The organism is Saccharopolyspora sp. NPDC045941, assembly GCF_056431445.1.
In genome coordinates this window covers 57,114-166,680 of the sequence record NZ_JBWKKU010000016.1, presented here as the reverse complement: position 1 = coordinate 166,680, position 109,567 = coordinate 57,114, and the positions used below count along the sequence as shown (strand labels likewise).

98 protein-coding genes (1 of these 98 running past the window's edge) are annotated in these 109,567 nt (G+C 70.5%); 41 read left to right on the top strand and 57 right to left on the bottom strand.

Features of this window, described 5'->3' with window-relative positions; translation table 11 throughout:
• Nucleotides 1–496: 496 nt before the first annotated feature.
• From AC07FN_RS15770 to AC07FN_RS15745, 6 genes are all read right to left on the bottom strand, one after another.
• The gene (locus AC07FN_RS15770; RefSeq protein WP_452613931.1) at nt 497–922 is read right to left on the bottom strand and encodes a roadblock/LC7 domain-containing protein; all 426 of its coding nucleotides are present in this window, start codon (nt 920–922) and stop codon (nt 497–499) included.
• Between the two features lie 30 nt (nt 923–952).
• The gene (locus tag AC07FN_RS15765; RefSeq protein WP_478396265.1) at nt 953–3,103 is read right to left on the bottom strand and encodes a sensor histidine kinase; all 2,151 of its coding nucleotides are present in this window, start codon (nt 3,101–3,103) and stop codon (nt 953–955) included.
• Nucleotides 3,104–3,230: 127 nt separating this feature from the next.
• Nucleotides 3,231–3,968: a dipeptidase PepE gene (pepE, locus tag AC07FN_RS15760; RefSeq protein ID WP_478396264.1), complete on the bottom strand. Its 738-nt coding sequence runs from the start codon at nt 3,966–3,968 to the stop codon at nt 3,231–3,233.
• A 54-nt stretch (nt 3,969–4,022) separates the two neighbouring features.
• Nucleotides 4,023–4,763, bottom strand: a complete 741-nt coding sequence (locus tag AC07FN_RS15755; protein WP_478396263.1) for an ESX secretion-associated protein EspG — start codon at nt 4,761–4,763, stop codon at nt 4,023–4,025.
• A 92-nt stretch (nt 4,764–4,855) separates the two neighbouring features.
• Nucleotides 4,856–5,245 (bottom strand): phage holin family protein, encoded by a 390-nt coding sequence (locus AC07FN_RS15750; protein WP_358575494.1) that lies wholly within the window; start codon nt 5,243–5,245, stop codon nt 4,856–4,858.
• Nucleotides 5,246–5,338: 93 nt separating this feature from the next.
• Entirely contained in the window at nt 5,339–6,304 is a 966-nt protein-coding gene (locus AC07FN_RS15745; RefSeq protein ID WP_478396262.1) for a Ppx/GppA phosphatase family protein, read from the bottom strand.
• A gap of 252 nt (nt 6,305–6,556) precedes the next feature.
• Here AC07FN_RS15745 and AC07FN_RS15740 point away from each other — a divergent pair, with 252 nt between their 5' ends.
• Nucleotides 6,557–7,603, top strand: coding sequence for an LLM class F420-dependent oxidoreductase (locus tag AC07FN_RS15740; protein ID WP_132483421.1), 1,047 nt, complete (start codon nt 6,557–6,559; stop codon nt 7,601–7,603).
• 240 nt (nt 7,604–7,843) lie between these two features.
• On the top strand, nt 7,844–8,404 hold the full coding sequence (locus tag AC07FN_RS15735) for a TetR/AcrR family transcriptional regulator (protein WP_478396261.1): 561 nt from the start codon (nt 7,844–7,846) through the stop codon (nt 8,402–8,404).
• An 83-nt stretch (nt 8,405–8,487) separates the two neighbouring features.
• Here the strand turns inward: AC07FN_RS15735 and AC07FN_RS15730 are convergent, their stop codons facing one another.
• The gene (locus AC07FN_RS15730; protein ID WP_478396260.1) at nt 8,488–9,834 is read right to left on the bottom strand and encodes an MFS transporter; all 1,347 of its coding nucleotides are present in this window, start codon (nt 9,832–9,834) and stop codon (nt 8,488–8,490) included.
• 240 nt (nt 9,835–10,074) lie between these two features.
• Between AC07FN_RS15730 and AC07FN_RS15725 the strand changes: the two genes are divergently transcribed.
• Complete coding sequence (locus AC07FN_RS15725; protein WP_478396259.1) at nt 10,075–10,854, top strand: cupin domain-containing protein; 780 nt, start codon at nt 10,075–10,077, stop codon at nt 10,852–10,854.
• On the opposite strand, the gene AC07FN_RS15720 is transcribed toward AC07FN_RS15725, so the two are convergent.
• Nucleotides 10,802–11,206, bottom strand: coding sequence for a hypothetical protein (locus AC07FN_RS15720; protein WP_478396258.1), 405 nt, complete (start codon nt 11,204–11,206; stop codon nt 10,802–10,804). The two genes, AC07FN_RS15725 and AC07FN_RS15720, sit on opposite strands and share 53 nt — an antisense overlap.
• 416 nt (nt 11,207–11,622) lie before the next feature.
• Between AC07FN_RS15720 and AC07FN_RS15715 the strand changes: the two genes are divergently transcribed.
• The 3 genes from AC07FN_RS15715 (at nt 11,623) to AC07FN_RS15705 (ending at nt 14,051) form a co-directional block, all read left to right on the top strand.
• Nucleotides 11,623–12,045: a hypothetical protein gene (locus AC07FN_RS15715; RefSeq protein WP_478396257.1), complete on the top strand. Its 423-nt coding sequence runs from the start codon at nt 11,623–11,625 to the stop codon at nt 12,043–12,045.
• 78 nt (nt 12,046–12,123) lie between these two features.
• Nucleotides 12,124–13,038 carry an ABC transporter ATP-binding protein gene (locus AC07FN_RS15710; protein ID WP_478396256.1) on the top strand — a complete coding sequence of 305 codons (915 nt, stop codon included), beginning with the start codon at nt 12,124–12,126 and terminating at the stop codon, nt 13,036–13,038.
• Entirely contained in the window at nt 13,035–14,051 is a 1,017-nt protein-coding gene (locus AC07FN_RS15705; RefSeq protein WP_478396255.1) for an ABC transporter permease, read from the top strand. The genes AC07FN_RS15710 and AC07FN_RS15705 overlap by 4 nt, the downstream gene beginning before the upstream one ends.
• Nucleotides 14,052–14,082: 31 nt before the next feature.
• On the opposite strand, the gene AC07FN_RS15700 is transcribed toward AC07FN_RS15705, so the two are convergent.
• A complete protein-coding gene (locus AC07FN_RS15700) occupies nt 14,083–14,538 on the bottom strand; it encodes a nuclear transport factor 2 family protein (RefSeq protein ID WP_478396254.1) in 456 nt (151 codons plus the stop codon).
• 93 nt (nt 14,539–14,631) lie between these two features.
• Here AC07FN_RS15700 and AC07FN_RS15695 point away from each other — a divergent pair, with 93 nt between their 5' ends.
• The gene (locus AC07FN_RS15695; protein ID WP_478396253.1) at nt 14,632–15,198 is read left to right on the top strand and encodes a TetR/AcrR family transcriptional regulator; all 567 of its coding nucleotides are present in this window, start codon (nt 14,632–14,634) and stop codon (nt 15,196–15,198) included.
• 111 nt (nt 15,199–15,309) lie between these two features.
• The gene (locus AC07FN_RS15690) at nt 15,310–16,809 is read left to right on the top strand and encodes an amino acid permease (protein WP_478396252.1); all 1,500 of its coding nucleotides are present in this window, start codon (nt 15,310–15,312) and stop codon (nt 16,807–16,809) included.
• Between the two features lie 69 nt (nt 16,810–16,878).
• Here AC07FN_RS15690 and AC07FN_RS15685 read toward each other — a convergent pair whose 3' ends face one another.
• Entirely contained in the window at nt 16,879–17,142 is a 264-nt protein-coding gene (locus tag AC07FN_RS15685) for a UBP-type zinc finger domain-containing protein (protein WP_478396251.1), read from the bottom strand.
• A gap of 106 nt (nt 17,143–17,248) precedes the next feature.
• On the opposite strand from AC07FN_RS15685, the gene AC07FN_RS15680 reads away from it, so the two are divergent.
• Nucleotides 17,249–18,814, top strand: coding sequence for a Na+/H+ antiporter (locus AC07FN_RS15680; protein WP_478396250.1), 1,566 nt, complete (start codon nt 17,249–17,251; stop codon nt 18,812–18,814).
• A 108-nt stretch (nt 18,815–18,922) separates the two neighbouring features.
• On the opposite strand, the gene AC07FN_RS15675 is transcribed toward AC07FN_RS15680, so the two are convergent.
• Complete coding sequence (locus tag AC07FN_RS15675) at nt 18,923–19,666, bottom strand: IclR family transcriptional regulator (protein WP_132483400.1); 744 nt, start codon at nt 19,664–19,666, stop codon at nt 18,923–18,925.
• Nucleotides 19,667–19,885: 219 nt separating this feature from the next.
• Between AC07FN_RS15675 and AC07FN_RS15670 the strand changes: the two genes are divergently transcribed.
• The gene (locus AC07FN_RS15670) at nt 19,886–21,085 is read left to right on the top strand and encodes an NAD(P)/FAD-dependent oxidoreductase (protein ID WP_478396249.1); all 1,200 of its coding nucleotides are present in this window, start codon (nt 19,886–19,888) and stop codon (nt 21,083–21,085) included.
• Nucleotides 21,086–21,141: 56 nt separating this feature from the next.
• Here AC07FN_RS15670 and AC07FN_RS15665 read toward each other — a convergent pair whose 3' ends face one another.
• The 4 genes from AC07FN_RS15665 to AC07FN_RS15650 all read right to left on the bottom strand — a co-directional run bounded on the left by AC07FN_RS15665 (nt 21,142) and on the right by AC07FN_RS15650 (nt 26,143).
• Entirely contained in the window at nt 21,142–21,756 is a 615-nt protein-coding gene (locus AC07FN_RS15665) for a sarcosine oxidase subunit gamma (protein WP_478396248.1), read from the bottom strand.
• Nucleotides 21,743–24,595: a 2Fe-2S iron-sulfur cluster-binding protein gene (locus tag AC07FN_RS15660; protein ID WP_478396247.1), complete on the bottom strand. Its 2,853-nt coding sequence runs from the start codon at nt 24,593–24,595 to the stop codon at nt 21,743–21,745. The genes AC07FN_RS15665 and AC07FN_RS15660 overlap by 14 nt, the downstream gene beginning before the upstream one ends.
• On the bottom strand, nt 24,592–24,858 hold the full coding sequence (locus AC07FN_RS15655; protein WP_132483390.1) for a sarcosine oxidase subunit delta: 267 nt from the start codon (nt 24,856–24,858) through the stop codon (nt 24,592–24,594). Before AC07FN_RS15655 ends, AC07FN_RS15660 begins: the two co-directional genes overlap by 4 nt.
• Nucleotides 24,859–24,922: 64 nt before the next feature.
• Entirely contained in the window at nt 24,923–26,143 is a 1,221-nt protein-coding gene (locus AC07FN_RS15650) for a sarcosine oxidase subunit beta family protein (protein ID WP_478396246.1), read from the bottom strand.
• 96 nt (nt 26,144–26,239) lie between these two features.
• Here AC07FN_RS15650 and AC07FN_RS15645 point away from each other — a divergent pair, with 96 nt between their 5' ends.
• From AC07FN_RS15645 to AC07FN_RS15625, 5 genes are all read left to right on the top strand, one after another.
• Complete coding sequence (locus AC07FN_RS15645; RefSeq protein ID WP_478396245.1) at nt 26,240–26,896, top strand: GntR family transcriptional regulator; 657 nt, start codon at nt 26,240–26,242, stop codon at nt 26,894–26,896.
• 334 nt (nt 26,897–27,230) lie between these two features.
• Nucleotides 27,231–29,702: a GcvT family protein gene (locus AC07FN_RS15640; RefSeq protein WP_478396244.1), complete on the top strand. Its 2,472-nt coding sequence runs from the start codon at nt 27,231–27,233 to the stop codon at nt 29,700–29,702.
• Between the two features lie 100 nt (nt 29,703–29,802).
• The gene (locus AC07FN_RS15635) at nt 29,803–30,996 is read left to right on the top strand and encodes a glycine cleavage T C-terminal barrel domain-containing protein (RefSeq protein ID WP_478396243.1); all 1,194 of its coding nucleotides are present in this window, start codon (nt 29,803–29,805) and stop codon (nt 30,994–30,996) included.
• Between the two features lie 15 nt (nt 30,997–31,011).
• Entirely contained in the window at nt 31,012–31,854 is an 843-nt protein-coding gene (locus AC07FN_RS15630; RefSeq protein ID WP_478396242.1) for a methylenetetrahydrofolate reductase, read from the top strand.
• A complete protein-coding gene (locus AC07FN_RS15625) occupies nt 31,851–33,548 on the top strand; it encodes a formate--tetrahydrofolate ligase (protein ID WP_478396241.1) in 1,698 nt (565 codons plus the stop codon). Before AC07FN_RS15630 ends, AC07FN_RS15625 begins: the two co-directional genes overlap by 4 nt.
• A 4-nt stretch (nt 33,549–33,552) precedes the next feature.
• Here AC07FN_RS15625 and AC07FN_RS15620 read toward each other — a convergent pair whose 3' ends face one another.
• From AC07FN_RS15620 to AC07FN_RS15600, 5 genes are all read right to left on the bottom strand, one after another.
• Nucleotides 33,553–34,401 (bottom strand): citryl-CoA lyase, encoded by an 849-nt coding sequence (locus tag AC07FN_RS15620; protein WP_478396240.1) that lies wholly within the window; start codon nt 34,399–34,401, stop codon nt 33,553–33,555.
• Nucleotides 34,398–35,624 carry a CaiB/BaiF CoA transferase family protein gene (locus AC07FN_RS15615; protein WP_478396239.1) on the bottom strand — a complete coding sequence of 409 codons (1,227 nt, stop codon included), beginning with the start codon at nt 35,622–35,624 and terminating at the stop codon, nt 34,398–34,400. The genes AC07FN_RS15620 and AC07FN_RS15615 overlap by 4 nt, the downstream gene beginning before the upstream one ends.
• The gene (locus tag AC07FN_RS15610; protein ID WP_358389043.1) at nt 35,621–36,391 is read right to left on the bottom strand and encodes an IclR family transcriptional regulator; all 771 of its coding nucleotides are present in this window, start codon (nt 36,389–36,391) and stop codon (nt 35,621–35,623) included. The genes AC07FN_RS15615 and AC07FN_RS15610 overlap by 4 nt, the downstream gene beginning before the upstream one ends.
• Nucleotides 36,392–36,517: 126 nt before the next feature.
• Nucleotides 36,518–37,882 carry an MFS transporter gene (locus tag AC07FN_RS15605; RefSeq protein ID WP_478396238.1) on the bottom strand — a complete coding sequence of 455 codons (1,365 nt, stop codon included), beginning with the start codon at nt 37,880–37,882 and terminating at the stop codon, nt 36,518–36,520.
• Between the two features lie 348 nt (nt 37,883–38,230).
• On the bottom strand, nt 38,231–38,575 hold the full coding sequence (locus AC07FN_RS15600; protein WP_478396237.1) for an ArsR/SmtB family transcription factor: 345 nt from the start codon (nt 38,573–38,575) through the stop codon (nt 38,231–38,233).
• 98 nt (nt 38,576–38,673) lie between these two features.
• On the opposite strand from AC07FN_RS15600, the gene AC07FN_RS15595 reads away from it, so the two are divergent.
• Both AC07FN_RS15595 and AC07FN_RS15590 read left to right on the top strand, forming a co-directional pair.
• Nucleotides 38,674–40,572, top strand: coding sequence for a heavy metal translocating P-type ATPase (locus AC07FN_RS15595; RefSeq protein ID WP_478396236.1), 1,899 nt, complete (start codon nt 38,674–38,676; stop codon nt 40,570–40,572).
• Nucleotides 40,573–40,656: 84 nt separating this feature from the next.
• Nucleotides 40,657–41,511 (top strand): SAM-dependent methyltransferase, encoded by an 855-nt coding sequence (locus tag AC07FN_RS15590; protein ID WP_478396235.1) that lies wholly within the window; start codon nt 40,657–40,659, stop codon nt 41,509–41,511.
• Here the strand turns inward: AC07FN_RS15590 and AC07FN_RS15585 are convergent, their stop codons facing one another.
• The 3 genes from AC07FN_RS15585 to AC07FN_RS15575 all read right to left on the bottom strand — a co-directional run bounded on the left by AC07FN_RS15585 (nt 41,512) and on the right by AC07FN_RS15575 (nt 45,181).
• Nucleotides 41,512–42,099: a DUF1349 domain-containing protein gene (locus AC07FN_RS15585; RefSeq protein ID WP_452617326.1), complete on the bottom strand. Its 588-nt coding sequence runs from the start codon at nt 42,097–42,099 to the stop codon at nt 41,512–41,514. It abuts the gene before it with no gap.
• Nucleotides 42,100–42,136: 37 nt separating this feature from the next.
• Nucleotides 42,137–42,550, bottom strand: a complete 414-nt coding sequence (locus tag AC07FN_RS15580) for a universal stress protein (protein WP_478396234.1) — start codon at nt 42,548–42,550, stop codon at nt 42,137–42,139.
• 102 nt (nt 42,551–42,652) lie between these two features.
• Nucleotides 42,653–45,181 (bottom strand): DEAD/DEAH box helicase, encoded by a 2,529-nt coding sequence (locus tag AC07FN_RS15575; protein WP_478396233.1) that lies wholly within the window; start codon nt 45,179–45,181, stop codon nt 42,653–42,655.
• 144 nt (nt 45,182–45,325) lie between these two features.
• On the opposite strand from AC07FN_RS15575, the gene AC07FN_RS15570 reads away from it, so the two are divergent.
• Genes AC07FN_RS15570 through AC07FN_RS15560 form a run of 3 tightly spaced genes read left to right on the top strand, consistent with a single transcriptional unit; the run spans nt 45,326 to nt 46,108 of the window.
• Nucleotides 45,326–45,523, top strand: a complete 198-nt coding sequence (locus AC07FN_RS15570; RefSeq protein WP_358575538.1) for a hypothetical protein — start codon at nt 45,326–45,328, stop codon at nt 45,521–45,523.
• A gap of 46 nt (nt 45,524–45,569) precedes the next feature.
• Nucleotides 45,570–45,851 (top strand): type II toxin-antitoxin system prevent-host-death family antitoxin, encoded by a 282-nt coding sequence (locus tag AC07FN_RS15565; RefSeq protein ID WP_478396232.1) that lies wholly within the window; start codon nt 45,570–45,572, stop codon nt 45,849–45,851.
• Nucleotides 45,848–46,108 carry a type II toxin-antitoxin system RelE family toxin gene (locus tag AC07FN_RS15560; RefSeq protein WP_478396231.1) on the top strand — a complete coding sequence of 87 codons (261 nt, stop codon included), beginning with the start codon at nt 45,848–45,850 and terminating at the stop codon, nt 46,106–46,108. Before AC07FN_RS15565 ends, AC07FN_RS15560 begins: the two co-directional genes overlap by 4 nt.
• Before the next feature lie 69 nt (nt 46,109–46,177).
• Here AC07FN_RS15560 and AC07FN_RS15555 read toward each other — a convergent pair whose 3' ends face one another.
• Nucleotides 46,178–47,125 carry a M23 family metallopeptidase gene (locus tag AC07FN_RS15555; RefSeq protein ID WP_478396230.1) on the bottom strand — a complete coding sequence of 316 codons (948 nt, stop codon included), beginning with the start codon at nt 47,123–47,125 and terminating at the stop codon, nt 46,178–46,180.
• A 345-nt stretch (nt 47,126–47,470) separates the two neighbouring features.
• Between AC07FN_RS15555 and AC07FN_RS15550 the strand changes: the two genes are divergently transcribed.
• From AC07FN_RS15550 to AC07FN_RS15520, 7 genes are all read left to right on the top strand, one after another.
• Nucleotides 47,471–48,331 (top strand): hypothetical protein, encoded by an 861-nt coding sequence (locus tag AC07FN_RS15550; protein WP_478396229.1) that lies wholly within the window; start codon nt 47,471–47,473, stop codon nt 48,329–48,331.
• Between the two features lie 197 nt (nt 48,332–48,528).
• Nucleotides 48,529–50,394, top strand: coding sequence for a methylmalonyl-CoA mutase family protein (locus tag AC07FN_RS15545; RefSeq protein WP_478396228.1), 1,866 nt, complete (start codon nt 48,529–48,531; stop codon nt 50,392–50,394).
• Entirely contained in the window at nt 50,391–52,595 is a 2,205-nt protein-coding gene (gene scpA, locus AC07FN_RS15540) for a methylmalonyl-CoA mutase (protein ID WP_478396227.1), read from the top strand. Before AC07FN_RS15545 ends, scpA begins: the two co-directional genes overlap by 4 nt.
• A gap of 2 nt (nt 52,596–52,597) precedes the next feature.
• Entirely contained in the window at nt 52,598–53,599 is a 1,002-nt protein-coding gene (gene meaB, locus AC07FN_RS15535) for a methylmalonyl Co-A mutase-associated GTPase MeaB (RefSeq protein WP_478396226.1), read from the top strand.
• 54 nt (nt 53,600–53,653) lie between these two features.
• The gene (locus AC07FN_RS15530; protein WP_478396225.1) at nt 53,654–54,010 is read left to right on the top strand and encodes a GntR family transcriptional regulator; all 357 of its coding nucleotides are present in this window, start codon (nt 53,654–53,656) and stop codon (nt 54,008–54,010) included.
• 233 nt (nt 54,011–54,243) lie between these two features.
• Nucleotides 54,244–54,369: a hypothetical protein gene (locus tag AC07FN_RS15525; RefSeq protein WP_478396224.1), complete on the top strand. Its 126-nt coding sequence runs from the start codon at nt 54,244–54,246 to the stop codon at nt 54,367–54,369.
• A 278-nt stretch (nt 54,370–54,647) separates the two neighbouring features.
• Nucleotides 54,648–55,850, top strand: coding sequence for a cytochrome P450 (locus AC07FN_RS15520; RefSeq protein ID WP_478396223.1), 1,203 nt, complete (start codon nt 54,648–54,650; stop codon nt 55,848–55,850).
• A gap of 30 nt (nt 55,851–55,880) precedes the next feature.
• Here AC07FN_RS15520 and AC07FN_RS15515 read toward each other — a convergent pair whose 3' ends face one another.
• From AC07FN_RS15515 to AC07FN_RS15505, 3 genes are all read right to left on the bottom strand, one after another.
• Nucleotides 55,881–56,720, bottom strand: a complete 840-nt coding sequence (locus AC07FN_RS15515; protein ID WP_478396222.1) for a maleylpyruvate isomerase family mycothiol-dependent enzyme — start codon at nt 56,718–56,720, stop codon at nt 55,881–55,883.
• A 65-nt stretch (nt 56,721–56,785) separates the two neighbouring features.
• Nucleotides 56,786–58,933, bottom strand: coding sequence for a WD40 repeat domain-containing serine/threonine protein kinase (locus tag AC07FN_RS15510; protein WP_478396221.1), 2,148 nt, complete (start codon nt 58,931–58,933; stop codon nt 56,786–56,788).
• 189 nt (nt 58,934–59,122) lie between these two features.
• Nucleotides 59,123–59,752 carry a DUF305 domain-containing protein gene (locus AC07FN_RS15505; RefSeq protein WP_478396220.1) on the bottom strand — a complete coding sequence of 210 codons (630 nt, stop codon included), beginning with the start codon at nt 59,750–59,752 and terminating at the stop codon, nt 59,123–59,125.
• Between the two features lie 143 nt (nt 59,753–59,895).
• Between AC07FN_RS15505 and AC07FN_RS15500 the strand changes: the two genes are divergently transcribed.
• Nucleotides 59,896–61,341: an LVIVD repeat-containing protein gene (locus tag AC07FN_RS15500; protein WP_478396219.1), complete on the top strand. Its 1,446-nt coding sequence runs from the start codon at nt 59,896–59,898 to the stop codon at nt 61,339–61,341.
• A 443-nt stretch (nt 61,342–61,784) separates the two neighbouring features.
• Nucleotides 61,785–63,362, top strand: a complete 1,578-nt coding sequence (locus tag AC07FN_RS15495) for a tetratricopeptide repeat protein (protein WP_478396218.1) — start codon at nt 61,785–61,787, stop codon at nt 63,360–63,362.
• A 10-nt stretch (nt 63,363–63,372) separates the two neighbouring features.
• On the opposite strand, the gene AC07FN_RS15490 is transcribed toward AC07FN_RS15495, so the two are convergent.
• The 10 genes from AC07FN_RS15490 to AC07FN_RS15445 form a co-directional block, all read right to left on the bottom strand.
• Nucleotides 63,373–66,546: a tetratricopeptide repeat protein gene (locus AC07FN_RS15490; RefSeq protein ID WP_478396217.1), complete on the bottom strand. Its 3,174-nt coding sequence runs from the start codon at nt 66,544–66,546 to the stop codon at nt 63,373–63,375.
• On the bottom strand, nt 66,543–66,788 hold the full coding sequence (locus AC07FN_RS15485) for a hypothetical protein (RefSeq protein WP_478396216.1): 246 nt from the start codon (nt 66,786–66,788) through the stop codon (nt 66,543–66,545). Before AC07FN_RS15485 ends, AC07FN_RS15490 begins: the two co-directional genes overlap by 4 nt.
• Before the next feature lie 162 nt (nt 66,789–66,950).
• On the bottom strand, nt 66,951–69,116 hold the full coding sequence (locus AC07FN_RS15480) for a putative bifunctional diguanylate cyclase/phosphodiesterase (protein ID WP_478396215.1): 2,166 nt from the start codon (nt 69,114–69,116) through the stop codon (nt 66,951–66,953).
• Between the two features lie 89 nt (nt 69,117–69,205).
• Nucleotides 69,206–70,015, bottom strand: a complete 810-nt coding sequence (locus AC07FN_RS15475) for an SAM-dependent methyltransferase (protein WP_478396214.1) — start codon at nt 70,013–70,015, stop codon at nt 69,206–69,208.
• A gap of 146 nt (nt 70,016–70,161) precedes the next feature.
• The gene (locus AC07FN_RS15470; protein ID WP_358575559.1) at nt 70,162–71,064 is read right to left on the bottom strand and encodes an oxidoreductase; all 903 of its coding nucleotides are present in this window, start codon (nt 71,062–71,064) and stop codon (nt 70,162–70,164) included.
• Nucleotides 71,065–71,110: 46 nt separating this feature from the next.
• Nucleotides 71,111–71,818: a M50 family metallopeptidase gene (locus AC07FN_RS15465; RefSeq protein WP_478396213.1), complete on the bottom strand. Its 708-nt coding sequence runs from the start codon at nt 71,816–71,818 to the stop codon at nt 71,111–71,113.
• A gap of 49 nt (nt 71,819–71,867) precedes the next feature.
• Entirely contained in the window at nt 71,868–72,845 is a 978-nt protein-coding gene (locus AC07FN_RS15460; RefSeq protein WP_478396212.1) for a LacI family DNA-binding transcriptional regulator, read from the bottom strand.
• Between the two features lie 195 nt (nt 72,846–73,040).
• Nucleotides 73,041–74,354, bottom strand: coding sequence for a M20 family metallopeptidase (locus AC07FN_RS15455; protein WP_478396211.1), 1,314 nt, complete (start codon nt 74,352–74,354; stop codon nt 73,041–73,043).
• A gap of 54 nt (nt 74,355–74,408) precedes the next feature.
• Complete coding sequence (locus AC07FN_RS15450; protein ID WP_478396210.1) at nt 74,409–75,176, bottom strand: EI24 domain-containing protein; 768 nt, start codon at nt 75,174–75,176, stop codon at nt 74,409–74,411.
• A 79-nt stretch (nt 75,177–75,255) separates the two neighbouring features.
• Nucleotides 75,256–75,474, bottom strand: coding sequence for a hypothetical protein (locus AC07FN_RS15445; protein ID WP_132492109.1), 219 nt, complete (start codon nt 75,472–75,474; stop codon nt 75,256–75,258).
• Between the two features lie 205 nt (nt 75,475–75,679).
• Here AC07FN_RS15445 and AC07FN_RS15440 point away from each other — a divergent pair, with 205 nt between their 5' ends.
• The 3 genes from AC07FN_RS15440 (at nt 75,680) to AC07FN_RS15430 (ending at nt 78,836) form a co-directional block, all read left to right on the top strand.
• The gene (locus AC07FN_RS15440) at nt 75,680–76,708 is read left to right on the top strand and encodes an iron-siderophore ABC transporter substrate-binding protein (protein WP_478396209.1); all 1,029 of its coding nucleotides are present in this window, start codon (nt 75,680–75,682) and stop codon (nt 76,706–76,708) included.
• A 49-nt stretch (nt 76,709–76,757) separates the two neighbouring features.
• The gene (locus AC07FN_RS15435) at nt 76,758–77,252 is read left to right on the top strand and encodes an Lrp/AsnC family transcriptional regulator (protein ID WP_478396208.1); all 495 of its coding nucleotides are present in this window, start codon (nt 76,758–76,760) and stop codon (nt 77,250–77,252) included.
• A gap of 192 nt (nt 77,253–77,444) precedes the next feature.
• Nucleotides 77,445–78,836 (top strand): aspartate aminotransferase family protein, encoded by a 1,392-nt coding sequence (locus AC07FN_RS15430; RefSeq protein WP_478396207.1) that lies wholly within the window; start codon nt 77,445–77,447, stop codon nt 78,834–78,836.
• A gap of 188 nt (nt 78,837–79,024) precedes the next feature.
• Here the strand turns inward: AC07FN_RS15430 and AC07FN_RS15425 are convergent, their stop codons facing one another.
• The 6 genes from AC07FN_RS15425 to AC07FN_RS15400 all read right to left on the bottom strand — a co-directional run bounded on the left by AC07FN_RS15425 (nt 79,025) and on the right by AC07FN_RS15400 (nt 87,058).
• On the bottom strand, nt 79,025–80,290 hold the full coding sequence (locus AC07FN_RS15425; protein ID WP_478396206.1) for a pyruvate dehydrogenase complex dihydrolipoamide acetyltransferase: 1,266 nt from the start codon (nt 80,288–80,290) through the stop codon (nt 79,025–79,027).
• Between the two features lie 25 nt (nt 80,291–80,315).
• Nucleotides 80,316–81,314 (bottom strand): alpha-ketoacid dehydrogenase subunit beta, encoded by a 999-nt coding sequence (locus tag AC07FN_RS15420; RefSeq protein WP_358302905.1) that lies wholly within the window; start codon nt 81,312–81,314, stop codon nt 80,316–80,318.
• 112 nt (nt 81,315–81,426) lie between these two features.
• Nucleotides 81,427–82,527, bottom strand: a complete 1,101-nt coding sequence (gene pdhA / locus AC07FN_RS15415) for a pyruvate dehydrogenase (acetyl-transferring) E1 component subunit alpha (RefSeq protein ID WP_478396205.1) — start codon at nt 82,525–82,527, stop codon at nt 81,427–81,429.
• A 222-nt stretch (nt 82,528–82,749) separates the two neighbouring features.
• Nucleotides 82,750–84,222: a dihydrolipoyl dehydrogenase gene (gene lpdA / locus AC07FN_RS15410; RefSeq protein WP_478396204.1), complete on the bottom strand. Its 1,473-nt coding sequence runs from the start codon at nt 84,220–84,222 to the stop codon at nt 82,750–82,752.
• A 326-nt stretch (nt 84,223–84,548) separates the two neighbouring features.
• Entirely contained in the window at nt 84,549–85,772 is a 1,224-nt protein-coding gene (locus AC07FN_RS15405) for a M20 metallopeptidase family protein (RefSeq protein WP_478396203.1), read from the bottom strand.
• On the bottom strand, nt 85,769–87,058 hold the full coding sequence (locus AC07FN_RS15400; protein WP_478396267.1) for an MFS transporter: 1,290 nt from the start codon (nt 87,056–87,058) through the stop codon (nt 85,769–85,771). Before AC07FN_RS15400 ends, AC07FN_RS15405 begins: the two co-directional genes overlap by 4 nt.
• A 136-nt stretch (nt 87,059–87,194) precedes the next feature.
• On the opposite strand from AC07FN_RS15400, the gene AC07FN_RS15395 reads away from it, so the two are divergent.
• Entirely contained in the window at nt 87,195–88,214 is a 1,020-nt protein-coding gene (locus AC07FN_RS15395) for an Lrp/AsnC family transcriptional regulator (RefSeq protein WP_478396202.1), read from the top strand.
• 32 nt (nt 88,215–88,246) lie between these two features.
• Here AC07FN_RS15395 and AC07FN_RS15390 read toward each other — a convergent pair whose 3' ends face one another.
• Together AC07FN_RS15390 and AC07FN_RS15385 are read right to left on the bottom strand one after the other, a co-directional pair.
• The gene (locus AC07FN_RS15390; protein WP_478396201.1) at nt 88,247–89,452 is read right to left on the bottom strand and encodes a M20 metallopeptidase family protein; all 1,206 of its coding nucleotides are present in this window, start codon (nt 89,450–89,452) and stop codon (nt 88,247–88,249) included.
• 18 nt (nt 89,453–89,470) lie between these two features.
• Complete coding sequence (locus AC07FN_RS15385) at nt 89,471–90,745, bottom strand: MFS transporter (protein WP_478396200.1); 1,275 nt, start codon at nt 90,743–90,745, stop codon at nt 89,471–89,473.
• Nucleotides 90,746–90,850: 105 nt separating this feature from the next.
• On the opposite strand from AC07FN_RS15385, the gene AC07FN_RS15380 reads away from it, so the two are divergent.
• Nucleotides 90,851–91,885, top strand: a complete 1,035-nt coding sequence (locus tag AC07FN_RS15380; RefSeq protein ID WP_478396199.1) for an Lrp/AsnC family transcriptional regulator — start codon at nt 90,851–90,853, stop codon at nt 91,883–91,885.
• Here AC07FN_RS15380 and AC07FN_RS15375 read toward each other — a convergent pair.
• Together AC07FN_RS15375 and AC07FN_RS15370 are read right to left on the bottom strand one after the other, a co-directional pair.
• Nucleotides 91,882–93,090 (bottom strand): PucR family transcriptional regulator, encoded by a 1,209-nt coding sequence (locus AC07FN_RS15375; protein ID WP_478396198.1) that lies wholly within the window; start codon nt 93,088–93,090, stop codon nt 91,882–91,884. The two genes, AC07FN_RS15380 and AC07FN_RS15375, sit on opposite strands and share 4 nt — an antisense overlap.
• A 35-nt stretch (nt 93,091–93,125) precedes the next feature.
• Nucleotides 93,126–93,974 (bottom strand): acyl-CoA thioesterase, encoded by an 849-nt coding sequence (locus tag AC07FN_RS15370; RefSeq protein ID WP_478396197.1) that lies wholly within the window; start codon nt 93,972–93,974, stop codon nt 93,126–93,128.
• A 98-nt stretch (nt 93,975–94,072) separates the two neighbouring features.
• Here AC07FN_RS15370 and AC07FN_RS15365 point away from each other — a divergent pair, with 98 nt between their 5' ends.
• Nucleotides 94,073–94,792 carry a GntR family transcriptional regulator gene (locus AC07FN_RS15365; RefSeq protein WP_478396196.1) on the top strand — a complete coding sequence of 240 codons (720 nt, stop codon included), beginning with the start codon at nt 94,073–94,075 and terminating at the stop codon, nt 94,790–94,792.
• Nucleotides 94,793–95,039: 247 nt separating this feature from the next.
• Here the strand turns inward: AC07FN_RS15365 and ligD are convergent, their stop codons facing one another.
• A complete protein-coding gene (ligD, locus tag AC07FN_RS15360) occupies nt 95,040–96,035 on the bottom strand; it encodes a non-homologous end-joining DNA ligase (RefSeq protein ID WP_478396195.1) in 996 nt (331 codons plus the stop codon).
• 178 nt (nt 96,036–96,213) lie between these two features.
• On the opposite strand from ligD, the gene AC07FN_RS15355 reads away from it, so the two are divergent.
• The 4 genes from AC07FN_RS15355 (at nt 96,214) to AC07FN_RS15340 (ending at nt 98,936) form a co-directional block, all read left to right on the top strand.
• Nucleotides 96,214–96,960 carry a DsbA family protein gene (locus AC07FN_RS15355; RefSeq protein WP_478396194.1) on the top strand — a complete coding sequence of 249 codons (747 nt, stop codon included), beginning with the start codon at nt 96,214–96,216 and terminating at the stop codon, nt 96,958–96,960.
• Nucleotides 96,957–97,586 (top strand): vitamin K epoxide reductase family protein, encoded by a 630-nt coding sequence (locus tag AC07FN_RS15350; RefSeq protein ID WP_478396193.1) that lies wholly within the window; start codon nt 96,957–96,959, stop codon nt 97,584–97,586. The genes AC07FN_RS15355 and AC07FN_RS15350 overlap by 4 nt, the downstream gene beginning before the upstream one ends.
• 94 nt (nt 97,587–97,680) lie before the next feature.
• A complete protein-coding gene (locus tag AC07FN_RS15345) occupies nt 97,681–98,121 on the top strand; it encodes an ATP-binding protein (RefSeq protein ID WP_478396192.1) in 441 nt (146 codons plus the stop codon).
• Nucleotides 98,118–98,936 (top strand): SigB/SigF/SigG family RNA polymerase sigma factor, encoded by an 819-nt coding sequence (locus AC07FN_RS15340; RefSeq protein WP_478396191.1) that lies wholly within the window; start codon nt 98,118–98,120, stop codon nt 98,934–98,936. The genes AC07FN_RS15345 and AC07FN_RS15340 overlap by 4 nt, the downstream gene beginning before the upstream one ends.
• 73 nt (nt 98,937–99,009) lie before the next feature.
• Here AC07FN_RS15340 and AC07FN_RS15335 read toward each other — a convergent pair whose 3' ends face one another.
• On the bottom strand, nt 99,010–99,774 hold the full coding sequence (locus AC07FN_RS15335) for a M23 family metallopeptidase (RefSeq protein WP_478396190.1): 765 nt from the start codon (nt 99,772–99,774) through the stop codon (nt 99,010–99,012).
• Nucleotides 99,775–100,540: 766 nt separating this feature from the next.
• On the opposite strand from AC07FN_RS15335, the gene AC07FN_RS15330 reads away from it, so the two are divergent.
• On the top strand, nt 100,541–101,446 hold the full coding sequence (locus tag AC07FN_RS15330) for a sulfite exporter TauE/SafE family protein (RefSeq protein ID WP_478396189.1): 906 nt from the start codon (nt 100,541–100,543) through the stop codon (nt 101,444–101,446).
• A gap of 275 nt (nt 101,447–101,721) precedes the next feature.
• On the opposite strand, the gene AC07FN_RS15325 is transcribed toward AC07FN_RS15330, so the two are convergent.
• A complete protein-coding gene (locus AC07FN_RS15325) occupies nt 101,722–102,891 on the bottom strand; it encodes an NAD-dependent epimerase/dehydratase family protein (protein WP_478396188.1) in 1,170 nt (389 codons plus the stop codon).
• 165 nt (nt 102,892–103,056) lie between these two features.
• On the opposite strand from AC07FN_RS15325, the gene AC07FN_RS15320 reads away from it, so the two are divergent.
• Nucleotides 103,057–103,524, top strand: a complete 468-nt coding sequence (locus tag AC07FN_RS15320) for a GtrA family protein (RefSeq protein WP_478396187.1) — start codon at nt 103,057–103,059, stop codon at nt 103,522–103,524.
• On the opposite strand, the gene AC07FN_RS15315 is transcribed toward AC07FN_RS15320, so the two are convergent.
• The 7 genes from AC07FN_RS15315 to AC07FN_RS15285 all read right to left on the bottom strand — a co-directional run.
• A complete protein-coding gene (locus AC07FN_RS15315) occupies nt 103,431–104,246 on the bottom strand; it encodes a glycosyltransferase family 2 protein (protein ID WP_478396186.1) in 816 nt (271 codons plus the stop codon). The genes AC07FN_RS15320 and AC07FN_RS15315 overlap by 94 nt on opposite strands.
• A gap of 3 nt (nt 104,247–104,249) precedes the next feature.
• Nucleotides 104,250–105,671: a phospholipid carrier-dependent glycosyltransferase gene (locus tag AC07FN_RS15310; protein WP_478396185.1), complete on the bottom strand. Its 1,422-nt coding sequence runs from the start codon at nt 105,669–105,671 to the stop codon at nt 104,250–104,252.
• Nucleotides 105,668–106,621: an NAD-dependent epimerase/dehydratase family protein gene (locus AC07FN_RS15305; protein WP_478396184.1), complete on the bottom strand. Its 954-nt coding sequence runs from the start codon at nt 106,619–106,621 to the stop codon at nt 105,668–105,670. The genes AC07FN_RS15310 and AC07FN_RS15305 overlap by 4 nt, the downstream gene beginning before the upstream one ends.
• 50 nt (nt 106,622–106,671) lie before the next feature.
• On the bottom strand, nt 106,672–107,109 hold the full coding sequence (locus AC07FN_RS15300) for an SRPBCC family protein (protein WP_478396183.1): 438 nt from the start codon (nt 107,107–107,109) through the stop codon (nt 106,672–106,674).
• Nucleotides 107,110–107,307: 198 nt separating this feature from the next.
• Nucleotides 107,308–108,138, bottom strand: a complete 831-nt coding sequence (locus AC07FN_RS15295) for a phosphoenolpyruvate hydrolase family protein (protein WP_478396182.1) — start codon at nt 108,136–108,138, stop codon at nt 107,308–107,310.
• A gap of 8 nt (nt 108,139–108,146) precedes the next feature.
• The gene (locus tag AC07FN_RS15290; protein ID WP_478396181.1) at nt 108,147–109,349 is read right to left on the bottom strand and encodes a Tm-1-like ATP-binding domain-containing protein; all 1,203 of its coding nucleotides are present in this window, start codon (nt 109,347–109,349) and stop codon (nt 108,147–108,149) included.
• Between the two features lie 83 nt (nt 109,350–109,432).
• Nucleotides 109,433–109,567 carry the end of a YbaB/EbfC family nucleoid-associated protein gene (locus tag AC07FN_RS15285; RefSeq protein ID WP_452617316.1) on the bottom strand. It continues 168 nt past the right edge of the window, so 135 of the gene's 303 nt are visible here — the last part of the coding sequence; its start codon lies off the right edge, out of view; its stop codon occupies nt 109,433–109,435.

Sequence of the window (109,567 nt, the reverse complement as noted above, 5' to 3'; positions counted from 1 at the left end):
CCCCCCGGATCATGCAAGCGACTGGGGGGACAAAGTCATGCCGGACCTGGCGACCAGGGGCTCCAAGATCAGAGCCACGAAAACGGTAACGGGGGTCGAACCCCCCACGCCCCCCACGGTGCGGTGGCCCGTTTCGTTGGCTCCTTGCGTCGGGAGCCGTTCCCGGCCTGGGTTTCCGACCAGCCCTCCGTTCGGTCGCTTCGCATCGACGTGGAGCGTGCTGGGCACGTTGGCAGCGGGTGTGGAGCACCTTGAGCCCGGTGTGGTGTGTGTTGGGTGCCTTGGTGGCGGGCTGGTTCGGTGGGGCTCGTCTTCGCCCCTTCGGGGCTGGACTGTGCTCATTGGGCGCTTGGTTTGGTTTGCGTCCGTCGCTACCTCGGTTTTGGTGGTGCAGCGCCGCTCTACTCTGTTGTGGTGCAGCGCCGTTCGTTTTGTTTGAGGCGAGGGGTTCTTGGGTTCTTGGGGTTCTTGGGGTTGTTGGGGTTCTTGGGATTTTTCAGGGTCTTTGTTGTTGGGTGGGGACTTCTGCTCTTGGGGCCGAGCTCAGGTAATTGCCCACCCTGATCACCAGGAGGTTCATCTCGTAGGCGATCGTTCCCACGTCCGCTTCTTCTTCTCCCAGTATCGCCAGGCATGCTCCGGCGCCCGCTGCCGTTATGAAGACGAACGCGTGGTCCAGCTCCACCAGCGTTTGCCGGACTCCGCCGCCGCCGAAATGCCTTCCCGTTTCCTTCGCCAGGCTTTGGAAGGCCGCCGCCATCGCCGCCAGGTGCTCCGCGTCCGCTGTGGACAGGCCCGCCGAGCGGGCCATCAACAGGCCGTCCGCCGAGAGCACCACTCCGTCGCGGGCTCCCACCACCCGGGCCACCAGGTCGTCCAGCAGCCAGTTCAGCTCACCATCGGGGCCGATCCTGTCGGTCATCCGCGCATTTCCCCTTCGTCGCCGGACCGGTCATTCCGGTTCCTCCGCCTGCCGCGCCGCGCGCGTGTCGCGTTGGAAAGCGGCCATGTTGCCACGGCTTCGCTCCGGCGAGTGCCCGGCACGCCCGAAATCGCCGTCACCCGGCTCCGAATTGCGGGCATCCGGGCGAATTCGCGGCGGGGTCGGCAATCTCGGTTCGACTTCCTCCCATTCCGCCGGGCGGGTGAAATCCGTCCTGGTGTCGAACATCGGCTCGGTCGCCAGGATTTCGGTCGGCAGGAGAACCGTCGCCACCGTGCCGTTCTGGGCGGCCTCTTGCAGGACGACCTTGATGCCGCGGCGAGCGGCGAGCTGCGCCACCACGAACAGCCCGAGCCGGGGATCGCCGCGCAACGTGATGTCCTCGAACCGCGGCGGCGTCGACAGCCGCGCGTTGGCCTCGTCGCGGTCCGCCGGGCGCATTCCCAGCCCTTCGTCCTCGATCCGCACCAGCACGCCGCGCCGCTCGTTGCTGCCGTACACCTGGACTTCCGAGCGCGGCGAGGAGAACGACGTGGCGTTGTCCATCAGCTCCGCCAGCAGGTGGATCACGTCGCCCACCGGCGCACCCACCAGCGACACGTCGGGCATCGGATGTATCCGGATCCGGTCGTAGAGCTCGGTTTCGGCGACCGCCGCACCCACCACGTCCGCCAGCCGCACCGGTTTTCGCCACTGCCGCCCCGGCTGCTCGCCGGCCAGGATGATCAGGTTCTCCGCGTTGCGGCGGGCCCGGGTGGCGAGGTGGTCGAGCCGCAGCAGCGCGTCCTGCCGCTGCGGGTTCTCCTCCCCTCTCGCCAACTCGTCGAGCACCTGGAACTGGCGGTGCACCAGCCCCTGGTTCCGGTGGGCGATGCCCAGGAAGACCTTGTTGATGCCGGACTTCGCCTGGTTCTCCCGCACCGCCGCGGCGACCGCGGTGTGGTGCGCGGTGTTGAACGCCTCCGCCACCTGCCCGATCTCATCGTTGCCGTGCTCCAGCGGGGAGAGCTCTTCCTCGACGTCGATCTGCTCGCCGCGCTTGAGCCTGGACATGATGTCGGGCAACCGCCCGCTGGCCAGCCGCAGCGTGTCGTCGCGCAGTTTCGCCAGCCTGGTCACCAGAGTCCGGTCGACCAGCCTCCGGGCGTTGCGCGCGGCGAGCACGATGCCGACCAGCACGGCCAGCAGCCCCGCTAGGCTGCCCACGATCACCTGGACGAACCGGTCGGTCCCGTTCTGCAGGCCGAGGTCGGAGGTGGTCTTGGCCTGCTCGATGGCGATCTCGACCAGGTCCTCGGCGACCGCGTTGGTGGACTGCCGCCACTCCTCCTCGTCGACGGCGAACTTCCCGCTGCGCTGCGGCGGATGCTCGACGAGCGCGTTCTCGAAGCCGACCAAGCGCTGCCAGTCGGGGCTGGCGATGAGTCGCCGGTACAGCTCGATCGTGCTCGGTGCGGCGGCGGGCACCGCGGTTTCCATCCTGGAGTGGTAGGCACCGACCAGGGCCGAGAAGGACAGGTGGTCCTCGGTGTTGAACTCACCGCCGACCAGCGCGGCACCGCCCAGCGATGCGGCCTGGGACATCTGGTCGGCGGCGCGGAACACGTCGGTCGCCACCAGGGCGGCCTGGCTGACTTCCAGGTCCGGCGTCGCCCGCGACTGGGTGTCGAACAGGTTGACGGCCGCGTCGAGCAGCCGGTTGTAGAAGCGGAAAGTCTCCGCCCGCGACGAGTTCCCGGCATCCGCTCGGGCGCGCTGGTGCGGCAGCTGGATCAGCAGTGCGTCGAGGTCGCGCGCCCGGATCGCGATCCGCGACGGCGCTTCCTTGGCGAGCTGCCCGAGGTTGGCGCGCATCTCGCCGACGGCCGTGTCGGTCCTCGCGCGCTGCTCGATCAGCGCGGCCGGGTCGATGTCCGGGCGGCTGAGCCGCTCCATCGCCAGCTGGCGCTCCTCCTGCAGGGCCGCCAGGCTGTTCACAGCCGGGATCGAGGCGTTCTTCACCCCGACCGCGATCACCCTCGCGCTGTAGCCGTCGTACACGGTCAGCGACGCGAACCCGAGCCAGAGGGCCAGCAGGATCACGCTCGGCACCACGCCGATGCGCGTCAGGCGGGCCCGGATCGTCCTGTAGTCACTACCCGAACTGCTCGTCCGCGTCACAGTGCTCCGCTATGTCGAACCGCCCTGCGACCAGCCCGCTCCCGCACCAACGCGGGCGGTCGCGCGGCAAAACACTAGCACAGGGTGATCATGAAAACACGGAAACGTTTCATCACCGTTGCCGTGGTCAGGCGTCGTAGTGCGGCTCGGTGCGGAGCAGGAACGTGGCGTCGTCGCCGGGTCCGAGCTCGCGGGGCTCCGCGCCGCGGGTGAACAGCCGCGCGCCGGTGCTGCCGCCGAGCTCGGCGTGCTCGCCGCGGACCCGCAGCCAGGAGGCCTCCCGGAGGCCCAGCACGGGCACGTCGTTGTCCTCCAGGAATTCCGCGATCCGCTGCTCGCGGGTCTCGCCCATGTGCGTGCTGCCCGGGTCGGGGTCCAGGTAGTGCGGGTTGATCTGGAACGGCACCAGCCCGATCGCCTCGAACGACGGCGGCTCGACGATCGGCATGTCGTTGCTGGTCCGCAGGCTGGGGCAGGCCATGTTGGTGCCCGCGCTCGCGCCCATGTACGGCGTGCCGCCGCGCACGGCCTCGCGCAGCGCGGTGACCAGGCCGAGCCGGTGCAGCGTGGACAGCAGGCGGAAGGTGTTCCCGCCGCCGATGAACACGGCCTCGGCCTCGCGCACCGCCTCCACCGGGTCTTCGGCCCGGCGGAGGCCGTCGACGGTGATGCCCAGCGGCGCGACCGCGGCCTGCACGGTCGCCGCGTAGCCGTCGTGGTCGCGCTTGGCGAACGGGACGAACAGCAGCCGCCCGCGACCGGCCAGCAACTCGGTCACGGCCGGCATGGCGTGTTCGAGGAAACCCGTGCCGTGCTTCATCGAACTGGACAGCAGCAGCAACTCCACGTCGGCCTTCTTTCCCATCGGCTACCTCCGAGCCAGGCTATCCCGACCCACCCGAATCCACAGTGGACAGGGTCATCGGGGCAGGGGCTGGGTGCGCTCGCTGGTGCCTTCCCACAGGTCCTCGACGTACTCCTGGAGGGTCTTGCCGAGCAGGTAGGCGCCCGCCGGGGCTACCACGGTGAACGTGTCGTCCGGTGACTCCGGGATCACGGCGGCGCGGCCGGACGGCGCGTGGTGCACCTCGATCCCGAACGGCCCGCTGCGCACCGCCCCGGAGGCGACGCGCAAGCCCACCGTCAGGTGGGCGGTCATCCCGTCCGCGCGCCGCAGCAGGTCGCCGATGGCCTGCGCGTCTTCCGGCGGCACGCGGCGGCGCTTGAGCTCGTAGGCCAGCCAGTCCACCTGGCGATCTCCGCGCTGCTCGGCATCGGCGCGCGCCTCGGCCAGCACGCGGGTCGGCACGGTGACCTCGCAGCCCTCGGCCGGTTCGCGGTCCGGCAGGCAGCCCACCAGCGCCGGCCACGGCGCATCGGGGCGGACCTTCTTCGCGGTCACCGACCCGTCCTGCACCAGCACCCGCGCCGCGTGCCCGTTGCCGACCGCCACGACGGCGCGCAGCTCGGCCTCACCGGGGACGTTGACCTGCGCGAATCCGAAAACCGATGCGCGCGCCAGGCTCGCGGCCAGCTCGCCCCATGGGCCATCCGGCGGCTCGTCGGCGGTCTGCGGCCGCTCGATCAGGAACGCCGCGACCTCCGGCCCGACCGCGTGATCGCGCAGCAGGCCGCCGAACTCCCGCAGGCTGCATCGCATCGCCGGCTCCGTGGTCCATCAAGATCCCCTGTGCGCGGCAGGATAACCGGGGCGCTGCCCGCTTCGCGGCGTTTTGGCCGGGATCGACGGGGTCAGCGCTCTTCGACCTGGGGCCGGGTGCGGCGCACGATGCCTGCCAGGGCGCTGCTGACGATCGTGACGATCAGCGCGCCCCAGAACGCCGACCAGAAGCCGTCGACGTGGAACGGCAGCCGCAGCTCGCCGGCCAGGTAGCTGGTCAGCCAGAACAGCAGCGCGTTGACCACCAGGCCGAACAGCCCGAGCGTCAGCAGGTACAGCAGGCAGCCCAGCGTCTTCGCGACCGGCTTGAGCACCACGTTGACGATGCCGAAGATCACCGACACCGCCAGCAGCGTGAGGATCTTCGCCGTGGTGTCCTCGCCCTCCAGCGTGATGCCGGGCAGCGCGGTGGTGATCCACACCGCGACCATGGTGATCAGGATGTACAGCAGCGTTGCCACGACGCGCCCCTCCCTGCCGGCTTCCGCAACGAACATCATCGACGCTACCGGCGTCCGGGGGGCGTGCGCTCGCGCTGCGTTGTGATCTCCGGTTCAGCTGAAGAGGGTCGCCATCAGCCGGAGCGCGTCGCCGTCGGTGTCGTCGTGCGCCTCGGCGAACCGGAAGACCAGGCCTTCGCGCAGGCCCCAGGGGCAGATCTCCAGCTCGTCCACGCCGATGGTGCGCAGGATCAGCTCGGCGACGATGGCGCCGGCCAGGATGCGGCGGGCGCGGCTGCGCGACACGCCGGGCAGCGCCGCCCGCTGCTTCTGGCCCAGCTCCGCGAGCCGCGGGATCCAGGGGCGCAGCTTGGCGCGGAGCAGCCGGTCGGGGTGGCGGGCCAGCCGGCCCGGCGAGCTCTCGGTGAGCACGGCCAGCTGCCGCAGCACCTTGGACAGCGCCACCGGATGCCCGAGGTCGCGGTCGGCGAAGGTGCGCAGCGAGCCCGGGATGGCGCCGCGGACCGCCGCGACCAGCTCGTCGACCTGCTGCGGCTTCGGCGGATCGTCCGGCAGGTACTGCCTGGTCAGCCGGGCCGCGCCGAACGGCAGCGAGACCACGTCGGCGGGTTCGCCGCCGGTGCCGGTGGCCACGTCGATGGTGCCGCCGCCGATGTCCACCATGGTCAGGACGGTGCCGCAGCGGCCGTGCCAGCGGCGGGCGGCGTGATAGGTGACGGCGGCCTCGTCGCGCGGACTGAGCACGCCGATGCGCACCCCAGCCGCCTCGCTCAGCCGCTGCCGCAGCTCCGCGCCGTTGACCGCGTCCCGCACCGCCGAGGTCCCGTACGCGATCAGCGCGTCGGGTTTCTCGTCGATGGCCGCGTTCACGCAGTGCCGCACCGCCCGCTCCGCGTGCTCGACGCCCAGCTCGGTGACCAGGCCGTCCGCCCCGGTGTGCTCGGCGAGCCTGGTCCGGGCCTTCGCGCTCCAGTCGGCGCGCGGCATCCGGGACCGGTCGAGGTCGACGATTTCCAGGCGCGCAGCAGTGGACCCGATGTCCAGCAGAGCCAATTTCATGCCGCAACCGCCCGCGCACCACGCGGCACTCGGCGCGGCGTGGTGGAGGTAATCGGCGGCATGCTCCCATTGTCGGGGTCATTTCGGCCGAAAATCCCGCCACGCCAAGGTTTTCTTGAGAGTTGTGTCACATTCTCGGGGCCGGGCGCCGTCTCCCGGCGCGACTTACCCGGCGGTAGCCTCTGGGCTACCTCGGCGGCGTGGCCGACGCCCCGGCATCGCCGCTCGCCACAGACCGGAAGGGTTCGGCCGATGCGCATCGGGATGCCGCTGAACTACAGCGGAGGGTTCAAGGAAACCGTCGACGACCTGGCCACCTACGAGAAGGCCGGACTGGACATCGTGTACGTCCCGGAGGCGTACTCGTTCGACGCGGTCAGCCAGATGGGCTTCATCGCCGCCCGCACCGAACGCCTGGAGATCGCCTCCGGCATCCTGCAGATCTACACCCGCACGCCGACGCTGACCGCGATGACCGCGGCGGGCCTGGACTTCGTCTCCGACGGCCGGTTCACCCTGGGCATCGGCGCGTCCGGGCCGCAGGTCATCGAGGGCTTCCACGGGGTGCCCTACCACGCGCCGCTGGGCCGGACCCGCGAGATCGTCGACATCTGCCGCCAGGTCTGGCGCCGCGAGAAGGTCCAGCACGAGGGCAAGCACTACAGCATCCCGCTGCCCGCCGACCAGGGCACCGGGCTGGGCAAGCCGCTGAAGATCATCAACCACCCGGTGCGCGACCGGATCCCGATCATGATCGCCGCGATCGGGCCGAAGAACGTCGAGCTGGTCGCCGAGATCGCCGAGGCATGGGAGCCGATCTTCTACCTGCCGGAGCGGGCGGCCGAGGTGTGGGGCGAGCCGCTGGCGGCGGGCAAGGCGAAGCGCGACGCGTCGCTGCCGCCGCTCGATGTGGTCGCGCAGGCGCCGCTGGCGATCGGCGAGGGGCTCGACGACCTGCTGGACTTCGCGCGGCCGCACGTGGCGCTCTACGTCGGCGGGATGGGCGCGAAGGGCAAGAACTTCTACAACAACCTGGCCCGCCGCTACGGCTTCGAAGCCGAGGCGGAGCTGATCCAGGACCTCTACCTCAGCGGTAAGAAGGAGGAGGCCGCCGCGGCGGTGCCCCGCGAGCTGCTGGAGAAGACCTCGCTGGTCGGCACCGCGAGCCACGTCAAGGAGCGGCTGGCGGCGCTGAAGGAATCGGGCGTCACGACCCTCAACGTGACGCCGCTGGCGGGCGACGCGGCCGGCCGGGCCAAGCTCATCGAGCAGGTCAAGCAGCTCGCCACCGACGCCTGACCGGGGTTCCGCAATTTCAATGGAAATCGGACCTCTGATTTCCATTGAAATTGCGGAAGTTGTCCACAGCCTCCGGCGTGTCGAGGCCTGACACGCCGGAGGGCCGCAATTCCCATTGAAATTGCGGGAAGACCGGGACCTCGCGCCTTCAGGCCCAGTCGTTCGCCATGACCCCTCCCGATCTTGTCGGTGGCAAGATCGGGCCTGCTGGTCTTATCTTGTCAATGGCAAGATGGGTGCATGAGCACGGAGCGGCCCTACCACCACGGAGATCTCCGCCAGGCCCTGCTGGACGCGGCTGTCGAGATGATCGCCGAGCACGGCCCGGCGCAGCTGAGCCTCCGGGACCTGGCCCGGCGCGCCGGCGTCTCGCACGCCGCGCCGCGGCACCACTTCAAGGACAAGGCCGGACTGTTCACCGCGCTGGCCGCGGAGGGCTACCGGCTGCTCGCGGACGCCCTGGCCGACGACCTGGCGCTGATCGAGCTCGGCGCCCGCTACGTCGGCTTCGCGGTGGCGCACCCCTGCCACTTCGACGTGATGCACCAACCGGACCGGTGCCACCTCGACGATCCCGACCTGCTCGCCGCGAAGGCCCGGGCCTGGGACGCCCTGCGGGCGGGCCTGCCCGCGACGCTCGGCGACGCCGAAGCCGACCGCGCCGCGCTCGCGGCGTGGTCCATCGCGCACGGCTTCGCGACGCTCCGCCTGACCGGCAACCTCCCGGCGGCGGCGCGCGACCGGGACCCCGCCGAGGCGTTCCGCGAGATCGCCGGGCTCCTCGACGTCGACCCCGACTAGGACGTTTCCGCAGGTGACTGCCCGTGAGCACTTTGTGCTGCTATGGCAGCACAAAGTGCTCACGGGGCCTGACCAGGCGAAACCTAGGCTTCCGCCACCGCTTCGCGGGCGTGCTGGGGCTCCGTCGAACCGGCCTTGTGGGTCTCGCGCAGCAGCAGCACCGAACCGAGCGTGCACAGGCCCATCAGCAGCAGGTACACCGACACCGACGCCGAGCTGCCGGTGGCCGCCAGCAGCGCGGTCATGATGAACGGCGTGCCGCCGCTGACCAGGATCGCCGCCAGCTGGTAGGCCAGCGATGCGCCCGAGTAGCGGACGCGCGGGGCGAACAGCTCGCTCAGGTACGCCGCCAGCGGCCCGTAGGTCAGGCTCGACCCGATGCTGCCCACCGTCGCCGCGATCGCCACCCCGGCGATCGACGCGGTGTCGACCAGCCAGAAGAACGGGAACGCCCACACCGCCAGCAGGACCGCGCCGGCCACGATCAGCGGGCGCCTGCCCCAGCGGTCCGACAGCGCGCCGCTGGCGAAGATCACGACGATGCCGACCGCCGACGACACCAGCGTCACCGCCAGCAGCGACTGGCGCGGCATGCCCAGCTCGCGGGTGCCGTAGTCGAGCAGGCCCGAGATGCTGATGTAGAAGATCGAGTTGGTGGCGAACAGCAGGCCCGCGCCCAGCAGCACGGTCCGCTTGCTGGTGCGCAGCACCTCCATCAGCGGTGCCTTGACGACCTCCGCGTCCGCCTTCTCCTTGCGCTCCTTCAGCTCCTGGAACACCGGGGTGTCCTCGATCTTCATCTGGATGTACAGCACGACCGGCGCCAGCACCGCGCTGGCCAGGAACGGGATCCGCCAGCCCCACGCCTGGAACGCCTCGGGGCTCAGCGCCGCGCCGACGGCGAGGAACGTGATGTTGCCGAGGATCACGCCGAAGGGCACGCCCATCTGCCCGAAGGTGCCCGCCATCCCGCGCCGGCCGCGGCCGGCGTTCTCGGTGAGCAGCAGGACGATGCCGCCCCACTGCCCGCCGACCGCGATGCCCTGCAGGAACCGCAGCGTCACCAGCAGGATCGGCGCGAACACGCCGATGGAGTCCGCGCCGGGCAGCACGCCGATCAGGAACGTCGCCGTGCCCATCATGATCAGGCAGGTCACCACGGCCGGCTTGCGGCCGATCTTGTCGCCGAGGTGCCCGAAGATCAGGCCGCCGACGGGCCGGGCGATGAAGCCCGCCCAGAACGTCGCGAAGGACAGCAGGACGCCGATCAGCGGGCTGGCGCCGGGGAAGAACAGGTGGCCGAAGACCAGGGCCGCGGCCGTTGCGTAGATGAAGAAGTCGTACCACTCGATGGAGCTGGCGATCAACGCCGCGATCATCAGCTTCTTGGGGGTCCTGCTGGCGTGCGTCGTCGGGTCACTCGCAGTCATCGACAGACTCCCTTGACTTGATGGCTGGAGACCAAGATCACTTTCAGACCGACCGGTTGGTACGACTGTGATGTGCGTCTCTGCTCTCGTCAAGACCGAATTCACATCCAGACCGAAGCCGTCTCAGTGCCCCATTTGCGCGTTCGGCTGGTCACGACGGAGTAACTCGTCGGCCTACCCCGCACCAGGACGGGCGGTACTCGATCGCGTCGGCCGGTTCGCGCAGGAGAGACTGTCGGCGTGACTGGATCGACGCTGCTGCACCTGCTGCCGCTGAAAACCTTCCACGCCGACCGGAACTCCCCCGTCAGATCCGCCAGCCTCGAGACCGAGGGCTTCGTGCACTGCTCGCCGGACGAGCGCACCGCGCTCGCGGTGGCGAACACCCTGTACCGCGAAACGACCGAACCGATGGTGGCGCTGGAGCTGGACCCCGCGAAGCTGTCGGCGCCGGTGCGCTGGGAGGAGCCGATCCCGACGCCCCCGGACGGTGCGCCGGCGGATGCGCTGTTCCCGCACGTCTACGGGCCGTTGGAGCGGGAGGCGGTGATCGGCGTCCGCTACGCCCGGCGCGACGCGGCGGGGCGCTACCTGAGCCTGGAGACGCGCAGCCGGACCGCCGAGGAGTTCGACCTGCTGCCGCACCCAGAGGGCGGCTGGTACCGGCAGACCTGGGCCGGACCGGTCCGGATCGAGCACAACGGCGGCACCCGGTCGAGCGCGACGATGATCTACTTCCTGTTGCCGCCCGGCCAGTTGTCCGCCTGGCACACCGTCGCTTCAGACGAGCTGTGGCTGTGGCACCGGGGCGGGCCGCTGACCCTCTGCCTCGGTGGCGACGGGCCGCGCCCGGTCGACGAGCCCGAGCGGTTGGTGCTCGGCGCGGGCGCCGGGCAGACGCCGCAGGCCGTGGTCCCGGCCGGCACCTGGCAGTGCGCGCAGGCTGCCGCGACGGCCGAGACGCTGGTCAGCTGCGTTGTTTCGCCAGGATTCGACTTCGCCGACTTTCGCGTCCTGTAGGCCGGTCGAAGGAGTGCCGGGGCCCGGGGCGGCGCATCGCGCCGGGACCGCCGGCAGGTGCCGCGACCCGGCCGCGGACCGCCTCGGCGGATGTCCGGAGCATCGCGAAGACCACTGCGAACACGGCAGCGAGGGCGTTGCGCCGGGATCGGGCGCCCGGCGCCGCTCGCTGCTGCCGGTATTCGGCGACGAGCCTGCCGGTCTCGCGATGCCGGCCCCGCGCGGTCTCGCGGCGCGGCACGCCGGAACCGAGCATCTTGCGCTCCACCCAGGACATCGTGATCAGCATGCCGATGATCGCTCCGATGCCGATCGAGGCAGCCAACGCGAACCCTGCCAGCGAATTGATCACTGGCACCACCCCCCACGACGCAGCGGGCCACCGGTTCCAGCGACTCTTGCCGTCGACGCGGAACGGCACCGCACCAATGCCGTTTTCGCTGTGGCCCTTGGAGATTCACCGTAATTCGGGACGTTCATGACCGCCGGGCGTGAACGGCCCCACTCGCCCGAACAGGTGAAAAGTGATCAGGTTCGCCGGTTCGCCGGACGGCGGGCCCGGCGTGATCGGGCGGACAGTTCTTGATCGGGCAAAACGCGCGGAAGCGGAGCTACCATCGAAAACGGTCCGGCCACCGCCGGCACCCGGCCGCCCGAGAAGGCGCGGCGCCGGGCAACCCGCCGCGATCGGCGCGCGTGTTCCACAGCGACCCGCTGTTCGCACCGGGATCGTCGACGGGCCGCGATTTCAGGGGAGGTAATCGGGTCGTGAGGGGTTACACCGTCCACCTGCTGTTCCATCTGCTGGCGATCGCGGCCGGTGCCGCGTGCGGCATCGCGGGCGGACTGTGGTGGTTCGGCGGCGACCCGAGCGGCCTGTGGCTGGGGATCGGCGCGCTCGCCGTCGGGGTCATCGTGCTGATCCTGGAATCCCTCTACATCAGCGCCGACCAGCCGGCCGCGCCGCCGCGGCAGCCGCCGCGACCGCCGCTGGAGTCGCGGCCGCGGATCCCGCTGCCGCCCCGCGAGCGCACCCGGCCCGATCTCGAACCCGTGGCGGTCCCGCCGCCGGACACGCTGCTCCAGCCCTCGATGGACGCCGCCAAGTCCGTCGATCAGGAGACCAAGACCTCGGCGCTCGACGCGCTCGACGCGCAGTGGAGCGACGACCGGTCGACCCGGCAGTCCTGATCCGCGACCGATCGCACGCAACCTGAACGCACTCCGCCGCGTCCTACGGGCGCAAGATCCACAACCAGGAGTGCCACGATGGCTACGCAGGACCACGCAGTCCTAGCCAGGGACGTGCGGCGCAGATTCGGTGCGGTGGAAGCCGTGCGCGGGCTGGACCTCGACGTTCCCTACGGCGAGGTGACCGCGCTCGTCGGACCGAATGGCGCGGGCAAGACGACATTGCTGTTGATGCTGGCCACCCTGCTGGCGCCCGACTCGGGCGAGCTGCGGGTGGCCGGCCTGGACCCGGTGGCGGATCCGCTGGCGGTGCGCCGCCGGCTCGGCTGGATGCCGGACGCCTTCGGCGTGTACGACCAGTTGACCGCTCGCGAATACCTGGACTTCTTCGCGGCCGCCTACCGCCTCCCGGCCACCGACGCGCGGGCCCGGGTGGCCGGGCTGCTCGAACTGGTGCACCTGGCGGAGTTCGCCGACCAACCGGTGCACGTGCTATCGCGCGGGCAGAAGCAGCGCCTCGCGGTCGCCCGCGCGCTCGTGCACCGGCCATCGGTGCTGCTGCTCGACGAGCCCGCGGCGGGCCTCGATCCGCGTTCCCGCGTCGAGCTCCGCGACCTGCTGCGCGCCCAGGCGGCGGAAGGCACCGCGGTGCTGGTGTCCAGCCACATCCTCAGCGAGCTGTCCGAGGTCGCGGATCGGGTCGTGTTCGTCAACGGCGGCCGGACCGCCGGCCAGCACCGGATGGACGAGCTCGATCATCGCGCGGTGTGGCGGGTGCGCGCGCTCTCCGGTGACCTGCCCGTCGCGCTGGCGCGGCACGGGATCGAGCACGCCGCCCACGCCGCCGGGGTCGACGTGCAGGTGGCTTCCGAGCAGGCCGCGGCGGAACTGCTCGCGCGGCTGGTCGCCGACGGCGTGCAGGTGTCCAGCTTCGCCCCGACCGGCAACCACCTGGAGTCCGCCTACCTGGCCTACACCGAGGAGCGCCGATGACCTTGAGCGGCATCAAGATCGTGGCCGAGCAGGAGTTCCGGGTGCGCCTGCGCACCGGCCGGTGGCGGTGGCTGCTGGCCGCGTGGTTCGTCGTCGTCGCGGCCTTCGCCGCCCTGCTCAGGTACTCCCTGGCGATCGTGCGCGATGACTCCGGCATCGCCGACGGCAACACCGGCATCCCGCTGTTCGGCGGCGTGATGCTGTTCGTGCTCGCGCTGGCGCTGCTGGTGGCGCCCGCGCTGACGGCGCAGTCGATCAACGGCGACCGCGAGCGCGGCACCCTCGCCACGGTGCAGGCGACGCCGCTGTCGGCGTGGGAGATCACGCTGGGCAAGTTCGCGGCGGCCTGGATCACCGGGCTGGTCTTCCTCGGGCTGACGCTGCCGTTCGTCGTGTGGGCGCTGTTCGAGGGCGGTCTCGGGCCGTTGCGCGCGCTGGCGGTGCTCGCGATCGTCGCGCTGCTGATCGGCGTGATCTGCGCGATGGCGCAGGGCCTTTCGGCGCTGTTCGCGCGCGGGATCACCTCGACGCTGATGTCCTACCTGCTGGTGTTCGCCCTGACCGTGGGCACGGTGATCGTCTTCGGGCTGTCCCTGCCGCTGACGATGACGGAGAAGACGTACACGCCGACGGCCAGCGAGCAAGCCGACTACGGCATGGAGCCCTACACCTACGACGTGCCGCAGCCGCAGTACGTCTGGTGGCTGATGGCGCCGAATCCGTTCGTCGTGCTCGGCGACGCCGCGCCCGCCCCGCCGAGCCGGATCAACCCGCGCACCGGCGAGGAGGAACCGATCGTCGAGATGGATCCGCTGAGCACCATCGGGCTGATGGCGCGCAGCATGCGGGCGGAGCACGACGGCTACGACCACGATGCCTTGGCGGCGAGCCCGGCCGTGTGGCCCTACGGACTCGGGTTCAACGTGCTGCTCGGGGCCGGTGCGCTGTGGCTGAGCGCGCACCGGCTGCGCACGCCGGTGCGCGGGCTCACCCGCGGCGTGCGGATCGCCTGACGCCGCCGATCCGCTGAGCCGCTGCCCTGGCTCAGCGGATCGGCAGCAGCACGCCGCGCTCGGATTCCGGGCGCGGGCCCCGGATCCGGCGTTCGGCCTCGGTGATCGCGACGTCGTTGATGCTGGCCTCGCGGCGGCTCATCAGCCCGTCCTCGGTGAATTCCCAGAGCTCGTTGCCGTAGCTGCGCCAGCACTGCCCGGCGGCGTCCCGGCACTCGTACTGGAAGCGGACCGCGATGCGGTTGCCGCGGAAGTCCCACAGCTCCTTGCGCAGCGCGTAATCCAGTTCGCGCGCCCACTTCTCGCGCAGGAAGGCCACGATCTCGTCCCGGCCGGTGACGAACCGGTCCCGGTTGCGCCACACCGAATCCGGCGTGTAGGCCAGCGCGACCCGCTCGGGGTCGCGGGTGTTCCAGGCGTCTTCGGCGGCCTGCACCTTCTGGGCCGCGGTCTGCTCGTCGAACGGCGGGTAGGGCGGACGTGACATCGCTCGTGGCTCCCAACTGGAGAACGGTCGTTCTCCGCAACGTCCGCTAGAGTAGAGAACGATCGTTCTCCCGACAACTCCGGAGCGTTCCGCGTGCAGCGCCACGAGGCCGAGTCGAAACTGCTGGACACCGCCGAAGCCCTGTTCTACGAACGGGGCATCCAGGCCGTCGGCATGGCCGAACTGCGCACCGCGTCCGGGGTGTCGCTCAAGCGCTTCTACCAGTGCTTCGCCTCCAAGGACGAGCTGGTCGAGGCCTACCTGCGCCGCCGCGACGAGCGCTGGCGCAGCGCGCTGGCGGCCTACGTCGCGCGAGGCGACCACACCCCAGAGGAGACCGTCCTCGCGGTCTTCGACTGGCTGCACGACTGGTTCGGCGAGCCCGGCTTCCGCGGCTGCGCGTTCCTCAACTCCTTCGGCGAGCTCGGCGGCAGCTCCCCGGGGGTCGCCGCAGCAGCGCGCGACCACAAGGCCGAACTGCGCCGCTACCTGGGAGAACTGGTCGGCGGGCTGGGCGTCGCCGACCCCGACCAGCTCACCGAACAACTGCTCGTCCTGGTCGACGGCGCGACCGCCACGGCCGCAGTCGGCGGGGACCCCGGCCCGGCCCGCAGCGCTCGCGCCGCCGCGGCCGCCCTGATCACGGCCGCCTCACGATGAGCCGGATCATCTTGCCCGGAGTGACCTGAGCCACAATCCTGTCTTCAGGTACGCCGATGCGGCGCGAGCGGGCCGAGGGCCCGCCCGGCACCTGGGTGAGGAGGGCCACCCATGTCAATCATGCGTGTCAAATCGGTCGAACAATCCATCCGGGATGCCGAGGCCCCGGAATTTCGCCTGCGCCGCGTGCTGCGCGCGGTCGATCTGCTGGGCATCGGCATCGGCGCGATCATCGGCACCGGCATCTTCGTGCTGACCGGCGTCGCCGCGGCCACCGATGCCGGGCCCGGCATCGCGATATCGTTCGTCTTCTCCGGAATCGCGTGCGGCCTGGCCGCGCTCTGCTACGCCGAGTTCGCGTCGGTCGTGCCGGTGGCCGGCTCGGCGTACACGTTCTCCTACGCGTCGATGGGCGAATTCCTGGCCTGGATCATCGGCTGGGACCTGATGCTGGAATTCATCCTCGGCGCGTCCACCGTGTCCGTCGGTTGGTCCAGGTACTTCGTCGCGGCACTCGACACGATCGGCCTGGGGTTGCCTGCGGCACTGACCGCCGCCCCGGGCGCCGGCGGCGTGGTGAACCTGCCCGCCGCGATCATCGCCCTGATCCTCACCGTCGTCCTGGTGGTCGGCATCCGGCTCAGCGCCGCGGTGACCAACGTGGTCGTGGCGATCAAGCTCGTCGTGGTGCTGTTCTTCATCATCTTCGGCGCGTTCTTCATCAAGGCGTCCAACTGGACCCCGTTCATCCCGCCGCACCAGCCGCCGGAGCCCGGCGCCGTCGCGGCGCCGCTGGACGAACCGCTGGTCAACGCGTTCTTCGGGCAGACCGGGTCGTTCGGGCTGAGCGGCCTGGTGGCGGGCGCGGCGCTGGTGTTCTTCGCCTACATCGGCTTCGACATCGTCGCCAGCGGCGCGGAGGAGACCCGCAAGCCGCAGCGCGACATGCCGATCGGCATCCTCGGTTCGCTGGCCGTCTGCTCGATCCTGTACGTGCTGGTGTCGCTGGTGATGACCGGCGTCGTCAAGTACGACCAGCTGGACACCGCGGCGCCGATGGCCACCGCGTTCCAGGCGATCGGCGCGCCGTGGGCGGCCGGACTCGTCTCGCTCGGCGCGATCGCCGGCCTGACCACGGTGATCCTGATCCTGATGCTGGGGCAGGCCCGGGTCGGGTTCGCGATGAGCCGGGACGGCCTGCTGCCGGTGTGGTTCGCCAAGGTGCACCCGAAGTTCCGCACGCCGTACCGGATCACCGTGATCACCGGGATCGTGGTGGCGGCCATCGCCTCGCTGACGCCGATCAACGTGCTCGCCGAGATGACCAACATCGGCACCCTGTTCGCGTTCGTGCTGGTGTCCATCGGCGTCCTGGTGCTGCGCCGCACCCGGCCGGACCTGCCGCGGGCCTTCCGGGTGCCGTGGGTGCCGGTGATCCCGATCCTGGCCGCGGCGGCCTGCCTGTACCTGATGCTCAACCTGGTCGGCTGGACGTGGATCCGGTTCGGCGTCTGGATGCTGATCGGCCTGGTCGTCTACTTCGTGTTCAGCAGGAGGCACAGCAGGCTCGGCAAGGGCGAGACCGCCGAGAAGGCCGCCGGGGAGGGCTGATCCGCTGCGCAGGCCGCTCGTGAGCGATGGGTTCCGGTAAGAACCGGAGTCACCGCTCACGAGCGGGGCTCAGCCGAGCCGTTCGTCCACGTAGCACCAGGTCCAGGACTCGCCCGGCTCGAAGGAGCGCACCACCGGGTGGGCCGTCCCGTGGAAGTGGGCGGTGGCGTGCCGGTTGGGGCTGGAGTCGCAGCACCCCACGTGCCCGCACTGCGTGCAGATCCGCAGGTGCGCCCAAACGTGCTGGCCGGCGGCGAGGCAGTCCTCGCAACCGTCCTCGCGGCTAGGGGTCGGCGCGAGCTCCGCCGCCGCCTGCAAGTGCGCACAACTCATCAGAACCTCCAGGTGCCGAGCGCGGCGTCAGCGGCTCGAACGACAATGTGCTGTCGAACGTAAGCCACCGGCTGCGGATTCCGCAGACGCCTCGACCGGAGACAGCATGCACGACCTACCCGCGTTGATGGCCCTGCTCGCCGGGGCGCTCGCCGTGACCGCCGTTTCCCGCCGGACCGGGATCTCCGCGCCGCTGGCGCTGGTCGTGGTGGGCCTCGCCGTGTCGTCGATCCCCGGCGTGCCGGACTACACGATCGATCCCGACCTGGTGCTGCTGGTGATCCTGCCGCCGCTGCTGTACTCGGCCGCGCTGAACAGCTCCACCATCGGGATCCGCGCCAATCTGCGGCCGATCGGGCTGCTCGCGTTCGGGCTGGTGCTGTTCAGCACCGCCGTCGCCGGGGTGCTCGCGTGGTGGCTGGTGCCGGGCATGCCGCTGAGCGTGGCGCTGGTGCTGGGCGCCGTCATCGCGCCGCCGGACGCGGTCGCGGCCACCTCGATCGGCCGCCGGCTGGGGCTCCCGCGCAAGATCATGACCGTGCTCAGCGGCGAGAGCCTGGTCAACGACGCCACCGCGCTGACCGCCTACCGGGTGGCCGTGGCCGCCGCGATCGGCACCGGCTACTCGCTGCTGGCCGGGGTCGGCATGTTCCTGCTGGCCGCGGTCGGCGGCGTGGTGATCGGCTACGCCATCGGCTGGGTCGTGCACCGCGTCCGGCGGCTGCTGCGCGACGACATGCTGGAAAGCGCGGTCGGGCTGATCGTGCCGTTCTTCGCATACCTGGTCGCCGAGGAGGTGCACGCCTCCGGGGTGCTGGCCGTCGTGGTGGCCGGGCTGTACCTGGGGCACCTCGCGCCGTCCGGCAGCGCCGCGACGCGGCTGCAGGACCGGGCGGTGTGGAACGCGGCGGACACGCTGCTGGAAGCGGTCGTGTTCGCGCTGATCGGCCTGCAACTGCGCAGCGTCCTGGAAAGCGTGTCGACGGGCTTCGGGCTGCTGGTCGTCGCCGGTCTCGCCCTCACCGCCGGGATGGTGCTCGCCCGCGGCGCGTGGGTGTTCCTCGTGATGTACCTGCCGGAACTCCTCCGGCGGCGCAGCCCGGACTGGCGGCACAAGGTGATCGTGTCGTGGGCGGGGATGCGGGGCGTGGTGTCGCTGGCCGCCGCCTCCGCGATCCCCACCGCCACGCTGGCCGGGGATCCGTTCCCGCACCGCGACGAGGTCCTGTTCCTGACCTTCTTCGTGACGCTGGCGACGCTGCTGCTGCACGGCACCACGCTGCCCTGGCTCATCGGATTCCTCGGCGTGCGGGGCACCGAGGACTACACCGACGCGCTCGCCGAAGCCGAAGCGCAGCACAACGCCGCCCGCGCCGCGCAGGAGCGGCTCGACGAGCTCACCGCGGAAGCGGAGCCGCCAGGCGACGTGGCCGAGCGGCTGCGCCGCGCCGCGCAGCAGCGCAGCAACCAGGCGTGGGAGCGGCTGGGCCGGTCCGCCGACGAAGTCGGCGAGAGCCCGACGGCGGCGTACCGCCGCCTGCGCGGCGAGATGCTGGCCGCGGAGCGGGCGGTGTTCGTGCAGTTCCGCGACGACCGCCGCATCGACGACGAAGTGCTGCGCCGCGTCATGCACCAACTAGACCTGGAAGAGCTGTGGCTCTCCCGCGACTAAATTGACATTTGGGTCATTTTGCGTAGCGGCGCGGGTAGCAGAACCTCAGAGGCCGCCTCGGCTCCGGGATCCCCGACTTGAATGTCCTTTTCCTGGTTGTGGCCGCTGCTACGTCAGGAAGCCGAGCTGCGAGGAGAGTTCCTTGGCCGCGATGCGCATCGCGCCGACGACCTCGCGCATCCGCTTGCGGGAGAAGCGGTACGACGGGCCTGAGGCGCTCAGCGCCGCGATCACGTCGCCCTCGTGGTTGTAGACGGCGACCGCCGCCGCGTTGAGCCCGAGTTCCAGTTCTTCGTAGCTCGTCGCGTATCCGTCGCGGACGATCAGCTCGAAGTCCTTGCGCAGCTCGCCGGCGTTGGTGACCGTTCTGGTCGTGTAGCGCTCCAGCGGCCGGACGAGCACCTCGTCCTGGTCCTCCCGCGGCGCGTGCGCCAGCAGGACCTTGCCGCTGGACGTGGCGTGCAGCGGGGTGCGCTGGCCGACCCAGTTGTGCGCCGTGACGGCCGCCGTGCCGCGGGCCTGGCTGATGTTGATGGCGACGTCGTTGTCCCGGATCGCGATGTTGACCGTCTCGCCCAGGTCGGCGGCCAGCGACTCGCAGAACGGCCGGCCCAGCCGGGGCAGGTCCATCCGCTCGGTCGCCGCGCCCGCCAGCCGCACGATGCCGAAGCCGATCGCGTACTTGCCGCGCTCCCCCAGCTGTTCCACCAGGCCCCGGGCTTCCAGCACGCTCACCAGCCGGGAAGCCGTCGACTTGTGCACTCCCAGCTCCCCGGCGATCTCGGTGATGCCGGCTTCCCCGTTGCGCGCCAGCAGTTCCAAGACGGTCACGGCCCGGTCGACGGACTGCACCAGAGCGCCAGAACTCCTTCCGCGTGCTTCAGCTGCGCTACCCACCGGTCAACCGTATCCGTTCGAGGTGCACATCCCGGAACCATCCGTTGTCCCTCTTGACGTTGTCGCAACAAAAGGGTCAGATTTGTTGCGAATACTACGCTCTGTTCCTCATTGTGCAACGGAGGTCGGCTTGTTGTCACTCACCGCGGCCGCCCCACCGGCCGTGATCGAGGCATGAACACGGTGGTCGTCGTCGGCTCGTCGGTGGCGGGCTGGCGGTCCGCGCAGGAGCTGCGCGAACAGGGCTTCGACGGGCGGCTGGTGATCGTCGGAGCGGAACCGCACCGGCCCTACGACCGGCCGCCGCTGTCCAAGGAATTCCTGGCCGGGAAGCTGCAACCGGAAGAACTCGCGCTGGGCAACGAGCAGGAGGAGGCCGACCTCGCCGCCGAGTGGCGGCTGGGCGTCCCGGCGGCGCGGCTGGACTCCCGGCGCGGCGCCGTGGTGCTCGCCGACGGCAGCGAGGTCCGCGCCGACGGCGTCGTGCTGGCCACCGGATCCGCCCGGCGGAGCCTGCCGGGCAGCGCCGAAGCCGCCGGCAGCCACCGGCTGCGGACCGTCGACGACGCGATGGCGCTGCGCGAGGAGATCCACGCCGGCGCTCGGGTGGTGGTCGTCGGCGGCGGGCTGATCGGCACCGAGATCGCCTCGACCTGCCGGTCCCTGGGCGCGGAGGTGACCCTCGTCGACGCCCAGCACCTGCCGCTGGCGCGCACCCTGGGCATCGAGCTGGCGCCGCTGTGCTTCGCGCAGCACGAGGACCACGGGGTTCGCGTGCGGTGCGGAACGCCCGCCCAGCGCGTGCTCGCCGACGACCGGGTCACCGGCGTGGAGCTCGCCGACGGCCGGGTGATCCCGGCCGACGTGGTGGTCGTCGAGGTCGGCGCGGAGCCCGCCACCCGGTGGCTGCGCGGGTCGGGGCTGAAGCTCCGCGACGGCGTCGTGACCGACTCCGGGTGCGTGACCGCGCTGCCGAACGTGGTGGCGGTCGGCGACATCGCGCGCTACCAGCCGGCGCACCGGTCGCACACGGTGCGCAGCGATCACTGGTCGACGGCGATGAACCAGCCGCCGGTCGCGGTGCGCAACCTGCTCGCCGGGCGCACCGCGGCGGCCTACACCGGGGTGCCGCACTTCTGGTCGCAGCAGTACGGTTCGACGCTGCAGTTCGCCGGGTACGCCGGGCCGAAGGACCGGATCACGGTGGTGGACGGCTCGCTGAAGGCCCGCCGGTTCGTCGCGACCTACCAGCGCGGCGGCCGGACGATCGCGGTGTTCGCGATGAACAGCCCCAAGCAGTTCGCCACCCACCGCCGCCGCCTCATCACGGCCCTGACGAACCCCGGTCCGGCGGCATCCAGAGCGGTGAGGTGAACGGACCGTTCACTCCGCCAATCGAGGCGAACGGGCCGTTCGCTTCACAACCGCGATCAGGAGGCGGTGAACTCCTGCACCGCGTCCAGGAGCAGGTCCGCCAGGTAGTCGGCGAAGGAGTTGCGGACGAGGATCCGGTAGGCCGGTTCCGGGGTCAGCTGCCAGAGGATCGCCTGGGTTCTGCCCAGCAGGGTCTGGGCGCAGCGGCCCGGGGTGAAGAACCTCGGGTGCAGGTCCAGGGAGCAGATCTTCTCCAGGACCTCGCGGGACAGCGGGCCGGACAGGCGCAGCGCCGTGCGGTTCGCGGACACGTCCACTGTGGATCCCAGCGAGTCCGCGAGCGCGCCGCGGACCGAGGCGCCCAGCTCGGCCGCGCGGCCGTCCGGGGCCACCAGGAGCCACTCGTCCGGGCCGAGCCAGAGGGCCGCGGCGTTCTCGTCGCCCGAGACGAGGTTCGGTTCGTGGTGCGGCAGCGCGAGATCCAGCGCGTGCTCGACGCGCGCCACCGCCGGGCTGCCCGGGTGCACCCGCAGGTTCACCTGGGTCAGGAACGGTTCCTCCGCCAGCCGCAACCGATCGGTACCGATCGCGGCGAACTCAGCCGCGCGGTCGGCGAGCGGGCTGCGGCGCAGGGACAGCGTGTCGACCTGTGCGGGGCTAGCGACCGTCACGGCGGGCTCCTTCGACGTCGTAGAACAGCGGCTTGGTCACCTCGACCGGGATCGACCGGCCGTCGAGCGGCACGTCCAGCACCTCGCCGATCCGCTGACTCCCGTTGCGCACCAACGCCATCGCGAACGTCCGTTCCAGGATCGCGCTGCGGTAGCTGGACGTGACGTGCCCGAGCATCGGCACCGGCGGCTCCAGCGGGGTGCCGGGCTCGACCAGGTGCGCGCCCTCCGGCAAGAGCTCCGCCGGGTCCAGCGGCAGCAGCCCGACCAGCTGCTTGCGGTCGGTTCGCGCGGTGTCCGGGCGGGCGAACGAGCGCCTGCCGATGAAGTCCTTGCGCTTCGACACCACCCAGTCCATGCCGAGGTCGTGCGGGGTGACGGTGCCATCGGTGTCCTGCCCGACGATCAGGAACCCCTTCTCCGCCCGCAGCACGTGCATCGTCTCGGTGCCGTAGGGCGTGATGCCGAAGTCCCGGCCCGCCTCGTGCACCGCCTCCCACACCGCCAGGCCGTACCAGGAGGCGACGCTGACCTCGAACGCCAGCTCGCCGGAGAACGAGATCCGGCTGATCCGCGCCGGAATCCCCTTGCCCAGGACGGTTTCCCGGAACTCCATGAACCCGAACGCCTCCGCCGAGACGTCCAGGTCGGGCGCCACGCGCGCGACGACCTCCCGCGAGTCCGGGCCGACCACCGCCACCGTCGCCCACTGCTCGGTGACCGAGGTGCAGTGCACCGCCAGGTGCGGCCACTCGGTCTGCAGCCACTCCTCCAGCCACTCCAGCACCGCCGCGGCGTTGCCGGTCGTGGTGCTCATCAGGTAGCGGTCCTCGGCCAGCCGCATCGAGACGCCGTCGTCGAAGACCATGCCGTCCGCGGTGCACATGACGCCGTAGCGGGCCTTGCCGACCGGGAGCTTGGCGAAGGCGTTGGTGTAGATCCGGTTCAGGAACTCCGGCGCGTCCGGCCCGACGATCTCGATCTTGCCCAGCGTCGTCGCGTCCTGCATCGCCACCCCGGTGCGCGCCGCCAGGCATTCGCGCCGCACCGCCGCGGCCATGTCCTCGCCGGGGCGCGGGTAGTACCAGGGCCGCTTCCACTGGCCGACGTTCTCGAACTCCGCGCCGTGCGCCACGTGCCAGGAGTGCATCGGCGTGGTCCGCACCGGGTCGTGCAGCACGCCCCGGTCTCGCCCGGCCAGCAGCGCGAACGACACCGGCACGTAGGGCGGCCGGAACGTCGTGGTGCCCACCTCGCCCGGCGATTCGGCCAGCAGCGCGTCGGCGATCACGCCGATGGCGTTCACGGCGGAGTTCTTGCCCTGGTCGCTGCCGGTGCCGATCGTGGTGTAGCGCTTGACGTGCTCGACCGAGCGCATCCCGGCACCGACCGCGCGCCACACGTCGGCGACCGTGGAATCCCGTTGCAGGTCGACGAAGTGGTCCGTCCACCGCGCCGGGTCGCCGGACTCGCCGGGCACCAGCCACAGCGGGCGCGGCTGCGCGACCGGCCGGTCGCCGGTCACCGGCGGGACGGGCGGCGCGGCGGTCCGGAAGCCGCTCGCGGTCGCCGCCCCGGCGCCGGCCGACAGGCCCTGGGCGAGGCAGCCGGCGAGGTCGTAGGTGCCGCGCGCGGCCCCGATCACCTTGGGCAGCCCGGGTTTCTGCGCCGGCACGAACCCGGCCACCAGCTGGTCCCAGCGCACCGCGCCGCCCGCCTGGCTGAACAGGTGCACGGCCGGGCTCCAGCCGCCGCACACCGCCAGCAGGTCACAACCGACGTCCACCGGCGGACCGGCGATCAGTCCCGCACCGTCGATCTCGGCGATCCGCGCGGACGACACCCGCCGGTCCCCGGCCGTACCGACGACGGCGGAGCCGGTGAACACCTGGGCGCCGATCGACCGGGCCTGCTCGACGAGCCGTTGCGGCGGTTCGGGCCGCGTGTCGACGACCGCACGGACGCGCGCGCCCGCGGCGGCCAGGTCGAGCGCCGCTTGGTAAGCGCTGTCGGACGTCGTGACCACGACGGCCTCCTGGCCCGGCAGCACCGCGAAGCGCTTGATGTAGCTGCGCACCGCCGAGGCGAGCATGATGCCGGGCCGGTCGTTGTCGGCGAAGACCATCGGCCGCTCGTGCGCACCGGTGGCCAGCACCACCCGCTGGGCGCGCACGTGCCACAGCCGCTGGCGGTTGCCGCGGCGCTCGGCGATGAGCAGGTAGTTGTGGTCGTAGTGGCCCACGGCGGTGGCGCGGGTCAGCACCCGCACCTCGGGCAGGTCGACGAATTCCCTTGCCGCGCGGGAGATCCACTCGACGGCGGGCCGGCCATCGATGCGCTCGCCGCCGTCCAGCAGCTTCCCGCCGAGCTCGCGGCCCTGCTCCACCAGCACCACCCGGGCGCCGCTGCGCCCCGCCGCCAGCGCGGCAGCGATCCCGGCGGGACCGGCACCGACCACGACGACGTCGGCGTGCACGTACTTCTTGTCGTAGACGGTGGGATCCGGCGCGTTGCTGAGCCAGCCGATGCCCGAGAGGCTCGCGACCTGCAAGCCGTCGTAGAGCTCCAGCCGCGTCGCGGGCACCAGCGGCTCCGGGCCGCCGTCGAGCACCTGCACCAGCGCGTTCGGTTCGGTGCAGTCGGCGGTGACGATGCCGCGCGGGCGGTCCCGGTAGATCGACGGGCCCACCTCGATCCGGCCGTTCGCGAGCAGCGCCGAGGCGAGCGTGTCGCCGGGATGCCCGGCGAACTCCATGCCGTCGAAGGTGAAGCGCAGCGTTCGGGTCCGGTCGATGCGACCACCCTCCGGCAGGCGGGAAGGAGGAGTGAGCCGTGTCATGGCGCCACCTTTCCGGGCATCTCCGGGTGCATCTCGTTGGTCGCGGTGTCGCGGACGACGTTGAACCAGCGCCGGCAGCCCGCGGAATGCGTCCAGCGCTCGTGGAACAACCCGCGCGGGTTGTCGCGCACGAACAGGTACTCGGCCCAGGCTGCGTCGTCGACGTCGGCGGGGCTGTCGGGGTAGTCGACGTGGGCCTGACCGCCGTAGTGGAACTCGGTCTCGTCCCGGTCGCCGCACCAGGGGCAATGGATCAGAAGCATCAGGGCCTCCAAACGGGGTCGTGAGCGTTTTGGATTGCCATGGCGGCCCAAAACGCTCACGAGCTCAGTGGGCGACGGCTGCCGCTCCGTGCTCGTCGATCAGGGCTCCGGTGCGGAACCGGTCGAGGCCGTACGGCTCGTTGAGCGGATGCGGGCTGCCGGTGGCGATCGTGTGCGCGTACGCCCAGCCCACGCCGGGCGTGGCCTTGAAACCGCCGGTTCCCCAGCCGCAGTTGAGGAAGAGGTTCTCGAACGGCGTCGGCCCGATGATCGGCGAGGCGTCCGGCGTGACGTCCACGGTGCCCGCCCAGGTCCGGATCACGTGCGCCCGCGCGAAGATCGGGAACAGCTCCAGCGCCGCGGCCATCTGGCGCTCGATCACGTGCACCGATCCGCGCTGGCCATAACCGTTGTAGGAGTCGATGCCCGCCCCCAGCACCAGTTCGCCCTTGTGGGCCTGGCTGCAGTAGACGTGCACGTGGTTGGACATCACGACGCACGGGTGGATCGGCTCCAGCAGCTCCGACACCAGCGCCTGCAGCGGGTGGCTCTGCAGCGGCAGGCGCAGGCCGAGCGTGTCGGTCAGCAGCGACGTCCGGCCGGCCGCCGCGAGCGCCACGCGACCCGCGCCGATCGGGCCGAGCGACGTCCGCACGCCGGTCACCCGGTCGCCGTCGGTCTCGAATCCCGTTACCTCGCAACCCTGGATCAGGTCCACGCCCAGCTCGTCGGCCTTGCGGGCGAACGCCCACGCCACGTGGTCGTGCTTGGCGATCCCGCCGCGCCGCTGCAGCGTCGCGCCCAGCACCGGGTACCGGATGCCGGCGGAGAGGTTCAGGACCGGGCACAGCTCCGCGATCTCGGCCGGCTCCACCCATTCCGCGTCGACCCCGTTGAGCCGGTTGGCGAACACCCGCCGCCGGGAGTCCCGGACCTCCTGCTCGGTGTGCGCGAGGTTGAGCACGCCGCGCTGGCTGAGCAGGAAGTCGTACTCCAGCTCGGCGGGCAGCTGCTCCCACAGGTCCAGCGCGTGGTTGTAGAGCGCCGCGCTGGCGTCGAAGAGGTAGTTGGAGCGGATGATCGTGGTGTTGCGCGCCATGTTGCCGCCGGCCAGCCAGCCGCGCTCGAGCACCGCGACGTCGGTGATGCCGTGGTTGCGCGCCAGGTAGTAGGCGGTCGCCAGGCCGTGGCCGCCGGAACCGACGATCACCACCTCGTAGTGCCGCTTGGGTTCCGGGGTGCGCCACAGCCGCGGCGGCGGCTCTGGAAGCAGAGGACGTGACACCGCAGCCTCCCGCAGAAGCAGGTTCTACTAGGTGAAATGGAATGAGTAGAAGACATCGACAACTGATATATCAGTCTTTCGGGTAGGCTACGAGACGTGCCCGCAGCCGTCAATTCCCGATCCGGCGACCCGCTCTCCCAGGCCGAGCGCGCGTACCTGACGCTGCGCGACCTGATCCTGACCCTGCGGCTGCCGCCCGGCGCACCGGTGCAGGAGGAGCCGCTGACCACCGAGCTCGGCATCGGCCGCACTCCGTTCCGGGAGGCCGTCAAGCGGCTGGAGGCCGAGTCGCTGGTGGCGATCTACCCGCGCCGCGGCAGCTTCGTCACCGAGGTCAACATCACCGACCACGCGCTGATCGCCGACGTGCGCCGCCGCCTGGAAGGGCATGCCGCCCGCCGCGCCGCCGAGCGCGCGACCGAGGCGGAGCGGTCCGAGCTCGACGAGCTGCGGGTGCTGGCCGATGGCCTCGGCGGCGGGCAGGCGGTGATCATGGACGTCGACTCGCGGGTGCACCGCACGATCTACCACTGCACCCACAACCGCTACCTCGAAGGCACCCTCGGCCAGTACTACAACCTGGCGCTGCGGATCTGGCACCTGTTCTTCGACCGGCTGCCGGACGTCTCCGAGCACGTCGAGGAGCACGCGGAACTGCTCAAGGCGGTGATCGCCGCGGACGCCGACCGCGCGGACCGCATCGCGGTCGCGCACGTCGACCACTTCGAGCAGGCCATCCGCCGGCTGATCTGACCGCAATTTCAATGGAAATCGAAGATCCGATTTCCATTGAAATTGCGGCCGGACCCGGGCACGACGCCAGGTGCACCTGATCGAGATCCTGGGGATCTCGTTTGCCGGCAACGGGATCCGCGTTGATCCGGAGCGGATCCCGTTGATCCGTTCGGGGTCGCCGTCGCCCGGACGGACGCGGCGGGGCCACCGCGCGTGGTCTCCGGGCCGTCTCCGGCCCTCGGTCGGCCGGTGCCGAAATTTGAGTCGCGCGCGTCCTTGACGCGGCCCTCGGTCGAAGCGCACTGTTGCGATACACGCGGAGAGTTGTCGTAGACGCAACAAGGCGGCAGCGATGGATTCGAGCACCCAAGTCCTCGTCGTCGGGGCCGGCATCGTCGGGTGCAGCACCGCATACCACCTGGCGCGCCTCGGGATCACCGATGTCCTCGTGGTGGAGCAGGGACCGCTGTTCGCCACCGGTGGATCCAGTTCCCACGCGCCCGGCCTCGTCTTCCAGACCAACCCGTCCGAGACGATGAGCCGGCTGGCCGCCGACACCGTCCGCTGCTACGCCGGGCTGGAACTCGACGGGCTGCCGTGCTTCCACCAGGTCGGCGGCATCGAGGTCGCGACGACGCCGGAGCGCTGGGCGGATCTCCAGCGCAAGCTCGGCTTGGCCACCGCGTGGGGCATCCGGGGCGAGCTGCTCGATCCGCGGCAGGTGCACGACCGCATCCCGCAGATCGACCCGGCGCGCATCCACGGCGGCCTGCACGTGCCGACCGACGGCATCGCCAAGCCGGTCCGCGCGGCGGAAGCGATGGCGCGCGAGGCGAAGCGGCTCGGCGTGCGGTTCGCCGAGGGCACCGAGGTGATCGGCTTCGACGTGCGGGACGGGCGGGTCCGCACCGCGCACACCTCGAACGGCGACGTCGCGGTGCAGACCGTGTTGTGCTGCGCGGGGATCTGGGGCCCGAAGGTCGGCCGGCTGGCCGGGGTGTCGATCCCGGTGCAGCCGCTGGCGCACCAGTACGCCGTGACCAGCCCGGTGCCGGGCCTGGAGCCGGGCGACGGCGAGATCCGGCAGCCGATCCTGCGGCACCAGGACAGCTCCATGTACTTCCGGCAGATCCACGACCGCTACGGCATCGGCTCCTACCAGCACCGCGCGATCCCGGTGCGCAGCGACGACCTGCTGCCCACCGCCGCGCCGGGCGCGGGCGCCGAGGCGCCGTCGGAGGGCGGCGGCTGGAAGGGCATGGCGTCGGTGCAGCCGTTCACGCCCGAGGACTTCGCCGGGCCGTGGGCGGACGCCTGCGAGCTGCTGCCCGCGCTGCGCCGCACCGAGATCGCCGAGGGCATGAACGGCCTGTTCCTGTTCACCGCCGACGGAATGCCGGTGCTCGGCCCGTCCAACGAGGTCGGCAACTTCTGGGTCGCCGAGGCCGTCTGGATCACCCACGCCGCCGGGGTCGGCCGGGCGATGGCGCAGTGGCTGGCCGGCGAGGTGCCCGGCATCGACCTGCGGCAGGCCGATCTCCGCCGCTTCGAGGACTTCGCGCACAGTCCGTCCTATGTGGGCGAACGCGGCGCGCAGAGCTTCCGCGAGGTCTACGACATCATCCACCCGCAGCAGCCGCCGGAGCACCCGCGCCCGCTGCGCACCAGCCCGTTCCACGAACGGCAGCGCGAGCTCGGCGCGGTGTTCCTCGAGGCGAACGGCTGGGAGCGACCGCACTGGTACGAGAGCAACAAGTCCCTGGTCGACGGCCGCGACATCGCCGAGCCTGGGCCGTGGGCGGGACGCTACTGGTCCCCGATCGTCGGCGCCGAACACCAGGCCACCCGTGAGCGAGCAGCGATGTACGACATGACTTCCCTTCCCCGCGCGGAAGTCACCGGTCGCGGCGCCCTGGACCTGCTGCAACGGCTGACCACCAACCAGCTCGACCGGCCGCCCGGCTACGTCACCTACACGCTGATGCTGGAGCCCACCGCGGGCATCCGGGCCGACATCACGGTCGCCCGGCTGGCGCGGGACGCCTTCCAGGTCGGCTGCAACGGCCCGCGCGACATCGCCTGGCTGCGCCGCCACGCCGACGAGACGGTCCAGGTCCGCGACATCACCGGCGGCACCTGCTGCATCGGCCTGTGGGGGCCGCGGGCCCGGGACGTGCTCGCGGCGCTGGCCGACCGGGACGTCTCGCGCGAGGCCTTCCGGTTCTTCCGCGCGAAGCGGCTGTTCGTCGGCGAGGTGCCGGTGCTCGCGCTGCGACTGTCCTATGTGGGCGAACTCGGCTGGGAGCTGTACACCTCGGCGGAGTTCGGCAGGCGGCTGTGGGACCTGCTGGCCGCCGCCGGCGCCGAGCACGGGATCTTCCCCGGCGGCCGCGGCGCGTTCAACGGACTGCGCCTGGAGAAGGGATACCGGGCCTGGGGGGCGGATATGTGGAGCTTGCACGATCCCGATGAAGCGGGCCTGGCCTTCGCGGTGAAGGCCGACAAGGGCGAGTTCATCGGGCGGGACGCGTTACTGCGGCGCCGGGAGCAGGCCCCGCGGCGGCGGTTGTGCTGTCTGAGGATCGACGACGGCACCGTGTTGATGGGATCCGAGCCGGTGTTCGCCGACGACGCCCCCGTCGGCTTCACGACGAGCGCCGGCTATGGGCACAGCGTCGGAGCGAGCCTCGCCTACGCGTGGCTGCCCGCCGAGCTGTCCGATCCGGGCACCCCCGTGCGGGTGGCCTACTTCGACCAGCGATATCCGGCGACGGTCGTCGCTGACCCCGTGTTCGACCCCGAGATGACCAGAATGCGCTGCTGATCGGCGCATTCCCCCACCAGACCTGCAAAGCGCCCGGCCGCGGTGATCGGCCAGCGGTGCGGGTGCCGCACACCCCTACCCGGACCAGGAGGAACCAGTCATGAGCATCAACCCGAACCCCGGCGTCCTGCTCTACCCGCGCCTGCGCAAGTCGCCGTTCTTCCACGCCTCCCGGCGGCACGGCGTCGGCCTCTACAGCGTGTACAACCACACCTACCACGCCCGCCACTACGGCGACCCGATCGGCGAGTACTGGGCGCTGCTGGAAGGCGTGACGCTGTGGGACGTCGGCGTCGAGCGGCAGGTGGAGATCACCGGACCCGACGCGTTCGAGTTCACCAACATGCTCGTGCCGCGCGACCTGACCAAGTGCAAGGTCGGGCAGTGCAAGTACGTGTTCGTCACCGCCGAGGACGGCGGCATCATCAACGACCCGGTGCTGCTGCGGCTCGGCGAGAACCACTTCTGGCTGTCGCTGGCCGACAGCGACGTGCTGCTGTGGGCGAAGGGCCTGGCGCACAACCTCGGGATGGACGTGCAGATCCGGGAGCCGGACGTCGGACCGGTGCAGATCCAGGGGCCGAAGTCGCGGGACGTGCTGGTCGACCTGTTCGGCGAGTCCATCCTGGACGTTCCCTACTACTACGCCGTCGACCGCGAGCTCGACGGCATGCGGGTGGTGGTGTCGCGCACCGGATACACCGCCGAGCTCGGCTACGAGATCTACCTGCACGACGCCAGCCGCGACGGCGTGAAGCTGTGGGACGCCATCTGGGAGGCCGGGAAACCGCACGACCTGAGGGTGATCGGGCCGTGCCACATCCGGCGCATCGAGGCCGGCATCCTGTCCTGGGGCTGCGACATCACCTACGACACGAACCCGTTCGAGGTGGGCTACGGCTTCGAGAAGACCTGGATGGTCGACCTCGACCAGGAGGCCGACTTCATCGGCAAGGCCGCCCTGCGGCGGATCAAGGACGAGGGCATCAGCCGCAAGCTCGTGGGCGTCGAGATCGGCGGCCCGAGCGTGGGTTCGTTCAACGACGGCCAGATGATCGACACCTTCGACGTGCACGACCCGCACGGCCTGCGCATCGGCGAGGTCACCTCGGCCTGCTACTCGCCGCGGCTGGAGCGCAACATCGGCTACGCGATGGTGCCGATCGCCTACCACGGGCTGGGCACCGAGCTGGTGGTGGACACCCAGCACGGCCCGCAGGAAGCGGTCGTCGTGGAGAAGCCGTTCCTGGATCCCACCAAGGACATCCCGAAAAAACTCGTCCGGACGGCGTAAGGGGAGGTGATCGCGATGGACGCCAACGCCGGGCAACTGGAGCAGTACCTCATGAACGCCCGGTTCGAGGTGCTGCCGCTGCGCGGCGCGGTCGAGCAGGCCGAGCTGCTGCCGGCGGGGACGACCGTGACCGTCACCGCCTCCCCGTCGAAGGGCACCCGGGCGACCCTCGACGTCGCCGCCCAGCTGGCCGGCCGCGGCCTGCGCGCGGTGCCGCACCTGGCCGCCCGCCTGATCGCCGACACCGCGCACCTGACCGCGCTGCTGGACCGCGCGGACGGGCTCGGGCTGTCCGAGGTGTTCGTGGTGGCCGGCGACTCCCCCGAGCCGCGCGGTGACTTCCCGGACGCGTTGGCGCTGCTGCGCGCGATGGACGAGCTGGGCAGGCGGCCCGCGCGAGTGGGCATCACCGGGTATCCCGAGCGGCACGCGTTCATCTCCGACGCCTCGACGATCCGCGCGATGGCCGAGAAATCCCGCTACGCCGACTACGTCGTCTCGCAGATCTGCTACGACCCGCACACCGTGGCGGCCTGGGTGAAGGCCGTGCGGGCCCGCGGCCTGGCGCTGCCGATCCACATCGGGGTGCCGGGCGTGGTGGACGCGCACCGGCTGCTGCGGATCTCGCTGAAGATCGGGCTCGGCGAGTCGATGCGCTTCCTGCGCAAGCAGCACGGCGTGGTGTCGAAGCTGCTCACCCGCTACACGCCCGAGGAACTGCTCGGCGAGCTGTCCCCCCACCTCGCCGACCCGGACCTCGGCATCGCGGGCTGGCACTTCTTCACGTTCAACGAAATCGCGAAGACCCTGCAATGGCGCCACGACCTGGTCGCCAGACTACGGGAGGTCCCCGCATGAGCATTCCGTCCGATTTGGACATCTCCCGGGCCACCGCGCTGCTGCCGCTGGAGGACGTCGCGGCGCAGCTGGGCATCGGCGCGCACCTGCTCGAACCCTACGGGCGCAGCGCGGCGAAGATCTCGCTGGACGCGCTCGACGAGCTGCCCGAGCGGCCGACCGCGCGCTACGTCGTGGTCTCGGCCATCACGCCCACCCCGTTGGGCGAGGGCAAGACCACCACGACGGTGGGGCTCGGCCAGGCGTTGCGGCACCTCGGCAAGCGGTCCGCGGTCGCGATCCGGCAGCCGTCGATGGGCCCGACGTTCGGCATCAAGGGCGGCGCCGCGGGCGGCGGCTACAGCCAGGTGGTGCCGATGGAGGCGCTGAACCTGCACCTCACCGGCGACATGCACGCGGTCACCGCGGCGCACAACCTGCTGGCCGCGATGCTGGACAACCACCTGGACAAGGGGAATTCGCTGGGCATCGACCCGAACCGGATCACCTGGCGGCGGGTGCTGGACGTCAACGACCGCGACCTGCGCAACATCGTCACGGGCCTGGGCGGCAGGCTCGACGGCACGCCGCGGCAGACCGGCTTCGACATCACGGCGGCCAGCGAGGTGATGGCGGTGCTCGCGCTCTCCACGTCGCTGCAGGACATGCGGCGGCGGCTGGGCCGCATCGTCGTCGGCTACACCCGCGACGGCTCGCCGGTCAGCGCCGAGCAGCTGCGGGCGGCCGGGGCGATGACGGTGATCATGCGCGAGGCGATCAAGCCGAACCTGATGCAGACCACTGAGAACACGCCGGTGCTGGTGCACGCGGGGCCGTTCGGCAACATCGCGCACGGCAACTCGTCGGTGGTGGCCGACCGGATCGCCAGCCGCTGCGCGGATTACGTGGTCACCGAGGCGGGATTCGGCGCCGACATGGGCGCGGAGCGGTTCTTCAACATCAAGTGCCGCACGTCGGGCCTGCGCCCGGACGCGGCGGTGCTGGTGGCGACGGTGCGGGCGCTGAAGGCGCACTCCGGGCGCTACAAGGTGGTGGCGGGCAAGCCGCTGCCCGCGGCGATGCTGGCGGAGAACCCCGACGACGTGCTGGCCGGGGCGGCGAACCTGCGCAAGCAGATCGACAACATCCGCCTGCACGGGGTGTCGCCGGTGGTGGCGATCAACGCGTTCCCGACCGACTACCGCAGCGAGCACGAGGCGATCCGGCAGGTCGCCGAGGCGGAGGGCGCGCGCGTCGCGATCAGCAACCACTTCCTGGAGGGCGGCAAGGGCGCGGTGGAGCTGGCCGAAGCGGTGGTGGCGGCGGCCGAGGAACCGAACGGCTTCCAGCTGCTGTACCCGGATTCGGCGGACCTGCGGGCGAAGATCGAAACGATCGCGACGAAGGTGTACGGCGCGGACGGCGTGTCGTACCTGCCGGCGGCGGCCCGCGCCCTGGACGGCTACGAGGCGAACGGCTTCGGCGACCTGCCGGTGTGCATCGCCAAGACGCACCTGTCGCTGAGCTCGGACCCGGCGCTGCTCGCGGCCCCGACGGGCTGGACCCTCCCGGTCCGCGAGGTCAGGGCCTCGGTGGGAGCGGGCTTCATCTACCCGATCTGCGGCGAGATGAGGACGATGCCGGGCCTGGGCTCCCACCCGGCGGCGGAGACGATCGACATCGACGACCACGGCCAGATCATCGGCCTGAACTGAGGCTTCAGGCGTGTCGCGGCTCCAGACCGCGGGGAGCGGGTCCGTCGTAGGCGGGCAGCAGGGGGCGCGGCAGCGGGCCTTTGATGCGGGTGTTCTGGGACTTCTCCTCCCAGGCGTGGGAGAGGATGCCGACGCTGCGGGAGAGGACGAACAGCCCCCTGCCGAGTTCGGGCGGGAACCCGAGCTCGCGGTAGATGATGGCGGTCGCGCCGTCGATGTTCATCGGGACGGGGCGGCTGCGGCCCTGGGACAACGCGCGTTCCAGAGCTGTTCCGGCGCGCAGTGCCCGGCCGGGAACTTCTCCGGCCGTCACGGCCTCCTCCACCAGCGCCAGCAGCGGGTCGCGGCGTGGATCGCGCGGGTGGAACCGGTGACCGAATCCGGGAACGTGGCGGCGGTCGGCGCGGTAGTCGGCCACGAGTCGTTCGGCCGCCGCGTCCAGATCGGCGCCCTGGGATGCGGCTTGTTCGAGATCTGCCAGGACCTGCATGCATTGCTGACCGGCTCCGCCGTGCACGTCGCCGAGGAGGTTCACCCCGGTGGCGACGGCGTTGTTCAGGCCGAGTCCGCAGGTGGCCGCCATCCGGGCCGCGGCGATGGACGGCGCTTGGGGCCCGTGGTCGACGGCCGCGACCAGCGCGGCCTCCAGCAACCGGCGCTGGGCCGCGGTGGGGAGTTCGCCGCGCAGCATCAGCCAGATCGTGTCGGCGAAGGACAGCTGGCCGATCAGCTGCTCGACGGGGTAACCGCGGAGCAGGATCTCCCCCGGCCGGATGCGGCTGACGCCGGTGCGCCACCAGCCGGTGACCTTGTCCTCGTACTCCTCGGCCGTGTCGAAGGCAGGGGTGTTCATACCGCTCCTCCTGCGCGCAGCTCGGCGATTTCCTCGACGCCGTAGCCGAGTTCGGCGAGCAGATCGTCGGTGTGTTCGCCGAGCAGCGGTGGTGGGGTCTGTGGCCCGGGCGCAGCGCCTCGGACGTGGATCGGGCTGCCGAGCACCCGCAGCTCGCGCCCCGGACTGCCGGGGAAGGGCAGCTCGTGGACGAAGTCCCGGGTGGCGATCTGCTCGTGGGCCAGCGCTTCCGGGACGGTCAGCACGCATGCCGCTGGAACCCCGGCGGAGGCCAGCAGCCGCTCCCATTCCGGCGCGGTCCGTGCGGCGAGGGCCTTCTCCAACTCCGCGGTCAGCTCGTGCCGGTTCGCCTTGCGCGCCGCGCGTTCGGCAAAACGCGGGTCCTCGGCCAGTTCCGGGCGTTCCAGGATCCGGCACAGCGCGGTGAACTGGCGCTGTTCGTTGGCTGCGATGTTGAGCATGCCATCGGCGGTGGCGAACGTTCCCGACGGCGCCGCGGTGAAGTTGTCGTTGCCCATGGGCACCGGCTCTTGACCGGCGATCAGCTGGTTGGAGACGACCCAACCCATGGCGGTCAGCGCCGCCTCCAGCATGGAAACGTCGAGCCGGACGCCCTCGCCGGTGCGGTCGCGGTGCACGATCGCCGAGGCGATGGAGAAGGCGGCGGCCATGCCGCCGAGGGTGTCGGCGACCGGGTAGCCCGCGCGCAGCGGCCCGGTTTCGGGCGTACCGGTCACGCTCATCATCCCGGACAGGCCCTGCACGATCTGGTCGTACGCGGGCCTGTCGCGCAGCGGGCCGTCCTGGCCGAAACCGGAGATCGAGCAGCACACCAGCCCCCGGTTGGCTTCCCGCAGCACGTCCCAGCCGAGCCCGAGCCGATCCAGGACGCCGGGACGGAAGTTCTCCACGAGCACGTCGGCCTGCCGCACGGCGCGAAGCAGGACCTCGCGCCCCCGCGGCGACTTGAGGTTGACCGTCAACGAACGCTTCCCGCTGTTCTGCGCCAGGAAGGAGGCGCCGAGGCCGTCCTCGTTCAGCTCCGGGTCCGCACCCAGCCGCCTGGCGAGATCGCCGGCACCCGGGATCTCCACCTTGACGACATCCGCTCCCAGCAGCGCCAGCTGGTACGCCGCGAAGGGCCCGGCCAGCACGTTGGTCAGGTCCAGCACGCGGACGCCGGCGAGCAGGTTGGCGGGACGCGGGGAGAGCTGTTCGCTCACGCGGTACCTCCGATGAATTGCAGATCCGACAGCCGCTCGGCCGCCTTCGTCAGAACGGGCACGAACGCGCTGACGCGTTCCTCGGTGAAGCGGGTGGTGGGGCCGCCGAGGCCCACCGCGGCGACGACCCGGTCGGCCGCATCGGTGATGGGCGCCGCCACGGCGGACACGCCGTCCTCGCGCTCGCCGTGGCTGACCGCCCAGCCCTGGTCGCCGGCCCGGCGCACCCGTTCGGCCAGGACCGCTTCGAAATCCGGGCCGCGCCCGGCGGCCAGCGCCGCGCGGTGCAGGTCCTGGGCCGCGCCTCCGCTGAGCAGCACGTGCCCGGACGCGCCCGCCCACAAGGGCATCGCCGCACCGATGCGCACCACGTGACGCAGCTGCTGAGTCCCCTCGTGCTGAGCGACGCACACCCGCGAGATGCCCTGCCGGATGTAGATGCGCGAGGATTCGCCGCCCGCCTCGACCGACAGGATGCGCAGGCATTCGACCGCCTCGGGCGGCAGCTGCCAGGCATCCTGCGCGAGCTGCGCCCAGCGCAGCAGCCCGCCACCCGGAGTGAGACGACCGTCTCCACGAGACCAGAGCAGCCCGCGCTGCTCCAGCGTGGCGACCAGGCGGACCACTGTGGACTTCGGCAACCCCGTGGCGTCGATCAGCTCCCGCATGCTGCGCGAACGGTGGGAATCATCGAAAAGCGCCAGCAGATCCAGTGCGCGCAGCACGCTGCGCACTCCCTCGCCGCCTTCTCCTGCTGAGCTCTGCATCGACCGTTCCTTGCCTTCGGATATCACCGTGGACCATCTAGTAGCACGATCATACCATTCTGCGACACCTCCCCTTCTTGTCGAAACGAGTCGGCAGCGGTGCGGATTCCGCACGGAGACCACGCCCTAACCGACCTTGTCCTCGACGTGAGCACGAACGCCTTCGCGTTCCCTCGTCTCACGCGCAAGCGCGACGGTGACGACGGTGATGCCGCAGGTCAGCAACAGGAGGATGACAACACCGGCGATGCTGTGGCCGAACCACAGCAGCAGAGCGCTGGCGAGCAACGGGGCCATCCCGCCGGTGAGGACCGTGCCGATGTTGTTGGCGACGCCCACGGCCGTGAACCGCACCCTGGTGCTGAACAGCTCCGCGAAGAAGGCCGGCTGAGATCCCAGGATGGCCGACTGCCCGATCCCGAGGGTCAGCAGCAGCGCCAACCAGATCAGCCAGGCCTGCTCGGTGTCGACCATGCGGAAGAAGGGGTAGCAGGCCGCCGCCATCACCAGCGCGCCCAGGATGCTGACCGGACGCCTTCCCCAGCGATCGGAGAGCGCCCCGAACAGGGGCACGGATACGAGCTTCACAACCGAAACGGCCATGATCCCGGTGAGCAGCGGACCGGTGGCCAGGCCGGAATCCGCCGCGTACGCAACGGAAAAGGTGCCGAAGACGTAGTACCCGCAATTCTCCGCGGCCCCGGCGCAGATGACGATGACCATCTCCTTGGGGTACTTCCGCCACGACTCCACGAACCGGCTCGCCGCCAGCCGCCGCCGCAGCGACTCCTTCCCGGCACGCTCCGGCCGTTCGACCGCCAGGCGCTTCAACTCCTGCTGGAAATCATCGGTCTCGCCCAGCGACCTGCGGACCCACAACCCGAACAACGTCAGCACCGCGCTGAGCAGGAACGGGATCCGCCAACCCCAGTCCAGGAACGCCTGCTCGGAAAGCGTCGTCGAGGCCAGCGCCATCGCACCCGTCGACAGCAGCGTTCCCGTACCCGTGCCGATGGCCGGGAGGCTGGAGAGCAACCCTCGCCAGCGCGGCGGCGCGTTCTCGAACAGCAGGATCAGCGCGCCCGTCTTCTCGCCACCAGCCGCGAAGCCCTGGAGGAATCGCAGGAGCGTCAGCAGAACCGGGGCCGCGACGCCGATCGCGCCATAGGTGGGCAACAGCCCGATCCCGGTGGTGGCGATCCCCATCAGCAGCAGCGTGACGACGAGTACGTGCTTGCGGCCCTTGCGGTCACCCAGTTCGCCGAAGTAGGCGCCGCCGAGCGGGCGCCCGAGGAAACCGATGGCGAACGTGCCGAAGGCCGCGATCGTCCCCACCAGCGGGTCGCCGCCGGGGAAGTACAGCTTGTTGAACACGAGCGATGCGGCTGTCGCGTACAGCGCGAAGTCGTACCACTCCACCGTGGTGCCGAAGACCGCCGCTGAGATCACCCGAGGCTGAAACAGCGGGCGTTGCCCGGTTGGCGTGCTCATGGGACTCCCTTGTCGCCTAGTTGTACCGCCTGATGACACTAATGTCTCGCCAGGCGGCTGGGCGATAGTACGAGCGAGACTCCCATCCGACAAGGGTTGAGCGAGACCGCCGGAAAACCCGCGGCAGAGCCGATCGCAGGGGCACGCCTTGGATCGACGCGATACACCGACGAGCGGCATGACGATTCCCGGACGACGCGCTCGCCAGATGAAGAGCATCGGCGACCAGGCAACCGACACGGGCATCCCACGCGGCGCCTGTCCGCCCCGGCATCTAGCCGGTCGGCGGGATCGAAGCGGGCGAAGTGGGCGACGGGTGCGGCCTCGTCGACCCGACGGCCCGACCGGTCAGTCCGACAGCCCCATGCGCAGGTGCTCGATGTGGTAGACCGCCTCGTCGAGCAGCTGGGCGACGTGGTTGTCGTACAGCGAGTAGACCACGCTGCGGCCGGAGCGGTTCCCGACGACGAGGCCGAGCGAGCGCAGCAGGCGCAGCTGGTGCGAGACCGCCGACTGCTCCATGCCCACCGCCTCCGCCAGTTCGCCCACCGCCATCGCGCGCTGGCGCAGTTCGCTGAGGATCAGCAGGCGCGACGGCGTGGCCAGGGCCTGCAGGGTCTCGGCGACCGAGGCGGCCGACGCCGCGTCCAGCCGCGCAGTCGGCGTGACATCGCGCTTGACCCCGTGACCCATGTCCGGGAGTCTAACGTCGTGGGACATATGAATGATTGATCAGACGTTCATGTATCGTGCTCGCCCGGACCACAACCGACTCCGGAGGGGTGCTCGCGATGACCGCCGTCACCGACCGCACGACCACGCCGATACCCGAGCCGCCGAGCACCCGGCGCGGCCTGTTCGCGCTCCCGGAGGCGCGGTGGGCCGCCGCGGCGCTGGCGGCGTTCCTGCTCGGCCTCGCCGTGCAGCTCGCCGGCGGCCCCGCCGGGCTCTACTGGGCGCTGTACCTGGTCTGCTACGCCACCGGCGGCTGGGAACCGTGCCTGGCCGGGCTGCAGGCGCTGCGCGAGAAGACCCTGGACGTGGACCTGCTGATGATCGTCGCGGCCATCGGCGCCGCCGCGATCGGGCAGATCACCGACGGCGCGCTGCTGATCGTCATCTTCGCCACCTCCGGCGCCCTGGAGGCCTACGCCACCGCCCGCACCGAGGACTCCGTGCGCAGCCTGCTCGACCTCGCGCCGGAGACCGCGGTGCGGGTGCGCGACGGCGTCGAGGAGACCGTCGACACGGCGAAGCTGCAGGTCGGCGACGTGATCGTGGTGCGTCCCGGCGAGCGGATCGGTGCCGACGGCGAGGTGCTCGACGGCACCAGCGACGTCGACCAGGCCACCATCACCGGCGAGCCGCTGCCGGCGGCGAAGCGGCCGGGCGACGAGGTGTTCGCCGGCACCCTCAACGGCACCGGCGCGCTGCGGGTGCGCGTCGCGAAGGACGCCTCGGAGTCGATGATCGCGCGCATCGTGGCGCTGGTCGCGGAGGCCGGCGAGGCGAAGGCGCCGACGCAGCTGTTCATCGAGAAGATCGAGCAGCGGTACTCCATCGGCGTCGTGGTGGCCACGCTCGCAGTCTTCGGGATTCCGCTGCTGTTCGGCGACGACCTGGAGGGCGCCCTGCTGCGCGCGATGACGTTCATGATCGTCGCATCGCCGTGCGCCGTGGTGCTGGCGACGATGCCGCCGCTGCTGTCGGCGATCGCCAACGCCGGCCGGCACGGCGTGCTGGTGAAGTCGGCCGTGGCGATGGAACGGCTCGGCGAGGTCGAGCGGGTCGCGCTGGACAAGACCGGCACGCTCACCGAAGGCGCGCCGCGCGTGGTGCGGATCGACCCGGCCGGCGGCCGCGGCGCCGACGAGCTCCTCGCGCTGGCGGCCGGCGCCGAGCACCTCAGCGAACACCCGCTGGCGCGCGCGATCGTCGCGGCCGCACGCGAAAAGGGCCTCGCCATCCCGGCCGTCGAGGACTTCCGGGCCACGCCGGGATTCGGCGTATCGGCCACAGTGGACGGACGCGTCGTGGCGGTCACCAGCCCGCGCGGCTCGGACCTCGCCGCCGACCTGGAAACCGCTGGCCACACCGCGGTGCTGGTGACCGTCGACGGCTCCCCCGCCGGAGTGCTCGGGATCGCCGACCGGCTGCGCCCGGACGCCGCCGAAGCGGTGCGCGGACTGCGGGAGCTGACCGGCGCCGAGCCGGTGCTGCTCACCGGCGACAACAAGCGCGCGGCGGCCCGGGTCGCGGCCGAAGTCGGCATCGGCGACGTGCGCGCCGGTCTGCTGCCCGCGGACAAGGTCGCGGCCGTGCGGGAATCAGAGCGGCGGACGATGGTGCTGGGCGACGGCGTCAACGACGCGCCCGCGCTGGCCGCCGCGCACTGCGGGGTGGCGATGGGGCGCACGGGGTCCGACCTCACGCTCCAGACGGCGGACGTGGTGATCGTCCGCGACGAGCTGGTCGCGGCGCCGAAGGTCGTGGACCTGTCCCGCCGGGCCCGCCGCCTGGTCAAGCAGAACCTCGTCATCGCGGGCACCTTCATCGCGGTGCTGGTGGCGTGGGACCTGGTCGGGAACCTGCCGCTGCCGCTGGGCGTGGCGGGCCACGAGGGCTCGACGATCATCGTGGGCCTCAACGGCCTGCGCCTGCTCGGCGAACGCGCCTGGCGCCGCCGCTGACCGGTTAGTGTTGCGCCATGGCGGAATCCTTGAACGACGGCGAGCGCTCGCACTTCGGCACTCGCTGACAACGGAGGGGGAACCGTGCCGGCGAACGAGGATTGGGACGTCGCGTCGGGAGTCGGGATCACCGCGCTGATGGTCGCCGCGGCCCGGGCGCTGGAGACCGAACGCGCCGACCGGCTCATCGACGACCCGTTCGCCGCGGACCTGGCCAGGGCCGCCGGGGCGGCGGTGCCCACGGCGGCGGCCGACTTCGGCGAGGGCTGGCAGGACACCATCGACTACATCGGCCTGCGCTCCCGGCTGTTCGACGAGTGGTTCGAGCTGGCCTGCGCCGGGGGCGTGCGGCAGGCGGTCGTCCTGGCGGCCGGCCTGGACACCAGGGCGTTCCGGCTGTCCTGGCCGTCCGGCTTGCGGCTGTTCGAGGTCGACCGGCCGAAGGTGCTCGCCTACAAGGGCGCGGTCCTCGCCCGCCTCGGCGCCCGGCCCGCCTGCGACCGCCACGAGGTGCCGGCGGACCTGCGCGACGACTGGCCCGCCGCGCTCCGCCACGCCGGATTCGACCCGGCCCTCCCCACCGCGTGGCTGGCCGAAGGGCTGATCTACTACCTGCCCGTCGTGACCGACGTGCGGCTGCTGGCGGCCGTGGACGAGATGTCCGCGCCCGGCAGCAGGATCGCGATCGAGAACCCCACCGCGAAGCGGAGCGTGCTGCTCGGCGACGACATGGCGCGGTCCTCGGAGAAGTGGGGCGTCGACCTGGACGCGCTGTTCGGCCCCGACGAGCGGCCGGACCCGGCCGAGCGGCTCACCGGGTTCGGCTGGCGGGTGCGGCGCGAGACCGCCGGCGAGGCCGCCGACCGGTTCGGCCGCGCCCTGACCTCCGGCGGGCGCGGCCTGACCCGGGTCGGCGACTTCCTCACCGCGGAGCGCTGATCAGTCCGCCACCAGGGACACTTCGGAGAAGCGGATCGCGAAGCCCGCACCGTCCGGCGAGGCGCACATCGGGCCGGCCTCGGCCGGGAGGTCCGGCGGGAAGTACGCCATCCGCAGCACCGACTTCGGCTCGCCGCCGTCGGCGGCGTAGCGGACCGTCACGGTGTCGCCCGCCCGCTCCAGTTCCAGGGTGATCGACTCGACCGGCCCGCACACCGCTTCCAGCGGCACCACGCTCCAGTCCGAGACGTCGCGGGTCACCACGGCGCTGAGCAGCTGCTCGCCGTCGACCAGCTCGATGCCCGCCTTGATCCAGTTGCGCTCGTCCAGCCGCAGCAGCAGCCCGGCCTGGTCGTACTGCTCTCGGTAGTCGCCGAACAAGCGGGTCGTCAGCTTGAACCGCGGCCCCACCGGCCGCAGCAGCGCGTGCCCGCTGTCGCGCACGAATCCGTAGTGCGTGGTCCGCCAGAAGTCCGTGCCGGAGTCGGCGGTCACCGTCAAACCCCCGTAGGACAACCAGTTCACCGGTGGGTTGAGCCACCGCCACCCACTGAGCCCGAACATCGTGATGTCCTCGGCCTGCTGCATGCCCACCCGTCTCCACTTGTCCCGGGGCCGGCCGTCGTCAGCGGACGACGACCACCGGGCAGGCCGCGTGGTGCACGAGCTTCAACGCCACCGACCCGACCAGCATGCCGGTGAAGGCGCCGTGCCCCTTGTTGCCCACCACCAGCAGATCGGCCTGCTTGGACAGTCCGACCAGCTCGTCGACCACGTGCCCGCGGATGAGCCTGGATCGCAGGTCCACGTCGGGGAAATCGGCCTCGACCGCCTTCACAGCGGTGTTCAACGCCGTGTTCGCCCGCTCTTCCAGCTCGGTGTCCGGGGTCGGCAGACGATATCCGAATTGGACCGGCTGGTGCCAGACCATGATCGCGTGGGCGATGCCGCCGACCTCGCGGATCTGGTTGGCCGCCCAGCGCAATGCCCGCACCGACTCGTCCGATCCGTCCACTCCGACTGCGATGGTCTGCGGCATGCCCGGCTCCCTTCGGCGACCTTCTGGGTGATCTCGCCGGGATGGTAGGGCAGACCGGGGTGCTCCGCGACCGCCGGAACGGTCGCATTCCGCACGAGACCGTCAGAGCTGGTTGACGTCGGTGATCCGGATGACCGCGCCGCCGGCCTCGTCGGACGCGGCGAGGTCGACCTCGGCGCTGATGCCCCAGTCGTGGTCCTCGTCCGGGTCGGCGAAGATCTGCCGGACCAGCCAGCGCTCCGGCTCCTCGGTGATCAGCAGCAGCGCCGGGCCGCGCGCGTCCGGGCCGGCGCCGATCTCCTCGTGCTGCTCGAAGTACTCTTCCAGCGCGTCGGCCCACGCGTCGGCGTCCCAGCCGCTGTCGCCGTCCAGCTCGCCGAGCTCGTCGTAGCGGCGGCGGGCCGCAAGCTCCACGCGGCGGAACAGCGCGTTGCGCACCTGCACCCGGAAGGCCCGCTTGTTCAGCGTGATCCGCTCCGGTCCCTCGTCCACCGCCACGACCGTCGGCTCCGCGCCGGGGTGGCGCAGCTTCTCCCACTCGTCGAGCAGGCTGGAGTCGACCTGCCGGACCAGCTCGCCGAGCCACTCGATGATGTCGGTGAGCTCCTCGGTCTTGGCGTCGTCGGGCACCGTGTGCCGCAGCGCCTTGTAGACGTCGGCCAGGTAGCGCAGCACCAGGCCCTCGGAGCGGGCCAGCCCGTAGAAGTTGACGAACTCGACGAAGTTCATCGCCCGCTCGTACATGTCGCGGGCCACCGACTTCGGCGACAGCTCGTGCTCGCCGACCCACGGGTGCCCCTTGCGGTAGGTCTCGTAGGCGGCTTCCAGCAGCTCGGCCAGCGGCTTCGGGTGGGTGATCTCCTCGAGCAGCTCCATCCGCTCGTCGTACTCGATGCCGTCGGCCTTCATCTGCGACACGGCCTCGCCGCGCGCCTTGAACTGCTGCTGCGAGAGCACCTGCCGCGGATCGTCCAGAGTGGACTCGATCACCGACAGCACGTCCAGCGGGTAGCCCGGCGACACGGAGTCCAGCAGCTCGATCGCGGCCAGCGCGAACGGCGAGAGCGGCTGGTTGAGCGCGAAGTCGAACTGCAGGTCCACGGTCAGCCGCACCCGGCGGCCCTGCTCGTCGGGCTCGTCGAGCTGCTCGACCACTCCGGCGGACAGCAGCGCGCGGTAGATCGCGATGGCCCGCAGGATGTGGCGGCGCTGCGTCGGCCGGTCCTCGTGGTTGTCGGTCAACAGGTGGGACATTGTGGCGAACGCATCACTGTGCCGACCGTTGGAGGACCGGTTGATGACGTTGAGCAGCATCGCGTGGTTGACGTTGAAGCTGGACCGCAGCGGCTCCGGCTCCGCGGCCACCAGCTTCTCGAAGGTCTTCTCGCTCCAGGACACGAAGCCCTCGGGCGCCTTCTTGCGCACCAGCTTGCGCTTCTTCTTCGGGTCGTCGCCGGCCTTGGCGATCGCCCGCTCGTTCTCGATCTCGTGCTCTGGCGCCTGCACCACCACGTAACCGGCGGTGTCGTACCCGGCGCGGCCGGCACGACCGGCGATCTGGTGGAACTCGCGCGCCTTCAGGTGCCGGGTGCGGACCCCGTCGTACTTGGTCAGCCCGGTGATCAGCACGGTGCGGATCGGCACGTTGATGCCCACCCCGAGGGTGTCGGTGCCGCAGATGACCTTGAGCAGCCCGGCCTGCGCGAGCTGCTCGACCAGCCGCCGGTACTTCGGCAGCATCCCGGCGTGGTGCACGCCGATGCCGTGCCGCACCAGCCTGGAGAGGGTCTTGCCGAACCCGGCGGTGAACCGGAAGTCGCCGATCGCCTCGGCGATCTGGTCGCGCTGCTCGCGGGTGGCGACCTTGACGCTCATCAGCGCCTGCGCCTGCTCCAGCGCGGAGGCCTGGTTGAAGTAGACGACGTAGACCGGGGCCTGCTGGCCGGCCAGCAGCTCCTCGATCGTCTCGTGCAGCGGCGTCTTGGCGTAGCGGAAGGTCAGCGGGATCGGCCGCTCCGCCGAGGTGACCACGGCGGTCTCCCGGCCGGTGCGCCGGGTCAGGTCCTCCTGGAAGAACGTGACGTCGCCGAGCGTGGCGGACATCAGCACGAACTGGGTGCGCGGCAGCTCCAGCAGCGGCACCTGCCACGCCCAGCCCCGGTCGGGCTCGGAGTAGAAGTGGAACTCGTCCATCACGACCTGGTCCACATCGGCGCGGTCGCCGTCGCGCAGCGCGATGTTGGCCAGGATTTCCGCGGTGCAGCAGATGATCGGGGCGTCGGCGTTGACGCTGCTGTCGCCGGTCATCATGCCGACGTTCTCGGCGCCGAAGACGTCCACCAGCGAGAAGAACTTCTCAGACACGAGAGCCTTGATCGGCGCGGTGTAGAAGCTGCGCTTGCCGGCGGCCAGCGCGGTGAAGTGCGCCCCGGTGGCGACCAGGCTCTTGCCGGAGCCGGTCGGCGTGCTCAGGATCAGGTTCGCCCCGGTCACGACCTCCATCAGCGCTTCTTCCTGCGCCGGGTAGAGCTCGATGCCCTGGTCGGTCGTCCAGGACACGAACGCGTCGAGCAGCGCGTCGGGGGCCGGGGTGTCGGTCGTCAAGGCGGGGAGCTGATCGGTGAGCTTCATCAGTCCCCCATCGTCCCTGGTCAGCTCGGGCCGGAGTGACCCGGGGTGGCCGAACCCGCCGCCCCTCGAACCACGCCGGTTCGCGTGCTGGTGCTCGGGACCTGCGATCGGGGACCATTGGGGCACGTGCGGGAGGAGGGTGTCATGGAGAACCGGAACGTGCGCTTCGTCGGCGGGCCGCTGGACGGCCGGATCCAGGACCTGCGCGACTCGGAGGCGGTCGCGGGACGGCTGCTGCGGCACGTCCACCTGCACGACGGCCCGAAGATCGAGACCCATTACGAGCTGCACTACACCCCGGAATCAGGCTGGGTCTACCACCTCTGCGGCCGCCGGCCGTGACCCAGGGTGATCGATCAACTACTTGTACCGACTGTACAATCCGCGCATGAGCGCCGAAGCTGTACACATGGACGACAGCGCCGCCATCGAAGTCAACGTCTCCTCTGCCCGCGCCCAGCTGCCGAACTACATCGAGCTGGCGAGCGAGGGCCAGTACGTCTACCTGACTCACCGGGGCAAGCGGGTTGCCGCGCTGGTGGCAGCGGACGTCGCCGAGCATTGGGAAGCCGAGGAAGACGCGCACTGGGCGCGCCGCGTCGCCGATGCGGAAGAGTCGGGCACGGTTTCCTGGGAAGCGGCGATCGTCGCGTTGGAGCGGGATCAGTGACCTACCAGATCGAGATCACCCGCGACGCCCTGAAGACCCTGGCCAAGCTGGACAAGCCGATTCGGCGACGGCTGCAGGTCGCGATCGACCAGCTCGCCGCGAATCCGCGCCCCGCCGGGGCCATCGCGCTCAAGGGCGTTTCCGGTTACCTGCGGATCCGGGTCTCGGATTTCCGGGTGATCTACCGCGTCGAAGATGGACGCCTCGTTGTCGTGGTGGTCGCGGTCGGCCACCGTCGCGAGACCTACGAGCGCTGACAGCTGTGCCGACGAAGCCCACGACCGCCCCGGGCGCGCGGGGGAAGTGTCGCGCCCGGGGCGGGTCCGTCAGGCCGGGCCGTAGTTGGTGACCCGGCCTCCCGGGGCGACCTGGGTGCCGTTGCGCTCGGCGTAGCCGCCGTAGGCCCGTTGGCCTTCCCAGAACGTCCAGCCGCCGATGGTCTGGCCGTCGACCGGCGCGTGGGAGCTCCCCGTCAGCAACGAGAAGTGCACGTGCGGGCCGGTGGTGCTGCCCCCGCAGGGCAGGCCGACGTCGATGCGGCCAAGGTAGCCGCCGTAGGCGACTGGCTGGCCGTCGCCGAGGTTGGTGAGCCCCGTCATGTGGTAGTAGGTCGTGCTGTAGCCGTTCTCGTGCACGACCCGCACCAGCCCGCTGCCGTTGCGCAGGCAGCTCTTGTAGATCCGGCCCGCGCCCGCCGACAGCACCTGCCCGTTGCCGCCGTTGAAGTCCAGCGAGCTGTACGGACGGCTCTCGCCGCTGTCGCCGTGCGGGCCACCGCCCATCCACCACGCCACGCCCTCGGCCCACGGCAGGCCCAGTCCGGTGTCGGCGGCGATGTGGTGGCTGTTGTCGTAGTTGCGCGCGAAGAGGCGCTTCTCCTCCGGGCTGACGATGCCGGCTGGCGCCCGCTCGGCGACCTGCACGAACTCCGCCGTGCCGTCGAGCACGACCTGCCAGCCCCGCGCGTCCCGGTGCGCGACGAAGATCGCGGTCTGCGGCGTCGAGTGCTCCTTGGCGGGCGCGGGGATCGTCGTCGTGCCGAACGCCCAGCCCTGCTCGTTGGTGCGGGTCGGCTCCACCCACGGCTCGTCGAGCTCCTGGACGTCAAACGTGGCGAGGGCGGCCGGGCCGCGTTCGGCGAGCATCGCGTCCCGGACCGCCGAATCGAGGTCCGCCCGCTCCGCGCCGACCGCCGCCGTCGGCGCCACCAGCAGCACGGTCACCGCCACCGCGCCCGCGGCCGCACCTAGCGCGCGCTTGGTCAACGAATGCATCTTTCCTCCCGGGAAGATCGTCTGCTCGGGGTATTTCGCGGAAACCGTTCGGCGACAACGGAAAAGGCCGTTCGGCGCACTCTCCGCCGAGGCGTGCCGCCAGCGGTTCGGCGACAGCGAATAGCGGGCGCGCGGCGGTGTCAAGATCGCCCGGCGCGACCCCGGCGACGGCCTGAAACCCGCCGCGAAAACTGTTAAATCACCAAAATCGGACAGTCGCCGCAGGTGGGCTCGCCCGGCGGGCGGTCCGGTCCGGCCGCCCGGGGCGCGCGGCGTGGTTGAAAACCTCGTTGTTCCACAGAATGCGTATTCCACCCGCAGCGACTCGCGAATGCGGAGGACACGATGAACGGCGCATCCCCCAGCCCGCGGGCCGACCTGGAGGCACTGCTGCGGACCGGCCCGTTCCACGCCGCACTGCGCGCCTCGATCGAGGACAGCGGGCTGACCCTGGAGGGATTGCGCGGCAGGCTCGCCCGCCGCGGCATCAAGGTCAGCCTGGCCAGCCTCAGCTACTGGCAGCAGGGTCGCAGCCGTCCGGAACGCGCCGACTCCCTGCGCGCGCTGCGCGCCATCGAGGGCATCCTCGGGCTGCCCGGCCGTTCGCTGATCGCGCTGCTCGGGCCGCCGCGCCCGCGCGGCCGGTGGGTCCACCGGGCGCCGAAGTACCGCCGCTACGACGGGATCCTCGAACCGTCCATCGCCCTGGCGCAGACGATCGAGCCGGTGCTCGGCCCGTCGGACAACAAGCTGCGCACCTTCGCGATGGAGGACATCGCCACGGTCGGCCCGGACCTCGCGATCCACCGGGTCCGCACCCGGACGGTGCTGCGGGCGCTGGAGGACGGCCCCGACCGTCACCTCTTCGTGTATCGCGGCGAGCCCGGCAGCGATTCGCGCTCGCTGGTGCTGGCGCCGACCGAGAACTGCCGCTTGGGCCGGGTCAGCCGGCATCCGGCGGTCCCGATCATGGCCGCGGAGCTGTTGTTCGACCGCAGCCTGCGGGCCGGCGAGACGCAGCTGCTGGAGTACGAGCTGCGCATCGAGCACCCGGCCATCAGCCTGGACCACCGCCGCGCCTTCCGGTATCCGGCCGATGCCTACGTGATGTCGTACGCTTCGCCGAATCGGCGCTTCCGGTGCGGTGCCGCTCTTTCCGGCAGGATCCGTTCGACGCCGAGAGCCCCGGCTCGGAGCTGGTCATGACCGGTGGCCGGTCGGTGCACCTCGCGACCCGCGACGTGCCGCGGGGCACCCTCGGGATCGCCTGGGAATGGGACTGACCGGGCCGTCGCCGGACTACCCCACATGGCCGCTAAGTGAATCGCCGCTAGGTCGTCTTGCGACCTGATTCACAGATCAGGGGTGTTCCCAGAACCGGGCACTCGGCTAACCTCACCTCCATGGTGGCGCACTCGATGTCGAGCGGCGGCGGGCCGGACCTCTCCTCCGCCACACCCGTGGACCGCGAGCAGTGGCGGGCTCAGGTCAAGAAGGTGCTGCAGCGATCCGGGCTGATCGGCGAGCAATCACCGGCCGGTCCGGTGGAGGACGTGCTCGCCTCGACGACCTACGACGGCATAGCCGTGCACCCCCTCTACACCGAGGGGCCGCCCGAGGCCGGCTCGCCCGGGCTGGCGCCGTTCGTGCGCGGCAGCCGCCCGCAGGGCAGCGTCGCCGAGGGCTGGGACGTGCGGCAGCGGCACGAGAACCCGGATGCCGCCGAAACCAACCGGGAGGTCCTGGCCGACCTCTACAACGGCGTGTCGTCGCTGTGGCTCCGGCTCGGTTCCGGCGGGCTGGCCGTCGACGACCTCGCGGACGCGCTGGAAGGCGTCCACCTGGACATGATCGGCGTGGCACTGGACGCGGGCGAGGACTTCGATGCCGCCGCCGAGGCGTTCCTGGCAGTGGCCGCCGAGCAGGGTGTGCGCGGCAGCGCGCTCAGCGGCAACCTCGGCGCCGACCCGCTGGGCGTGCAGGCCCGGACCGGCCGCCCCGGCGACCGGGACGGCGCGGTGCGGCTGGCGCGCCGTTGCGCGGCGGAGTTCCCGGAGCTGAAGGCACTGGTCGTGGACGGGTTGCCGTACCACGACGCGGGCGGCTCGGACGCGCAGGAACTCGGCTGCTCGCTGGCCGCGGGCACGACCTACCTGCGGTGGCTGACCGAGGCCGGGCTGGACGTCGACACCGCCGCCGGGCTGCTGGAGTTCCGCTACGCCACCAACGCCGACCAGTTCCTCGGCATAGCCAAGCTGCGCGCCGCGCGGCGGCTGTGGGAGCAGGTGACCCGCGCCTGCGGCGCGTCGGAGCCGGCGCGGGCGCAGACCCAGCACGCCGTGACGTCGGCGGCCATGCTGACCAGGCGCGACCCGTGGGTGAACATGCTGCGCACCACGATCGCGACCTTCGCCGCCGGGATGGGCGGCGCGCAGGCGGTCACCGCGCTGCCGTTCGACGCCGCGATCGGCCTGCCGGACGGCTTCGCCCGCCGCATCGCCCGCAACACGCAGACCCTGCTGCTGGAGGAATCGCACCTGGCGCAGGTGATCGACCCGGCGGGCGGCTCCTGGTACGTCGAGTCGCTGACCGACGAGCTGGCGCAGGCCGCCTGGCGGTGGTTCCAGGAGATCGAGGCCGCGGGCGGGCTGCCCGCCGCGCTGGAATCCGGCCTCGTCGCCGAGCGGCTCTCGGCCACGTGGGAGGAGCGCCGGGCGGCGATCGCGCACCGCGCGGACGCGATCACCGGCGTCAGCGAGTTCCCGAACCTGGACGAGGCGCCGCTGGAACGCGAGCCCGCACCGCAGCAGCCTTCAGGCGGCCTCCCGGTGCACCGCTACGCCGAGGACTTCGAGCGGCTGCGCGACGCCGCCGACGCGCAGCTCGCCGAGACGGGCAACCGCCCGACGGTGTTCCTCGCGACGCTCGGCTCGCTCGCGGCGCACAACGCGCGCGCCTCGTTCGCGCGGAACCTGCTCGCCGCAGGCGGCATCGAAAGCACCGACGCCGGAGCGACCGAGTCCACAGAGGACGTTCTGGCGGCGTACGCCGGTGCGCCGGTGGTCTGCCTGTGCTCCAGCGACAAGGTTTACGCCGAGCGCGCCGCGGAAACCGCCGCGGCGCTCAAGCAGGCCGGGGCGGAGCACGTGCTGCTGGCCGGAAAACCGGGCGATCCGCCACCGGAGGGCGTCGACGGGTTCGTCTTCGCCGGGTGCGACGCGCTGGCCGTCCTCACCGACGTCCACGAGAAGCTGGGAGTGGGCCGATGACGCAGATCCCGAACTTCGCCGACATCCCGCTGGATGCCACCCCCGCCGCCGACCCGGCCCGGTGGCAGGCCGAGATCCTCGCCGCCACCGGCAAGGAGGCCGACGCCCTGGTCTGGGAGGCACCGGAGGGCATCGGCATCAAGCCGCTCTACACCTCGGCCGACGTCGAGGGGCTCGAATTCCCGCACACCTACCCGGGTTCGGCGCCGTTCCTGCGCGGGCCGTACCCGACGATGTACGTCAACCAGCCGTGGACGGTGCGGCAGTACGCCGGGTTCTCCACGGCCGATGAGTCCAACGCCTTCTACCGCCGCAACCTGGCCGCCGGCCAGAAGGGCCTGTCGGTGGCGTTCGACCTCGCCACCCACCGCGGCTACGACTCCGACCACCCGCGCGTCGCGGGCGACGTCGGCATGGCCGGGGTGGCCATCGACTCGATCTTCGACATGCGCCAGCTCTTCGACGGCATCCCGCTGGACCGGATGAGCGTGTCGATGACCATGAACGGCGCGGTGCTGCCGGTGATGGCGCTCTACATCGTCGCCGCCGAGGAGCAGGGCGTCGCGCCGGAGAAGCTGGCCGGGACCATCCAGAACGACATCCTCAAGGAGTTCATGGTCCGCAACACCTACATCTACCCGCCGCAGCCGTCGATGCGGATCATCTCCGACATCTTCGCCTACACCTCGCAGCGGATGCCGAAGTTCAACTCCATCTCCATCTCCGGCTACCACATCCAGGAGGCCGGGGCGACCGCCGACCTGGAGCTGGCCTACACCCTCGCGGACGGCGTCGAATACCTGCGCGCCGGGCGGCAGGCCGGGCTGGACATCGACGCCTTCGCGCCTCGGCTGTCGTTCTTCTGGGGCATCGGGATGAACTTCGCGATGGAGGTCGCGAAGCTGCGCGCGGCGCGGCTGCTGTGGTCGAAGCTGGTGCAGGCCTTCGAGCCGCAGAACCCGAAATCCCTGTCGCTGCGCACCCACTCGCAGACCTCCGGCTGGTCGCTGACCGCCCAGGACGTCTACAACAACGTGGCGCGCACCTGCGTCGAGGCGATGGCCGCCACCCAGGGCCACACCCAGTCGCTGCACACCAACGCGCTCGACGAGGCGCTGGCGCTGCCCACCGACTTCTCCGCGCGCATCGCCCGCAACACGCAGCTGCTGCTGCAGCAGGAATCCGGGACCACGCGGGTGATCGACCCGTGGGGCGGCAGCTACTACCTGGAGCGCCTCACCAAGGACCTCGCCGAGCGCGCCTGGGCGCACATCGCCGAGGTCGAGGACGCAGGCGGCATGGCGCAGGCCATCGACGCCGGCATCCCCAAGCTGCGCATCGAGGAGGCCGCGGCCCGCACCCAGGCCCGCATCGACTCCGGGCGGCAGCCGCTGATCGGCGTCAACAAGTACCGCTACGACGGCGACGAGCAGATCGACGTGCTCAAGGTGGACAACGCCGGGGTCCGCGCGCAGCAGCTGGAGAAGCTGCGGCGGCTGCGCGAAGAGCGCGACGGCCAGGCCTGTGAGGATGCGCTGCGCCGGCTCACCGCGGCGGCCGAGGCGTCGATGTCCGACCAGCGCCCCAACGACATGGCGCACAACCTGCTGACGCTGGCCGTGGATGCCGCGCGGGAGAAGGCGACCGTCGGCGAGATCTCCGATGCGCTGGAGAAGGTCTTCGGCCGCCACTCCGGGCAGATCCGTACGATCACGGGCGTGTACCGGGACGAGTCGGGGCCGTCGGAGCAGCTGGAGGCGGCCCGCCGGCAGGTGGTGGACTTCGCCGAGGCCGAAGGCCGCCGGCCGCGCATCCTGGTCGCCAAGATGGGGCAGGACGGCCACGACCGCGGCCAGAAGGTGATCGCGACCGCGTTCGCCGACCTCGGCTTCGACGTCGACGTGGGCCCGTTGTTCCAGACCCCGACCGAGGTGGCCCGCCAGGCCGCCGAGTCGGACGTGCACATCGTCGGCGTCTCCAGCCTCGCCGCCGGGCACCTGACCCTGGTGCCCGCGCTGCGCGACGAGCTGGCCGGGCTGGGCCGGGAGGACATCATGGTCGTCGTCGGCGGGGTCATCCCGCCGGCCGACTTCGACGCCCTCCGGCAGGCCGGGGCCAGCGCGATCTTCCCGCCCGGCACCGTGATCGCCGACGCCGCGCTGGGCCTGCTCGAAGAACTCCGCACCCGACTCGACCACTGATCATGCGGCGACAGATCGACGTCCAGGACTACGCCAAGGGCGTGCTCGCCGGTTCCCGCACCAAGCTGGCGCAGGCGATCACGCTCGTCGAATCCACCCGCGCCGACCACCGCGCGCTGGCCCAGGAACTGCTCGTCGAGCTGCTCCCGCACAGCGGCGGCGCGCACCGCGTCGGCATCACGGGCGTGCCCGGGGTGGGCAAGTCGACGTTCATCGAGGCGCTGGGCTCGATGCTGACCGCGGCGGGGCATCGCGTCGCGGTGCTCGCGGTCGATCCGTCGTCGACCCGCAGCGGCGGCAGCATCCTCGGCGACAAGACGCGGATGGGCAGGTTGGCCAGCGACCCCGCGGCGTTCGTGCGGCCGTCGCCGTCGGCGGGCACGCTCGGCGGCGTCGCGCGCGCGACGCGCGAGACGATCGTGCTGATGGAGGCGGCCGGATTCGACGTCGTGCTGGTGGAAACCGTCGGCGTCGGCCAGTCCGAGGTGACGGTCGCGGGCATGGTGGACTGCTTCCTGCTGCTCACCCTGGCCCGCACCGGCGACCAGCTGCAGGGCATCAAGAAGGGCGTGCTGGAGCTGGCGGACGTCATCGCGGTCAACAAGGCCGACGGCGACCACGCGGCCGAGGCCCGCAAGGCGGCCCGCGAGCTCCGCGGCGCGCTGCGCCTGCTCACCCCGGTCAGCGCCGCGTGGACGCCGCCGGTGCTGACCTGCAGCGGCCTGCAGGAGCTCGGGCTGGACACGGTGTGGGAGCAGATCGAGCAGCACCGCGCGGCGCTGGACGACGCCGGCGAGCTGGCCGACAAGCGCAGCCGCCAGCAGGTCGAGTGGACCTGGGCCCTGGTGCGCGACCAGCTGATGTCGGAACTCTCCCACCACCCGGCGGTCCGCGCGATCGTCGGCGACGTGGAAACCCGGGTGCGGGCGGGAGAACTCACCGCGAGCCTGGCAGCGGAACAGCTGCTCGACGCCTTCCGGAAATCCGGCGGGGAGACCACGTAGGACGAGGGCGGATACTGTCCCCGTCCAGCAACCTCGACCCGGAACCGGTGAGCCATGCGGATCAGCGTTGACAACGCCTCGGGCGTCGCGCCCTTCGAGCAAGTGCGGTCGGCGATCGCGGAGCAGATCAACAGCGGCGAGCTCCCGGTGGGCACCAAGCTGCCGACGGTCCGCGCCCTGGCGGCGGAGCTGGGCATCGCGGCGAACACGGCGGCGAAGGCCTACCGGGAACTGGAACAGGCGGGACTGCTCGAAACCCGTGGCCGCGCAGGCACTTTCGTCAGCGATGCAGGCAACCAGGCGGCGGCCCGAGCGGCGGAAGCGGCAGCGGCCTACGCCCAGATCACCCACGCCCTGGGAATCTCCAGGGATGAAGCGTTGGCGATCGTGAAAGCGGCGCTCAAGGCGTGATCACTTCTTCCCGCTGCGCGATCTTTTCGTTCCGCCTCGCAGGCGCTCGGTCGAGTGCTAGCGTGCCGGCGAACGCGAGATGGCGAGAAATGCCGGGTTTTTCGGGATTTCGTCTGTCCACAAGCGATTCTTAGGCTCCGGAGGGAGGGCGCTGTGCGTGCAGCCACGAGCGAACTTCCGGCTTTCCCGTTCACTACCGCGGACGGCAGCGGGGATGCCGAACGCATCCTCAGGTGTTCGACGCCCCGGGCTCCTTGGACCTGGAACGCGACGACAACCGCCACCTCGCGACCGGCGAAGTCGCGTGGAAGACCGGCGCGTTCATCCGAAGCCTCCACGCGCTGCCGGTCACCTGGTGACCGGTACGCCGGTCAGCCCACCTCGGCCTGCAGCGCGCGGAAGAAGCCTTCGCGGGGACAAGTTCGTCCTTCTGGGGCAACGGTTTTGGCCATTCTAAATTGATCGACGACAGCTCAGCAGCGGGATAACCTGCCGGTGGTGGGTGCCGAACCGAGCGGAACCCACCGAGGTCCCAGAGTTCAGCCACCGGCAAGGTTCCGCCGGAGTGGTTCCTCCCGGACGGCTCCACCACGTCCGCGCGCGACCGGGCCGGTCAGATCCCTCCCCAGGAGGCGTTGTGCGCGCGATCGAGAGCGAACTCCCGGTTTTCCCGTTCACCACCGCGGACGGCAGCAGCGATCACCACGAACGATTGGTGCGGCTGAGCGACGAGCAGCCGATCACCAGGGTCCTGCTGTCCGGTCGGCCGGTCTGGCTCGTCACCCGCTACGCCGAGGTCAACGCCGTGCTGCTCGACACGCGGTTCAGCCTGGCCCGCGCCATCGACCCGGGCATCCCCCGAGTGGGCAACTTCGAGCTGCCGCCGGAGCAGATCCTCGCCACCGACCCACCGGAGCACACCCGGCTGCGCAAGCTGGTCGCGAAGGTGTTCACCTCCCGGCAGATCGAACAGCTCCGGCCGCGCGTGCAGGAAGTGACCGACCGGCTGCTGGACCGGCTCGCCGAGCTGACACCCCCGGTCGACCTGATCGAGCACTTCACCGCCTCGCTGCCCATCGAGATCATCTGCGAGATGCTCGGCGTGCCCCACCAGGACCGGGACGACTTCCAGGACTGGACCGAGCGCATCCTCACCGTGACCGGGCTGCCGCCCGAGGAGGTCCAGGCGGGGTATGCGCGGATGGGCGGCTACATCGCCGGACTCATCGCCGACAAGCGCCGCACCCCCACCGACGACCTGCTCAGCCTGCTCATCGCGGCGCGCGACGAGGACGACCGGCTCACCGAGGACGAACTCGTGACGCTCGGATTCACACTGCTGATCGGCGGGCACGAGACCACCAAGAACCAGCTGGCGAACTCGGTGGCCATGCTGCTCGCCGACCACCCCGACCAGTGGCGCCGGCTGATCGAGCACCCCGAGCTCATGGGGCCCGCGGTGGACGAGATGTTGCGCTACCTCCCGCTGTTCAGCTACGAGGTGGCCTTCCCCAGGGTCGCCACCGCGACGGTCGAGCTGGGCGGGGTGACCATCGCCGAGGGTGACACCGTGCTCGTCTCGCTGAGCTCGGCGAACCGCGATGCCGCGGTGTTCGACGCTCCCAACGACTTCGATCCCGCCCGCCTGCCCAACCGCCACCTGGCCTTCGGCAACGGCATCCACCGCTGCCTCGGCGCGCAGCTGGCCAGGATCGAGCTGGAGATCGGGCTCGGCGAACTCGCCCGGCGCTTCCCGCAACTGCGCCTGACCGACGCCGAACTGCCCTGGAAGACCGGCGGTCTCGTCCGGGGCCTGCACCAGCTCCGGGTCGAGTGGTGAGGCCACCCGGCCCGCGGGGCGATCAGGACGTCAGGCGACTACCGCGAGCAGGGCCGTCGCCGCGTCGATCAGGGCCGGGTCACCTTGCGCGGCTACTCGTCGGCGGGCTTCGGTGACGGTGATTCCCCGGGTGGCGAGCCGCCAGAGGTCGTCCGGGCGCATGGTGATCGTCGCTGCTGGTTCACCGACGGGGTCCGCCTCGTCGTCGGCCATTCGCCAGCGGCCGTCGTCGGACGTCGCGTGCCAGGTGCCGCCGGACGGACCGGAAACGACGACGCGGACCGCGGTGCCGTGCGGGCGGGCGATTTCGTGCAGCGCGTGGGGCAGTGCGCGCAAGAACGTGTCCAGCACGGGATGCACCAGCTCGGGCCGGTCGGCACCCGGCCGCCCCACCGCGTCCCGGATCTGCTGCTGGTGCACCCAGAACTCGGTGTAGTCCCGAGCGATGTCCAGCCAGGCCGGGCTCGGACCGGGGCCGGCCCAGGACACGTCCAACGCGGCCGGGGCGGTGAGGTCGAAGGTCCTCCAGAGCCGATCCAGCTCCGGGCCGAGGTGCGCCAGCAGCTCGATCATCAGCTCGGGGCTGCACTGCCGCGCGGCTCGGACGAATTCGTCGTTGGTGCGGGCCAAATAGCCGGGCAGGGTCTCGTCGTTGGCGAAGGTCGCCCCGGCGAAGCCGTCCCGGCTTCCCGAGATCCGCCGCAGGTAGTCGTTCAGGACGTGCCCGACCACGTCGTGCACGTCCCAACCCGGGCACACCGTTTCCCTCGCCCAGTCCTCGGCGCTCAGCGACCGGAGCAGCGCGAGCAGCTCCTGCCGCTCCTGGCCGAACAGGGGGCGAACGTCCAGCACGGGCCCGAAAATCGTCATACCGGGGGATGCTCTCATCACCCGCGCACCGCTGCCATCGAATTTGTTCCCACCCGAAGCCCAGGTCAGCTGGCGGGGACGCGCCACAGCCGCACGACGCCGTCATCGCCCGCGGTCGCCAGGGTGCGGCCGTCCGGGCTGAACGACATCGTGCTGACGCGGTCGATCGACGAACCGATCTGCTCGTTGCCGGGCACGTTCCACAGCCGCACGGTGCTGTTGTCCACGATGGCGAGCACACTTCCGTCCGGGTTGGGCACCTGCCAGGAGCCGTCCGGAATGGTGCTGGGCTGGCGGATCTGGTTGCGGCTGGACAGGTCCCACAACCGCAGCCAGCTGGTTTTGGTGGACGTGCTCTCGGTCTCGTCGTCGGACGTGGTCTCGGTGGCCGTGCCCACGGTCACCAGGACGCGGCCGTCGGGGCCGAACGCGGCGGTGCTGAGGCTCTCGGCCCGGGGCAGGCTGATCGGGTCACCGATCTGCTGGCGGCTGGCCAAGTCCCACAGGATCACGGCGCTGACGTCGTTGTCGGACCCGGACTTGTCGGACCACTGCACGCTGATCGCGACGGTGCGGCCGTCCGGGCTGAAGGTGATCCCAGGAGCGCTGTACCCCTCGTTCCGGAAGGTGGGATCGCCGATCTGCTGACCGCTGGCCACGTCCCACAGCCGCACGAGGTCCACGTCCTCATCCCCGTCCTCGTTCTGGGAGTAGCTGACGGCCAGGTAGCGGGCATCCGGGCTGAACACCAGCCACTCGGACCGCGCGGCCAGCTCGCCGACCCCGACGATCGGGTGCTGGCCGACCTGGGCACCGCTGGCCACGTCCCACTGCCGCACCGAACCGCTGGAGTCGGCGTAGATCGCGGCGATCAGGGTGCGGCCGTCCGGACTGAACACGAGGTCGTTCAGACCGTCGAGCGGGCCGATGATCTGGCCGACCTGCCGCTGTTCGGCGACATTCCACAGCTGCACGGTGCTGTCCTGGTGGACGGTCGCCATGGTCCGGCCGTCCGGGCTGAACAGCAGACGCCGGGCCGGGACGGCAGCGGCCATCGAACCGACCTGGGGAACCTGCGGCGGCGGCGCGGAGGCCTGCGGTGGCGGCTGCAGCGCCCAGATCAGGACGCCGACCAGCGCCAGCGCGACGGCGGCGATGCCGAGGCCCAGCGAGCGCCGCCCGGCGCTCCCCCTGGGCCGGTCGGCCGTCGGCTCGGTGCGCGTGGGCGGGGTTTCCTCCGCGGTGGCCTCGCGGGTCGGGCCGGTGGCCACCCGGGTGGACACCACCGTCGGCGTGCCGGTGATCGCCGTCGGTGCCTGCGACGCGTCGAGGAGCCGGGCGATGTCGGCGTTCCGCTGCGCGATCAACCGGTGCACCCCGGCGGGCCATGGCCGCGCGGACGGCGCGATCTGGCCGATCGATTCCAGCAGCTCGGCCGGGGTCGGCCGCTCGGCCGGGTCCTTGGCCAGGCACGGCTCGGCGATGCGCCGGACCGCGCCGGGAACCCCGGAGAGGTCCGGGTCGATCTGCACGACGTTGTTCAGGGTTTGCAGGGTCGCTGTGTCGGTGAACGGGCTGCTACCCGTGCAGGCCGCGACGACGACCGAGCCGAGGGAGAACACGTCGCTGGCCGAGGTCACCGGCTCGCCCTTGGCTTGCTCGGGGGACATGTACTCGGGCGAGCCGACCAGCCAGCCGGCCCGGGTCAGGTCGCCGGCCCGGTCGCCGTTGACGGCCCGGACGATGCCGAAGTCGATGACCCGGGGACCGTCGTCGGCGAGCAGGACGTTGGACGGTTTCAGGTCCCGGTGCACCAGTCCGGCCCGGTGGATCTGGACCAGCGCGGTGGTCAGCCCGGCGGCCAAGCGCAGCACCGAATCCTCCGGCAGCGCACCGATGGCCGCGGCCGTCTCGTGCAGCGAGGGACCGGGCACGAAAACCGATGCCAGCCACGGCGTGGGCGCGTCCGGGTCGGCATCGATAACCGCGGCGGTGTACGCGCCGGACACCGCGCGGGATGCCTCCACCTCGCGGCGGAACCGCTCCCGGAACCCGTCGTCCTCGGCGAACTGCTCGTGCACCAGCTTCAGCGCGACCAGCCGGCCATCGGGACCGCTTCCCAGCAGCACCCGCCCCATCCCGCCCCGGCCCAGCTCCGCGAGCACCCGGTACTGCCCGACCTCACGCGGGCCCGACAGACCTAACGGCCGCACGACGACCCCGTTCCAGTCAGTGCCGAAATGGCGGCCGGAACACCGCCGGACATCGCATCGCCTGCCATGATCCCCTCTCCAGGATCGCGCGGATCCAGATCATGGATCTTCCCAGGAAGGGCCCCTGCGCGGAAGCGGAACGGCGCATTGCGCGACCCCGTCCGCCCAATTAGGACAGGACGGGGCGGCTCAGCCCACTTCGGCCTGCAGGGCCCGCATGGTGTTGATCTCGTCCTGCTGGGTCACCAGGACGTCCTGGGCCATCGCGTGGACCTGCTCGTCCAGGCCGCCTGCCATGGCGTCGGTGGCCATCGTCAGGGCGCCTTCGTGGTGGGCGATCATCAGCCGCAGGAACAGCCGGTCGAAGTCCGCACCCTTGGAGTTCCCGAGCTGCGCCAGCTGTTCCGGGGTCGCCATGCCCGGCATGCTGGCGTGATCGTGCCCGCCGCCGTCCCCGCCGTGTCCACTGTGGCCGGTCTGCTCGTCGAGGCCGCGGGTGGCCAGCCAGCCCTGCATCGCGCCGATCTCCGGGCCCTGAGCGCCGCCGATGCGCTCCGACAGCGCGCGAACCTTGGGATTCTGCACGCGTTCCGGGGACAGCGACGTCATCTCCACCGCCTGCTGGTGGTGCGCGATCATCATGCGCACGTAGTCCGCCTCGACCTCGACCGGCGTGCTCCGCTCCGGCGCCACGCTCGCCACCACCTGCGGCTGGTCGCCCGGCGCACCCGGCAGTACCACCGGCGGCGACGCCTGCTCCGTCGCGCAACCGGCCAGCGCGCCCACCGCCAGAAGCAACGCGGCTGTTAACCGGCGCATCGATTCCTCCTCGTGTTGCAGGCAATTGCGGCCAATTGGCCGATAGGGACACGATCCGGACATCACAATACTGATCTCCAGCGGTACTCGGTACCGCCCATTTCGACTGCCCGGACCCAGGGCAGCGACGAGCATGGGAGTGGATGGTCTTGAAACCGAGCCCCAGGGGAAGGTTGCGCGTGCTGGGCGCCGCGCTCGGAGTGTTGACTCTCGGCTTAGCGCTCGCCCCGGCATCCGCGGCGACGCCCCCGAACAACGGCCCCGAGGAACTCTCCGCGCAGACCGTCGCCGCACCGGCCGGCGACGTCAGCAAGAGCGAGAACATCGAGCACGTCACGAACCTGCCGAAGCAGGCACCGTTCAACACGCTCGAAGCCTTCGGCACCGACATCGCCTTCAAACAGGACTACGCGTACGTCGGCAACTACGACGGATTCGTCGTCTACGACATCAAGAACCCGAAGAAGCCGCAGATCGTCACGCAGGTGCTCTGCCCCGGCGGCCAGGGCGACGTTTCCGTCTCCGGCAACCTGCTGTTCGTCTCCACCGACTACCCGCGCACGAACAACACGTGCACCAGCGAGAAGACCGATGCCAAGGACCCCAACGGCTGGGAGGGCATGAAGGTCTTCGACATCAGCGACCCGGCCAAGCCGCGCTACGTGTCGGCGATCGCCACCGACTGCGGCTCGCACACCCACACCCTGGTGCCGGACAAGGCCGGCGAGGCGGTGTACCTGTACATCTCGTCGTACGGCCCGCGGGCGGAATTCCCGAAGTGCCAGCCGCCGCACGACAAGATCTCCATCATCAAGGTGCCGCTGGCCAACCCGGCGGAACCCGTGATCGTGGACGCGCCCGTGCTGTTCCCGGACGGCGGCAACCCGGGCACGCCGGACACCAGCGCGACCACCGGTTGCCACGACATCACGGCGTTCCCGGAGAAGGACCTCGCCGCCGGCGCCTGCATGGGTGACGGCGTGCTGCTGGACATCTCCGACCGGGAGCAGCCGCGGGTGATCAACCAGGTCCGCGACGAAGAGAACTTCGCGTTCTGGCACTCGGCGACGTTCAACAACGAGGGCACCAAGGTCGTCTTCACCGACGAGCTCGGCGGCGGCGGCGCGGCCACCTGCAACGAGGCGACCGGCCCGACCCGCGGCGCCAACGGCGTCTACGACATCGTCGGCTCCGGTGCGGACTCGAAGCTGGAGTTCCGCAACTACTTCAAGATCCCGAGGCACCAGGCCGACACCGAGAACTGCGTGGCGCACAACGGTTCGCTGATCCCGGTCGACGGCCGCGACATCATGGTGCAGGCCTGGTACCAGGGCGGCGTGTCGGTCTGGGACTTCACCGACTCCACCAAGCCGGAGGAGATCGGCTTCTTCGACCGCAGCGCGTTCGACCCGTCGAAGCTGCAGACGGCGGGTTCCTGGTCGGCGTACTACTACAACGGCTACATCTACTCCAGCGGCATCCAGGAAGGCCTGGACGTGCTGGACATCAAGGACAAGCGGACGGACCCGGCGAAGAAGGTCCGCTTCGAGGAGTTCAACCCGCAAACCCAGCCGGTGTACCAGAACTGAGCCGGTAGCGACGTGACGCGGCCCCCGCCGGAACCTCCGGCGGGGGCCGCTCTGTTCGGCTTCCGGGAGACACGGCTCGAAACGCATCACATCCGGCCCCCCGCTCTGCCATCATCCGGACGGTGGACAGCGCGATGAGCAGGGACGACGCACTCGCCGAGATAGCCCGTCGGCACGACGCCTGCGTCGAGAACGACGGCGGTGAGCCATTCCTCGGCAGCGACGTGCGAGAGCTCAGCGAACAGCTGCTGATCGGTATGACGGCCGCGGTGCTGGCACCGTCGGACGGCGAATCCCCCCGCTGGGACGACGAAGTCATCGTGACTCTCGGCAACGTGCATTGGGTGCGGTACCGGCTGACCGCGAACGCGCGAGACCTGCTGATCGCGCTGGTCCTGCTCGGGTATCTGCAACGCCGCCTCCCCGATCTCCTGGCACAGTCCGTGCGCGACGAGGTGATCGACGGCCCCGGTGCCGCTTTCAGTTCGGTGGAAGGTCGTGCTGATCTCGGGAAGTTGCTGCTCCAGGGCGCCGCCGACGGAGACGATCCGGGCTTGGCTGCGGTTTGCCTGATGCAATACGACAACCTGTTCGCCAACACCGGCACCGAGCACCCACGGTCCGGCGAGTGGCATGCGCACTACGCGATTGCCTTGCACCTCTGGTTCGAGATCACGAAGAGCCCCGAAGCGTTGGCAGCCGCAGTGGGTATCCAGGAGATCGCGTTCGAGCACACATCGAGCGGTTCCCCCGCGTGGTCAGAGCGCCTGGGCGAACTGGTGCGGAAGATGCTGATCTACTGCGACCTCGTCGACGACCGGCTGCTGGAGGCAGCGATCGACCGCTGCGAACAAGCGGACCGCGCCGGGATCGGGGCGTCCACGATGCTCGTCCAGCTCGGCGATCGCTGCCTCAAGAGCTTCACCAGCAACGGTGACCCGTCCCGACTTCCGACTGGGGTCCGGGCATATCGCGCGGCGCTGGCATGTGCTTCGGCGTCACCTGCGGACCGGATCATCGGGTTCAACAACCAGGGCATGGCGCTGCGGCACCTGGCCGCCGAGCTGGGAAATGGTGAGCTGCTCGACGAAGCGGAACAGGCGGGGCGGGACTGCGTTGAGCTCTGCCCCGCCGACAACCCGCGCCGACCGCTTTGTCTGGCCAATCTCGCAGCGACCCTGCTGCAGAAAGGCGATGACACCGCCGGTGTGGAGGCGGTCGTACTCGCGCAGGAAGCGGTGGACCAGCTCGAACTCTGGGACGAGAACGCCGTGTTCTGCTGGGAAGTCCTCGGCAACGCGTTGCACCAGCGCTTCATCGCCGACGATGACGTCGATGCGCTCAAAGCTGCCATCGCGAGCTGGCGGAGCGCCGTGTCCGCAGTCGAGGACCCCCGGTCTTGTCTGAGCACGAGCACCAACCTGGCGCGAGCCCTGACGACATTGGGCCTGAGCACAGCTGACCACGAAGAAGCCTGCCAGGTACTCACCGAAGCCGTCGAACGGGCGCGCGCGGTCAACGCGCTGTGGAACACCGCACCGGCGTCGAAACGCGTGACGCTCGCGACTGCCCTGACCCACTTGTTCGAGCGGACCGGCCAAGACGAGACGATCGACGAAGCAATCGACCTGCTGCGCGAGATCGCGAGCGAGACACCGAATTCCGATCCAGATCGCGGGATCAGCCTGCTCAACGTCGGAGCCGCGTTCCTGACCAAGGGGAAGGCCAAACGCAACGCCGACCTGCTGCGTGCGGCGCTCGCCTGGTTCACGGATGGCATCAAGCAGGCATTCTTGGACGAGTCCGACCAGGACGTCGTACTGCTGCACACCAACATCCTGGTCACGATGAACGAACTCACCGAGCTGATCGGCGAGGAGGATGCCGAGGACCTGGCGGTGTCTGTGATCGATGACGTCGATAGCGCCGTCCCCGCCGGGACGCCGTTCCGGGGAGTGCGCATGGTGAAGCTCGGGATCGTGCTGCGTCGGGGGCAACTGAAGAGACCGGCGCGCCTGTGAGCGCTTGCGCTCAACCGGTCAAGGTCGCCATGTGGGCCTTGAGCTCCTCGGCTCGTGGATCTCCGAGCGACTCGTAGATCTTGATTCCGGTCCGGTAGTGCTTGCGGAGGTGCCGGGGCTTCCCCAAGATCGAGTAATTCAACCCCAGACAGCCGTGAACGTACGCCTGGTTGGCCGCATCGCCCAGCTGGTGGTAGATCTCCAATGCCTGCTTGAAGGCAGGTTCAGCGCTCAGGGCGTTGCCCTGCCCCTGACAGCACAGCGCGAAACAGCAGTAGGTGTTCGCGAGCTTCGGCAGATCCTCGGCCTGCCGCCAGATCTCCGCAGCGCACCTGAAGCGCTCCGCCGCGTCCTCCAGTCTGCCGCCTCTGCCCAGGGCGATGCCGAGCTGGTTGAGCGCCTCGGCGACCTCGCCGGCTTCGCCGTTGATCTCGAACCACTGGACGGCCCGTTCCAGGTGGGTGCTCGCGCTCTGGAACTCGTGGAGATCGTTGAGCACTTCGCCCAGCTGCAGGAGAACCTGCCCCTCCCGATCCATCTGCTCAGTGGTAGCGCCGACTTCGAGGGACTGCTGGAAGAAGTCGACCGCGTCGGTCAGCCGGTCGAGGCGGTAGTGCGCCATCCCGAGGTTCGCGAGTATCCGGTAGGTGGTCTCGGCATCGTCGGACAGTGACAGGGCACGCTCGTACCAGGGCACGGCGTCGGCGACCTGCCCCAGTCCCGTCCTCAGCTGCGCGACCAGCTGGCATGCGGAAATCTCACCGTCGTCGTAGGCCGCGATCTTGCAGAATTCGGCTTGCCGGGCGAACCAGTGCGCCGCTGCCTCGTGGTCGCCCGCGGTGTGCAACGCACTGGCGAACGCACCAGCGCATTGCGCTTGGTCGATCGTCATGCCCAATTCGCCGTAGTGGGCTATCGCTGTGGTGTATGCCTGCGTCGCTTCGGCAATTCGGCCAGTAGCGGACAGCGTTCTGGCAGCATTCAACGAGGTCCTCGCGCTGCCTTCGCCGTCTCCGACCTCGGTTCTGATCCGCATTGCCTCGGCGAGATTCGCCAGCGCCTCATCGTGATCGCCGATGTCGAGGGCCAGCTGGGCCAATCCGTCGATCGCCTCCGCCAGCAGCCATTGATCATCGATGATCTCGCACAGCCTGCGCACTTCGCGGAATGCCTCCAGAGCGCTGTCCCGCTGACCGAGGCGCACCAGCACGTATCCCAGTATCCGCTGGGCTCCGGCCTCCCCCGGGTAGTTCCCCTGCTCGGCGAACAGGTCCAGCGCCCGCCGCCCGTACCGCAACGCGGATTCCAGGTCCTCGCCCTGCTCCCAGTACAGCCTCGCGAGGTTCGCGTATACGGAGGGCAGATCACCGGGTGCGAGGACGGCAGCAATCTCCTCGCACATCTGGTAAGCGCTGATCGCCTCGTCCCACCGCTGGGTCTTCGCGAACACGTTGGCCAGGTTCCCCAAGGTCCGGAACGCGGCATCGAAGTCGTTGCGCCGCACGTTGATGACGGTGCACCGTTCGAAAACCTCGACGGCTTCGTCGAATCTCCCCAACGATGCGTACAGCGTTCCTTCATTGCCCGCGATGAGAACTTCGAGTTCCCCTTCACCGCTTCGCTCGCTGACCTCGCGCGCCTGCATGTAGAGCTCAGCTGCGCCGTCGAAGTCTCGGCGCTCCTTCGCGATCTCCGCCAGCCGCCCCAGCGTGAACGCCTCGCGCGACGCGTCACCCCGGGCACGTTCCACCCCCAGCCGGAGTTGGCAGACCTCCTCCAACGAATCCGACATGCCCCGAAGCGAGAGGAAATCGAGCAACGAGTCGGCCAGCCCGCTCGCCGGCTCCAGCCAGTGCCGTTCGACGGTGAACCGCAACACGGCCAAGCAGTTCGCCACTTCGGCGTCGAACCAGCGCAGCGCGATGGACCTGATCGACCTGGCTTGCTCGTCCTTGCCCCCGCCAACGGCATGACGCACCACGTACGCGTTGAACACAGCACGTTCCTCGAAGTGCCCCACCAACCTTCGCTGCGCGTCCTCGACGGCGGTGCCGTCGTCGGCGTCTTCGGCTTGTTCCCTGGCGAACAGCTTGATCAGGTCGTGGAGGTAGTAGCGGTCCGCGACGTCCTGTTCGACCAGGTGAGCGCTGAGCAGCTCCTCCAACGCGTCCTGGGCTTCTTCGAACTCGATCTCGGACGCTGCCGCCATGGCTTCCGCCGTCCAGTCGGGACCGGGGTGAAGGCCCGCGACGCGAAAGACCTGCGCCCGCAGTTCGTCCAGCGCGCCGTAGGAAAGCGCGAACGCCGCACGGACTTCCAGGTCTCCGACCTTCAGCTCGGCGAGCCTCCGCCGTTCGGCGCTCAGCGCCGTTACCAAGCGCTGCATCGACCATGTCGGCCGCGACACCAACCTGGCACAGGCGATCCGCAGTGCGAGCGGGAGATTTCCGCACAGCCTTGCCAATTCCAGCGTCGCCGTTGGTTCCCCGTCCGCACGCTCCTGCGAGACGATCTGAGTGATCAGTTCCGCGGATTCGGCGGCGTCGAGCACTGGAACGTGGATCTGCGCGGTCAGTTCGAGCGACGTCAGCTGTTGCCTGCTGGCGATCAGGACCAGGCAGTTGTCCCCGCCGGGCAGCAGTGACCGGATCACTGCTGGATCACCGGCGTTGTCCAGGACAATCAGAAGCTTGCGAGTTGCCGACTCGCTGCGGAACCGCGCCGCGCGCTGGTCCGCGTCGGCTGGGATCTCGGCATCGGGAACCCCGAGAACGGCGAGGAAATGGCCCAGAACGTGGTGAGCGCTCACCGGTGAATTGCCTGGCGCGTAGCAACGGAGGTCTGCGTGGAGCTGGCCGTCGGGAAACCGGTCGGCCAGCTTGTGCGCGGCGTGGTTCAGCAACCCCGTCTTGCCCACTCCGGGGGCGCCCTCAATGGCCACGACGACCGACTTCGTGCCCAGGTCACCGAGATGGTCGGTCAATCGCCGCAGCTCGTCGATGCGGCCGACGAAGTTCCCTGGAGGAGCAGGCAATTCGGCGGGGATCGGCTTGGGTGACGGTGCCTGAACAGTCACGTTCTGCGTGATCGTCGCGTTCTCGACCGTCGAACCCTGGATGTTGATGCCGAAGTTGTCGTCACCGAGGTAGTTGAGCGCCGGCGAATCCCGGTTCGGATCGCTCATGCCGATCCCTTGGAATCGTCGTCCTCCTGGCGGTGCTGCCGGACGTTCCCGAGCACCGTGCTGCCCTGGATGTTGATCCCGTTGACCGTGCCGCCGACGACGTTGCCGCCCGCCGGAGGTGCTGCCGGTTCCGCCGCGTCGGCGCGGTGGAAGTACCAGCCGACGCCTGCGTTGAGCAGTACGAAAAGGACGGTCAGGCTGACGAGCAACCACGACGTCGACTGCGTCAGCAGATTGACCACGACCGCCAGTCCAGCCGAAACGGCCGACGCCACGAGGTGCGCAACCGGTCGGCCAACCCGCCCTGCCATTCCCATCGCCTCCACTTCGCCTCACCCCGTTGACGCGCGGACGGCGACGACAGTTCCGATCAAGAAACCGATTCGCCCGATTGGCGGTGACGTTCAGGCTGGCTGGGCGCCGCCGAGGAAGTCGGGGACGTCGAAGGCGAACAGCGGTTCTCCGAAGTGGGCTCCCGCGGCGACCTCGCAGCCCATCTCGCGCCAGGTGGCCGCCTGCTCCGCCATGTCGATCCCGCCCACCCACAGGCGGGCTCCGCAGGCGTCGACCAGCGGTACCAGGGCCCGGACCGCCTGCACCTCCGGCACGTCCGCGGACTCCGCCGCGTGCACCAGGTCGACGAGGTCGTCGCACAGGCGCACCGAGTCGACCGGGAGGTCGCGCAGCAGGCGCAGTTCGTCCGCGGAGCCGCGGAAGCTGTGCAGCGAGGTCTTGATGCCACGGCTGTTGAGGTAGCGGACGTTGTCCCGGGCTTCCTCGTGGTCGCCGCTGATCGCGGCCATCGGCATGCACAGCCGCATCCAGGTCGCGTCGATGTCGCAGGAGCCCAGCACCCGGTGGATCACCGCCGCCAGGTCCGGGTCCTGGCCCTGGTTCGGGCTCAGCGACAGCTGCAGCTGCACCGGGTACCCGGCCGTGTGCCACTCGCACAGCTGCCGCCACGCGGTTTCCAGCATCCAGTCCCGCAGCGACAGGGTGACCCCGGAGCGCTCCGCGAGGCGCTGGCATTCGCCGTGCTCCAGGGTGCCGTATTCGCTCGTCTCCCAGCGGAGTTCGGCCTCCAGCGCGACCAGCGCACGGTCGTCCATGCGGGCCAGCGGCCGGTAGAGGACCTCGAACTCGCCGAGCTCCAGCCCGCCGGGCATCACCGCGGCCAGTTTCGACTCGATCCGCTCCTCCGGCGCCGTGGCCGGGTCGAACAGCGCCCACTGCCGCTTGCCCGCGGCCTCCGCGCGGCGCAGCGCGACGTCCGCCGCCCACAGCATGCTCGCCGCGTCTGCATCGGCCGCCATCCGCTCCACCACGCCGATCCCGGCCGACGCCGCGATGCCCTGGTCGTCGCCGACGTAGACCGGCTCCGCCAGCAGATCGTTGATCTGCTGGGTCAACGTTGTCACCGGCGGTGTCTTCTCCTGCTGCCAGAGCAGGATCGCGAACTCGGTGCCGCCGAACCGGGCGACGATCGCCTCCTCGTTCTCGACCAGCTGCTCCAGCCGCCGGGCCACGGCCTTGATCACCCGGTCGCCGACCTCGTAGCCGAGGCCGTCGTTGATCAGCTCGAAGCCGTCCAGGCCCAGGTGGTAGAGCGCCAGCCGGGCGTCGCGCGGCAGGTTCGCCAGCGCCGTCTCCAGGCGGGTGTGGAAGAACTGCCGGTTCGGCAGGCCGGTCAGCGCGTCGTGCAGGGCCTGGTACTGGAAGCGGTCCTGCAGCAGGTGCAGCTCGGTGATGTCCTCGACCATCGTGACGAAGTGCCGCGGCGCGTCGTCGGAGCCCCGCAGCACCGACACCGCCAGGTAGACCCACGCCTCCTCGCCGGTGGCGTGCTGCAGGCGCTTGCGGTCGCCGAGCCGCTTCGAGCTGCCGCCTTCGGCGAGCTCGCGGTAGGCGGCCGCCAGGTATTCGGCGTCGTCGGAGTGGAACAGGTCGTGGATCGTCATCGCCGCCAGGTCGTGCGCCTGGTAGCCCAGGGTGTTCTCGAACGCCGGGTTCACCTGCACGAACTTGCCCTCCAGGTCGCAGATCGCGACCCCGATGGGCGTCGTCGTGAACACCTCGCCGAATCGAGCCTCGCTGGCCGCCAGCTCCTGGTCGGCCTTCAGCTTCGAGCGCAGCAGCGCCTTCTTCAGCGTCTCCTGCTGGACGAAGGTGCTCTCCCGGTCGGCGGCGGCGTAGCCGGCCGCGATCGCGGTGACCAGCCCGAGGATCCGGCGCACCGCGTCGTTCCCGGGCAGCTGGACCAGCTCGTCGCGCAACAGGTTCAGGCTCAGCGGCAGGCTGTCCTCGCCGGTGGCGTGCATCTCGACCAGCCTGCTGCCGACGGTGCGACCCACCTCGTCCACCGCGGACGGATCGTCCAGGGCGCCGACGACGCGGTCGATGAGTTCCTGCAGCGTCTCCTCGACGGTCTCGCGGGCCAGCGGGATGTAGGACGCCGTGCTGAGCTCCGCCGCCCAGCGGCGCGCCACCTCCGCCCGCCAGCCGGCGTCGTACCTCTTCGGGTCCAGCACGTCCGGCATCCCGCTCGGGGCGTCCGGAGTTCCGTCGCTCATCTCACCCGTCCGTCAACGTTCGGCGAATCGCCCTGGTCGCACACCTTCCTAGCATTATCGGAAATCAGCGCCACCCCCCCCGTGACCCGTCATAGCTTGCGTCCCACCCCCGCGTAGATCTGCGCGCCGCCGGGCTCGTCGGCGGCCCGTTCGGGCCGGTCCGGCCGCCACAGCGCGGTGCCGACGACACCCGGCTCCACCAGGTCGAATCCGGTGAACAGCTCGGTGATCTCCGCGTGCGTGCGGGTGTGGATCGGGTCCGAGCTGCGCCGCATGACTTCCACCACACCGGCCATCTCGTCCGGGCTGATGTCGGCGGTGAAGTGCGACAGCGCCAGGTAGCTGCCGGTCGCCAGCGCGTCCCGGTAGCGGGCGATGATCGCCGGGGCGTCCAGCTCGTGCGACACGAAGTGGAACACCCCGGCCATGATCAGGCCGATGGGCTCGTCGAAGTCGAGCAGCCGCCGGGTCTCCGGGTGCTCCAGGATCACGCCCGGCTCGACCAGGTCGGCCTGGATGACGGTGGCGTTGTCGTTGCCCTCCAGCAGCAGCTGGCTGTGCGCGACGGCGACCGACTCGTAGTCCACGTACACGACGCGCGCGTGCGGGTCGGCGGCCTGGGCGATCTCGTGCACGTTGCCCACGGTCGGGATGCCGGAGCCGACGTCGAGGAACTGCCGCACGCCCTGCCGCGCCATGTGGACCACGGCGCGCCGCAGGAAGGCCCGGTTGAGCCGCGCCACGTCGCGCGCGCTGGGCAGTGCGGACAGGAACTTCTCGGCCAACACCCGGTCGGCGGCGAAGTTGTGCGCGCCGCCCAGCAAGTAGTCGTAGAGCCGCGCCGCGCTCGGGACCTCCTCGTCGACATCCTGGGGGACCCACGTCGCCTGTTCGGTCACGGTTCGCCTCACTTCTCGCGCCGTTGCGTGTCGGCCAGACTACTGGGTGACACCAAACAGCCTGACGGGCGTGACCATGCCGCGACCATCCGTATCGATCGAGACCGGCTGCAGGTGCCGGATCGCGCAGGCAGTCGCGGTGAGCGTCAGTGCGCCTCTTCGAGGGTTTCCCCGTCTGCGACCAGGGCGTCCAGCTCGGCGACGTCCTCGGCGGTGAGCGCCACGCCGGCGGCCGCGGTGTTCTCCTCGAGGTGGCCGAGGGAGGAGGTGCCCGGGATCAGCAGGATGTTCGGCGAGCGCTGCAGCAGCCAGGCCAGGGACACCTGGGCCTGGGTCGCGCCGCGGCGCTCGGCGACCGCGCGCAGGACGTCGTCCTGGCGAGCGCGGCTGTCGGCGAAACCGGAGCCCAACGGGAAGAACGGGACGAACGCGGCACCGGCCGCCGCGGTCTGCTCGACCAGGTCGGCCGAGGTCCGGTTCACCACGTTGTAGAGGTTCTGCACGGACGCGATCTCGGTGTGCCGCCGCGCCTCCTCGAACTGCGCGGCGGACACATTGGACAGTCCGATGGCGCGCAGCAGGCCCTGCTCGCGGAGCTCGGCCAGCGCGCCGAGCTGGTCGGCCAGCGCGATGCCCCGGTCGACGGTGTGCCGCAGGTAGACCAGGTCCAGGGTCTCCAGCCGCAGGCGGCGCAGGTTGTCGTGCACCTGCGCGCGCAGCGCGTCGGGGTGGTTCAGCGGCAGCCACGCCGCCTCGTGGTCGCGGTAGGCGCCGATCTTGGTGGCCAGCACGAGCCCGTCGCGGTAGGGCCGCAGCGCCTCCGCGATCAGCTCGTTGACCACCCACGGCCCGTAGAAGTCGCTGGTGTCGATGTGGTCGATGCCCAGCTCCACGGCGCGGCGCAGCACCCGGATCGCCTGCTCGCGATCGGCGGGCGGGCCGAACACGCCGGGCCCGGCCAGCTGCATCGCGCCGAAACCGAGCCGGCTCACGGTCAACTCCGCGGTCAGCGGGAACTTTCCACCCAGGGCGGTCGAAGCACTCGTCACGCCGCGATGCTGCTAGAAAACCGCGGCCCCGGCAACAAGCCGTTGCTCACACCTGCGGCATCAGGAGCAGCCAGGTCCCACCGATCACCAACGCGACGAGCCCGGCGAGGAACCAGGTCGCCAGCCAGATCCCGGCGGGCAGCCCGGTGAGCCGGGCGAGCTGGTCGGCGTCGGAGTTCGGGGCGCGGCCGCCGGAGCGCTTGCGGCGCAGCTCGGCGATCGGCCGCAGGCCGCCGAAGAGCAGGAACCAGCTGAACAGCGCGCAGCACAGCGCCTGCCAGGCCGGCGTCGCGAACCAGGACACCGCGAAGATCACGCCGCCGGTGAGCACGATCGACAGCACGCCGTAGGCGTTGCGGATGGCCAGCAGCATCGCGACGAGCAGCGCGATGCACGCCCACAGCATGACGTGCGCGAGGTCGACGGTGACCAGCCACGCGCCGCCGAGCCCGAGCAGCGACACCGCCGGGTATCCGGCCAGCAGCGTGAACACCATGCCCGGCCCGGTCGGCTTGCCGGTCGACACGGTCAGCCCAGAGGTGTCGGAGTGCAGCCGGATACCGTTCAGCTTGCGCCCGCTGAGCAGCGCGACCACCGCGTGCCCGCCCTCGTGGGCGATCGTCACCACGTTGCGCAGCAGCAGCCAGGTGTTGCGGCTGAGCACCAGGAGCAGCGAGAGCACGCCCGCGACCAGCGCGGCGACGTTGCCCGAATCCAGCAGTTGCGCGGACCATTCCCGCACTAAATCGTCCACAGTAGACACCCAAGGTCGGCGACAGACCGCGGCCCAGCGTAGCCGTCGCTCAGCCGGAGGCGCGGACGACCAGCTCCGGGGCGATGGCGACGCTGCGGGACGCGCCCTCGTCGCCGGTCAGGTGTGCCGCCAGCATCCGGACCGCCTCCGCCGCGATCTGCCCCTGCGGCTGCCGCACCGTGGTCAGCGCGGGCTGGGCGAGTTCCGCGTACGGGATGTCGTCGAAGCCGGTGACCCGGACGTCCTCGGGCACCCGGACGCCCCGCCGCGCCAGCTCGCTCAGCACGCCCAGGGCGATCGTGTCGTTGCCGCACACGATGCCGTCCGGCAGCGACCCCTGCGCCAGCAGGCGCTCCCCGGCCTGCTGGCCCCATTCCTTGCTGAAGTCGCCGAGCAGCACGTCGGCGCCGTCGCCCGCGGCGCGCCGGAAACCGTCCAGCCGGGCCTGCGCCGACGAATCGGTGGGCTGCGATCCGACGAACACGAGGCGCTTCGCGCCGAGCCCCAGCAGGTGGCGCACGACCTGGCTCATCCCGGCCTCGTTGTCCACCCCGACCCAGCTGCCTGCGAAGCCGTCCACCCTCAGGTCGAGCTGGATGACGGGAACCCGCGCGGCGGCCGCCGCCAGCACCGCGCCGCTGCGTTCGCGGTGGCACGGGATCATGATCAGCGCGTCGACCCGGCGATCCAGCAGCGCGCGGACCTGGCGCTGTTCGGTTTCCGGCTCGTAGTGCGAGTTCGCGAGCAGCAGGCTGCGCTGCCCGTCCTGCAGCTGCTTCTCCACCGCCTCGACGAGCGTGGCGAAGAAGGGGTTGCCGATGCGAGGCACGACCATGCCTATGGTGTGCGTGGTGCGGCTGCGCAGGGATGCGGCGACGACGTTGGGCTCGTAGTCGAGCTCGCGGGCCGCCGCGAGCACCTTCTCCCGGTTCTCCGCCCGCACGCCGCGCTGCCCGGACAGGGCTCGCGACGCGGTCGCGACCGATACACCCGCCCGCGCCGCCACATCGTGGATCGTGACGCCCACGCCACCTCCTCGGTCTCGTGCCGCCTGGAGCGTAATCGATTTCGCGCTGCTTTCTCCACAGAACCGGGGATTCCCGAACTCGATTTCGCCGATTCGCGGAAACCGATTCCACAGGCCGGATGCCGTTGCCGACCAGCGGCCCGGACCGGGTCGGCGAATACCGGCTGGACGCGTTCCGCGCGGGCCGGTGGCCGGTCAGTCGAAGTAGGTGGCGACGTCCAAGGCGCCTCCCGCGGCCTCGAACTCGGCCAGGGCCGCCCGCCGGAGCTCGGCGTCGGCCAGGTAGTCCACTGTGGTCAGAGCCAGGCCGATCGCGCCGTCGAGGACCGCCCGGTCGCCCGCCGGGGTCGCCGCCGCGGCGGCGAATTCCTCGGTGTGCAGGGCGAGGTTCGGGTCGCCCAGGCCGATCATCGGGTGGATCGCCGGGAGCCGGTAGCTGATGTTGCCGAGATCCGTCGAGCCGGTGAGGTACTCCGGGACGACGCCGCGCGGCAGGGACGTCCGGCCGCGCCGGGCCTGGTGCTGCGCCCAGCGGGCCGCCAGCGCGTCGTTGTGCCGGATGGGCAGGTAAGCGGGGTTGTTGTCCCAGTTCAGCTCGACGCCGCAGCCCGTCATCGAGGCCGCGCCGTGCGCGATCGCCTCGATCCGGGCGGCGAGGTCCTGCAACGAGCCCGGCTCGGCGGACCGGACGTAGAACACCGCCGCGGCGCGGTCGGGCACAACGTTGGGCCGCTTGCCGCCGTCGGTGATGATCCCGTGCACCCGGTCCGTCGACGGCATGTGCTGCCGCATCGCCGCGACGCCCTGGTACGTCGCCACGACCGCGTCGAGCGCGTTGCGGCCCATGAACGGCTGCGCGGCGGCGTGCGCGGCGACGCCGTGGAACACCACCTCCAGCTGGCGCCGCCCGAGGAACGGGTGCGCGGCGATGTCGTGGGAGAACGGGTGCAGCATCACGACCGCGTCGACGTCGTCGAAAAGCCCTGCCCTGGCCAGGTGTTCCTTGCCACCGCCGCCCTCCTCGGCCGGCGTGCCGACCAGGCTCACCCGGCCGCCGGTCGCGGACACCGCAGTGGCGGCGGCGAGGAACCCGCCGACGGCCGCCGAGCAGATGATGTTGTGGCCGCAGCCGTGCCCGATGCCCGGCAGCGCGTCGTACTCCGCCAGCACCGCGACGTGCGGGCCGTCGCCGCCGGCCTCGACGCGCAGCGCGGTGTCCAGCCCGCCGACGCCGACCTCGGCGTCATGCCCGTGGCGCCGCAACAGTTCGGCGGCCTGGCCGACGGACCGGTGCTCGGCGAACGCCTCCTCCGGGTGCGCGTGCAGGTCCCGGCTCAGCGCGACGAGATCCTCGGCGTTGTCGTCCACCCACCGCTCGACGTCGGCGCGCAATGCCTCGTCGGCGCCGGCGAACTCAGAGCGGATCGGCTCGGCGGCGGCCACGGCCCGCTCAGTAGCAGCGGAAACGGCGCGGAGGTAGGAGTCATCGGGCTGCGTAGGCTGTGTCACACCCCGAACTTTAAAACCTGCGCTCAAACGCGCCTTGCGTAGCGGTGCGGCGAATCACCGCCGCGCGGCGCCGTCCTGCCGGGGAACCGGTCCGAGCACCCGATGCGCCAGGAGCGTGCCGCCGACGACGGCCGACGGGATCACCACGAGCTGCGCGACCGGGATCAGGCACAGCAGGTAGGTCGGCAGCCCGAAGCCGAAGACCACCGCCCGGTACTGCCGCAGGGCCCGGCGCCGGTCGCGGAAGGTCAGGCCGCGCCGCTGGAACACCAGCCCGACCATTTCCAGGGTGACCAGCCACGCGCCGAAGAACGCGCCCAGCACCAGCGCCGCGATCTGCCCGACCACCGGGATGAACCCGATGCCGAACAGCACGATCGCACCGATCAGTGCCACGCCCACCAGCTTCAGCGAATCCCGCACGCCACGGCCGAGTTGCCGCGCGAAACCGGCGCCGTCGTCGGAGGCGTCCAGCCCGAGCTGCTGCTCCGCCTGCTCGGCGATGTGCTCGTAGAACGGTCCGCCGATGAGCAGCGTGACGGCGATGAACGACACCGACGCCAGCAGCCCGGCGGCGCCGACCAGCGCCACGCCGGCCAGGACGCGCAGCGCCTGGCGGGCGGCATCGCCCCAGCTGTCGGCGAACGGCGTCATCCAGGTGACCAGATCGGGGCTGAAGTAGATCAGCGTGCCGAGGCCGCCCAGCAGCAGCAGGGCGCTGATCAGCGCCGGCAACGCGCCGAGGAACAGCAGCTTCGGCTTGCGCAGGATGATGCCGAAACCGGTGCCGAGCGTGCGGACACCGGAGAGGAACGAACTCATCAGGATTGGTCTCCCGTACGGTGGCGATCAATGCCCACCGTATCGGCCGGGGCTCGGCGGCCGGACGGGAAACGGCGGATCAGCGCGCCACGCGGTGCCGGTTGCGCCGCGGGTGCGGCACCGACCGGGGCCGCCGGCCGTCGGCCGGCCCGGGATTGCGGCGGTCCTCCTGGTGGTTCGCGTGCAGCTCCACCAGCAGGACGTCGGGATTCTCCCCGGCGTGGCTGCGCCAGAGCATCCTCAGCAGCTCGTCCTCGGCGAGCACCCAGCGACGGCCGAAAACATCATCGTCACTCATGGCGGCTCCAGCATCCCCGCGGCTGTTCACGCATGGTGCACGTGCGATCTCTCCCCGTACACCATACCCCGCGAACGACCTTCGGTGATCCGTCTCACCGGACCGCGGTCCGCGGTTGCCCGACCGGAAGAGGTCAACTTAGGTTAGCCTTTCTTGTCAGAACTTCGGGCGGTCGGCCCGAACCGGACGACGAAGGACTTCGGTGATGACGCCTCCCCCAGCAGCTGGTGCCCGGTTCGGCCGTCGGGGCTTCCTGATCGGCACGACCGGCGTGCTCGCCGCCGGACTGGCCGCCGGGCTGACGGCCTGCGGCGGCTCCGGCGGACCGGACGGGACCGGCAACGCGCAGGCCGGGCCCGGATTCCCGGCGAACGTCCCGAACCGGTACGGCGCGGCGGAGATCAAGGCCGCGCCGCAGCGCGTCGTCACCCTGGGCATCACCGACCACGACGTGCTGCTGCCGCTGGGCGTGATCCCGGCCGGGCTGACCAAGTGGGGCCCGTGGGACAGCGGCGTCGGCCCGTGGGCGGAGCCGTTCCTGGGCGGCCAGCGCCCCAAGGTGTTCGGCAGCGAGGTCGACGTGGAAGGCGTCATCGCGCTCGCCCCGGACGTCATGATCGCGCTGCAGAGCGCCCTGACGCAGGAGCAGTACAACCGGCTCAGCACCTTCAACCCGGTGGTGGCGCAGCCGCCGAACTCCATCGACTACGGGGTGAACTGGCGGGTGCAGGCGGAGACGATCGGCCAGGCGCTGGGCAAGCAGGCCGAGGTCGCCAAGCTGCTCGCCGACACCCAGGAGCGCATCGACCAGACCCGCCGGGCGAACCCGCTGTTCGAGGGCAAGACCCACGTGACGGTCCGCACCGACTCGGCGGGCACCTACGCCGCCTACACCAAGCAGGACGCCCGCACCGCGCTGCTGGAGCAGCTCGGGCTGCGGTTGTCGCCGGCCATCGAGAACCTCGACAGCGGCGGCAAGTTCAACGTCAAGGTCAGCAAGGAGCAGGTGGGGCTGCTGGACGCGGACGTCGTGATCGTGACGACCGCCAAGGCCGCCGACGTGGACGCGGTCCGCAAGGACCCGCTGCTGAACAACCTGCCTGCGGCCAAGCGCGGATCCCTGGTGCTGCTGGACGACTACGACCTGACCATGGCGCTGGGTTCGGCCACCGTCTCCAGCATCCCGTTCGCCCTGGAGCGGCTGGCGCCGAAGCTGGTCGACGCGCTGAGCTGACGGACCCCGGGTTTGCACCCGGCTCGCGCGGCGGCAACGATACGTCGCTGTGACACGCAAGCCCCACGAGCAGGACTCGCCGGACGCGAAATCGCCCGTCCACGTGGACGAGTTGTCCAAGCGGATCATCGAACAGCTGCAGCAGGACGGCCGGCGGTCCTACGCCGCGATCGGCAAGGCCGTCGGCCTGTCCGAGGCAGCGGTGCGCCAGCGCGTCCAGCGGCTGCTGGACTCGGGGATGGTGCAGATCGTCGCGGTCACCGATCCGCTGCAGCTCGGCTTCCTGCGGCAGGCGATGATCGGCGTGACCGTGTCCGGCGACGTGCAGGAGGTCGCGGACCGGCTCGCGGAGCTGCCGGAGATCGAGTACGTCGTGATCACGGCGGGCTCGTTCGACCTGCTCGTCGAGGTGGTGTGCCGGGACGATGAGCAGCTGCTGGACGTGATCAACCGCCGCATCCGAAGCCTGGATGCCGTCACCGGCACCGAGACCTTCGTCTACCTCAAGCTCCGCAAGCAGACCTACGCCTGGGGCACCCGGTAGGGCCGCCGCTCATCACGTGCTCGATGCGGGTGCAGTCCGCCTTGCCGCCGAGCTCCAGGTGCACGCGCTTGAGGTCCAGCAGACACTTGACCACGAGATCAATTGTCGTAGATGGCGTTTGCGACGCTTTTCGTTGTTCATGACGGGTCAGTACAATGGATTCCGCATACATCGATGAGCGTGAGGTTGATCATGAGCGCGACGGACAAGCCCGCCGCAACCGTCGCCCGCACCTTCGGCGACCGGGCCCGCGACCACCTGTGGCTGCACTTCGCCGACCACAGCGGCTACGCCGACAGCGAGATCCCGGTGATCGTGCGCGGCGACGGCCCCTACGTCTACGACGAGCACGGCAAGCGCTACTTCGACGGCCTGGCCGGTCTGTTCGCGGTCCAGGTCGGGCACGGCCGCGACGAACTGGCCGAGGCGGCGGCGCGGCAGACCAAGCAGCTCGCGTACTTCCCGCTGTGGTCGCACGCGCACCCCAGCGCGGTGGAGCTCGCCGAGCGGGTCGCCGCCCAGGCCCCCGGCGACCTCGACCGGGTGTTCTTCACCGGCGGCGGCGGCGAAGCCGTGGAGAGCGCCTGGAAGCTCGCCAAGCAGTACTTCAAGAAGACCGGAAAACCCAACAAGCACAAGGTGATCAGCCGCTCGCTGGCCTACCACGGCACCTCGCAGGGCGCGCTGTCCATCACCGGCATCCCGGGCGCCAAGCAGGACTTCGAGCCGCTGGTGCCCAGCGCGATCAAGGTGCCCAACACCAACTTCTACCGCGCGCCGGTGCACGCCGACGACTACGAGGCGTTCGGCGCCTGGGCGGCCGACGAGATCGCCCGCGCGATCGAGCGGGAAGGCCCGGAGACCGTCGCCGCGGTGTTCCTGGAGCCGCTGCAGAACACCGGCGGCTGCTTCCCGCCGCCGCCCGGCTACTGGCAGCGGGTGCGGGAGATCTGCACCGAGCACGACGTGCTGCTGGTCTCCGACGAGGTGATCTGCGCCTTCGGCCGGCTCGGGCACGACTTCGGCGCCAACCGCTACGGGTACCAGCCGGACATCATCACCGTCGCCAAGGGCCTGACCTCCGGGTACGCGCCGCTGGGCGCGATGATCGCCGACGAGCGGCTGATGGAGCCGTTCCTGGTCGACGGCAGCAGCTTCACGCACGGCTCGACCTACGGCGGGCACCCGGTGGCCTGCGCGGTCGCCATGGCCAACCTGGACCTCATCGAGTCGGAGGACCTCTACGGCCGGGTCCGGGCCAACGAGGCGAACTTCCGCGCCACCCTGGAGAAGCTGCTGGACCTGCCGATCGTCGGCGACGTCCGCGGCGCGGGGTACTTCTACGGCATCGAGCTGGTCAAGGACAAGGCGACCAAGGAGACCTTCACCGCGGAAGACGCGGAACGCGTCCTGCGCGGCTACGTCTCCCCCGCCCTGTTCGAGGCCGGCCTGTACTGCCGCGCGGACGACCGGGCGGAGCCGGTGATCCAGCTGGCCCCGCCGCTGATCTCCACCCAGGAGCACTTCGACGAGGTGGAGCAGATCCTCCGCGCGGTCCTCACCGAAGCCCAGGCCAAGCTCTGACCACCCGACACGCCGAAGCCTGTGGACAACTCCCGCAATTTCAATGGAAATCGGAGATCTGATTTCCATTGAAATTGCGGACCCACCCGCTTCGCGACGGGGCGGTGAATCCGGTCGGGGCGTGAAAAAGGCCCCTTCCGCGAGAGACCGCCCCGTGTCGTCGCGGAAGGGGCCCAAGTCGCCGATCGTCAGGCGATGATGCGGATCGGGTCCTCCAGGAGCCCGGTCAGCAGCTGCAGGAACGCCGCGCCGACCGCGCCGTCCACCGCCCGGTGGTCCGCCGACAGCGTCGCCCGCAGGATCTTGCGGGCCACGAACTCGCCGTCGCGCACCTGCACCTCGTCGCGGGCCGCGCCGACCGCCAGGATCGCCGCCTCCGGCGGGTTGATCACCGCGCTGAACTGCTCGATGCCGAACATGCCCAGGTTGGAGATCGAGAAGGTGCCGCCGGACATCTCGTCCAGCTTCAGCTTGCCCTCGCGGGCCCGCCCGGCCAGCTCCCGGCTCTCCGCGGCGATCTCCGAGACGCTCTTGCGGTCGGCGTCCTTGATCACCGGCACGACCAGGCCGTTGTCGATGGCCACCGCGACGCCGAGGTTGATGCGCTTGTGCTGCAGCATCTTGTCGCCGGCGAACGAGACGTTCACCGCCGGGTTGGCGCGCAGGGCCGTCGCCACCGCCTTGACGATCAGGTCGTTGACGCTGACCTTCGGGCCGCCCGCGGCCTGCAGGCGCTCGTTGAGGGTCGCCCGGAACGCCATCAGGTCGGTGACGTCGATGGCGCTGGTCAGGTAGAAGTGCGGGGCCTGCTGCTTGCTCTCCGTCAGGCGCTTCGCGGTCACCTTGCGGATGTTGCTGAGCGGGATCTCCTCGACGTCCTCATTGGACACCACCGGAGCAGCGGCCGGAGCGGCGGCCGGAGCCGGAGCAGCGGCGGCCAGGGCGGCCGAGGCGGCGGCCTCGATGTCGGCGCGGATGATCCGCCCGCCGGGGCCGGTGCCCTGCACCGTGGACAGGTCCACGCCCTTCTCCTTGGCGACCGCCTTCGCCAGCGGCGACGCCTTCGGCTTCGCACCCTGCTCGGCGGGCGCGGCCGGGGCCTCGGGCGCCGGAGCGGCGGCGGGCTCGGCCGGGGCCGGAGCCTCAGCGGCCGGGGCCTCGGCGGCCGGCGCCGCAGCGGCGGGCGCGGGGGCCGGGGCGGCTTCCGCCGCGGCACCGGAGCCGTCGCCGAGGATCGCGATCGGCGTGCCGATCGGCACCGTCGCACCCGCGTCGACGAGGATCTTCTCCAGCACCCCGTCGTCGTAGGCCTCCAGCTCCATGATGGCCTTGTCGGTCTCGATCTCGGCCATCACTTCGCCGCGCTTGACCTGGTCACCAACGTTCTTGTGCCAGGTCGAGATCACGCCCTCCTCCATCGTGTCGGAGAGCCTCGGCATCTGAATCTCAGTCATGGTCTTCCTCGGGTGAGCACAGGCCTCAGCGGCGACGGCGGCCGACGGCGTCCAGCGTCTGGTGGACAGCGGTCGTAAGGGACTCGGCGGACGGCAGCGCGGCCCGCTCCAGCGGCTTGGCGTAGGGCAGCGGGACCTCCGCCGCAGCGACGCGGCGCACCGGGGCGTCCAGGTAGTCGAACGCACCGTCCGAAATGGACGCCGCGACCTCCGCGCCGATGCCGTAGGTCAGCCAGTCGTCCTCGGCGATCACGGCGCAGCCGGTCTTGCGCACCGACTCCACGACGGTGTCGCGGTCCAGCGGCCGCAGGCTGCGCAGGTCGACGACCTCGGCGTTGATGCCCTCTTCGGCCTGCAGCTTCTCGGCGACCTGCTGGGCGACCATGGCCATCCGCGAGTAGCCGATGATGGTGATGTCGGTGCCCTGCTTGGTCACCTTCGCCTTGCCGATCTCGGCGGGCTCGACGACGTCCGGGACCTCGCCCTTGGTGTTGTACAGCGCGAGGTTCTCCAGGAACAGCACCGGGTCGTTGTCCCGGATGGACGCCAGCAGCAGCGCCTTGGCGTCGGCCGGGGTGCTCGGCGCGACGACCTTCAGGCCCGGCACGAACGCGTAGTACAGCTCGATGTTCTGCGAGTGGGTGGCGCCCAGCTGCTGGCCGCCGCCGCCCGGCGTGCGCAGCACCATCGGCACGCTGGTCTGCCCGCCGAACATGCCGTAGATCTTGGCCGCGTGGTTGACGATCTGGTCCAGCGCGATCAACGAGAAGTTGATCGTCATCAGTTCGACGACCGGCCGCAGGCCGAGCATGGCGGCGCCGACCGCGGCGCCGACGAAGCCCTCTTCGGCGATCGGGGTGTCGCGCACGCGCTTCTCGCCGAATTCCTTCAGCAACCCGGCGGTGATCTTGTAGGAGCCTTCGAAGACCCCGATTTCCTCGCCGATGAGGAAGACGTCCTCATCGCGCAGCATTTCTTCGCGAAGCGTGTCGTGCAACGCTTGGCGATAAGAGATGACGGCCAAGGGTTTTTCTCCTGCACAAAAGCATTGGTGAACCCCGTGGACCTCTCCATTGGCGTCGGAGAGATTCCACGGGATCTGTGGCGGGGTGTCGCGAAATCGCGGGGCAGAAGCCTCAGAAGACCGGGTCGGCCGGCAGGCGCCGCGAGTCGTTGGCCACCGGGGTGGCGTAGGTGTAGTCGAACAGCGTCGAGGTGTCCGGGTGCGGGCTGTCGTCGGCGAACGCGACCGCCGCGTCGGCCTCGGCCTGCGCCTTGCGCTCGATCTCCACGGCGGCGTCCTCGTCGAGGATGCCCGCCTCGATCAGCTCCGCCCGGAAGTTCGCCACCGGGTCGGCCTGCTTGGCCTTCTCGATCGAGTCCTCGCTGCGGTACTTGGCCGGGTCGACCACCGAGTGGCCCTTCAGCCGCTCGCTAACGGCCTCCAGCAGCGCCGGGCGGCCGTTCTCGCGGGCTTCCTCGACCAGGCGGGTCGCCGCGTCGCGGACGGCCAGCACGTCGTTGCCGTCCACCCGCTCGCCGTGCATCCGGTAGGCGGCGGCGCGCTTGAACAGGTCCGGCTCGGCGGAGGACTTGTCGACCGTGGTGCCCATCCCGAGCTGGTTGTTGATCACCACGAACACCACCGGCAGGTTCCACAGCGCGGCGATGTTCAGCGCCTCGTGGAAGGCGCCGATGTTGGTGGTGCCGTCGCCCATCTGGCACATCACGACCTGGTCGCCGCCGCGGTAGTCGATGGCCATCGCCGCGCCGGTGGCCAGCGGGACCTGCCCGCCGACGATGCCGTAGCCGCCCAGCAGCCCGGCCTCGACGTCGAACATGTGCATCGAGCCGCCCCAGCCCTTGGAGGTGCCGGTGGTGCGGCCGTACAGCTCGGCCATGACGCGGCCGGGCTCGATGCCCTTGGCGATCGCGTAGCCGTGCTCGCGGTAGTTGGTGAACAGCAGGTCGCTCTTGCGCAGCGCCCGCATCAGGCCGACGACGGTGGCTTCCTCGCCGAGGTTGAGGTGGCAGTAGCCGCCGATCTTGGCCTGGGTGTAGCCCTGGGCCGCGCGCTCCTCGAAGCGGCGGATCAGGGTCATCTCGTAGAAGTAGTCCTTCAGGAGCTCCGGCGACTCACCGGCGAACCGTCCGCCGCCGGAGCCGCGTACCGAACCGGCGCGGCGCGACTTGGTGGCGCGAGTGGCAGGTTTGGTGCGGGTAGCAGTCTGTGCCATCACAGATCCCCTTCTCGATTTGCCGTTTCAGAAGCGGCGGCAGCCGCTTGCGGTGTGGGACTCAGCTCGCACCGCCGCGGGTTCTCAGGCGTCGTCTCGGGAGGACAGCCCCGACGTGGTGAATTGGCATTCATGATGTCGGGGACCCCGGAGCGAGACGGCGTCTGAGGTTCCGCTACTGGCACCGCTACGCAAACCTCTGAAACCCTCACTGGTCTTCGCTCAGCGCTTCTTCGGCGGCGCGACGTGGACCGGCAGGCCGAGCGCGGACATCGCCGCCTCCATGCCGATCTCGCCCAGGGTCGGGTGCGCGTGGATGGTCTCGGCGAGTTCGTCGAGGGTGGCCTCCAGGGCCATGGCGAGGGCGCCCTCCGTGATCAGGTCGCTGGCGGAGTGCCCGATGATGTGCACGCCCAGCACCTCGCCGTACTTCTTGCCGGCGACGATCTTCATGAAGCCCTCGGTGTCGCCGTAGCTCTGCGCGCGACCGAGCGCGGCGAACGGGAACTTGGCGGCGACCACCTCGTGGCCGGCCTCGATCGCCTTGGCCTCGGTGAGCCCGACGCTGGCGATCTCCGGGTGGGTGAAGGTGGCGGCCGGGATGACGTTGTAGTCGATCGCGGCGTGGTGCCCGGCGATCGTCTCGGCGGCGACCACGCCCTGGTGCGACGCGACGTGCGCGAGCAGCGCCTTGCCGGTGACGTCGCCGATCGCGTAGACGTGCTCGACGTTGGTGCGCAGCTTGTCGTCGACGGTGATGAAGCCGCGCTCGCTGGTGGCGACGCCGGTCTTCGCCAGGTCCAGGTTGGCGGTGTTGGGCTTGCGGCCGACGCCGACGAGCACCACGTCTGTGTCAATCTGCCTGTCGATCTGCCCCGTCTTGGCGCTATCGACAGTCACTCGCAGGCCGTCGGCGGCCTGGTCGACGCGGGACACGGTCGCCTCGGTGAGCACCTTGATGCCGCGCTTGGTGAACGAGCGGCCCAGCGCCTTGCCGACCTCGACGTCCTCGGCGGGCACCAGGGTCTTCTGCATCTCGATGATGCTGACCTCGCTGCCGAGGGTGGCGAACAGGGTCGCCCACTCGGCGCCGACCGCGCTGCCGCCGATGATCGCGATGCGCTTCGGCACCTCGGTGAGCCCGAAGGCGCCGTCGGAGGTGATCACGCCGGGCAGGTCCGCGCCGGGCAGCGGCAGCTGCACGGGGACCGAGCCGGTGGCGATGATGACGTCGCGGGCCTTGACCTGCTCGACGGGCTGCGCGCCGGCCGGTTCGGCGGCGTAGCGCGGGCCGTCGGCGCCCAGCGGCGACTCACCGGTGGCGTAGACGTCCACGGTGGTCGGGCCGGTGAACCGGGCGTGGCCGTTGATCACGGTGACGCCGTTGCTCTTGAGCAGGCCGGCGACGCCGTCGGTGAGACCCTTGACGACGGCGCTCTTGCGACGCGTGATCGCGTCGTAGTCGACGGTGACGTTCTCGACGTTCACCCCGAAATCGGCCGCGTGCAGCACGGTTTCGTACACCTCGGCCGAACGCAGCATCGCCTTGGTGGGGATGCAGCCCCAGTTCAGGCAGACCCCGCCGGGCCGCTCCTTTTCCACCACGGCAACCGAGAGGCCGCGCTGCGCGGCCCGGATCGCGGCGACGTATCCGCCGGGGCCGCCGCCCACCACGAGAAGGTCGAACTCCTGCACTTCGCTGTGCTCCTTTGACTGCACGCGCCGGTTACGGAAAGCCCGGATCGAGCGGGCAATTCTCACTGTGAGTGTCGTGAGCACGACCACTCCCGCGCTATGCCCGCTCGCCCAGACTTCTCACATAACGGATGTGCAGAACGCACATTCCCACGCGTGACACACACAACATGTAACGCGATCATCACCGACAGTACTCGAGACGCCGATCACATGACGCGAGACACACTCAGGCACGAAAAAGCAAGCGACGGCGCCGACTCGAGGTCGACGCCGCCGCCAGCAGCCCGAAATATGTGCTTTGACCGAATGTCACGCTTGCACAGTCAAGCGCCTGACCCGGTGGTATCTCGGCCGGCCTGCTGCCGCCGGACGGCCAGCGCGGCGTACGCCGCCGCTCCGTCGCCGAGCACCGCGTCGTCGAACCGGGCTCGCGGCGAGTGGTTGTTCGGCGCCTTCTCCGGGTCGAGGTCTTCCGGGCAGGCGCCCAGGGAGATCATCACTCCGGGGATCTCGTCGAGCACCCGGGAGAAGTCCTCCGAAGCGCCGAGCGGCTGGGGCGCCGGGGCGAAGCGGTTCTCGCCGTGCAGCTCCCGCAGGGCGTCCGCGACGAACTCCGCCTCCGCCTCGTCGTTGACCGTCACCGGGTACTGCTCGACGAACTCCGCTCGCACCTCCGCCCCGTGCGCCGCGGCGATGCCCTCGCAGACCTGGACCGAGCCGTCCTTGACCACCGACTGGGCCTGCCGGGAGAAGGACCGGACCGTCGCGGCGAAGGTCACCTCGTCGGGGATGACGTTCTCCTGGGTACCGCCGTGGATCGTGCCGACCGTCAGCACCACCGGGTCGAAGATGTCGAACCGCCGGGTCACGAAGGCCTGCAGCGCCAGGACCATCTCGCACGCCACCGGCACCGGGTCCACCGCCCGGAACGGCGCCGAACCGTGCCCGCCCCTCCCCTGGACCGTCACCACCAGCCGGTTGGACGCAGCGAGCATCGGCCCGCCGCGAGTCGTGAAGAGACCGCGGCGCAGCGAGGAGATCACGTGCAGCGCGTAGGCCGCGTCGGGCTTGCGCCCGGACGCGGACAGGAGGCCCTCCTCCAGCATCCGCGCCGCGCCGTCGTAGCCCTCTTCGCCCGGCTGGAACATGAACACCACGTCGCCGGCGAGCTGATCCTTGCGCGGCGCCAGCAGTTTCGCCGCGCCCAGCAGCATAGTCGTGTGCAGATCATGACCGCAGGCGTGCATCCGCCCGTCGCCCGCGGCGAAGTCCAGCCCGGTCTCCTCCACCACCGGCAGCGCGTCCATGTCCCCGCGCAGCAGCACCGTCGGGCCCGGCCGCGAGCCGCGCAGGACCGCGGTGACCGAGCTGAGCCCGGTACCCGTCGACACGTCCAGGCCCAGTCCGTCCAATTCGGACAGCACGCGCTCCTGGGTGCGCGGCAGCCGCAATCCCAGCTCCGGAACCCGGTGCAGATCATGGCGAATCCGCACCAGGTCCGGGTGCAGGGCGCGGGCGTCGTCCACCAACGCCGGCAGGGCGATCATGACAGTCCCTTCTCGCCGGAACGGGCACCGAGCACCGCGGTCCCCAGCAGCGTGATGACGGCGGTACCGGCTGCGAACCACGGAACCGCGGGCAGGTGCCCGAACGCCGCGAGCCCCTCCGCCAGCAGCGGGAAGGTGCCGCCGAACAGCGCCACCGCGAGAGTGAACGGCACGCCCATGGCCACCACCCGCACGGCCACCGGGAAGACCTCGCTGTAGAGCACGTTCGCCACGGCCGTCGTGGGTGCGACGCCGAGGACGAGGTAGCAGGTCGCCACCGCCCACATCGGCAGCCAGCCCTGGGCGAGCGCAGTCATCAGCGGAACCGTGCTCAACGCCAGCAGCAGCGCCCCGACGCGGAACACCTTCATGCCTCCGAAACGATCGGCCAGCAGCCCGGAAACGACCATCGCGGCGATCAGCGCGAGCAGGCTCGGGATCATCTCCAGGTTGGACGCCGCGGAATGCGCGACGCCGACCTGCGCGGCGTACTCCGGGAGGTAGACGGTCCCGAAGTAGACGCCGACGGTGGTGCCGGTGGTCATCAGGAACACCGCGAGCATGCCCCGGGCGTGATCGAACAGCTTCGGCCGCGGCGCTGCAGCACGCCTGCCCGCCTCGAACTCCTCGCTCTCGGCGGCCGTGCTGCGCACCCAGAAAGCCAGGACGCCGAAGAGGGCCGCGACGACGAAGCCGATCCGCCAGCCGCCGTCGACGACCCCCTGCTCGCCCAGCACGAGCAGCAGCGCGCCGACGACGGCGAAGCAGAGGATGTTGCCGATGAACGCGCCGCAATAGGAGAGGCCGCTGTAGAGGAACCTGCGCTGCTGCGGCGCGGTTTCGGTGATGTAGGCCGCGACGCTCGGGTTCTCCCCGCCCATCGCGATCCCTTGCAGGGCGCGCAGCAGGACCAGGACCACCGGAGCCGCGACCCCGATCGTCGCCGCGGTGGGCAGCGCCGCGATCAGCAGGCTGCCCAGGCAGATCGTGCCCATGCTGACGATCAGCGCGAACCGGCGGCCGCGCACGTCGGCGATCCGGCCGAGCAGGTAGCTGCCCATCGGGCGGACCACGAATCCCACCGCGAAGCCCGCATAGGCCGCGAGCAGCTTGGTCAGCTCGTCGTCCCCGGCGAACATCTGCGATGCGAAGTACGGCGCCAGAATCGCGTAGATCGTCCAGTCGAACGACTCGACGATCCCGCCGACCGTTCCGGCGATCAGTTCGCGACGCCCCTTCGGGGAAACCGCCGCTCGCCCTGGCCGCGCTGCCAGGGCCCCATCCACCTGCGCCAACACTCACCTCCGAGGTGTGTTCGTGCCGAGCAGAGTGCGAGCCGGTGTAGCTCCCGGAAAGGAACCTGCGCGAGAATGCAGGAAAAAGCGCGAGGGTTGGAGGGCGATGCAGGAAAAGGATCGAGAGTTGGACGAGCTGGACCGCTCGATCCTGCACGCGCTGCAGATCTCACCCCGCGCCTCGTGGACCGAGGTGGGCCGGGTGCTGGACGTGGACGCGGTCACCGCGGCGCGGCGCTGGGATCGGCTGCGCAGCACCGGCCGGGCCTGGACGACCTGCTATCCCGGGGTCCGGCTGATCGACGCGATCTTCACGGCTTACGTCGAGGTCGACGTGCAGTCCGGCCGGGCGATGGAGGTGGCCCGGACGCTGGCGACCTACCCGCAGGTGGCCACGGTCGAACACCTGGCGGGAGGCCGGGACCTGCTGATCATGGTGTTGGTCCAGGACCTCGGCGCGCTGTCGGAGCTGGTGTCCGAGCGCATCTCCGCGCTGCCCGGCGTCGCCCGCACCCGCGCCGCGCTGGGCACCCGGGTGTTCACCGAAGGCTCCCGGTGGCGGCTGCGCAGCCTCACCGCCGCCCAGCAGCGGCAGCTGGCCCGGCCGGCCGCCGACCGGCCGCGCGCCGAGCTCGACGAGCACGACCACCGGCTGATCACCGCCCTGTCCCGGGACGCCCGGGCGCCCGCGGTCGAGCTGGCCCGGGAGACCGGGCTGAGCGCGCCGAACGTCCGCCGCCGCATCGCCGGGCTGGCGCACCACGGCGACGCCGTGCTGCGGTGCGAGGTCGCCCGCGGCCTCACCGGCTGGCCGATCGCGGCGACCCTCTGGGCCAGCGTGCCGCCCGGCGAGCTCGACAAGGTCGTGCAGGGCCTGAGCGCCCTGCCCGAACTGCGGATGTGCTCATCGGTCACGGGCCCGCACAACCTGCTGTTCACGCTGTGGCTGAAGTCCGTGGCCGACCTGGCGCGCCTGGAAGCGCTGCTGGCCGACCGCCTGCCCCAGCTGCACCTCGTGGACCGGGCGGTGACGCTGCGCATGGTGAAGCTGATGGGCAGGCTGCTCGACGAGGACGGCCACGAGTCCGGCTGCGTCCCGATCAACCCGTGGTCCCCGCCGAAGCAGCTGCCGGACCCCCGCAGGTAATGGCGGCACCGAATCGGCACCGCCCCTGCGGGTCAGTTGCCCGACTGCTGGCGTTGCACCGCCAGCGCCGCGTATGCGACGGCTCCGTCGCCGAGGACTGCGTCGTCGAATCGGGCTCGGGGCGAGTGGTTGTTCGGCGCGTTCGCCACATCGAGGTCGTCCGGGCAGGCGCCGAGGGCGATCATCGCGCCCGGCACCTCGTCGAGCACCCGGGAGAAGTCCTCGGAACCGGCGACCGGGTTGGGCGCCGGGGCGAAGCGCTCCTCGCCGTGCAACTCGCGCAGGGTGTCGGTCACGAACGACGTCTCGGCCACGTCGTTGACCGTTACCGGGTACAACTCGACGAACTCCGCGTCCAGCTCGGCTCCGTGCGCGGCCGCGATGCCTTCGCACACCTGGATCGAGCCGTCCTTGACCACCGCCTGCGCCTGCGGCGAGAACGACCGGACCGTCGCGGCGAAGGTCACCTCGTCGGGGATGACGTTCTCCTGGGTACCGCCGTGGATCATGCCCACCGTCAGCACCACCGGGTCGAAGATGTCGAACCGCCGGGTCACGAACGACTGGAGCGCGGTGACCATTTCGCACGCCACCGGCACCGGGTCCACCGCCCGGAACGGCGCCGAACCGTGCCCGCCGCGCCCGCGGACGGTCACCCGCAACCGGCTCGACGCCGAGAGCATCGGCCCGCCGCGAGTCGTGAACACCCCGCGCTTGATCCACGACGACATCACGTGCAGGGCGTAGGCCGCGTCGGGCTTGCGGCCGTTGGCGTCGAGCAGCCCCTCTTCGATCATCCGCGCCGCGCCGTCGTAGCCCTCCTCCCCCGGCTGGAACATGAACACCACATCGCCTGAGAGCTGATCCCGGCGCGGGGCGAGCAGTTTCGCCGCGCCGAGCAGCATCGTGGTGTGCAGGTCGTGCCCGCAGGCGTGCATCCGCCCGTCGCCGGCGGCGAAGTCCAGCCCGGTCTCCTCCGCGACGGGCAGCGCGTCCATGTCCCCGCGCAGCAGCACCGTCGGACCGGGTCGGGCTCCGCGCAGCACCGCCGTGACGGAGCTGACCGATTCCCCGGTGGACACCTCCAGCCCCAGACCGTCCAATTCGGACAGAACCCGTTCCTGGGTGCGCGGCAGCTGCAACCCCAGCTCCGGAATCTGGTGCAGGCCGTGGCGGATCTGCACCAGATCCGGGTGCAGTGCACGGGCATCGTCGAGCAAGGTCGACAAGGAAGTCATGGCAATCCTTCTCCGAATTCAGTCCTGTTTGAACAGCGCGGTGCCCACCAGCGCGATGACGGCGACGGTGGCGGCCACCCAGGGCACCGCGGCGAGGTACCCGGCCGCGCCGAGGCCTTGGGCCAGCAGCGGGAAGGTGCCGCCGAACAACGCGATCGAGAGGGTAGACGGGACGCCCATGCACACCACCCGCACCTCGACCGGGAATCCGCGCGCGGACAGCACGTTGGCCAGCGCGATGGTCGGCGCGACGCCGAGCACCAGGTAGAGGGTCGTCACCGCCCACACCGGCAACCAGCCCTGCGCGAGCGCCGTCATCAGCGGCACCGTGCACAACGCCAGCAGCACCAACCCGATCCGGAACACCCGCATGCCGCCGAAGCGGTCCCCCAGGATCCCGAACAACGCCATCGCGGCGATCAGCAGCAGCAGGCTGGGAATCATGCTCAGGTTCGAGCTCGCGGCCGGCGCCGCACCGACCTGCGTCGCGTACTCCGGCATGTAGGTCGTGCCCAGGTAGTAGCCGACCGTCACCCCGGTGGTCATCAGGAAGACCGCGACCATGTTCCGCATGTGCCCGGCCAGCTTCGGCCGCTGCGCTTCGCGCTTGCCGCTCTCGAACTCGCCGCTCTCCGCCGCGATGCTGCGCACCCAGAACGCCAGCACGCCGAACACCGCCGCGATGACGAATCCGATCCGCCAGCCGCCGTCCATGACACCGGGCTTGCCCATCACGAGCAGCAGCACGCCCACGACCGCGAAGCACAGGATGTTGCCGATGATCACGCCGCTGTAGGACAGGGCGCTGAACAAGAACTTGCGGTTCGACGGTGCCGTCTCGCTGATGTACGCGGCCACGCTGGGCGCTTCCCCGCCCATCGCGACGCCCTGCAGCGCCCGCAGCAGCACCAGCAGCACCGGAGCCGCGACCCCGATCGACGCCGCAGTGGGCAGCAGCGCGATCAGCAGGCTGCCGAGGCAGATGGCGATCATGCTGACCATCAGCGCGAACCGGCGGCCTCGCGCGTCTGCGAGCCGCCCCAGCAGGTAGCTGCCGAAGGGCCGGACCACGAAGCTCACCGCGAAGCCCGCGTAGGCGGCCAGCAGCTTGATCAGCTCGTTGTTCCCAGCGAACATCTGCGACGCGAAGTACGGCGCCAGCACCGCGTAGATCGTCCAGTCGAAAGACTCGACGACGCCGCCCACCGTCCCGGCGAGCAGCTCCCGGCGCCCCTTCGCCGGGGCCGCCGATCTCCCTGGTCGCGTTGTCGGGGTTTCGTCCACCTGCGTCACGCTCACCTCCGAGGTGCTTTCGTTCGGAGCAGCGTGCGACCCGGCGGCAAAGATCGATAGAAACCCGCGCGAGAATGCACGGAAAAGCTCGAAGGGCAGGTCCGGATGCACGAAACGTCACTCGACGAGCTGGACCGCTCGATCCTGCACGCGCTCCAGATCTCGCCGCGCGCCACCTGGACCGAGATCGGTGGCGTGCTCGGCGTGGATTCGGCCACCGTCGGGCGGCGCTGGGAACGGCTGCACGCGGCGGGTCTCGCCTGGACGACCTGCTACCCCGGGATGCGGCTGGCCGGCTCGATCTGCATGGCCTTCATCGAGATCGACGTGCGGTCCGGCCAGCAGGTGGCGGTCGGCCGCGAGCTCGCGACCTACCCGCAGGTGATCACCGTCGAGCACATGGCGGGCGGCCGGGACCTGCTGATCACCGTGATGATCCGGGATCTCGGCGCGCTCTCCGAACTGCTGTCCGACCGCATCTCGCCGCTGCCGGGCGTCGTGCGCACCCGCGCCGCGCTGGGCACCAAGGTCTTCACCGAGGGATCCAGCTGGCGGCTCCGCGCGCTGACGCCGTCCCAGCAGCGCCGACTCGCCCGCCCGACCGCGACGGACCTGCCGCCCGCGACCGACCTCGAAGAACGCGACCGAAGGCTGATCACCGCGCTGTCCCGGAACGGCCGGGCGACCGCGGTCGAGCTCGGCCAGGAGACCGGCCTGAACGCGCCCAGCGTGCGCCGGCGGCTGGCCGGGCTGACGCACAACGGCGGCCTGTCGCTGCGCTGCGAGATCGCGCGCGACCTGACCGACTGGCCGGTCTCGGCGAGCCTGTGGGCGAGCGTGCCGCCCGGACAGCTGGACAAGGTGGTGCAAGGCCTGCGGGCGCTGCCCGAACTCCGGCTGTGCGCATCCGTCACGGGCCCGCAGAACCTGCTGTTCACGGTGTGGCTGAAGTCGGTGGCGGACGTCGGCCGCCTGGAAGCGCTACTCGGCGACCGCCTCCCCCAACTGCAGCTGGTCGACCGAGCGGTGGCGCTCCGGCAGGTCAAGCTGATGGGCAGGCTCCTGGACGGCAACGGCCACGCCGGGGGCTGCGTCCCGATCGACCCCTGGCTACCCCCGAAGTCCCTGCTTCCCGCCTAATCCCGCAAGCCGTCGCGGAGGCGCAGCGCGGACAGCGCCAGCGACAGCGACACGTACGCCGAGCGGCCGTAGAGGGGCTGGCCGATCAGCGACGTGATGCGGTGCAGGCGGTTGAGGACCGTGTTGCGGTGGCAGTGGAGGCGGACCGCCGCGTTGGCCGTCGAGCAGTTCTCCTCCAGCCACGCCGCCAGGGTGTCCAGCAGCATGTCGCGTTCCTTGACCGGCAGCTCCAGGATCGGACCCAGCTGGGACTCCAGCATCCGCTGCGCCAGGTCCGGCGACTGCACCAGCAGCGCCTCCGGATACCGCTCCTCCAGGGTCACCAGCTCCGCGGCGCCGTACGACGAGGTGCCCAGCGTGGTGAGCGCGAGCTGGTGGGCGAGCCCCACCTCCGCGAGACCGCGCACCGGCGGCGACACCGCGACCCGGCCGCGCGCCAGCGGTCGCAGCGCGTCCAGCGCGAGGTCCTTGCTCCGCTGCTCCAGCGCCACCAGGCCCACCAGCGAATCGGCGCGCACCTGCCACACGGAGCGGAAGTGCAAGGCGCTCAAGGCGTCCTGGTGCCCGCGCAGCGCGAAGCCGCCGTCGCTGGTCAGGTCGGCGACGATCGCCAGGTACCGCCCGCCGGTGGGCAGGTCGAGCTCCTTCGCGGTGCGCTGCGCGAAGGCGATGTCGCGCGCGCGACCCGCGAGCAGGTCCTCGACCATGGCGTGGCGCCGCTGGTCGTCGCGGCGCAGCCGCTCCAGCTCGGTGTTGCGGTAGGACGTCGACAGCGTCGAGGACAGGCCGTCGATGACCGTCCAGATCGACGTCGCGACGCCCAGCACCGAGTCGGGGTCGGCGCCGTCCTGGTGCGCCTGGTCGACCAGCGCCTCCCAGGCGATCCGGCCGCCCAGCCGGAACGTCCGCAGCATCACCTCCAGCGGCACGCCCTGCTCGGCGCGGCGGCGGCCGATCGCGGCCGCCACGTCGTCGCCGTCCGGCCCGGCGACCTCGCCGCTGAGGATCTGCAGGATGCGTTCGAGGTACTGCCGGCAGCCCTCCCAGAGGTCCTCCTTGGGAACGGGGCTGTAGTCGGTCCACTCCGGGTTGTCGGTGAAGATCGCGGCCATCAACCGCTCGGTGAGAGCGGGCACGTCGGCGAGGCGAGCCCGGGCCAGCGCGTGGGTGACTTCGGCGGCGGAGCCGGCAGGATCTGCTACCACACCCAGGAACGATACCGGCCACCCGTTGCCCGGCCTCACCGCTCGATTCTCAGTAGTCCCTCCTGCGCGACCGTCGCCACGTGGCGGCCGGAACGGTCGAAGACGTTGCCGCGTCCAAGCACCCGACCGCCCGCCGCAACCGGGCAGTCCTGGTCGTAGAGCAGCCACTCGTCGGCGCGGAGGTCTTCGTGGAACCACATCGCGTGATCCAGACTGGCCAGCTGCAGCCCCTTGGCGTGCCGGTCGACGCCGTGCAGCAGGAACACCGGCTCCAGCAAGGTCATGTCCGAGGCGTAGGCCAGCGCGCAGGCGTGCAGCAGCGGATCGTCCGGCAGCTTCTCCGGGGCGCGCATCCACACCAGGTGCCGGGAGGCGTCGCTCGGCTCGACCGGCGGCGGGTACGGCGGGTCGTCGACGTGGCGGAGCTCGATCGCGCGGGGCTTGCGCCACCAGTCCGGGACCGGCACGTCGGAGTCGGCGAAGCGCTCGTGCAGCGGCAGCAGCTCCTCGGGCTCGGTGGCCCGCGGGAATTCCGCCTGGTGCCGCACGCCGTCGCGGCCGCGCTGGAAGGAGACCAGCGCGGTGAAAACCTCGACGCCGTCCTGGCGGGCGATCACCCGCCGCGCCGAGGTGGCCCCGCCGTCCCGGATTCTGTCCACTGTGTACTCGACGAGGTCGGTCGGGTCCGCGGGCCGGACGAACAGCGCGTGCATCGAGTGCACCGGCCGGTCGTCGGCGACCGTGCGCCCCGCCGCGGCGATCGACTGGGCGAGCAGCAGCCCGCCGAACAGGCGGAGCTTCGGCATCGGCTGGGTGCGGCCGAGGAACCGGTCGGCGTCCGGCTCGGCCAGGTCGAGCAGGTCCTGCAAGCGGGGTACGTCCATGACTCGAATCAACTACGCACAACTGGTGGTATCAAGTTGCACGTGACAGGCGACACAACCGGCGGATCAGGGGCGGCCGAACGGTGATCGAGGCTGCGATGCGCGCACGCTCCCCCCGGCTTCCCGACGAGCTGGCCGGCCGGCTGCGGGAAGGGATCATGACGGGCCGGCTGCGGCAGGGCGATCACCTGCACCTGGAGCGGCTCGCCGAGCAGCTCGGCGTCAGCGTCACACCGGTCCGGGAGGCGCTGCTGGCCCTGCGCGGCGAGGGCTTCGTCGACCTCGAACCGCGCCGCGGGTTCACGGTGGCACCGCTGAGCCGGCAGGACTTCGAGGACGCGCACCGGCTGCAGGCCACCATCGCTGGCGAGCTCGCGGCCCGCGCCGCGCGCCAGATCGACGCCGAGCGGCTCGCCGAACTCGGTGCCCTGCTGGAGGAAATCCAGATGGCGAGCCAGTTCGCGCTGCTCGACATGGGCGAGCCGGTGACCCGCTTCCACGCCGTGATCTGCCGGGCCGCCGAGTCGCCGAAGCTGGCCTGGTTCCTCGGCATCGCGGTGCGCTACACGCCGCGCAACACCACCGCAGACGTGCCGGGCTGGCGGGAGATCGCGGTGGCCGACCACCAGAACCTGCTCACCTCGCTGCGCCACCGGGACCCCGCCGGCGCCCGCGCCGCGATGCACCAGCACATCACCCATACCGGACAGTTACTGATCCATCACCTGCAGCAACTGGGCTTGTGGTCGGAGGCGCCCGAAAACCCATCCCCACCAGGGAGTTCCGCATCACACCTGGAACATGGCGAAGGTCGCTAACGTTGGACCCCCTCGTGGCGACACCCCAGGTGAGACGCCAAACGTGGCGTTCGCCGCATTCGCCTTTTCTGTTCCTACGCGAGATTCCGGGGGCCCCAGCCATGCAGAGCAACAGCCGCACCTTCGTGTCGGTTGTCGGAACGGTGATGATGGTCGTGACGACCGTTCTGCTCGCTACGTGGAGCCCCCCGCAATCGGAAACACAGGTGAATCCGGCGGCGAACCAGGCCACGATCGTCCTGGACCACTAGGTCTCCCGGACCACGTCCTGCGGGCGCTTGTCGTTGCGCAGCCCCGAAAAGCGCGGGTGCCGCAGCTTCCCGTCGCCGGTCCACTCGGTGAACCCGACCTGCGCGACCAGCTCCGGCGCCACCCAGTGCGCGCCGGGCTCGGTCACCGGGTCGGCGAACGGTGAGCGCTCGCGGGCCAGTTCGTCCAGCCTGCCGCGCAGGTCCCGCAGCGTCCGCTCGTCGTAGCCGGTGCCGACCTTGCCCGCGTAGCGCAGCCGGGATTCCTGGTAGTAACCGACCAGCAACGCTCCGAAGCCGAACCGGGATCCCCTGGGATCGGTGTAGCCGCCGATGACGAATTCCTGGTCGGCGACGCACTTGAACTTCAGCCAGTCGCGGCTGCGCCCGCCGCGGTAGGGCTGGTCGGCGCGCTTGGCGATCAGGCCCTCCCAGCCGCGGCGGCACGCTTCGCGGAAGAACGCCTCGCCGTCGCCCGCGCGGTGCGCGCTGAACCGCAGTGGGTCGGTGAAGTCGAAGCACTCGCGCAGCAGGCGCTTCCGGGAGCGCAGCGACAGCCTCGTCAGGTCGACGCCGCCGAAGGCGATCAGGTCGAACACGTAGTAGTGGACCGCGACGCCGGTGCGGCGGGCCGCCCGCGGATCGGTGAGGTTGAGGCGCTTCTGCAGCCGCGCGAAGCTCGTCCGGTCGCCCTCGAAGGCGACCATCTCGCCGTCCAGCACGAACCGGCCGGCGCCCTGCGCGGCGAGCGCGTCGATGATCTCCGGGTAGGAGGCGTCGACGCGCTTGTGGTTGCGCGACCACAGCACCGGCCGGCCGCCGTCGCAACCGGCGATCACCCGCGCACCGTCGAGCTTGCGCTCGAAGATCCAGTCCGGATCGGAGAACCGGTGGTGGGTCAGCGTCGCCAGGGCCGGCTCGTGCCAGGTCCCGTCGGGCCAGGACCTCAGCAGGCCGCGTTCGGCATCGTCCAGGAGGCGCAGCGGATCGTTCATCGTTTGCGGAATACCCGCCGAATTCGTCGGCGCAAACCGGTTCAGCTGAGAGCCGGCTGTGAACGGCCTGTGAGTTGGACCCCGCGAGAGTTCCCAATCGGGTTAATGCGCGAAACTGGACGCGCCGTCCTCACCCGCAATACCAGCGGGCCCGACCGCCGAAGGTGAAAAGCACGCGATGTCGAAGAACCAGAATCCCGTGACCGCGAAGAGCGGGCTGTCCACGAACGTCATCCTCACCATCGTGGTGGTGGTCGTCGCCGTCGTGGTGATCGGAGGCGTGCTGCTGTTCAACCGCAGCGGTTCGGAGGACAACGCGTCCAGCACTCCCGCGGTGGCGGCCGAGATCCTGCGCAAGCCCGACAGCCACGTGCTGACCTCCGCGCCGGACAACAAGGTCACCGTGGTCGAGTTCCTCGACTACCAGTGCCCGGGCTGCCACTCGTACTACTCGGGGCTGACCAAGCAGGTCGAGAAGGACTACGCGGGCAAGATCACCTTCATCACGCGCAACTTCCCGCTCGGCATGCACCCGCTGGCGAGGCCGGCCGCGCAGGCCGCCGAGGCCGCCGGGGTGCAGGGCAAGTACAAGGAGATGTACCACGCCCTCTACGACAACTACGACGCGTGGGCGGTGGCGCCCGACGGCCAGAACATCAGCACCGACGAGGCCAAGGCGCGCGGGCTGTTCGACCAGTACGCCCAGCAGCTCGGCCTCGACCTGGCCAAGTTCCACCAGGACATGAACTCGCCGCAGGTCAACGCCAAGATCGACGCCGACGTCGCCGACGGTGAGAAGGCCGGGGTGCAGGGCACGCCGACGATCTTCATCAACGGCAAGGAGTTCGACGCGGGCAACATCCAGACCTTCCAGCAGCTCAACGACGCCTTCCGCGGCGAGGTCGACAAGGAGCTCGCGAAGTGACCGCCGCCCACGCCGTCGAGCCGGCCCCCGCCGAGCGATCGCACCCTGACGGCGCGCCGCGCGGCCTGGGCTGGCTGTACGTCGTGGGCGGCCTCGTCGGCTTCGTGGGATCGTTCGCGCTGATCCTGGAGAAGCTGCAGAAGCTGGCGAACCCCGGCTACGTGCCGACCTGCAGCATCAACCCGATCATCTCGTGCGGTTCGGTGATGGACAGCGCCCAGGCGGCGGTGCTCGGCTTCCCGAACCCGCTGATCGGGGTGGCGTCGTTCCCGGTGGTGGTCACCGCCGGGGTCGCGGTGCTGGCCGGGTTCCGGCCGCCGCGCTGGTTCTGGCTGGGCATGCAGCTCGGCACCACGCTGGCGGTCGGCTTCATCCACTGGCTGGTGGTGCAGAGCCTCTACGAGATCGGCGCGCTGTGCCCGTACTGCATGGTCGTGTGGGTCGTGACCATCCCGCTGTTCTGGTACACGACGCTGCACAACCTCGAGGCGGGCAACCTCGGCGGCGGCAAATCCATCGGCGTGGCGCTGCGCCGGTTCCACAGCGTGGTGCTCGCGGTGTGGTATCTGGTCATCGTGGTCCTGATCCTGCAGCGGTTCTGGGACTACTGGACCACCCTGGTGTAACCGGCGGGCCGTCCGTTTGTTCGGTCCGGGCCTCGGGTACCAGGTGACTGTGAGTGAGGTGTGCGCCGCACCGACCGAGACGAGGTGGCCCGGGATGAGCGTGGAACGCGAGCTCGCGCACGTCGAGCCGGAGACAGCCGCGGCGAATCTGGTCGAGGTCCGCATCGCGGCCGAGCCCGCCCAGCTGGCGGTCATGCGGGCCGTCGTAGGTGATCTCGCGATGCGCGCCGACTACGACGTCGACACCATCGCCGACCTGCGGTTGGCCGTGGACGAAGCGTGCTCGTCGCTGGTCCGGCTGGCCGCCCCGGCCGCGACGCTCGTCTGCCGGTTCCGCCTCGCCGGCGACCGGCTGTCGGTCAGCGCCGAGGTCATCAGCGACGATGCGTTCGGGCCCCGCAAGGACACCTTCAGCTGGCGCGTGCTGAGCGCGTTGGCCGACGTTGTGTCAACCTCGGTCGAGTCGGATCCGGCTGCCAACGGCAGCCACCTGGTGCGGATCGAGTTGACCAAGGGACGGACGGCCCACGTGTGAAACGAGCGGACTCCAAGCCGACGGCACACTCGCGCAACGAGCGCTACGACCGGCTGGCGCCGCTGTTTCGCGAGCTCGCGAAGCTGGGCAAGGAGGACCCGCGCCGCAGCGCGCTCCGCGAAACGCTGGTGACCGAGCACCTGCCGGTGGCCGAGCACATCGCCCGCCGCTTCAGCCATCGCGGCGAGTCGCAGGAGGACCTCGCCCAGGTCGCCACGCTGGGGCTGATCAACGCGGTGGACCGCTTCGACCCGGAGCGCGGCGTGGACTTCCTGTCCTACGCGGTGCCGACGATCATGGGCGAGGTGCGCAGGCACTTCCGGGACACCGGCTGGGCGGTGCGGATGCCGCGCCGGCTGCAGGAGCTGCACCTGTCGGTGTCGGCGGCGATCGCCCGGCTGTCGCAGGAGCTGGGCCGCGCGCCGACGCCGAGCGAGCTGGCGAAGCACCTCGGGATCGGCACCGACGACGTCTACCGAGGCCTGGAGGCGGGCAATGCCTACCGCAGCGCCTCGCTCGACGAGTTGCTGACCGACACCGACGAGATCCCGCTCGGCGACGCCATCGGCTCCGACGACGCCGAACTGGCCGAGGTGGAGAACCGCGAGATGGTCCGGCCGCTCCTGCAGGACCTACCGGACCGGGAGCGCCGCATCCTGGTGATGCGCTTCTTCCGCGGCATGACCCAGACGCAGATCGCCGAGCAGATCGGCATCTCGCAGATGCACGTCTCCCGCCTGCTGGCGCGAACCCTCGGCTTCCTCCGGCAACGCCTGGAGGAAGACCAACCGGCCGAAACCGCCGCCGAGCAGTAGCCGGATCCGGAAGTGGGGAAGCCGCCCGGGACCCGTCGGGGGTTTCGGGTCCCGGGCGGCTGCTCGGGGGGCACTACAGGGAGATGCCGCGTTCCTTCAGCCAGGGCAGCGGGTTGATCTTGGTGCCGCCCTCGTGGACCTCGAAGTGCAGGTGCGGGCCGGTGGACTGGCCGCGGTTGCCCATCGTGGCGATCTTGTCACCGGCATCGACCTGCTGGCCGACGCTGACGTCGATGGTGTTGATGTGCCCGTAGACGGTGATCGTGCCGTCGTTGTGCTGCACCCGGATCCACAGGCCGAAGCCGCTGGCCGGGCCGGCCTCGATGATCTTGCCCGCGGCCACCGAGCGGATCGGGGTGCCGATGCTGTTGGCGATGTCGACGCCCCGGTGACTGGTGCCCCAGCGGGCGCCGAAGCCGGAGGTGAAGGTGCCTTCGGCGGGCTTGACGAAGCTGCGCGCCTTCCGCTGCCGCTCCTCCTCGGCGCGCTTGGCCTCGGCGGCGGCCCGCTCGGCCTCCGCGCGGGCGGCCTCGCGCTCGTGCTCGATCGCCTCGCTCTTGTCGATCTTCTCGCCCTCCTCGGCCGAGTCGATCGGGGACTCGGCGGCGAGCAGCCGGACCGCGGCGGGGCTCTCGGCGGTCCCGGTGACGGCGAGGCTCAGGTTCTTCGAACCGACGAGCCGCTTCACGGGCTGGTCGACCTCGGAGTCGGCGCTGGCGACCATCGGCTGCCCCACCGCGGCGAAGGCGCCGCCGGCGACGACGGCCGCGACGACCTTGCTGCGAACCGGGAGGGCGGCCTTCGGGGGATCGCCGTCCTCCTTGCGGTGCTTGCCCATCTTCACCTTCCGTCTCGGGGGGATCCGGTCGCTGCCCCGCCGGGGGATTGCGGGGTGGCCGCCTCTTCGGGGGATGAGGCATGCCCTGTGACCGAACCGTGACGTACGAGCCGCGAACGTAGCTGAGGGTTATCAGGAGACGCAACCATTGACCCGTTTGGCGGTAAGCATCGGCACTTACACCACTCAATCAGTAACACTGAGTGGTTCATGAAGATGACCATTCGATAACGGCCGAGCCGGAGATCGCCGATTCGGCCGAACCCGCCGGGCGCCCCACTCGAAACGATCAAGGCACCGATCGTTTCCGCTGGTCCAGAATGAAACGATCAGACCTGAATGCCGCGCACCGCCCGCAACGCCACCCCGGCACCCGCCCCGTCGAGTCCACAAAGGACACCGCGCCGCGCCGACACCTGAACTGACGCGATCACCCGATCGACAAGATCAATCGACCCCGAAAGTGGCCTTCGGCACACGAAGCGCGAAACCGCGCCGCAACCTTCCCGCAGTTTGAGAGCAGTGCCGCTCGATCGCGGGATCTGTTTCACTGTCCCGCATGACGCCCGGTGATCAGTGGCGGCTGCTCGTGCAGCGCCTCCACGTCGACCTGCTCCGCGTCACCTCCGCAGGGTGTCGGTGCGCGCGGTAGACCCGCCCGCCTCATCGCCCCACCCCGAACCGGATCTCGCCCGGCTGCGCAGCGCCGCATCGCGGCCCGTCGCGCGCCCGCCCCGGTACTCACGCACGCACCTACGGAGACATCGTGCAAGCATTCCTGATCTTCGCCATCGGCGGTTTCGTCGCGCAGCTGGTCGACGGCTCACTCGGCATGGCCTACGGGGTGACGTCCACGACGATCTTGCTCACCGCCGGCCTGACGCCGGCCCTGGCGTCGGCATCGGTGCACCTCGCCGAGCTCGGCACCTCGGTCGCCTCCGGCCTGTCGCACTGGAAGTTCGGCAACGTGGACTGGAAGGTGGTGCTCACCCTCGGCGTGCCGGGCGCCGTCGGCGCGTTCCTCGGCGCCACCGCGCTGAGCAACCTCTCCACCGAGGCCGCCGAGCCGTGGATGTCCACGATCCTGCTCGCGCTCGGCCTCTACGTGCTGCTGCGGTTCGCGATCCGCCCGATCCGGCGCCGCCAACTCACCGGCGTCAGCCCTAAGCTGCTGGCCCCGCTCGGCCTGGTGGCCGGGTTCGTGGACGCCACCGGTGGCGGCGGCTGGGGCCCGGTGGCGACGCCGACGCTGCTGAGCACCGGCAAGGTCGAGCCGCGCAAGGTGATCGGATCCGTCGACACCAGCGAGTTCCTCATCGCCGCCGCGGCGAGCCTGGGCTTCCTGACCTCGCTGTCGCACCAGGAGCTGTCCTGGACCACGGTCGGCGCGCTGCTGCTGGGTGGCGTGCTCGCCGCGCCGCTGGCGGCCTACCTGGTGCGCATCGTGCCGATGCGGCTGATCGGGGTCGGCGCCGGCGGGCTGATCGTGCTGACCAACGCCCGGACGCTGATCAAGAACTTCGAGCTGCCCGCCCCGTCGCCGGCCATCATCTACGCGGTGATCGTCGTGGCCTGGGTCGCGGCGCTGGCGTACACGGTCCGCGTGATCCGGGCGGAGCGGCGGGCGACGACCGAGGTCGACGAGCAGGCGGCCGAGCCGGTCGGGCACTGAACCGAGCCGCCTCCGGACGGTGAAGGTTTACCCACGTGCCGTATCGCCGAGATCAACCGAAGGAGTTACTGTTCGGTAGACCGTGTGGAAGCCCCCCGACACACGGTAGGCGCCCCGGGTGCGAAGTCACGCTCCGCGCCCGGGGCACCGCTCCCCGTTACCGGCCGCGATCGACGGCGGCGACCGCGGCGTTAGTGCCCAAGTGTGCCCGGCCGCGTTGGTATATTCCAGCCGCCACGCGGCGCAGTCGTGGGCGCAGTTGCAGCACCCGTCGTTCAGCGATCCGCACGCAGCGGATTCGCGGCGTGGCGCCAGTTGACGGTCGGCCGCATGGCGGCGATGTCGACCCGCTCCTGGTACTTGTCCGCCACCCGGAACAGCGACTCGATGAGCGTGTTCGACAGCAGGTGCGGCTCCAGCCCCAGCTCGACCAGGCCGGTGTGCCGGACGTTGTAGTAGTGCTCGCCCTGCTCGACCCGCGGGTTGTCCAGGTACTCGAAATCGACCGGCCCCTCGTAGCTGTTGGCCACGATCTTGGCGATCTCCCCCACCGAGTACCTCTCGGTCATCTGGTTGAACACCCGGAACTCGCCGCGGTCGGCCGGGTTCTCCGCGGCCAGCCGGATGCATTCGACGGTGTCCCGGATGTCGATCAGGCCGCGGGTCTGGCCGCCGGTGCCGTACACCGTCAGCGGGTGGCCGAGCACGGCCTGGATGACGAACCGGTTGAGCACCGTGCCGAAGATCGCGTCGTAGTCGAACCTGGTCGCCAGCCGGGCGTCGCGCGCGGTCTGCGGCGTCTCCTGGCCGTAGACGACACCCTGATTGAGGTCGGTGGCGCGCAGGCCCCAGACCCGGCACGCGAACTCGATGTTGTGGCTGTCGTGCACCTTGCTCAGGTGGTAGAACGAGCCGGGCTTCTTCGGGTACAGCATCCGGTCGGTCCGCCCGTTGTGGGTGACCTCCAGCCAGCCTTCCTCGATGTCGATGTTCGGCGTGCCGTACTCGCCCATCGTGCCCAGCTTGACCAGGTGGATGTCCGGGTCGACCTGCTGGATCGCGAACAGCACGTTGAGGTTGCCGATCACGTTGTTCTGCTGGGTGTAGACCGCGTGCCTGCGGTCGATCATCGAGTACGGCGCGGCCCGCTGTTCGGCGAAGTGCACGACGGCGTCCGGCCGGAAGTCCGCGATCATCGCCTCGGTGAACTCGCCGTCGACCAGGTCCCCGTAGTAGGACTTGATCGACTTCCCGGAGACCTCGCGCCAGGCATCGAGGCGGACCTGCATGGGCTCGATCGGCACGAGGCTGTCCACGCCCAGCTCGTGGTCGTAGCCCCGGCGGGCGTAGTTGTCCGCGACCGCGACCTCGTGACCGCGGTCGGACAAGTGCAGAGCGGTCGGCCAACCGAGGTAGCCGTCCCCTCCGAGGACGAGGATTCGCACGCCTTAACTCCTCCAGTTCACCCGTTGGATACAAACACCGCGCATGGTCTCATCTCGTGACCATTCCATGACCGACTCCCCTTTTCCTTGCCCGGCACTGAGAATTCGCTGAGCCCGGACTCGGTATGGTGCGACCTGGCCCAATCGCACCGGAACGGAGACCGCATGGCGCAGCGGACCAGCACCAGGAGCCGGTACTGGCGGCTGCTCAGCCGCTTCGCGGCCGCGTCGGTGGTGGCCACCGGGATCAGCCAACTGGTCTTCCTGCTGTCCTACTCGCTCGGCGCCACGCCGGTGGCGTCGACCGTGCTGGCGTGGCTGTCCGGCGCGATCCCGAACTTCGTGCTCAACCGGCGCACCTGGGGCGGCGGCGGGCCGGCCGCGCTGCGCGGCGAAATCCTGCGCTACGGCGCGATCTCGGTGGGCACGGCGCTGCTGGCCGCGCTCGCCACGCACCACGCCGAGTCGCTGGCGAACGTGCTGTTCCCGGACGCCCGGGCCGGGCAGGTCGCCGTCGTCTGGGGCGCGTTCGTCGCGACCTACGCGGTGATGTTCGTGGTCAAGTTCTTCCTGATCGACCGGTTGGTGTTCCGGCGTTCCCGCCACCAGGTGCCGAGCACGACCCGCGCGTAGCGGTAGCCGTAGCGGAAGCTGCCGCCCTTCTTGCTCGCCCCGGCCGTGCGCGGCAGCATCCGCATCGGCTGCTCCAGCACCCGGTAGCCGCGGCTGAGCACGCCGACCAGCAGCTCGGACGACTGGTACTGCGGCTGCTCCAGGGTCACCGAGTTGGGCACCTCGGCCCGCATGCTGCGGAACCCGAACGACGTGTCCGTGATGTGCTGCCCGGTCAGCGCGGTGACCAGCCAGGCGAACACGTAGGTGCCGACGCGGCGGACCAGCGCCGGCCGCTCGTTGCTGCCCAGCCTGCGGGATCCCGTGACGAAGTCGGCGCGGTCGTCGATCAGCGGGTGCAGCAGCTTGGGCAGCTCCGCGATGTCGTACTGGCCGTCGGCGTCGGTGGTGACGATGTAGCGCGCCCCGCGCTCGGCCGCCAGGTGGTAGCCGAGCCGCAGCGCGGCGCCCTGCCCGCGGTTGGTGGGGACGACGCAGGTCTGCGCGCCGTGCTTCAGCGCGATCTTGGCGGTGTCATCGGTCGCGCCGTCGACCACCACCAGCTTGTCCACGTCCAGGCCGCAGCTGTAGGCCGGGATCCCGTCGAGTACCTCGCCGAGCGACTCCTCCTCGTTGTAGGCGGCGATCAGCACGACCACCGGCGCTAACGGCTGGTCGCCGTAGCGCGCGGCGTAGGCCTCCAGCGCCGCCCGGTCCACCTCGCTCGGGAAGGTCGTGGGCATTCTTCAACTCTCCTTCGGGGATTCGGGGCGCGCGATCAGGGCGGTCACGCCGAGCGCACCCGCGAGCGGGATCAGGATCAAGCCGGGCAACTGGTAGCGCCAGGAGAACTCCATCGCCGCGGCGGTGCCCAGCACGGTGGTCGCCAATCCGGCGGGCAGCAGGCACACCGCCCGCAGACCGGAGCCGCGGGCCCGGCCGACGCCGAGCACCGCGAGCGCCGAGATCACCAGCGCGCCGCCCAGGACGATGCCCGGCGTGTAACCGCCGCCGAGCTGGTAGGCGCGCAGGAATCCGGCCAGCGCCGGGTCGACCGAGTACGTGCCGTCGCCGTAGAGCTCCGTCCACTCCGCGACGTACCAGTCGGGGGCGAACATCGGGTAGACCGGCTGGAACTGCCAGCGGTCCAGCGGCACGTCGCCGGGGGTCTGGGTGCGGGTCGGGGCGAATCCCTTGAGGAAGTCGCCGGCCATCCCGCCGAGCACGTCCAGCGGCTGGTGCAGCAGCACCTTGCGGGTGAGCGAGCCCTGCGCGGCGGCGACGTCCATGTCCGCAGGCAGGAACTTCTCGACGTTCTCCTGGACGTTCCAGAAGTGGATGTAGAAGTCGATCCCGTTGGCGGCGCGGCGTTCCAGCGGCTCGTTCGGGCAGACGAGCTTCTCCTCGACCGTCAGGTCCAGGTCCTCGCACTCGGCGACCGCCGCGGCGCGGCCGTACAGCGCACCGCCCCCGGAGCCGCCGAGGCCCAGCGAACCCGTCCACGTCAGGTGGTACAGCGAGTAGCCGAACACGCCGGCCGCGAACCCGCCGACGAGCGCGCCGGCGGCGATCAGCCGCCGCGGCCAGCCCTCGCGCGGCCGCCAACCGGTGGCCAGCAGCACGAACACCGCGGCGGGAACCACCAGCGTCACGCCGACGACGCGCACCATCACCGCCGCGGCGAGCACGATCCCGGCCAGCGCGGCGAGCCTCGGTCCGGGCGCGCCCCACCAGGTCAGCACGTAGATCGCGGCCAGCAGCAGCACCTGGAACAGCAGATCGGACATGATGTTCTGCTCGATCTGCAGCTGGTAGGCGTCCAGCAGCACGGGCGCGGCGGCCAGCGCCGCGAGCCACGTCCTGGCCCCGAAACGCCGCAGCAGCGCGTAAATCCCGATGCCGAGCCCGAGGCCGAGCAGGTGCTGCACCACGACCACGAAGGTCAGGCCGCCGATCGCCAGCAGCGGCCACAGGAACAGCTCGTAACCGATCGGGTTGATGCCGCCCGGGAAGAACGCCCCGACGTCGTCGAGGTAGCGGAACGAGTCGATGTAGAGCAGCGCGGGCCGGTAGGCCAGCTGCACGACGATGCGCAGGGCCAGCCCGGCGAGCAGGAACAGCGCCAGCAACCAGTGCCGGCGGAGGGCGCGCGCGAGCGCCGCGCTCATCGCGCCCCGCGGAAGTCCGCCCAGACCGTGCGCAGACCCTCGGTGAGCTCGACGCTCGGGCGGTAGCCGAGCTCCCGCTGCGCCTTGGACACGTCCACGATCACCGCGGGCATCTCGCCGTTCTTGGCCGGCACGTGGGTGACCGGCACGTCCTCGCCGGTGGCCGCGCGGACCGCGTCGATGAGCTCCAGCACCGAGATCGAGCGCCCCGAACCGATCACCACGGTGCCGGTGTACTGCTCGTCCCACGCCGCGAGCACGCCCTGCACGACGTCGTCGACGTGCACGAAGTCCCGCGACTGCGAGCCGTCGCCGTACACCTCGACGCCGCTGCCGGCCGCGGCCGCGCGCATCAGCCGCGGGATGAAGCTGTCCTTGTGCCCCATGCCGGGCCCGTAGATGTTGGTGAAGCGCAGCGCGCAGGTGGCCAGCCCGTACGCCCCGGCGTAGCCGGAGAGCAGCATCTCGCACGCCGCTTTGGTGGCGCCGTAGGGCGTGAGCGGGCGCAGCGGCAGCGCCTCGGAGATGGTGCCGCGGCCGATGTCGCCGACCACCGCGTTGGTGGAGGCGAGCAGGAACCGCCCGATGCCGCGGATCCGGGCCAGTTCCAGGAGTTCCTGGGTGACCGCGACGTTGCTGGCGTAGGTCTCGGCGGGCTGGTCCACCGAGCGGAGCACCGAGGTGATCGCGGCCAGGTGGACGATCCCCGCCGTGCCGGCCGGGACCGCCGCCTCCCGCACCGCCGGATCCCGCAGATCGCCGTCGACGTGGGTCAGCAGCTCGCTGCGCAACTCGGCGGGCGGGTCCTGCAGGCCGACGGTGGTGACCGGCGTGCCGCGCTCCAGGAAGGCACGAACCACGGCTCTGCCGACGAAACCGGTGCCACCGGTCACGACGACGCGATCGGCCTGGGCAGTGTCTGCTTCGGGAGTAGTGGCGCTGCTTGGCACGCGCCCGACTCTAACCGCCGCCGAATTCGCCCCGGTTCACACCCTTCCCACTACTGGGCCAGGAATTCCCGGAGCCCGTTCAGCCCGGTCCGGTAGACGCCGTGCGCGAAGGTCTTGTCCATCTTCTCCTCGTCTGCGGCGTCGGAGTCCCAGTACGAGTACCACTCGACGAAGCTGTGCCCGGTGTCGGTGATCGGCGCGACCCGGATCGTAGAGCGGTAGCTGCGCACCGGGAACGGGCTTTCCACGAAGTCGTAGGTGTAGCTGCGCTCGACGTCGTCCAGCGACACCAGCCGTTCCCGGACCACGCCGCCGTCGGCGAGCGTCAGGTGCCGGACGCAGCCCACCGCGTCGGCGACGCCGCCGCCCTCGATCTCGCTGCCTTCGATCGCCGCGTGCCACCGCGGCAAGCCGTCGAAGTCGCGCACCACCTGCCACACCTGCTCGGCAGACGCCTCGATCACCGCGCTCGTGTAGGACTTCGCCACCGTTTCCTCCCAGTCCGTGTTTGTAAGCGGCGCAGCCGCTTAGCCCACCCTCGCAGCTTGCACCGCCGCGGGTTCTCAGAGGTCTTCTCACGAGGACAGCCCCGACGTGGTGAATTGGCATTCATGATGTCGGGGATCCCACAGCGAGAGGGCCTCTGAGGTTCCGCTACTCGCACCGCGAAGCAAGCCAACTACTTCCTATTTTCTCAGTTGTGTGAAGGCTTTCGTCCGTTCGGTCAGTGCTTGTTCGGTCGGCAGCCGCTCCATGCTGCTCGCGCCGTAGAAGCCGTGGCAGCGCTTGGTCCGGGACAGCACGTACCCGGCGTCTTCCGGTGTCGAGATCGGCCCGCCGTGGCAGAGCACCAGCACGTCGTCGCGCACTTCGGCCGCCGCCTGCGACCACTCGTCGATCAGGGCCACGCACTCGTCCAGCGGCTTGGCCGTCTCGGCGCCGATCGCGCCGCCGGTCGTCAGCCCCAGGTGGCACACGATGATGTCCGCGCCCGCCTCGGTCATCGCCCGCGCGTCGGCGCTGGAGAACACGTACGGCGTGGTCAGCAGGTCGGCCTCGCGCGCGGCGGCGACGAGCTCGACCTCCAAGTCGTAGCCCATGCCGGTCTCCTCCAGGTTCGCCCGGAAGGTGCCATCGATGAGCCCGACGGTCGGGAAGTTCTGGATCCCGGCGAACCCGAGGTCGCGCAGCTCGCCGAGGAACCGGTCGCGCAGCATGAACGGGTCGGTGCCGTTGACGCCGGCCAGCACCGGGGTGTGCCGCACCACCGGCAGCACCTCGCGGGCCATCTCGACCACGATGTCGTTGGCGTTGCCGTAGGCCAGCAGGCCGGCCAGCGAGCCGCGCCCGGCCATCCGGTAGCGGCCGGAGTTGTAGATGACGATCAGGTCGATCCCGCCGGCCTCCTCGCACTTGGCGGACAGGCCGGTGCCCGCGCCGCCACCGACGATCGGCTCGCCGCGCTCGACCTTGGCGCGGAACCGGCTCATCAGTCCGGCCCGGTCGAATCGGCTCATGCTCTCTCCTACCTGGTTCTCTCGGCAGATCCGGCGACTTCCCGGAACGCCGCGACCAGCGCGGCGGCGAACTCCGGATCGTTGACGTTGTGCGGCACCCGCTCGACCCGCCGGTCCCCGGTCTGCCGCACCTGGCCCTCCAGCGTCTCGAACAGCGCCGCGTCCGCCTCGGGGTCGTGGAAGGGCTGTCCTGGTGCGTCCAACATGGACACTCCACCGACCGGGAGGAGGAAGCGCACGGGGCCGTCGCAGGCGTTGAGCTTGGCGGCGATGAACTCGGCGATGCGCCGGCATTCCGCCGCGGACGTGCGCATCAGCGTGACCTGCGGGTTGTGCACGTAGAGGGTGCGGTCCCGGTACTGCGCCGGAACCGTGTCCAGCGCGCCGAAGTTCACCATGTCCAGGGCGCCGCAGGAGCCGACGTAGGGCACCCCGGTGCGGGCGATGGCGTCCAGCCGCTGCTCCCCCGCGCTCATCACGCCGCCGGCGATCAGGTCGCACACCTCGGTGGTGGTGATGTCCGCGACGGCGCGGATCAGGCCGTCGTCGACGAGCTTCTCCATGGCGCGACCGCCGGTTCCGGTCGCGTGGAACACCAGCGGGTCGTAGTCGGCGGTCAGCTGCTCGGCCACCGCCGTCACGCACGGCGTGGTGACGCCGAACATGGACAGCCCGACGGCGGGCTTGTCCTCGACCGCGGGCACCGGGCGCGTCACGGCGCCCAGCAGCGCGTGCGCGGCGTTCCCCAGCACCTGGCGGGAAATCCGGTTCAGCCCGGCGACATCGGTGACCGACGGGAACATCGCGATGTCGGTGGCGTCCACATAGGCCGAAACGTCGCCGGAGGCCACTGTGGACACCATGACCTTGGGCACGCCGACCGGCAGCGCGCGCATCGCGGGCGTGATCAGCGCGGTGCCGCCCGAGCCGCCGAGCCCGATGATCCCGGCGACGTCCCGCGCGGCCAGGAACCGCTCGAACGCCACGGCCATCGCGGCGACGGCCGAGCCCCGATCGCCGGTGAACACCGCGCCGGGCCCGCCCGGGTGGTGCGCGGCGACCTCGGCGGCCGGCACGTCCGCGTCGGAATTCCCGCCGGTGGTGGACAGGTCCACGGTGACCACGGGATGCCCGCCTGCGACCAGCGCGGCGACGTAGTGCAGCTCGGCGCCCTTGGTGTCGAAGGTCCCGACGACGTACGCGCTGCCCATTGGCCCTCCGCGGCTCGGAATCGAGTCAACCCCGCGAAACTCTACTGGCGGTGCCGCCCTCGCACAGTCGGCAGATCAGGCGACTACTGCTCCAGCCGCTTCTGCGCCTCGGCCAGGTTCCTGGTGACCTTCTCGATCGCCCGCTCGAAGCCGTCGCTGAGCTTGTCCAGCTCCGTCTCGAACGCCTGCATCGTGCGATCCGGCTTCCCGTTGACGTC

Coding starts and splice junctions, on each gene's coding strand:
- AC07FN_RS15425 (WP_478396206.1), bottom strand. CDS start 80,290: ATGACTGAGATTCAGATGCCGAGGCTCTCCGACACGATGGAGGAGGGC.
- AC07FN_RS15405 (WP_478396203.1), bottom strand. CDS start 85,772: ATGATCGCCCTGCCGGCGTTGGTGGACGACGCCCGCGCCCTGCACCCG.
- AC07FN_RS15565 (WP_478396232.1), top strand. CDS start 45,570: ATGAGCGCCGAAGCTGTACACATGGACGACAGCGCCGCCATCGAAGTC.
- AC07FN_RS15335 (WP_478396190.1), bottom strand. CDS start 99,774: ATGGGCAAGCACCGCAAGGAGGACGGCGATCCCCCGAAGGCCGCCCTC.
- AC07FN_RS15755 (WP_478396263.1), bottom strand. CDS start 4,763: ATGCGATGCAGCCTGCGGGAGTTCGGCGGCCTGCTGCGCGATCACGCG.
- AC07FN_RS15620 (WP_478396240.1), bottom strand. CDS start 34,401: ATGAACACCCCTGCCTTCGACACGGCCGAGGAGTACGAGGACAAGGTC.
- AC07FN_RS15450 (WP_478396210.1), bottom strand. CDS start 75,176: ATGAGTTCGTTCCTCTCCGGTGTCCGCACGCTCGGCACCGGTTTCGGC.
- AC07FN_RS15365 (WP_478396196.1), top strand. CDS start 94,073: ATGCGCGCACGCTCCCCCCGGCTTCCCGACGAGCTGGCCGGCCGGCTG.
- AC07FN_RS15480 (WP_478396215.1), bottom strand. CDS start 69,116: ATGAGCGACGGAACTCCGGACGCCCCGAGCGGGATGCCGGACGTGCTG.
- AC07FN_RS15530 (WP_478396225.1), top strand. CDS start 53,654: ATGCGGATCAGCGTTGACAACGCCTCGGGCGTCGCGCCCTTCGAGCAA.
- AC07FN_RS15610 (WP_358389043.1), bottom strand. CDS start 36,391: ATGCAGAGCTCAGCAGGAGAAGGCGGCGAGGGAGTGCGCAGCGTGCTG.
- AC07FN_RS15505 (WP_478396220.1), bottom strand. CDS start 59,752: ATGCGCCGGTTAACAGCCGCGTTGCTTCTGGCGGTGGGCGCGCTGGCC.
- AC07FN_RS15595 (WP_478396236.1), top strand. CDS start 38,674: ATGACCGCCGTCACCGACCGCACGACCACGCCGATACCCGAGCCGCCG.
- AC07FN_RS15575 (WP_478396233.1), bottom strand. CDS start 45,181: ATGAAGCTCACCGATCAGCTCCCCGCCTTGACGACCGACACCCCGGCC.
- scpA (WP_478396227.1), top strand. CDS start 50,391: ATGACGCAGATCCCGAACTTCGCCGACATCCCGCTGGATGCCACCCCC.
- ligD (WP_478396195.1), bottom strand. CDS start 96,035: ATGAACGATCCGCTGCGCCTCCTGGACGATGCCGAACGCGGCCTGCTG.
- AC07FN_RS15585 (WP_452617326.1), bottom strand. CDS start 42,099: ATGCAGCAGGCCGAGGACATCACGATGTTCGGGCTCAGTGGGTGGCGG.
- AC07FN_RS15290 (WP_478396181.1), bottom strand. CDS start 109,349: ATGGGCAGCGCGTACGTCGTCGGGACCTTCGACACCAAGGGCGCCGAG.
- AC07FN_RS15710 (WP_478396256.1), top strand. CDS start 12,124: ATGGCTACGCAGGACCACGCAGTCCTAGCCAGGGACGTGCGGCGCAGA.
- AC07FN_RS15550 (WP_478396229.1), top strand. CDS start 47,471: ATGAACGGCGCATCCCCCAGCCCGCGGGCCGACCTGGAGGCACTGCTG.
- AC07FN_RS15625 (WP_478396241.1), top strand. CDS start 31,851: ATGAGCATTCCGTCCGATTTGGACATCTCCCGGGCCACCGCGCTGCTG.
- AC07FN_RS15635 (WP_478396243.1), top strand. CDS start 29,803: ATGAGCATCAACCCGAACCCCGGCGTCCTGCTCTACCCGCGCCTGCGC.
- AC07FN_RS15640 (WP_478396244.1), top strand. CDS start 27,231: ATGGATTCGAGCACCCAAGTCCTCGTCGTCGGGGCCGGCATCGTCGGG.
- AC07FN_RS15705 (WP_478396255.1), top strand. CDS start 13,035: ATGACCTTGAGCGGCATCAAGATCGTGGCCGAGCAGGAGTTCCGGGTG.
- pdhA (WP_478396205.1), bottom strand. CDS start 82,527: ATGGCACAGACTGCTACCCGCACCAAACCTGCCACTCGCGCCACCAAG.
- AC07FN_RS15570 (WP_358575538.1), top strand. CDS start 45,326: ATGGAGAACCGGAACGTGCGCTTCGTCGGCGGGCCGCTGGACGGCCGG.
- AC07FN_RS15745 (WP_478396262.1), bottom strand. CDS start 6,304: ATGAAATTGGCTCTGCTGGACATCGGGTCCACTGCTGCGCGCCTGGAA.
- AC07FN_RS15655 (WP_132483390.1), bottom strand. CDS start 24,858: ATGCTTCTGATCCATTGCCCCTGGTGCGGCGACCGGGACGAGACCGAG.
- AC07FN_RS15315 (WP_478396186.1), bottom strand. CDS start 104,246: ATGCCCACGACCTTCCCGAGCGAGGTGGACCGGGCGGCGCTGGAGGCC.
- AC07FN_RS15370 (WP_478396197.1), bottom strand. CDS start 93,974: ATGGACGTACCCCGCTTGCAGGACCTGCTCGACCTGGCCGAGCCGGAC.
- AC07FN_RS15310 (WP_478396185.1), bottom strand. CDS start 105,671: ATGAGCGCGGCGCTCGCGCGCGCCCTCCGCCGGCACTGGTTGCTGGCG.
- AC07FN_RS15555 (WP_478396230.1), bottom strand. CDS start 47,125: ATGCATTCGTTGACCAAGCGCGCGCTAGGTGCGGCCGCGGGCGCGGTG.
- AC07FN_RS15700 (WP_478396254.1), bottom strand. CDS start 14,538: ATGTCACGTCCGCCCTACCCGCCGTTCGACGAGCAGACCGCGGCCCAG.
- AC07FN_RS15355 (WP_478396194.1), top strand. CDS start 96,214: ATGTCGAAGAACCAGAATCCCGTGACCGCGAAGAGCGGGCTGTCCACG.
- AC07FN_RS15680 (WP_478396250.1), top strand. CDS start 17,249: ATGCACGACCTACCCGCGTTGATGGCCCTGCTCGCCGGGGCGCTCGCC.
- AC07FN_RS15545 (WP_478396228.1), top strand. CDS start 48,529: ATGGTGGCGCACTCGATGTCGAGCGGCGGCGGGCCGGACCTCTCCTCC.
- AC07FN_RS15580 (WP_478396234.1), bottom strand. CDS start 42,550: ATGCCGCAGACCATCGCAGTCGGAGTGGACGGATCGGACGAGTCGGTG.
- AC07FN_RS15515 (WP_478396222.1), bottom strand. CDS start 56,720: ATGACGATTTTCGGGCCCGTGCTGGACGTTCGCCCCCTGTTCGGCCAG.
- AC07FN_RS15740 (WP_132483421.1), top strand. CDS start 6,557: ATGCGCATCGGGATGCCGCTGAACTACAGCGGAGGGTTCAAGGAAACC.
- AC07FN_RS15730 (WP_478396260.1), bottom strand. CDS start 9,834: ATGACTGCGAGTGACCCGACGACGCACGCCAGCAGGACCCCCAAGAAG.
- AC07FN_RS15770 (WP_452613931.1), bottom strand. CDS start 922: ATGACCGACAGGATCGGCCCCGATGGTGAGCTGAACTGGCTGCTGGAC.
- AC07FN_RS15500 (WP_478396219.1), top strand. CDS start 59,896: ATGGTCTTGAAACCGAGCCCCAGGGGAAGGTTGCGCGTGCTGGGCGCC.
- AC07FN_RS15430 (WP_478396207.1), top strand. CDS start 77,445: ATGAGCGCGACGGACAAGCCCGCCGCAACCGTCGCCCGCACCTTCGGC.
- AC07FN_RS15390 (WP_478396201.1), bottom strand. CDS start 89,452: ATGACTTCCTTGTCGACCTTGCTCGACGATGCCCGTGCACTGCACCCG.
- AC07FN_RS15670 (WP_478396249.1), top strand. CDS start 19,886: ATGAACACGGTGGTCGTCGTCGGCTCGTCGGTGGCGGGCTGGCGGTCC.
- AC07FN_RS15690 (WP_478396252.1), top strand. CDS start 15,310: ATGTCAATCATGCGTGTCAAATCGGTCGAACAATCCATCCGGGATGCC.
- AC07FN_RS15630 (WP_478396242.1), top strand. CDS start 31,012: ATGGACGCCAACGCCGGGCAACTGGAGCAGTACCTCATGAACGCCCGG.
- AC07FN_RS15295 (WP_478396182.1), bottom strand. CDS start 108,138: ATGAGCCGATTCGACCGGGCCGGACTGATGAGCCGGTTCCGCGCCAAG.
- AC07FN_RS15320 (WP_478396187.1), top strand. CDS start 103,057: ATGGCGCAGCGGACCAGCACCAGGAGCCGGTACTGGCGGCTGCTCAGC.
- AC07FN_RS15445 (WP_132492109.1), bottom strand. CDS start 75,474: ATGAGTGACGATGATGTTTTCGGCCGTCGCTGGGTGCTCGCCGAGGAC.
- AC07FN_RS15345 (WP_478396192.1), top strand. CDS start 97,681: ATGAGCGTGGAACGCGAGCTCGCGCACGTCGAGCCGGAGACAGCCGCG.
- AC07FN_RS15605 (WP_478396238.1), bottom strand. CDS start 37,882: ATGAGCACGCCAACCGGGCAACGCCCGCTGTTTCAGCCTCGGGTGATC.
- meaB (WP_478396226.1), top strand. CDS start 52,598: ATGCGGCGACAGATCGACGTCCAGGACTACGCCAAGGGCGTGCTCGCC.
- AC07FN_RS15660 (WP_478396247.1), bottom strand. CDS start 24,595: ATGACACGGCTCACTCCTCCTTCCCGCCTGCCGGAGGGTGGTCGCATC.
- pepE (WP_478396264.1), bottom strand. CDS start 3,968: ATGGGAAAGAAGGCCGACGTGGAGTTGCTGCTGCTGTCCAGTTCGATG.
- AC07FN_RS15440 (WP_478396209.1), top strand. CDS start 75,680: ATGACGCCTCCCCCAGCAGCTGGTGCCCGGTTCGGCCGTCGGGGCTTC.
- AC07FN_RS15735 (WP_478396261.1), top strand. CDS start 7,844: ATGAGCACGGAGCGGCCCTACCACCACGGAGATCTCCGCCAGGCCCTG.
- AC07FN_RS15380 (WP_478396199.1), top strand. CDS start 90,851: ATGCACGAAACGTCACTCGACGAGCTGGACCGCTCGATCCTGCACGCG.
- AC07FN_RS15600 (WP_478396237.1), bottom strand. CDS start 38,575: ATGGGTCACGGGGTCAAGCGCGATGTCACGCCGACTGCGCGGCTGGAC.
- AC07FN_RS15685 (WP_478396251.1), bottom strand. CDS start 17,142: ATGAGTTGTGCGCACTTGCAGGCGGCGGCGGAGCTCGCGCCGACCCCT.
- AC07FN_RS15490 (WP_478396217.1), bottom strand. CDS start 66,546: ATGAGCGATCCGAACCGGGATTCGCCGGCGCTCAACTACCTCGGTGAC.